The sequence below is a fragment of the Massilia sp. YIM B02769 genome (assembly GCF_030411995.1).
Lineage (GTDB): Bacteria > Pseudomonadota > Gammaproteobacteria > Burkholderiales > Burkholderiaceae_D > Telluria.
Map to the genome: position 1 here is coordinate 227,658 of NZ_JASNRC010000006.1, position 112,646 is coordinate 340,303.

The following is a 112,646-nucleotide window of genomic DNA, read 5'->3' on the forward strand; positions in this document are numbered from 1 at the left end:
CGCGGCCAACCGGCCCTCGACCTGGCCCGTGATCGGCCTGGGCATCGTGCTGCCGATCGTGCTGGCGCTGCTGTTTGTTCACTGATCCGAATTTAGTACCCGCGTTCATCAATCATCCCATCTATATAAGAAGGCACTGCATGAAACTGTCTCCATCGCTCGCCGCCCTGTCCCTGCCGCTGATCTCCAGCGGCGCGCTGGCCGCCGACCTGTCCGTCAAGTTCGAACTGCCGCAGATGAACGTGGCCGAGTACCACAAGCCGTATGTGGCGATCTGGATCGAGCGCGCCGACCAGTCGGTCGCCTCGACCCTGGCCGTGCTGTACGACGTCAAGAAGAAAGACAATGCCGGCGAGAAGTGGGTGAAGGACATGCGCACCTGGTGGCGCAAGGCCGGCCGCGAAGCCCAGTTGCCGATCGACGGCGTCTCCGGCGCCACCCGCGCCGCCGGCAGCCACACCATGAGTTTCGGCCCGGCCCGTACCGGCATCGACAAGCTGCCGGCCGGCGACTACAAGCTGGTCATCGAAGCGGCGCGCGAAGCGGGCGGCCGTGAACTGGTGCGCGTGCCCTTCACCCTGCCGGCCAAGGGCAAGGTCGCGGCCAGCGCCAACGGCAAGGAAGAGCTGGGCGCCGTTTCCATCGAAATCAAATAAAGCGGAGTCGACATGCAAACCAACCTGATCAAGCACGGCGTCCTCGCCCTGATCCTGACCGCCACCGCCGGCGCCGCCAGCGCCCACCGTCCCTGGATGGTGCCGACCTCGACCATGGTCGAAAGCAAGAACGCCTGGGTTACTGTCGACGGCGCCATTTCCGAAGGCCTGTTCGACGTCGACCACATGCCGCTGCGCATGAACGGCTTGAGCGTCACCGCGCCGGACGGCACCACCTCGCCGGCGCCGGAAGCCGTGATGGGCAAGATGCGCACCAGCGTCGACATCCCGCTGCCGCAGGACGGCACCTACCGCATCGCCCTGGTCAGCACCAACGTGTTCGGCAGCTACAAGGACGGCAATGAAGTGAAACGCTTCCGCGGCAGCGAAGCCGACTTCAACAAGCAACTGCCGGCCGGCGCCACCGAGGTGAAGAAGACCATCACCAATCAGCGCATCGAGACCTTTGTTTCGGCGAATAAAACCAGCGACGGCGCGCTGAAGCCAACGAATGCCGGCATCGAGATGATCCCGCTGTCCAACCCGAACGATCTGCGCAGCGGCGAAACCCTGCGCGTGCGCTTCCTGCTCGACGGTAAGCCGCTGCCGAAGCTGGCCTTCAGCATGGTGCCGGGCGGCGTGCGCTACCGCGGTGTGCTGGGCGAAGTGCGCCTGACCACCGACGACAAGGGCGAAGCCAGCATCAAGCTGCCGGCGCCGAACATGTACTGGGTGAACGCGGTCTATCCGCCGGCCCCGGGCAAGGGCGCGCCGCCGTCGGACGCGCCGGAAACCCGCCGCTTCGCCTACACCGGCTCGCTCGAGATCCTGCCGGAGTAATCCGCTTTGCCCCACGGGGACGCCATTGCCGGCGTCCCCGCTTTTCCTATTCCATGCGCCAGGTCCTCGTTCCCCTCGCTATCGATCCCTCCCCGCCTCCCGCCGGCAGCACGCTGTTCGACGCGGCCGGTTCGACCATGGGCACGCGCTGGTCGGCGCGGCTGATGTTGCCGCCTGGCGTGCGCAGCAAACTCGGCGAACGGATGCAGGCGGAACTCGACGGCATCGTGGACGAGATGAGCCACTGGCTGCCCGACTCCGTGCTGGGCCGCTACAACCGCGCCCCGGCCGGCAGCTGGATCGCGATTGGGCCGCGCTTTGCCGAGGTGCTCGATTACGCGCTCGGCGTGTTCGAGGCCAGCGGCGGCGCCTACGATCCCTACGCCGGCGCCCTGGTCAATTTGTGGGGCTTCGGCCCCGAACGCCGCTACGACCAGGCCGGCTTCCATGCGCCGGCGCCCGAAGCCGTGCAGGACGTGCTGGCCCAGCGCGCCGCCTTCCATCCCGTCTTCGACCGCGCAGGCCAGCGCCTGCTGCAGCCTGGCGGCGCCTTGCTCGATTTGTCCTCGGTAGCGAAAGGCTATGCCGTCGACCGCCTGGCGTTTTGCCTGGAGCAGCATGGCGTGCGCCATTACGTGGTCGAGATCGGCGGCGAGCTGCGCGGCGCCGGCACCAAGCCCGATGGCCAGCCCTGGTGGGTGACGCTGGAGGGCGTGCCGGGCGCGGAGAGCGTCGAAACCGTCGCCGCCCTGCACGGTTTAGCGGTTGCCACCTCGGGCGACTACCGCCGCTACTTCGAGCAGAACGCGCGCCGCGCCTCGCACACGCTCGACCCGCGCAGCGGCTACCCGATCGCCAATGACGTCGCATCAAGCACCGTGCTGCACGCCAGCTGCATGGCGGCCGATGCGCTTTCTACCACCATCACCGTGCTCGGCGCCGGGGCCGGTTTGGCGTTTGCCGAAGAACGCGGCCTGGCGGCGCGCCTGCTGCTGCGCCGCGAGCGCAGCCATGGCCTGGAAGAAATCACGACAAGCGCCTGGCGCGCCATGCTGCAATGATGACCATCGATCCGATGCGCTGGGGCGCCGCCCTGGCCCTGCTGGCTGCCTACGGCGGCATGTGCGCCACCCTGCTGCGCCGTCCGAAAGCGGCAAGCCTGCCGGCGCCGGTGGAAGGCGACTGGCTGGTGGTCTACGCCAGCCAGACCGGCAACGCCGAATTCCTGGCGCAGCAGACCGCCGCCACCCTGGCCACCGGCGGCCTGAACGCGCGCGCGGTGTGCATCTCCAGCCTCGCCCCGGCGGCGCTCACTCGCGCCACGCGCGTCCTGTTCATCGCCAGCACCTATGGCGAAGGCGACGCCCCCGACAGCGCCGCGCGCTTCGCCGGCGTGACCATGGCGCAGGACGCCGACCTCTCGCAACTGCACTACGGCGTGCTGGCCCTGGGCGACAGCAGCTACACGAACTACTGCGGCTTCGGCCGGGCGCTGGACGCCTGGCTGGGTGCGCGCGGCGCTACCCCGCTGTTCGAGCGCATCGAGGTCGACCGCGCCAGCGGCGAGGCCATCGCCAACTGGCAGCACCAGTTGAGCCACCTGGCCGGGACCAGCGACGCGCCGGACTGGGAAGCGCCGGCCTACGGCCACTGGCGCATCCTCGAACGTACCCTGCTCAACCCAGGCAGCGCCGGCGCCCCTCTGTACCGCATTGCGCTGGCGCCACGCGGCGAGGCCCTGCCCGATTGGGAAGCCGGCGACCTGGTCCAGGTGTGCGCGCCAAGCGATCCGGATTTGCCGCGCGAGTATTCGATCGCCTCGGTTCCATCCGAGGGCAAGCTGGAACTGCTGGTGCGCCTGCAACGCCACGAAGACGGCAGCGCCGGCGCGGCATCGGGCTGGCTCTGCCTGGATGCGACGTTTGACGACACGGTCGCCCTGCGCGTGCGCGCCCATGCGCGCTTCCGCCTCGGCGAGAACGCGGCGCGCCCCTTGATCCTGATCGGCAACGGCACCGGCCTGGCCGGCCTGCGCGCCCACCTCAAGGCGCGCATCGACGCCGATGTGGTCGACAACTGGCTGGTGTTCGGCGAGCGCAATGCCGCGCACGACTTCCTGTGCCGCGACGAACTGCAGGGCTGGGTGGCCGGCGGCCAGCTGGCGCGCCTCGACCTCGCCTTTTCGCGCGACGGCGACGGGCCGCGCTACGTACAGCACGTGCTGGCCGAACGCAGCGCCGAACTGCGCGAGTGGACGTCGCGCGGCGCCGCCATCTACGTCTGCGGCAGCCTGCAGGGGATGGCGACTGGCGTGCATCAGTCACTCGCAAGCGTCCTGGGCGCGGAAGCATTGGACGAGCTTGCAACCCAGGGCCGCTACCGCCGCGACGTATACTGAAGTCCGCAGATGCTGTGCATAAAGGCTGCGCTGCCCGATTCCGAGGCGCGCAGAACAATCCCTTTTAAATCAATTACTTGATCTTCTGCAATGGCAGTGACACACAAGTTTATCCACAGTTTCTGTGAAGAACTTGGCCCTTGACAGCGTCATTCCAGCATGGCGACACCGGCGCTTATGCTGCGGCATAGTATGGCTGAGCTTGAAACAATAACTCGCTTTCCAACAAGAAATACCATCTCCTGCGTCGCCCCACCGTGAGGATTCCATGCGTTTTCTTTCGAAACTCGTTTTGGCCAGCGCCTGCCTCCTCGGCAGCATGGCCGCCACCGCCGCCGATGCCAGCGACCCCACCGGCCACTATTACCTGAGCGGCATGACCGAAGTCGGCTCCGAACTGCTGCTGAAGAAATCCGGCGAATTCGAGTGGGTGCTGATGTACGGCGCCACCGACATGGCGGCGCAAGGCACCTGGAAGCGCGACGGCCAGCGCATCGTCCTCACGCCGCATACCCCGCGGCCCGGCAAATTCCGGCTGTTCACCGAATCCGAACTCTCGATCAAGAAAGACCCACGCCAGGGCATCGGGGTCGCCATTGTCGGCGTGCCGTCGACCGGCCCGGTGGGCGGCATCGAGGTGCAGTTCGAAAGCGTTTCAGGCCGCAAGGCCAGCGCGGTCAGCGGTCCGAACGGCGACGCCATCGCCCAGATGCCCGGTACTGAAACCTGGAAGCGCGCCGGCCTGCGCCGTGCCGGCAGCAAGGACGCGTGGACCTGGTTCGAGGTGCCAGCCGAACGCGCCCGCAAGCGCATTGCCGGCTTCGTGGTGCTGAATCCGGGCGAACTGCAGCCGGCGCCGTTCAAGACCCTGAGCCTGTCGTCCAGCAAGGGGCAGCTGAGCGTGGACGACAATCCCATGGGCCTGCGCGGCACCTACGCAAAAGGATCGGCCACGGACTGAGCTTGCCCGGCCGCACGGCAGGGCAAGGCACACACGGACCGGATATTCGCTGCCGCCCGCGCGTGAAAATCGAGAAACCGGCCGGTCTTCCAGTCGAGTGCAAGCAGGGCCGCCAACGATGCAACGGGCCCGTCAGGCGATGGGCAGCCTGGAATGGGCCTGGCACAGTTCATCATGCAGCCGTTGCACTGCTTGCGCGGCCGGCGTGCTGGCGCCCTTGCCGATCGACTCGATATAGCGGCAGGCGGCAAACCCTGTGGCTGCGCGGTCATAGCGTTCCAGCCATGCACGCCGTTCCGGCAGCCGCTCGGGCGAGACCGGCCAGGTGCCGGGCCGCGGCCTCATATGGTCCCCGATGCCGATGCGCCAGGGTTTGGCCGACACGCGTGCCCTGAAACAGTGCTGGTTCAAGCACATGGCCGCGTACACAGGATCGGCGGCCAGCGCCTGGAAGCATACGGCCACCTCGGCTTCCAGCGGATCGAACAGGCGATGGGTCGCGAGCAGGCGCAAGCCGGCGGGCGTACGATAGAGGTGAACCAGCCAGTCCGGACGCGTGCCCATGAAGCGCAGAATGTTTGCGCGGGCAACTGCCTCCGGCCCACCCCGGACCCGGACAGCCAGGCGATGGATACGCTCCGCAATCGGGAACGACAACACCAGGGCCAACAGAACGCCGACCACGGCTGCGGCCAGCAAGCTGCCAAGGCTCTTCCCGGCCACCGCCATCAGAACCAGCATCACCGCAGCGGCTGCGAGCAGGAACAGTGCAGCGCCCCAGACCATGCGCTTGCCAGGGCCATCATTGAAATCGATGTCGACGAACAGCACGTTCGGCGTATTGATGCAGCGTGCGCCATAGGCATTGCGGGTAATGACAGTTTCGCCGACGCGGTCGACAACCTCCTCCCGGATCGGCAGCCCCTCGCCGCCGTTGTACGGCACCTTGCGCTCGCGTCGCGGCAAGGGTCCGCCGGAGGCGGCGCGCGCCAGCGCTTCGTCGACACGCCGCTGGGCATTCTGCTGTGCATCCTCCTGGCTGGCGTCGGACCAGCCAAAACGCCTGACCGTGATCTGCTTGCCCTTGCGGCGATATCGGGCTCTCGCTTCGGCCCAGAAGCTGGGAACGGTCATCATGCGCCGGCCTGCCGGAGTCGTTGTCGATGCAATTCCATTGTTTGCGTGTTTGTTCTCGATGATCTGGCGCCGTCAAAATGCCTTTGCAGCCCGCCATCCTGGTTGATCGCAAATCGGCCGCACGTTTGAGTGTACGAGATTGTTGCTATCCGGACAAAAAGAATGGCGAGCAGGGATCATGGTACGGCGTCGAAACCGATGCATGTACAGGCTTCGGACGTGAATGCCACCGTTGCATTTCTACCACGCTATATCCCGGCGTCTCGCTTAGCTTCTATCCTGCACAACACTTTTCACCCGCACCGGGTAAATACCCGATCATAAGAACGCGAATGATAACAATTCTCATTTACAAAAATAAAAATGCTTACTAGAATGTTGACCAGTGCACAAAACCACGCCGCGGTCCGCTGACGGCGTCCCATAAAAACCGAGAGAAGAACAGGAACAGAGATGCAAACGATCAAGAGCCGCAAGCATGGCCACAGCCGCTTCCAACACCATATGAGCGCCGCCCTGGCAACGATGCTGCTGCCGCTCGCGGCCCAGGCCGCCGACACCGTGCCGCCGGCGCCGGACGAGGTGCCTTCCGGCCCGATCTCGCGGGTGGAAGTGGCCGGCAAGACCGAAAACGACTTCAAGGCCGAGCGCCCTTCCTCGCCGAAGTACACCGAAAAACTGGTCGACACCGCGCAGACCGTGCAGGTCATCAAGAAGGAAGTCTTCGAGCAGCAAGGCGCCCTGACCCTGACCGAGGCGCTGCGCAACACCCCGGGCGTCGGCGCCTTCTTCCTGGGCGAGAACGGCAACACGAATACCGGCGACGCCATCTTCATGCGCGGCTTCGACACCTCGGGCAGCATCTTCGTGGACGGCGTGCGCGACGTCGGCTCGATCTCGCGCGACGTCTTCAACCTGGAACAGATCGATGTCCTGAAAGGCCCGGCCGGCACCGACAGCGGGCGCGGTTCGCCAACCGGCTCGGTCAACCTGGTCACCAAAAAGGCGCGGATGGAGAACTTCATGGGCGGTTCGGTCACTGGCGGCAGCGCCTCGCAAAAACGCGTGACGGCCGACGTCAACCAGGTCATCGACGCCGAGCGCGGCATCTCGGCGCGCCTGAACGTGGTGGCCCAGGATTCGGGCCGCGCCGCGCGCGACGTGGTCAACGACAAGCGCTGGGCGGTGGCGCCGAGCGTCGGCTTCGGCCTGAACGGCCCGACCCGCGTGGTGCTCGACTACCTGCACGTCGACCAGGACAACATCCCCGACGGCGGCGTGCCGACAGTCGGCCTGCCCGGCTACACCACGCCGGTGGCCACCAAGCCGGAACTGAATACTGCGCCGCGCGTCGATCCGAAGAACTTCTACGGTACGGACCGCGACTACGACAAGGTGAAAGCCGACATGGCGACCGTGCGCGTCGAGCACGACTTCTCGCCGAGCTTCAAACTGCACAACATCTCGCGCTACGGCCGCACCAGCCAGGACTACCTGCTGTCGGCCTTCCTGGCCAGCGGCGCCAACGTCGATACCCGCAACAACGGTCCGCAGTCGGACTGGACCCTGGTGCGCAATACCCGTACCGTCAAGGACCAGACCAACCGCATCCTGACCAACCAGACCGCGCTGACCTCGATGTTCGATACCGGTTCGCTGCGCCACACCCTGGTGACCGGCATCGAGCTGACCAATGAGAAGCAGATCACCTACAGCCTGACCGGCCTGGGCACCCTGCCGCCCGCCAACCTGTACAACCCGGATGCGAACGTCGCGATCGGGAACTTCAACCCGACCCGCACCGGCGCCTACAACAAGGGCGAGATCGACACCCAGAGCCTGTACGCCTTCGACACCATCAAGGTCGGCGAGCGCTGGATCTTCAACGGCGGCATTCGCGCCGACCATTACAGCGGCGACTACACCGTCGTCGGCGCGCCTGTGACCGCCAACGGCGCAACCACCTACCCGGTGACCCACTTCAGCGTCGGCGACACGGTCTACAACGGCAAGCTGTCGGCGCTGTACAAACCGACCACCTGGAGCAGCGTCTACGTCATGGCCGCCAGCTCGAAGGCACCGCCAGGATCGAGCTTCACGGTGTCGGGCAACGTCAACAGCGCCCAGAACCCGATCTACGATCCGCAGGAAACCTTGACCTATGAATTCGGCGGCAAGCTCGACCTGTTCAAGGGCAAGCTGGGCCTGAGCGCCGCGCTGTTCCGCACCGACGTCGAGAACGAGGTCGAGCAGGACCCGGTCGACCAGACCTGGTCGCAGACCGGCAAGAAGCGCGTGCAGGGCGTGGAACTGGGCGCGACCGGCGAACTGGCGCGCAACTGGCTGATCAGCGCGGGCTACACCTACATGGACACCAGCATCGAATCGGGCCGCCTGCTCACCGCCAATGGCGACAATGCGCTGACCTACACGCCGAAGCAGTCGTTCAACCTGTGGACCTCGTACCAGTTGCCGATGGGCGTCAAGATCGGCGGTGGCGCACGCTTCAACGACAAGCTCCTGCGCGGCACCGACGGCGCCGTCGGCACCCCGAAATACACCGAGTCCTACTGGGTGTTCGATGCCGTGGCCTCGTACGAAATCAACCGCAACATCGACCTGCGCCTGAACGTCTACAACATCTCGGACGAGCGCTACGTCGCCAGCATCAACAAAAGCGGCTACCGCTACACCCCGGGCACGCCGCGCTCGGCCAGCCTGACGGCCAACTTCCGTTTCTAAGCAGCTGCACGCTTTACAAGTACAGCAACCTCCTTGCTGGTTTGACGCCCTCGCCCTCGCGGCGCAGGGCGTTTTTTTTATTCATAGCTGGCGCGATGGCCTAGAATGGCCTGCCTCCACTTCTCATCCGGTTCCGCCTTGAAGATATCGATCGGCCTGCGTCTGTTCCTCTCGGTCCTGCTGGCCATCCTGGCGGTGACGGCAAGCGCCGTCTGGCTGCTGCGCCAGACCGTGCTGGAAGGCTTCGGCGATTACGCGGTGCAGATCGAACTCGACCGGCTGGAGGGCTTGTCGAACGACCTGGCGCGCCGCTATGCCGACGCCGGCGGCTGGCGCTTCGTGCCGCGCCGCGATACGGCGCGCCGCGCCTGGCTGGGCGAGGAACTGGCGCGCCGGCAGGCGCTGCGTACAGGCGCCCTCGCGCCGGTTGCGCCTGCCTTGCCGGCTGCCCCTGCCGCCCCGGCTGCCCCGGCCTTGCCGGCTGCTCCGGCCGCCCATGTTTCCCCTCCTTCGGCGCCACCTTCCGCTTCCGCTGCCGCCGTGCAGTCGCCGCCATCCCCGCCGCCTGCCGTTGCCCCGCCCGCGCCGCCGGGCGTGCCCCTGCCGCCCCTGCCGCCGCCGGCGCCGGGCATGCAGGGCGCCAGCCTGCAGGAACGCGTCACCCTGCTCGACGCTGGCGGCGCCTGGCTGGCGGGCCGTCCGCCCGGCGCCCTGCCCCTGGTGCGGCGCGCGATCCTGGCCGATGGCCGCACCGTCGGCTACCTGGCGGTGGCGCGCAGCAGCGGGCCGACCGACGCCCTGGCCTATGCCTTCCTCGAAGGCCTGAGCGCCAGCCTGTGGCCCATCGTCGGCGCCGGCGTGCTGCTCAGCGCCCTGGCGGCCAGCCTGCTGGCGGTGCACTTCCGGCGCCCGATCGGACGTCTGGCGCTTGGCGCGCAGGCGCTGGCCGACGGCCGCTTCGACACGCGCCTGCCGGTCGAGCGCAGCGACGAACTGGGCGAACTGGCCCACCACTTCAACCTGCTGGCGGCGCGCCTGGACGACGCCGAGCGTTCGCGCCGCCAGTGGGTGGCCGACACCTCGCACGAGCTGCGCACGCCGCTGGCCGTGCTGCGTGCGCAGCTGGAAGCGATCCAGGACGGCGTGCGCCAGGCCGACCCGGACCACATCGCGGCCATGCTGCGCCAGGTGCTGGCCCTGAACCGTTTGATCGACGAACTGTATGCGCTGGCGCGGGCCGACGTCGGCGCCCTGGAGTGCAAACAGGAGCGCGTCGACCTGTGGGCGCTGGCCGGGGAAGAAGCCGCCGCTTTCACTAGCCGCTTCGAGGCCGCCGGGTTGACGCTCGAACTGGGGCCGGCACCGGCAAATGCTTACGTGCTGGCCGACGCCGACCGCATGCGCCAGGTGCTGCGCAACCTGCTGGAAAACAGCCTGCGCTACACCACCGCCGGCGGCCGCGTGCTGCTGTCCGCGCAAGCGGGCGGCGGCCGGCTGCTGATCGCCATCGACGACAGCGCGCCCGGCGTGCCAGGCGACGCGCTGGCGCGCCTGGGCGAACGTTTTTATCGGGTGGACGCCTCGCGTAGCCGCGCCGGCGGCGGCGCGGGCCTGGGTCTGGCCTTGTGTCGGCGCCTGGTCGAAGCGCAAGGCGGCACGCTGGCCTTTGCCCATTCGCCGCTCGGCGGCCTGCGCGTGGCCGTGGCTATGCCTTTGGAGGCCGCATGAACCGCATCTGCATCGTCGAAGACGAGCCGGAACTGGCGGCACTCGTAGCCGACTATGTGCGTGCCGCCGGCTACGAACCCGAGGTCTTCAACGATGGTGCGCTGGCCCTGGACGCGATCCGACGCGCGCCGCCGGCCCTGGTGGTGCTCGACCTGATGCTGCCCGGCCTCGACGGCCTGGCGCTGTGCCGCGCCTTGCGCGCGTTCTCGCAGGTGCCGGTCATCATGGTGACCGCGCGCGTGGAAGAAATCGACCGCCTGCTCGGTCTGGACGCGGGCGCCGACGACTACCTGTGCAAACCCTTCAGCCCGCGCGAACTGGTGGCCCGCATCAAGGCCATCCTGCGCCGCGCGGCGATGTCGAACCACGCGCCGGCGCCGGCCCTGCTGGTGGATACCGATGCGCGGCGCGCGCTGGTGCACGGCCAGGCGTTGGCCCTGACGCCGAGCGAATTCGAGGTGCTGGCGGCGCTGGCGCGGCGTCCGGGCCAGGTGTTCACGCGCGCGCATTTGCTGGACCTGTTGCGCCAGGGCGACCTGGAGGTGACCGAGCGCGCCATCGACAGCCACGTCAAGAACCTGCGCCGCAAGATCGACGCCGCCGCACCCGGGCTGGAGCCGATCCGCTCGATCTACGGGCTGGGTTACCGTTTGGACTTGTAGTCTCCATTTTTCCTCCACATTGCGCAGGCAGCATGGGGTGGTTGCTCAACCACCCGAGGAGAAAACCATGTTCCAGCCACGCGCCATTGTCCTGATCTCGCTCCTGTTTGCCGCCGGCGCCAGCCAGGCCGGCGTCCACATCGAATGCAAGCCGGCGAAAAGCGGCCCCTGCGCCGAGATGCCGGCGCCACCCGCTGCTCCCGCCCCGCCTGCGCCGCCGGCCCGCCCTACCCCACCCGCCCCGCCTGCCCCGCCTGCCCCACCGCACGACCACACGCTGGCCATGGCGCCGCTGCCGCCCCCGCCACCGCCAGCTCCCGCCGAGCCTGCTCTTCCGGCACCGCCAGCGCCGCCCGCGCCACCGCCCCTGCCCGCCATCCCCGACGAACTGCACGCCGCCTGCGCCGGCAAGCAGCCCGGCACGCGCCTGAGCCAAACCCTGTCTCCGGGCGAGACCATGAGCGGCTTCTGCGAGCGCAGCAAGGGACGCATGGTGTTCCGCATGCGCAGCTATCACCGCGAATGAAAAGGCTTTCCCGAAGCCGTGCGTGAAGCCTCCCTGCCCGGCCGAACCGAACGGCTCGATCTTAATAAAATGATTAGAATCGCCCCATCATCGTGCATTCGGGAGTGCTTATGTTCGATATGGATTTGCCGTGGTGGGAGTTCATCGTGCGCGGGGCGGTGGTCTACCTGGTCCTGCTGGTGATGGTGCGTATTTCGGGCCGGCGCACCGTGGGGCAGTTCACGCCTTTCGACCTGCTGGTCGTGATGCTGCTGTCGGAAGCGGTGTCGAATTCGCTTTCGGGCGGCGACGATTCCCTGAGCGGCGGCCTGATCATCGCCGCCACGCTCATCGTGCTGAACACGGCGGTGGCCATGATGTCGGCCTACAGCCGGCGCATGTCGGTGCTGCTGGACGGCACGGCCGTGCTGATCGGGCGCGATGGCGTCTTCTTCGACAAGGTGGTGCAGCGCTGTCGCATCACCGCCGAAGACCTGGACCAGGCCCTGCGCGCCGCCGACTGCGAGCGCGCCGACATGGGATATGCCTTCCTCGAGGCCGACGGCGAGATCACCATCCAGAAGAAAAAATAGGCCTCATCACCTGTTGCAAAAATGATTCGGTTTTCGCGGCATATGCCCCGTAGCTGAATCATATTCCGCGATCTCTCCCGACGAGATCGCACCCGGGCCTGCACTCATTGCTCAGCAGCCTTTGCCCATCCGTACCGTGTGTATACCCACGAGCCAACGTGCTAGTTTTTTGCGCAGCGTCACGTCGTGGCGCGTTGGTTTCTTTCCTGATCAGGAGGTATACCATGAAGCACAGCTTATCCATCCTGGCGCTGGCCGCTGCCGCGGCTTGCGCTCCCGCCCTGGCGCAGGACAGCGCAGGCATCATCCGCGCCGTCGCCAGCGGACCGGCCGAAAGGCCGCCGAACGGCTCGCCCGGCTCCAGTGTCGCCACCTTCGACATCAATGGCGACATCATGACCGCCGACGTGCCCTTCCGCGACCTGCTCGCCGGCACCACCATGGCCCACATCCACTGCTGCACCACGGCCGCGTTCACCGGCGTGGCGCCGATCGCGATTCCCTTCACCGATTTCCCGCTGGGAGTCACGTCCGGCACCTACAGCCAGTCCTTCGACCTGAGCGACGCCACTATCTACGACCCGGCCTTCCTGGCGGCCTTTGGCGGCACGCCCGCCTCGGCCGGCGCCGCGCTGATCGAGGCCATCGCCTCGAACGAGGCTTACCTCAACATCCACACCTCGCAATATCCGGCCGGCGAAATCCGCGGCTTCCTGGTGGCGGCGCCGATCCCGGAACCGGCCACCTGGGGCATGCTGGGGGTCGGCCTGGCCGGCCTGGGGATGATGGCGCGCCGCCGCAAGGTCTAGGTTTGCAGCCCACGCCCCTCCCGCTCGGCCAGCATGGCTGACCAGGCGGGAATCGCCGCACGCCAGAAGCTGGCGAGCGAGTCGGGGCGATCCAGGGGCAGGCCGAGGAAGCGCGCGGCGTCGAGCAGCGCTTGCACAGCGGCCGGTTCGTCGCCAGGCAGCACGGCGAGCGCGCCGGTCTGTTTCGACAGCTTTTCGCCGTCGGCATTGCGCACCACCGGCACGTGCAGGTAGCGCGGCGTCGGCACCCCGAGCAGGATTTGCAGGTAGATCTGGCGCGCGGTCGAATCGATCAGGTCGGCGCCGCGCACGATGTCGGTCACGCCCTGGTCGGCATCGTCGACCACCACCGCCAGTTGATAGGCCCAGTAGCCGTCGGCGCGCTTCAGGACGAAGTCGCCGGATTCGCTGGCCAGGTGCTGGGTCAGCGTGCCCATGAAGCGGTCGGTGAAGGTGATGGCGTCGCCGCCTTCATCCGGCACGCGCAGGCGCAGGCTGCGCATACTGCGGCCCGGCGCCAGGCCATGGCGGCAGGTGCCCGGATAGATCGCCGCGCCGTCGGGCGCCACGCCCAGGCGCGAATCGAGGATTTCGCGGCGGTTGCAGCCGCAGGGATAGGCATGCTGGCCGAGCTTTTCTGCGGCGGTTTCGTACAGGGGTTTGCGCCGGCTTTGCCACACCACGTCGCGGTCCGACACCATGCCCAAGGAAGTCAGGAGCGCGAGGATCGCCTGGTCGGCGCCGGCCACGCTGCGGCCTTCGTCGATGTCCTCGATGCGCACCAGCCACTCGCCATGGTGGGCGCGCGCATCAAGGTAGCTGGCCAGCGCCGCCACCAGCGAACCGGCGTGCAGCGGCCCGGTGGGCGATGGGGCGAAGCGTCCGACGTAGGGACGAGGACGAGGACTGGTGTTGCTCACTGTCGTTACCGGATGCATGCTGGAGGGGCATCACAATAACATAGCGCCTGTCAGCGCTTGCTGGTCTTCCAGCCATCCCTGGCTTCGAAATCCTTGATCAGCTTGGTCACCTGGCCGCCGACCTCGTTCGGCACCGCCATTGACAGCTGGTAATGCACGATTTCGAAGCTGTCGCCCTTGCGCCGCATGATGCCGCTGGCCTGGCACACGCCCATCTGCGTGTCGAGCAGTTCGTCGAACCAGACCATGGAACCATCACCGGAGGAATAGACGTGGCGCTTGATGGCCTTGAAGGCCCAGGCCGACTTGCCCTTGAAATAAGGCTGCGCCCAGGCCTTGAATTCGTCGCGGCGCCAGCGTTCGGTCTTGTCGGTGCCGATGTAGATGCCGTCTTTGGCGATCTTGTCGAAGTAGACGGGACGCGCATGCGCCGCATCGTCGTGCCAGCGGTCGACAAAGGCGTCGACCTTGCGCTTCAGACCAGCATCCGCTTGCGCGGCCAGGGAACAGAACAGCAGACAGCAGGTGAGCAGCAGGCTTTTCATGACGACTTTCCGTTGACTGAAAGTACAGATTGTACACAGCCATATGCAAGCTGGATTGCCAAATCAGAACGACCGCAGTGTTTCGTGTACATTAGGCAACGTCGTGATTATCGAGCCGCCCCATGCGCCAACTCGCTGTCTGCCTGCTCTGTCTTGCCGTCTCCGCACGCGCCGAACCGCCGGCCGAGCTGCTCGCACCCCTGCCCGCGCCGGCGCCGGATGCGCAACTTCCGAAACCAGCGTCGATACTGCGCAGCCGCATCAGCGACGAATCCATCCGCAAGGCCGTCAAGGAAACCATCGCCGAAACCTGGGAAAACCCGCGCCGCCACGAGAACGATACGATTTCCGCCACCGCCTACGAAACCTTCGGACGCGACTTCTCGGAAGCCAAGGTGCCGGACTGCCTGCATGCGGATGGCCTGAAACGGCAGCCGACCTTCTTCCTGGGCGGCCTGCTGGCCCTGCCCTTCGTGGCGGTGGCCAAGATCCGGGGCAAGTGCATATAAGTCGTCAGCGGTACAGTTCGCCGGCGCGCTCCGGCTGGTAGACGACCTCGATCACGCGTACCTCGCAGGCGGCGCCGTCCTGGCGGGTCCAGGCGATGCTGTCGCCAGCCTTCAGGCCCAGCAGCGCATTGCCGATCGGCGTGAGCACCGACAGCTTGTCGGCCTCGCCGTGCACATCCTTCGGGTAGGCCAGCGTCATCTCGATAGGTTCGGCCGCGTTGTCGAGCACGAAGCGCACGCGCGAATTCATGCTCACCACGTCGGGCGGCATGTCTTCAGGTTCCACCAGCTCGGCGCGCGCCAGCTCTTCCAGCAAGGCGGCGCAGTTGTCGGCCTGGGCGGCAGGCAGTGAATCGATCAGCGCCTCCAGGCGCTCCATGTCCAGCGACGATACGACGATGTTCGGTCTCATGTTTTACTCCTTGTATGGCCGCGTTCCGTGCGGCCGAATGCATGGCCTTCGCCCGCGGATCGGGGCGAGGTTCGTTACGTTGGAGTGGCTCGGGAGGACAGCCGGCGTGGCGCCTGGCGGATGGTCCTCACCGAGCCCGGGAGAGCCAGGCGATGTCTTTCGCGGACGGCGAAAAATGGGAAGCAGCGGTGTGACGACCAGGCGTGCAAACGCCTCCCTTGTTCAGGGATGAACCGCGCTGCATGCATGTGCTGTCAAGGTTCATAGTATGTAGGGTGGGTTCTCGAACCCACCTGGCTTTTGCATTTGTAGGGTGGACCGGGCCGCGCGAGGCTCCCGAGTCCACGCTGTACAACACATGAAAACCGATCACGGTTCCCAAAACTGATTTCGAATGCGCAGACGGTGTACCGCGTGGACTCGGGAGTCCACCCTACAACTGCGCACAAGAGCCCAGTATAACCACCCTGCCCGTTTCGTCAACGCATGCGGCCTACCAATAAAAAAGCGGGCCGCAGCCCGCTTCTTCGCGTACTTCGAGACAGATTAACGCTTGTCGATCGACGGCACGTCACGTACCGGCGAACCGACGAACAGCTGGCGCGGACGGCCGATCTTCTGTTCTGGATCGGCAATCATTTCGTTCCACTGCGCAATCCAGCCGATCGTACGGGCCATTGCGAAAATACCGGTGAACAGCGAGACCGGGATGCCCAGTGCCGACTGCACGATGCCCGAGTAGAAGTCGACGTTCGGGTACAGTTTGCGCGACACGAAGTATTCGTCTTCCAGGGCGATGCGTTCCAGTTCCATGGCCAGCTTGAACAGCGGGTCGTCCTGCAGGCCCAGTTCTTCCAGCACTTCGTGGCAAGTTTCGCGCATCAGCTTGGCGCGCGGGTCGAAGTTCTTGTACACGCGGTGACCGAAGCCCATCAGCTTCACGCCCGAGTTCTTGTCCTTGACCTTCTCGATGAAGGCAGGGATGTTCTCGACCGAGCCGATTTCCTTCAGCATGGTCAGGGCCGCTTCGTTGGCGCCGCCGTGGGCAGGGCCCCACAGGCAGGCGATGCCGGCAGCGATACAGGCGAACGGGTTCGCGCCCGACGAGCCGGCCAGGCGGACGGTCGAGGTCGATGCGTTCTGCTCGTGGTCGGCGTGCAGGATCAGGATGCGGTCCAGGGCGCGCACGAGCACGTCGTTGACCTTGTACTCTTCGCACGGGTTCGAGAACATCATGTGCATGAAGTTCGCGCTGTACGACAGGTCGTTGCGTGGGTAGACGAACGGCTGGCCGACCGAGTACTTGTATGCCATGGCGACCAGGGTCGGCATCTTGGCGATCAGGCGGATGGCGGAGATTTCACGCTGTTCCGGATCGTTGATGTCGAGCGAGTCGTGGTAGAACGAAGCCAGCGCGCCGACGGTGCCGACCAGGACCGACATCGGGTGCGCGTCGCGGCGGAAGCCACGGAAGAAGAAGTTCATCTGCTCGTGGATCATCGTGTGACGGGTCACGGTGTTCTCGAACTTGGCTTTCTGCTCGGCGTTCGGCAGTTCGCCGTTCAGCAGCAGGTAGCAGGTTTCCAGGAAGTCGCAGTTGACTGCCAGCTGCTCGATCGGGTAGCCGCGGTACAGCAGCTCGCCCTTGTCGCCATCGATGTAGGTGATGCTCGAGTTGCACGAGGCAGTCGACATGAAGCCAGGGTCGTACGTGAATTTGCCAGTCTGGCCATACAGCTTGCGGATGTCGATGACGTCCGGGCCGATCGTGCCCTTGTAAATCGGCATGTCGACCGATGGGCTGCCGTCGGAGAACGACAGGGTGGCTTTGGTATCAGAGATATTCATGGCACTTCCTTCTTGGGAGTGGATCTACAAAATGTAAAACGAATACGAAATTCGCTCACGCTTGGCGCAGGCGCGCCACCAGGGCGCGCACGTGCGGCAGGTCGGTTTCGCCCTCGGGCTCGGCGCGGCCCAGCAGCAGGTCCATCAGCGGGTTGTCCGCCAGGTCCAGCAGGCGGGTCAGCGCGTCGACTTCCTCGTCGCTCAAGGTTTCCTCATGCGCATCCAGGAAGCGCGTGAGGATCAGGTCGTTCTCGAGCAGTCCACGGCGTGCACGCCAGCGCAGGCGGGCACGGTTGGTCGGGTCGGATTGATGCGCGGCTTGCGGCGCTGTTTGCTGTGTTTCCACGCTAGAGTCCGTTGTTGGGTCAACACTATACTCCGGCTGCCGGACTTCGGCAGTACCGTACTTTTACTGTATTTATTGCAATACTTTGGACGCAATCAGGCGGAGGATATCCGATTTTTGCGACACGGGACGGACGGTAAGTTGTTCGTTCCGGTTGTTACCTACGCGGACGGATGTGTCCGGTTTTGCATGCGTTATCAGTGCGCATGCGGGGTGTGGTGGGTTCGAGAACCCACCCTACGTGTTCAACCGTTTGTTGAACGGGTGGACGGAGAATCCGTCCACCCTACAACCGTAGGGTGGGTACTCGTACCCACCACTCCACGGCCGGCATCAAAGCGCCGGCCGCAAACAGCGAGCTTAAATCGCCCGGCGAACCAGCATTTCCTTGATCTTGCCGATCGCCTTGTTCGGATTCAGGCCCTTCGGGCAGACGTCCGTGCAATTCATGATCGAGTGGCAGCGGAACAGGCGGTACGGGTCTTCCAGGTTGTCCAGGCGCTCGTTGGTGGCTTCGTCGCGCGAGTCGGCGATGAAGCGGTAGGCTTGCAGCAGGCCGGCCGGACCGACGAACTTGTCCGGGTTCCACCAGAACGACGGGCAGGAGGTCGAGCAGCAGGCGCACAGGATGCACTCGTACAGGCCGTCGAGCTCTTCGCGCTCTTCCGGCGATTGCAGGCGCTCTTTCTCCGGCTTGATCGAATCGTTGATCAGGAACGGCTTGATCGAGTGGTACTGCTTGAAGAAGTTGGTCATGTCGACCACCAGGTCGCGCACCACCGGCAGGCCCGGCAGAGGACGCAGCACGATCGGCTGGGTCAGCTCGTTCAGGTTGGTGGTGCAGGCCAGGCCGTTCTTGCCGTTGATGTTCATCGCGTCCGAACCGCACACGCCTTCGCGGCAGGAGCGGCGCAGGGCCAGCGAGTCGTCGACGTCGGCCTTGATGCGCTGCAGTGCGTCGAGCAGCATCTTGTCGGTGTCCTTCAGTTCGACGGTGATGTCTTGCATGTAAGGCTTCGTATCCTTGTCCGGATCGTAGCGGTAGATCTTCAGTTGGACTGTGCGTGCCATTTTTTTGCCTATTCAGTCGGGGCGCAGCCTGTGCCGCACCCTCATCAATGATGTTTCGTGGATTAGAAGGTACGTGGCTTCGGTTTGAAGGTATCGACCGTCAGCGGCTTGGTCACGACCGGCTTGTAGTCCAGGCGGTTGCCTTCCGAGAAGAACAGCGTGTGCTTCATCCAGTTTTCGTCGTCGCGCTGCTCGTAGTCGCTGTGGGCGTGGGCGCCGCGCGATTCCTTGCGGGCTGCCGCCGAGACGACGGTCGCTTTCGCCACTTCGATCAGGTTGTCGAGTTCGATCGCTTCGATACGCGCAGTGTTGAACACCTTCGACTTGTCCTTGAACGAGATGTGCTTGCGGCGCTCGTCCAGCTTCATGATTTCCTTGACGCCTTCGTCCATCAGGGCCTGGGTACGGAACACGCCGCAGTGCTTCTGCATCGTGGCGCGGATCGCGTTGGCGACGTCCTGCACCTTTTCGCCGCCGGTCGAGGTTTCCAGGGCATTCAGGCGGCCCAGGGCGTAGTCGGCGAAGTCCTTCGGCAGCGCGCGGTTGCCCTGCGCCTTCAGGTTCTGGCCGACGATGTGGTTGCCGGCCGCGCGGCCGAAGACCACCAGGTCGAGCAGCGAGTTGGTGCCCAGGCGGTTGGCGCCGTGCACCGACACGCAGGCGCATTCGCCGATTGCGTACAGGCCGTTGACGATCTTCTGGCCGCCGGTGCCGTCAGGGGCAACCACCTGGCCATGGATGTTGGTCGGGATGCCGCCCATCTGGTAGTGGATGGTCGGGACGACAGGAATCGGTTCCTTGGTCGCGTCGACGTTGGCGAACTTGTGGCCGATTTCCAGGATCGACGGCAGGCGCTTCTTGATGGTGTCGGCGCCGATGTGGCGCAGGTCCAGCAGCACGTGGTCCTTGTTCGGGCCGACGCCGCGGCCTTCCTTGATTTCCTGGTCCATCGAACGCGAGACGAAGTCGCGCGGCGCCAGGTCCTTCAGGGTCGGCGCATAGCGCTCCATGAAGCGTTCGCCGTTCGAGTTGATCAGGATACCGCCCTCGCCGCGCACGCCTTCGGTGATCAGCACGCCCGCGCCGGCCACGCCGGTCGGGTGGAACTGCCAGAACTCCATGTCCTGCAGCGGCAGGCCGGCACGTGCCGCCATGCCCAGGCCGTCGCCGGTGTTGATGAAGGCATTGGTCGAGGCGGCGAAGATACGGCCGGCGCCGCCGGTGGCGAAGATGGTGGTCTTCGCTTGCAGCATCATGACGTCGCCGGTTTCCATTTCCAGGGCCACCACGCCGAGCACGTCGCCGTCGCTGTTGCGCACCAAGTCGAGGGCTTGCCATTCGACGAAGAAGTGGGTGCGCGAGCGGACGTTGCGCTGGTACAGGGTGTGCAGCAGGGCGTGGCCGGTACGGTCGGCTGCGGCGCAGGCGCGCTGCACCGGCTTTTCGCCGAAGTTGGCGGTGTGGCCGCCGAACGGACGCTGGTAGATGGTCCCGTCGGGGTTACGGTCGAACGGCATGCCGAAGTGTTCGAGCTCGTAGACGACCTTCGGTGCTTCGCGGCACATGAATTCGATGGCGTCCTGGTCGCCCAGGTAGTCCGAACCCTTGACGGTGTCGAACATGTGCCAGTACCAGTCGTCTTCGCTCATGTTGCCGAGCGAGGCGCCGATGCCGCCCTGGGCCGCCACGGTGTGCGAACGGGTCGGGAAGACCTTCGACAGCACGGCGACGTTCAGGCCGGCTTCGGTCAGTTGCAGTGCGGCGCGCAGGCCGGAGCCGCCGGCGCCGACGATGACGACGTCGAATTGGCGGGTTGGAATTGCACTAGTAATTGCTGCCACGATTAAACACTCCAGAGAATTTGCACAGTCCACACGGCATAGGCCAGCAGTGCGAGCACGGTGGCACATTGCAGGAACAGCTTGATGCCGGCGTTCTTGACGTAGTCCATCCAGATGTCACGCAGGCCGACCCAGGCGTGGTAGAACAGGCCGAAGAAGGTCACGGCCGAGAACAGCTTGAACCACTGGCGCGAGAACAGTGCCGCCCAGCCTTCGTAGGTGAAATTCTGTGCGGTCAGGAAGGTGCCGAGCAGGATGACGGTGTAGACCACCATCAGGATGGCGGTGATGCGCTGGGCCAGCCAGTCGCGCACGCCGTAGTGGGCGCCGACGACGAGGCGGCGCTGGCCGATATTATTCTTGCTTGCCATGATTAGAAGACTCCAAACAGTTTCAGGCCGACGACGACGGTCAGGGCCAGGCTGATCACCAGCACCCAGCGTGCGGTTTTCTGTGCTGCATCCTTGTCCAGGGCCAGGTGGTTATCCATGAACAGGTGGCGGACGCCGGCGGTGAAGTGGTGCAGGTAGGCCCACGACAGGCCGAGCAGGATGACCTTGACGAACAGGTTGTCGACGATGCCGGCGAAATGGGCGAAGGAAATCTCCGAGCGCAGGCTTTCCTGCAGCAGGTAGAGCAGGAAAGGCAGCATCAGGAACATGCCGAACCCGCTGATACGGTGCAGGATCGATACAATCGCCGACGGCGGCTGGCGATAGTTCATCGTAATGTCGGTAATGTTGACATTACGAATCGGCTGTCCCCTCTTTTGCTGCTTTGTTATGGCTTCGGACATACAACACCTCCTTGACTGACAAAATGTGATTAACCCTTAATTTTCGCCGATTTTTTGATCCGCACCAATATCCGTTTCCGGAATATCGGTCAGTCGCGCGGGGAACAGGGTTTTGTTCGGCGCATTCTAAAAACCAACATATTTTAATCGCATGACGCGATTGCTGCCGGGCCCGGTTTGGGCCTGGCAAATTCCTTCAAAAACCATCGTGCCGATCGGTCGCGGCGCCTCCCGTACGGTGGGCACTCCGTGCCCACGCGGAACGTCGCGCCAACGAAACGCTTGTGCGAACGTTGACCGATGGTCATGCGATCCGCGTCGAAGAGAGCAGCCACGGTGCGAACATTCGCGTGGGCACGGAGTGCCCACCGTACGGTCACAGCCAACATTCTTCAACCGTTACGACAATTCGTTCTGGTAGTGATGGTTTGCTGTCGAATACAAGCCACGACGCAACTCCACCGCCTTGTCCCCATAGGTGAACGACACCCGCTCCGCGCACAGCAGCGGCGTGCCTTCGCTCACCCCTAAATATTCCGCGGCCGCGCTATCCGCGCCGACCGCACGGATCTTCTCGGTCGCGCGGATCATGCGCGTGCCGAATTCCGATTCGAACAGGCCATACATCGGCCCCTTGTATTCCACCAGCCGCTCCGCCGTCAGGCCCTTGAACAACTGCCCCGGCAGCCATAGCTCTTCCAGGATCGTCGGCGCGCCGTCGAACGATTGCACACGCTTGATGTAGACGACCGCGTCGCCCGCCTTCAGCTCGAGCAAACGGGCGACCTCGGCCGGCGCGCGGATGCGCTTGACCTCGATGACGCGGTTGTCGGGATGGTGGGGAACGCCCTCGTCGGGCATCAGTTTCAGGAAACGGAAGTGGGCGCGTTCTTCGTGATGGGTGGCGACAAACGTCCCCTTCCCCTGGCGGCGCACGACCAGGTTCTCGGCCGCCAGCTCGTCGATGGCCTTGCGCACCGTGCCCTGGCTGACCTTGAAGCGCGCGGCCAGTTCGACCTCGCTCGGCATCAATTCGCCCGGCTTCCACTCGCCCGCCTGCAGGCTCTGGGTGATCAGCGCCTTGATCTGCTGGTACAGCGGCCGGAACGACGGCGAACCGTTGCCGACTGTGCCGTCGCTGTTCGGGTTGGACGAAAGGGGATTCATAGACCGCTATTTCACCACGAAAGCCCTTCCTCGTCCAGTGTACACATGGCAAGGACATGTGTCTTATATAAGACATATGATATCAATTGACAGGTGGAAGTGGCGAGGAATACACTCGCGGTCGATTGGAAGCTTGCCGCCCCGCGGCCGGCCTGTTGCCGACGGCGCAAACAGGCCCCGCTCGACTGCAGGCATCCACGTGAATACTTGCCTATTTTGGTATCATTGCAGTTTTCCCAAACAGGCGTATTCTCGGCGTCGACCGTTTTCATTCCCACTTTTGGAGATTCATCATGGCTAAAACCCCACTGCGCGTTGCCGTTACCGGCGCGGCCGGCCAGATCGGCTATTCCCTGCTGTTCCGCATCGCCAACGGCGACATGCTGGGCAAGGACCAGCCGGTCATCCTGCAACTGCTGGAAATCGACAACGAAAAGGCACAGAAGGCGCTCAAGGGCGTCATGATGGAAATCGACGACTGCGCATTCCCGCTGCTGGCCGGCATGACCGCCCACTCGGATCCGATGACCGCCTTCAAGGACGTCGACTACGCCCTGCTGGTCGGCGCACGTCCACGCGGCCCTGGCATGGAACGCAAGGACCTGCTGGAAGCGAATGCCCAGATCTTCACCGTGCAGGGCAAGGCGCTGGACGCCGTCGCTTCGCGTAACGTGAAAGTCCTGGTGGTCGGCAACCCAGCCAACACCAACGCCTACATCGCCATGAAGTCGGCTCCTTCGCTGCCGGCCAAGAACTTCACCGCCATGCTGCGCCTGGACCACAACCGCGCCCTGTCGCAAGTCGCTGCGAAAACCGGCAAGCCGGTCGCGTCGATCGAGAAGCTGGCCGTCTGGGGCAACCACTCGCCAACCATGTACGCCGACTACCGCTTCGCCACCATCGACGGCCAGTCGGTCAAGGACATGATCAACGACGACGCCTGGAACCGCGACACCTTCCTGCCGACCGTCGGCAAGCGCGGCGCCGCCATCATCGAAGCACGCGGCCTGTCGTCGGCAGCCTCGGCAGCCAACGCCGCCATCGACCACATGCACGACTGGCACGTCGGCACCAACGGCAAGTGGACCACCATGGGCATCCCGTCGGACGGTTCGTACGGCATTCCGAAGGACACCATGTTCGGCTTCCCGGTCACCATCGAAAACGGCGAATACCAGATCGTGCAAGGCCTGGACATCGACGCCTTCTCGCAAGAGCGCATCGATCTGACCCTGAAGGAACTGACCGAAGAACGCGAAGGCGTGGCCCACCTGCTGGCCTAAGCCCACACAGCGGCGCCATGGAACCGGCCAAGCCGACCGTGCGCCGCAGCCGCCGCACCCCTGTCAAGGGGCCGGCGGCTTCGTCGTTTTCCACGTCAGCATCCGCATCACACGAGATACACGAAACACACATGCATCCTTCCGAGGTTTTATTCCAGGGCAAACGGCAGCCGCTCCTTCTTCCCGCCTGCGATCACTATTGCGGCTCGGAGAAACTGATGCGCAAGTCGATGGCCTTGCAACAAGAGCTTGGTCCCGTCTTCGACATCACCTTCGACTGCGAGGACGGCGCCGCCGCCGGCAACGAAGCCGCGCACGCCCAGCTGGTCGCTGAGCTCATCAATAGCGACGACAACCGCCACAAGCGCATCGGCGCGCGCCTGCACGACATCGACAGCCCCTTCTTCGAGAGCGACGTGGCGACCATCGTCGGCGCCGCCGCCAACAACCTGGCCTATGTGGTGCTGCCGAAACCGAACGGCGTGGCCGACGTGCGCCGCGCGCTGGAAATCATCAACCGCGTGGCAATTCCCGCCGGCCGCGCGGCCTTGCCGGTGCACGTGCTGGTCGAGACCCACGGCGCCCTGCGCGAAGCGTACGAGATCGCCGCCCTGCCCCAGGTCGAGTGCCTGTCGTTCGGGATCATGGACTTCGTATCGAGCCACTACGGCGCGATTCCGGCGAGCGCGATGCGCACCCCGGGACAGTTTTCGCATCCTTTGGTTGTCCGCGCCAAGCTGGAAATGGTTGCGGCATGTCATGCGCACGGCAAGGTCGCCTCGCATAATGTGACGACCGAAATCAAGGACAGCGCGGTTGTGGCCAACGATGCACAACGCGCTGGGGCTGAATTCGGCTTCACGCGCATGTGGAGCATCCACCCGGACCAGATCAAGCCGATCATCAAGGCGTTCACGCCAAGGTTGTCGGAAGTGAACGAAGCCACCAACATCCTGCAGGAAGCGATGGCGGTAAATTGGGGGCCGATCGCTCAGCATGGGCGCTTGCACGACCGCGCCAGCTACCGATATTATTGGACCGTTTTGCAGCGCGCGAAGCTGGCCGGCCTGGCGCTGCCTGAATCCGCGGCGGCAATCGTCAACCAAACGGAAATCCACTAATGGCCACCCCAGTCAAAACCCTCCTCGCCGCCGGCACGTTTGCGCTCGCGGCCCTCGGCCTGTGCGCCGCGCCCGCCTCGGCAGCGCCTGAAAAGAACCATCCGAAGGCCGCCGATGTTGTAAAAAAGGCGCAAACCAAGAAATCGTCCAAAGGTAAAAAAGCGGCCGCCGTTGCTGCCGCAGCCGGCGCCGGCGCCGCGGTCGCCGCCACCATTGACGAGCCGGAACCGGACATCACCGACACCAAGGTCACCGACTACGCCTGCGAACTGGGCAACGCGATCACGATCTACACGAACGAGAAAGACGATGCGCACATCGCGCTGCGCTGGAAGAAGCGCCTGCACCGCCTCGAGCGCGTGGGCACGACCACCGGCGCGCTGCGCTTCGAGAACAAGAACTATGGCCTGATCTGGATCGGCATTCCTGCGAAGGGCATCCTGCTCGATTCGAAGCTGAACCGCCAGCTGGCCAACGAATGCAAGAACGCGGAGCAGTCCAAGCCGCTGGTTACCGCCGGCCTGGAAGAAAAGAAAGGCTGATGCAAAGTGAAGGCCGGCCTGCGCGCCGGCCAATTGCCTTGCGCACGCCGACTGTTAGTTTAGTAGCAATAACAAGAGACCCCTACTGAAGGAGAGCTTATGTCTCGCAACACCCTGAACACGCTGAAGGACTTCCCGCTCGCGGGCGGCCAGTCCGGCCAGTTCTATTCGCTGCCGGCACTGGGCGAAAGCCTGGGCGTGAACCTGTCGCGCCTGCCGGTGTCGATCCGTATCGTCCTCGAATCCGTGCTGCGTAACTGCGACGGCAAGAAGGTCACCGAAGAGCACGTTCGCCAGCTGGCGAACTGGGGCGCGACCGCCGAGCGTACCGACGAGATTCCTTTCGTCGTGGCCCGCGTCGTGCTGCAGGACTTTACCGGCGTGCCGCTGCTGGCCGACCTGGCCGCGATGCGCAACGTCGCCGCCAAGACCGGCGCCGATCCGAAGAAGATCGAGCCGCTGGTGCCGGTCGACCTGGTGGTCGACCACTCGGTCACCATCGACCACTTCCGCGAGCCGGGCGCGCTGGACCTGAACATGAAACTGGAATTCCAGCGCAACAACGAGCGCTACCAGTTCATGAAGTGGGGCATGCAGGCATTCGACACCTTCGGCGTCGTGCCGCCGGGCTTCGGCATCGTCCACCAGGTCAACCTGGAATACCTGGCGCGCGGCGTCATGAAGAACGGCGACACCTTCTACCCTGACACCCTGGTCGGCACCGACTCGCACACCACCATGATCAACGGCGTCGGCGTCGTCGGCTGGGGCGTGGGCGGCATCGAAGCCGAAGCCGGCATGCTGGGCCAGCCTGTGTACTTCCTGACCCCGGACGTCATCGGCGTCAACCTCAAGGGCAAGCTGCGCGAAGGCTGCACCGCAACCGACCTGGTGCTGACCATCACCGAACTGCTGCGCAAAGAGAAAGTCGTCGGCAAGTTCGTCGAGTTCTTCGGCGAAGGCACCCGTTCGCTGTCGACCACCGACCGCGCCACCATCGGCAACATGGCGCCTGAATACGGCGCGACCATGGGCTTCTTCCCGGTCGACGAAGCGACTGTCGACTACTTCCGCGGCACCGGCCGTACCGAAGAAGAACTGGCTGCCTTCGAGAACTACTACAAGGCCCAGGGCATGTTCGGCATCCCGCAGGAAGGCGAGATCGAGTACACCCGCGTGGTGACCCTCGATTTGTCGACCGTGACCCCGTCGCTGGCCGGTCCGAAGCGTCCGCAGGATCGTATCGAGCTGGGCCACGTGAAGAACACCTTCACCGAACTGTTCAGCAAGCCGACCACCGAGAACGGCTTCAACAAGTCGGCCGACGACCTGTCGAAAGTCTACGAGACCACCAACGGCGTGCGCGTGAAGAACGGCGACGTCCTGATCGCCGCCATAACCTCGTGCACCAACACCTCGAACCCGAGCGTGCTGCTGGCTGCCGGCCTGCTGGCCAAGAAAGCCGTCGAGCGCGGCCTGACCGTGGCGCCGCACATCAAGTCCTCGCTGGCTCCTGGATCGCGCGTCGTCACCGAGTACCTGACCGCCGCCGGCCTGCTGCCTTACCTGGAAAAGCTGGGCTTCGGCGTGACCGCCTACGGCTGCACCACCTGCATCGGCAATGCCGGCGACCTGACCCCGGAACTGAACGCCGCGATCGTCCAGAACGACATCGTCGCCTCGGCCGTCCTGTCGGGCAACCGTAACTTCGAAGCACGTATCCACCCGAACATCCGTTCGAACTTCCTGGCCTCGCCGCCGCTGGTCGTCGCCTACGCGATCGCCGGCAACATGACGCGCGACCTGATGACCGAACCGGTCGGCAAAGACACCAACGGTGTCGACGTCTACCTGGGCGACATCTGGCCGAGCTCGCAGGAAGTGGGCGAGCTGATGCGCTTCGCGATGAACTCGGAAGTGTTCAAGAAGAACTATGCAGACGTTAAGGGCAACCCTGGCGCACTGTGGGAACGCGTGTCGTCGACCGAAGGCCAAGTGTACAACTGGCCTGAATCGACCTACATTGCCGAACCGCCGTTCTTCAGCGACTTCGAGATGACCCCGAAGGCGGCCGCAACCGGCATCACCGGCGCCCGTGCGCTGGGCGTGTTCGGCGACTCGATCACCACCGACCACATCTCCCCGGCCGGTTCGATCAAGGAAGACGGTCCTGCCGGTAAATGGCTGAAGGACCACGGCGTGCTGAAGGCCGACTTCAACTCCTACGGCTCGCGCCGCGGCAACCACGAGATCATGATGCGCGGCACCTTTGCCAACGTGCGTATCAAGAACAAGATGATCCCGGCCAAGGCCGACGGTTCCGCCGTCGAAGGCGGCATCACCATCCACCAGCCGACCGGCGAACAGATGTCGATCTACGACGCGGCCATGAAGTACGTGGCCGAAGGCATCCCGACCATGGTGTTCGGCGGCGAAGAGTACGGCACCGGCTCGTCGCGCGACTGGGCAGCCAAGGGCACCCAGCTGCTGGGCGTGAAGGCCGTCATCGTCCGCTCGTTCGAGCGTATCCACCGCTCGAACCTGGTCGGCATGGGCGTGCTGCCGCTGCAGTTCATCGGCAACGACAGCGTCGAGACCCTGGGCATCACCGGCAAGGAAACCTACGACCTGAAGGGCCTGGAAGGCGAGATCAAGCCACAGCAACAGGCAACCCTGGTGATCCACCGCGAAAACGGCGAAACCCAGGAAGTGCAAGTGCTGCTGCGTATCGACACCCCGATCGAAGTCGACTACTACAAGCATGGCGGCATCCTGCCGTTCGTGCTGCGCCAGCTGCTGGCTGCGTAATCGCGGGCCCGCGCAAGCGGGCTTGCATGGAAAGGGCCGGTTCCCGCAAGGGGCCGGCCCTTTTTTTCGTCCTGACGCGTGCTGATGGGCAAACTCACTCTATCTCGCCAGCAATTTTCATTACTGTAGAGATCAGGATTTTTTACACTTTCTACCTCGAGTGTGGCGAACGTAAAGACAAGCCATTGATTTGAAAGGACGTCGATACGCGGGTATGCAGTTTGCTTGTACCTCTGTGCGGTGGCGGCACCGCTCAACCATTGACGAGGATGCGATCATGAAACTTCTGAAGAAACTGGCCCTGGCTACCGCAATCGCGGTGTCGATGGGGTCGGCGCAGGGGCAAACTGTCTTGAACGACTGGGTTTTCAATCCGAATGGAGGCGGATTCGAAAGCGGGCAGGAGATCAACGAATACCTGGATGTGAACGGTAATGCCTTCATCACGCTGAACCCGACAGGTACGAACAGTTTCTCGTTCACCGAACATGCCGTGTTCAATTTGACGCAGGCAGACTCGAACGGGATGCTTTTCCCGATGACCTACGCAGGGGGGAATATCTCCGCAGTCTTCGAAGGCTCCGGCACGGGCACCTTTGGCACAGGTGACACCAACGGTTCATTCACCTTCTCAGGCGGCACCATCCGGATGTACCAGAATCCCACCAATAACCAGTACAGCGGTACAGAAGGCATTTATGGCGCCAATCTCGGCAACCTGATTGCCACCTTCGACGTGCTGGCCGGCGGCGGCGGCCTGGTCGATTCAACGGGCGCCCCAACCACGAATGGCCAGGTCAGCGTGTTCGCGCAGGCCTCGACAGGCGGTCTCGCCCCAGGCTACTTCTTCCGTGGGAACGGGGACGACTTGTCGGAGGAATCCATCCTCGCTTTTGCCTTTACCAATGCGAATGCCATCGGCGACCCGAGCGACAGGCTGGTTGACGAAGTGGCCTGCGAATTCGCCGGCTTCACGGGGCCTGGCTGCGATGGGACCGACTACGCGAACGCGCCGCGCCAGTATTTCTTCATCAGCGGCAACGGCCAGTTCAAGCTGAACGAAGTCGACAGCGAAGTGCCGGAGCCGGGTTCGCTGGCCCTGTTCGGCATCGCGATGCTGGGCGCCGGCATGGCGGCACGCAAACGCAACGGCAAAACCTGAATGGTGATGCGGCGCACGTGAACAAGGAGCGGGCTTGCCAGCTCCTTGACGTGGGCCGCATCAGCGCGCCAGCGCCGCCGCTTCGCGCAAGACTTGCAGCTGGGCGGCGATCATCGGCTCGTTCGGATCGTGGCCGGCACGCGGCACCACCACGAAGCGCTTGTGCGGCGCCTCGATGCGGTCGAAGTAGCGCTGCGCCACCTCGGGCGCGGACAGGAGGTCTTCCCCGCCCATGACGAAATACACCGGCAGTTCGAAACGCGTGTCCATCCGGTACAAGTCGAAGCGCGAGAACATGCCGTCGCCCTTTAGGCCAACGAACTGCAGGAAGGAATAATCCTCGCCGGCTTCGTAATCGGCTTCGTATTTCGGCGTTGTGTACAAGGGCGCAGGCTTCCACCACGTGGCGGGCGCCGGATCGGTCACCAGCGCCTCGTACTTGCGGTCGATGCGGCGGGCGATGCCAAAGGCGCGCGGATTCGTCCAGGGCGGCGCACCGAGCGCTTCGAGCTTGTCGATGGCGTCCTTGTCGCCGGCGGCGCGCGCCAGCCCTAGCAGCTTATCGTACATCGCTGTCTCGTTGTCCTTGTACGAAATCACCTGCACGGCGCCGATGTAGGCGTCGAACAGCGCCGGCTTCGCGTGCGCCATCTGGATGCCCAGCATCGAGCCCCAGGAGCTGCCCCAGAGCAGCAGCTTGCGCTTGCCGAGATGACGCGCGGCGTAGTCGGCCACTGCCAGGCCGTCGGCGGCCAGGATCTCCATCGTCAGGGCTTCGTCTTCGCCGGGGCGATTGCGGCCATACGTCATGCCCGCGCCGCGCTGGTCCCAATGCACCAGGGTGACGTCCTTTTCCCAGGTAGCGAAGACATTGTGGGCGGTGGGCGTGAGCGGGTTGCCGGGGCCACCGTGCACCATCAGCACCACCGGATTGCCGCAGCGCTGGCCCTTGATCGTGACCCATTGCTCGATGCCGTTGATGGCGACGAAGCCCTGCTCGTCGATCGGTTTGGCTGGGTCTTCGCAGGCGGCGCCGGCGAGGATGGGGAGCGACAGGAACAGGACAGACAGCAGCTTCACGAGGCGCGGCATCGGCAACTCCGGCAGGAACGGGAACAGCCATCCTACCGATACCTTTACATGACAGCAACAAATAAAATGCCTGCATGCATGTTCGGTCCAGGTGCCTAGCGCGCCAACGCATGGCATTCGAAATGCAGCCGGTCATGCCATGCGCCATGCAGTTCGAAACTGCGCCGGGAATGACCGAACTGCGTGAAGCCGTTACGTAGCAGCACGCGCGCCGACGCCGCTTTCTCCACCCGGCAATCGGCCTCGACCCTGGCCAGGCCCAGCTCGCCGAACGCGATTCCCAGCACCTGCCGCACCGCTTCGCCCGCATACCCTTTGCCGCATTCGGCTTCGGCGATCCGGTAGCCCAGCACCGCAGATTGAAAATGCGCGCGCCGCACCTGGCCGAGGTTGACGCGTCCGAGGATGGCGCCCTGTCCGTTCTTCAACAGGAACTGGTAGCCGCGGTCGGCTCGTGCGTCCTCGAGCGCCAGCGCCAGCGCGTCTTCCACGCCGCCCGGCGCGTAATAGCAGGCAGGCCGGGCGTTGATGGTCGCCTCGAAAAAGGCCCGGTTGGCGGTTTCGAAGCTCATCTGCCTAGCCTCGCACGCCCATGCCTGTCAAGCAACATTGCCGAGTGTGTCACCCGGACCACATTTTCAATGCAGCATAACTAAAGCTTGCTAAGAGATAACGTTTAGTTATGATGGGTTGTCAGTACAAATGACATACGGATGCACTCGATGGCGTAACAAACATTCAGGGGACGAGAATAATGAAGAAACAAACGCTACAACGCGCGCTGCTGGCTTGCGCGATCGCCGCTGCTTTCGCACCGGCGCAAGCGCAGGAAACCGAACCGCTGCAACAGGTGATCGTGCTCGGCTCGCGCACCCAGGCCAAGACCGCGCTCGACACCTCGGTACCGGTGGGCCTGGTGAACCTCAAGGACATGCAGTCGACCGGCATGCAGGAACTCGGCAAGGTGCTGCAGGACCTCGACCCGTCGTTCAACTTCACTACCACCTTCATCAGCGACGGCACCGACATCATCCGCCCCGCCACCCTGCGCGGCCTCGGCCCCGACCAGCTGCTGGTCCTGATCAACGGCAAGCGCCGCCACCAGCAGGCGCTGGTGAACGTGCAGCAGACCATCGGCCGCGGCTCGGCCGGCACCGACATCAACGCGATTCCCCTGTCCGCGATCCAGAGCATCGAGGTGCTGCGCGACGGCGCCGCCGCCCAGTACGGCTCGGACGCGATTGCCGGCGTCATCAACATCATCCTGAAGAAAGGCGCCGACCTCGGCCAGTTCAGCGCCAACATCGGTACGACAAGCGAAGGCGACGGCGACACTTATTCGGCCAGCATCCACAAGGGCTTTGCCCTGGGCAGCGACGGCGGCTACCTGAATTTGTCGGTGGAGGGGCGCAAGCGCGACGAAACGAACCGCGCCGGCCTCGACACCGCGCGCGTCGATCCACCGCGCGTGACCCAGCGTATCGGCGACAGCAATGCCAAGGATGCCTACCTGTGGGTGAACGCGGCGCTGCCGCTGAGCGCGAACCTCGGCGAATTCTATCTCTTCGGCGGCGCCTCGAAACGCAAGGGCGACTCCGGCGGCTTCTTCCGCCCGGCCGAGGATGGGCGCACGGTACCCGAGATCTATCCGAACGGCTTCCTGCCGAACATCGTTACCACGGTCAAGGATGCCTCGCTGGCGTTCGGCTACCGCCACGAGCTGGGCAGCGAGTGGAGCATGGACGCCAGCGTGAACCATGGCCGCAGCGAACTTGCCTTCCACGAGCGCAATTCGATCAACGTCAGCTACTACTACGAAGACAACCTGCGCGAGTCGCCCACCGAGGCGGACACCGGCGCCCTGAAGTTCAACCAGACCACCTTCAATCTCGACTTCAAGGGACCGGTGCAGGTGGGCGGCGCGCCGCTGTACGTGGCCACCGGCTTCGAATGGCGCCGCGACGGCTACGAGATCGTAGCCGGCGACCCGGTGTCCTACCAGTACGGGCGCACCAACAATCCGGCCAAGCTGATCCTCAACCGCTTCGGCGGCGTCGCGGCGAGCGGCATCCAGGGCTTCCCAGGCTACACGCCATCGAACGTGGTTGACGATGCGCGCCACAACATCGCCCTCTACCTGGACCTGGAACGCAAGTTCGGCGACAGGGTGAACGTGGGCGCGGCGCTGCGCCACGAGCGCTACTCCGACTTCGGCTCGACCACAACGGGCAAGCTGAGCGCGCGCTGGGACCCGTCGCCGACAGTCGGCGTGCGCGGCAGCCTTTCCACCGGCTTCCGCGCGCCCGGCGTGCAGCAGAAGTTCTACAGCTCGGTCTCGACCAACCTGAACCAGGACGGTACCCTGACCGAAACGCTCACCGCGCGCGAGGGCAGCGCCGTGACCCAGGCCTTCGGCATTTCGCCGCTCAAGGAAGAAAAATCGAAGAATGCCAGCGTCGGCCTGATCCTGCGCCCGAGCAAGAACTTCTCGGTCACGGCGGACCTGTACCGCACCGACATCGACGACCGCATCGTGTTCTCGAGCGTCCTCCAGGCCGAGGACGGCCAGTGCGTCGATCCGGTGCGCTGCCCGATCGGCGCGCTGCTGGTGCCGCTGCGCGTGGGCCAGGCCCAGTTCTTTACCAACGCCATCGACACCAGCACCGACGGCTTCGACCTGACAGCCCAGCACACCACGCGCGGCGCAGGGTCGACGCTGGTGCTGTCCGGCCAGCTGGGCTTCAACAAGACCAAGGTGAAGGACCGCCATTCGCAATCGCCGGTCCTGACGGGCGAGCAGCTGTTCGACGATGCCCAGGTGACCCTGATCGAACGCGGACAGCCGCGCCAGCACCACGTGCTGGCGGCCGACTACACGACGGGCCCGTGGAACGTGACCGCCCGCGCCAACTACTTCGGCAAGGTGCAGGGCCAGGGCTTCACGCCGGACGTGCAGACCTGGAACGCGAAGTGGATCGTCGACCTGACCTCGCGCTATTCCTTCAGCAAGGCGCTGAGCGTGTCGGCCGGCATCAACAACCTGTTCGACACCTACCCGACACGCTGGCAGGGCTCGGCCACCAATCCCTTCCCGTCGATGGGCTTTACCCACTGCTGGGAAACCTGCCCCTTCGGCATCAATGGACGCTCGATGTATGCCCGGGTGGATTATTCGTTCTGAGTTAAGGGCCTAGCCAGGCCGGAGAGGGTCCGGGAAAGGCAAAAGAGGGCCTCTGAAAACCTGCCTCGTTTGGGGTGGAAAAGCTGTCGCATCCTGTCTTTTCTTGTCTCGTTATTTTTCGGGACAAAACGAGACAGGATGCGACACGATGCACAGGCCAAACGAGACAGGATTTCAGAGGGGCTGGCAAAGCCTCCCCGCCCTCTCCTGCCTAGTGATTTAACCAAAACAATTGCTCAAGCTCGCAAGCGGCCTCGTGCCGTAGCTGCCATAGCCGGCATAGCCGCCATAGCTTCCATAGCTGTCATAGCCTAAACAATTGTCCCGGCGCCAGCAACGCCCGCAAGGCGCGCTACGCTGCCGGCAGTCCGCAGCCGCTGCCCAACCACTTCCTGCCAAACCGCTCTTTGCCGGCACATCGCCGCAGCATCAGACTTCGGCCCACATCCTCAGCAGGTTGTGATAATGCCCGGTCAGCCCGACCGTGGCTTCCGACTCGCCATGCGCGCCGCGCAGCGCCTGGATGTGGGTGTCGAGCTCGAACAGCATTGCGCGCTTGCCGTCGTCGCGCACCATGCTCTGGGTCCAGAGGAAGGAAGCGACCCGCTCGCCGCGCGTCACCGGCAGCACCTGGTGCACGCTCCCCGACGGATACACGATCGCATCCCCGGCAGGCAATTTCACCTCGTGCGTACCGTAGGCATCCACCACCACCAGCTCGCCGCCATCGTACTCGTCCGGATCGCTCAGGAACACCGTGGTCGACACATCGGCCCGTAGCGCCGGCATGCCCGGCCGCTGGGCGCGAATGGCCCCATCCACGTGCAGTCCGTAATGTTCACCGCCGCCATAGCTGTTGAAATAAGGCGCCAGGATGCGCAGCGGCAGCACCGACGAGAAGAACAGCGGGTTGGCCATCAGCGCCGCACTGACCATGCCGCCCAGTTCCAGCGCCAGCGGCGAGCCCTCGGCCAGCTGGCGGTTGCGTTTTACCTGCGCGCCCTGCGCCCCGACGCTGGCGCGGCCGTCGACCCAGTCGGTTTCAATCAGGCGCTTGCGCATCTGCGCCACCTGCTCCCGGCTCAGGACGCCGGGGATATGCACCATCATGCTCGCATTCCTTTCGTTGCAAACAAAAAGCCCTCCCCGCCAGGGGCGAGAAGGGCCTAGTAAAACATGCCTGGACCTTAGAACTTCAGGTTGGCCGTCAGCGTTGCCGAACGGCCGGCGCCCACGCCTGCGTAATGCGGCGAGGACACGCGGTCGAAGTAGACCTTGTCGCCCAGGTTCTGTACGTTCAGCTGGAAGGCCACGTTCTTGTTCAGCACATAGCTGGCCATGGCGTCGAAGCGGGTGTAGCTCGGCGCGTACTTCGTGTTGTTGACGTTGGCATACACCCGGTCGACGTAGTTCATGCCGACGCCGGCCGTGATGTTCTTGCCGAAGGCGTAGGAGGTCCACAGCGAGGCCGCGTGCTTCGGCGTGGTCGGGAAGGCGTTGCCGTTGTACGGCGACGGCGTCCACACCGGAGCGGCGGTGGTGCCGGTGTTCACGAAGCCATTGTCCTCGACCGTGGCATCCAGGTAGGTGTAGCCGCCAAACACTTGCCATGCATTGGTCAGCTTGCCCGAGAAGCCGGTCTCGAAGCCGCGGATCTCGCGCTTGCCGACGTTCTGGCTGGTGCCGTCCGGCGAGGTGACGCGGGCATTGTTCATCTTGCTCTGGAAGATGGCCGCGTTCACCGACAGGCGGTTGTTCAGCACTTCCCACTTGGTGCCGAGCTCGATGTTCTTGCTGGTCTGCGGCGCCAGGTTCTGGATCGCCACCGTCAGGCCATCCAGGCCGTCGCCGCCGTCGTTGCCCGGCGGCGTGGCCGAGGTGGCCCAGGACAGGTAGACGCTGCCGTTGGCGGACGGCTTGAACACCAGGCCGGCCTGGTAGGTATCGAAGCTGCTCTCGACGCGGGCACGCGAGGCCGGCGCGTTGCTCACGTTCAGTTCGCTCGAGAAGTCATCCCAGCGCGCACCCAGGTTCAGCATCCACTGCGGATTGAACTCGATGGTGTCGAAGCCGTAGACGGCGCGGGTGCGGGTTGCGATCTCGGTGACGGCCGGCGACAGCGTGCGCGTGCTCACCCACGGGTCGTAGGGATTCGGGTTGGTCAGCGGCGCGCAGTTGTAGCCGGTGGCCGCGCCCGAGGTTGCGCAGACGGTGTTGTTGGTCAGCGGGTTATTGGTGCCCGGCGTGAACACATAGCTGCCGCGCTCGGTCGTTTCGCGGTTGAATTCGACGCCGACGTTGTAGCTGTGCTTGATGCCGGCCGTGGTCAGCTTGCCCGACAGGCTGGTGGCGTTCGCCGCGGTCTCGGTGTCGGTGACGCGGGTGTTGGTACGGCGCCAGACGGTGCCGTACAGCAGGACGTTGCCCTTCGAGTCGTCGGGCTGGGTCCAGACGTAGTCGTTCTTCGTCTTGCCGTAGCGCGTGACGTTGCGCAGCACCAGGCCATTGCCGAAGTCGTGGCGCAAGTCGACGGTGCCGATGTCGGTTTTCGTGTCGCGGAAGTCGCGGTTCGCCAGGCCGTAGAAAGTCGAACGGTCGACATCGATCGGGGTGCCGTTGCCGTTCAGCGCCACGTTCGCGCCGCTGGCGAACGGGTTGTTGAACGGGATGCCGGTGTCCGGGATTTCGCTGGTCTTCAGGTGGTAATAGCTGAGGATGGCCTTGGTAGGACCGGTCAGGCCGAAGGTGACCGTCGGCGCGATGCCCCAGCGGTCGCCGCCGACCACGTCGCGGCCGGCCACGTTGTTTTCGTGGGCCATCACGTTCAGGCGGAAGGCGATGTCGTTGTTCACCGTGCGGTTCAGGTCGCCGGTAACGCGGCGGTAGTCGTGGCTGCCCACGCCCACGCTGGCGTTCGAGAAATTATCCGCCTGGGCAGTCTTGCTGACCAGGTTGATGCCGCCACCGGCCGAGGAGCGCCCGCCGTAGGCCGAGTTCGGGCCTTTCACGACCTCCACCTGCTCCAGGTTGAAGATCTCGCGCGATTGCGAACCGGCGTCGCGGATGCCGTCGACATAGGTGTCGGTCTGGGCGTTGTAGCCGCGAATAAAGACGTTGTCGCCGACCGGGTTGCCGCCCTCGCCCGCGCCGATGGTGATGCCAGGCACGGTGCGCAGGGCATCGGCCAGCGTCACGGCGGCCGTTTGCGCGATCACTTCCTGGCCGATGACGGTGACCGACTTCGGCGTGTCCAGCAGCGGCGCGGTGAACTTGTCCGAGCTCGAGACCACCGGGGCCTGGACGTCGCGGCGGTTGGCGCCGGTGACTTCGACCACCGGGACAGACGGGTCGATGTCTTTATGGCCGGTGTCGGCCTGGGCGGAGGGCACGCCCAGCGTGGCCAGCACGGCCAGGGCCGAACCGGTGACGAGAGGTGCGTTGCGAAGGTGCTTGCGGCTGCGAATGAAAGAGGTGGTGGTCTGGCTTGCTGGCGCTGCGTGCTTGTTCATGTTGTCGGATCGTTTTTGTTATCGGTATGTCGCTGCGAGAGACGAATCATACGTAAATATAATGAGAACGATTCGCATTATGATTTTTATTGTCATGTTTGGCAAGGCGAGAGCACGCCCACCCCGTATTTCTACGGTAGCTACAGCACAGCAGCGTGCGCTTTTCGCCACAACTGTTGAGATAGAGCGCCGGCACGCCACGCTTGGCGGCGCCGAACCCTTGTGTTCATGGCATGTGGCCGAATCAACTACAATACCGGAGATATGGGTTTATCATGACCCCTTGGACTTTCGATCCTCGCCCCGAACTTTAGCCATTCACAAAGAGACTCCCTAGCGCCATGCGTCGTCCTTCCAAAGATTCATCCCACAAACTCTCCGCAGAAAGCCAGCGTCTCTCCAGCATTGCCCAGGCCATCGTGCAGTCCGCCAGCCGCGTCGAAGAACGGGCATGGGAAAAGCAACTGGATACGCAACTGCAAAAACTGCTCAAGACCAATCACCAGGACAGCATCGACGCCGCACTCAACGCCTTGTTCAAGGAAGAACTCGCCGCCTACGACGTGTTGATGGATGGCGTCGAGGCGGTCAGCGAATCGTCGACGATGGTCGAACAGCAGGATGGCGCCGAGGTCACCTGGCAGGCCCTGCTCGTGGCCGCCCCGATCCTGGCCTGGACCCGCTTTTCCATCGGCTCGGGCACGATCCCGCCGGAACTGCTGAACACCCTGCAGGCGCACTTCTCGGCCCACCTGCTGGCCGAGGGCACGCGCGTGGCCATGGCGCCGACGCTGTACGCGATCGACCAGTTGCCGCGCACCCATGCCGAAACCTATGGGTTGACCCACAAGCTGGCCGCCGCCGCGCACAAGGGCGGCAGCGTCAAGCCGGCCGTGCGTGCGCCCGACACCGCGCCCTTCCTGGCCGACACGCGCTACCTGCTGGTGGCGATCGTCGCCCCGGCCGGCGCGCCGCTGTTCCGCTGGCAGGAACCCCAGCACCAGCTGAACTTCGCCACCGAGCGCAACAACGCCCTGACGGCCTGGCGCGACCAGGCCACGGCCAACGTCGCGCGCCTGCTGCCTGGCTGCGGCGTCGAGCTGCTGCTGCCGGAAGCGTATTACGTGGCCTGCCGCGAAGCGGATAAACTGATCCGTCCGGTATCGATCCGCGCCGCCGTCCACTATCTGACCAACACCCTCGACGTCGAGCCGTCCGACCTGCGCGCCGTGATTGCCGGCTTCGGCGAGGAAGCGGCCGATGGCCAGGTCGACGAATACCGCGTCGGCTTCACCCTGCGCCAGAGCCTGGAAGTGGTGTACGGCATCGTCTGGCCGCTGTATGGCCAGGAAGACGAAGAAGGCACGCCGATGGAAGGCGGCGCCTTCGGCGGCGCCCTGCCCGCTCCGCTGACCCCGGTCAACGAGATCATCGCCTACCTGAACGAGGCCGGCGTCACCCACATCAAGCGCATCAACGAGCAGTACGTGGTCGAGTATTGCGACGACTGCGGTGCGCCGCTGTTCGCCGATCCGTCGGGCGAGCTGGTGCATGCCGAGATGCCGGACGATGCACCGGCGGGCAGCGAGCACTTCCACTAAATCCTCGCCGCAAGAACGACTTCGCCCGCTACTGCCTTCGAGGCGGTAGCGGGCGATGTTTTTTCTGCGCGGGGCTTGTGCTTAGCGGATCGCGGCGATCACACGCTTGGCAAACTCGGCGGGATTTCCCGCATGCCAGCGCCAGACCACCACCAGGTCGTGGTCCGGCGAGACGACGATCGTGTTGCTGCCCGCGCCGAGTGCCGCATAGGTATTTGCCGGCAGGCCCGGCAGGTTCTTGCCCTCCGTGTTCAGCCACCACAGGTAGCCGTAGTCGGGGCCGTTGGCGCTCGGCGCCAGGGCTTCCTTCACGTAGGCCGCCGGCAGCACGGCGCGGCCGTTCCACTGGCCGCCGCGCAGCCACAGGTAGCCGAAGCGCGCCATGTCCCAGGAGTTGATCCACATGCCGCCGCCCCAGCGCGTGCCGCCGCTGACCGATGGCGTCAGCTTGCCGTGCAGCTCGACGTAGCTGTTGGTGTAAGGCACCCATTTCCAGGTGTTCGAGGCGCCGATCGGGTCCATGATTTGTTCCTGGAACACGTCGGGCACCGATTGATCGAACACGCGCAGCAGCGACAGGGCGAAGCGGTTGATGCGCACGTCGTTGTATTCGTAGTGCGTGCCCGGCGCCGCCAAGGCGCGCGGCTTGCGCTCGCCCGCGCCAAAGGCTTCCTTGCCGACGAAGTCGGCGTTCTTGCCCCACAGGCTGCCTTCCCATTCGGTTTCCTGTTGCAGGTGCTGCTTCCACGTCACCTGGGCATTGCGCGCCGAAGCATAGCCGCCGTCGTTCACGCGCTTGCCCACCGGCTCGTCGAGCGGACCGATGCGGCCGTCGCGCACGGCGACGCCGGCCACCGTCGACAGCATGCTCTTCGCCACCGAATAGGTCGGGTCGACAAACTGCGTGTCGCCGAACTCGGCCACCACATAGCCCTTGTAGATCACCACGCCATTCGTGTGGGCACGGCGCGTCGGCATCGAGCCCAGGCGCGTACCGAAGGTCTTGTCCTGGTCGGAAAAGTCGAGTGCGCGTTCGGTTTCGTGCGACTGCGCGTACTGGACGGCCGCGGCAAGTGCGGCCGGATCCATGCCGAGTTCGGCAGGCGTCTTGTGCGCCCACTCGCCGGCTGGCGGGAAATAAACTGACAGATTAGCAGGCTTGTCGGCCGCTCCGGCAACCGCCGGCAGCAACAACGCAAGTCCAAGGGCGAGCGCTGTGCGCCGGGTAAGCAGGGTCATGCCGGGTCTTTCCATTCCGAATAAGGATGGGAAATCAGTCGGGAATTGAAATAGCGCGCGTCGCCGGTGACTTCGCGGCCGATCCAGTCGGGCTGCTCGAAGGCTTCGTCTTCGGATGCCAGCTCGATCTCGGCCACCACCAGGCCGGCATTCGCGCCGAGGAATTCGTCGACTTCCCAGGTATGCGGCCCGCTGGCGATGCGGTGGCGCACTTTCTCGACCAGCGGTTGCTGGCACAGGGTGTCGAGCAGTTCGGCCGCATCAAGCACGGGAATCGGGTATTCCCACTCGCCGCGGCTGGCGCCCACGCTCTTGCCCTTGATGGTCAGGAAAGCGCGCTCGCCATCGATGCGCACGCGCACCGTGCGGGTGGGCTCAAGGCTCAGGTAGCCCTGGCGCAGCAGGGTCGACTCCCCCAGCGTGCGCCAGGCCTCGCCTTCGACCAGGAACTTGCGTTCGATCTCGACGCCCATCGGCTTAATCCAGCGTCTGCAGGATCGGTTGCAGGATCGCCGCGCCCAGCGCCGCGCTGCGCGCGCCGTTCCAGCCGGTGTGCGGGTTCGGCAGGTCGGCGTTGTCCTTGAACGGCATTTCCAGGGTCAGCGACAGGCACTTGAAGGTGTGGCCGATGTACTTCGAGGCCAGGGTCAGCAGTTCTTCGTTGTACTTGCTGGCGGCGTAGCCATACACGTTCTGGAAGTCCGGGCTGGCCGCCATGTAGCGCTGCACGAAAGCATCCTGGCGCGCCTGGCGCTCCGGTCCGAAGTCGGACAGCATCTCGTTGCCGGCCACGAAGTTGTACGGCAGTGCTTCGTCGCCATGGATGTCGAAGAACATGTCGACACCGATCTCGTGGATCTTGTTCTTCACGCACAGCACTTCCGGGCTGCGTTCCGGCGTCGGGGTCATCCACTCGCGGTTCAGGTTGGCGCCGGCGGCGTTCGTGCGCAGGTTGCCGCGCACCGAGCCGTCGGGGTTCATGTTCGGCACGATGTAGAACACGGCGCGCTGCAGCAGCTTGCGCGCGACCGGGTTGGCGTCGTCGAGCAGCGCATCCATCATGCCCTCCACGTACCACTCGGCCATGGTTTCGCCCGGGTGCTGGCGCGCGATGACCCAGATCTTTTTCTCGGCGTTCGGGTTGCCGATCACGACCAGGTTCATGTCGCGGCCGTCGACCGTGGTGCCGATGTCGAGCACGCGCGCGATCGGGTTCTCGGCGACCTCGCCCAGCAGGCGCAGATGGCGTTCCCAGGTATAGGGCTCGAAGTAGGCGTAGTAGACGCTGTCGAGTTCAGGGGTGTGGTTGACGGTCATGACCTGGCCGTCGAAGCTGGTCGGCACGCGGAACCAGTTCTCGGTGTCGTAGCTGGCCGCCACCTGGTAATCCTCGAAGCCCTTCGGGTAGGTTGCCTGCCCGGCATTCAGGAAACGGATCGCGCAGGCCTGGCCGCGCGCACCTTGCAGGCGGAAGTGGAACCACTGGTGGATGTCCGCGTTGTTGTCGCGGCGCAGGTTCAAATCGATCTGTTTCGCGTTCTCGGCCGACACCACCTCGATGGCGCCGGAGTCGAAAAGCTGGCTGATTTTGATAGGCATGGCTGATCCCTTTTTGGCCCGTTCACAAAGTCCACCATGATACTGGATTCGGAACCGCCATGCCCTTCTGCTGCTGAGCGGCAGGAAGCCGGGCTTACGCGTCGAGGTCGATCAGCTCGCGGCTATACATGATCAGGATCTGGCGCAGCAGTTCGACGTTGCTGCGGTCGAGCACCAGCACCAGGTCGGGCTTGCGGTCGAGGTTGAACTGCATGCGCAGCTTGCCCGGCAGTTCGCGGCAGTTCAGGCTGATCGCGCGCGGGTTGTTCGGGTTCTGCCAGTCGAACTGGGTGATTTCCGGTGGCGCCGGCGGGGCTTGCAGGGTCGGGTCCTGGTTCACCGGCAAATGCTTGTTCAGCCAGAACACGATGTTCGCGGGGATATGCAGGCAGACGTCGCTGGCGCCGTGCGCGGAAAATTTCGCGAGCAGCGAATTGCCCACGCGATCGCAGGACATGGACATGCTCTTGACTTGACGAATGACCGCTTCTTTCACGACGAAGTTCCTCAGGTTGGGTTGATTTGCTTGAAAAAGGCGCAGCGATTCTACCTGATCCCACCGCCAAATTGTGTGCATTCAGCAACTGACGCGGAAAAGAAAACGGGGAGCATGCAGCCCCCCGTCGTCGTCACCCATGTGTTTGCCAACCGCCCCGATCGGCGGCTGGGACGCGTCGCGTCATCGTCGGCCCGCCCGCTTATTTCGCGCTGCGGCTCTTCGACGAGGTACGCGAACCGCTGGCCGAACCGGCGCTGGCCGATTGGCGGTTACCGTGGCTCATGCTGCCTGCACGGCGTGCTTCTTCCGAAGTGAATTCGTGCGCGGTGCCTTTCTGGTGCGCTGCCTTGCCGCCCTGGCTGGCGATTTCACGCTGGCGTGCCGGGTCCATCGAAGCGAAACCGCGATTGCGGGTGCCGCTGCTCTGGCTGTTGGACTGGTTGCCGCCCTGCTTGTTACCTTGGTTGCTCGAAGCCATGATCGTGTTCTCCCTGTTCACTTGTAAAACCGCCGCGTCCTGCGGCAGGCTACCGCCCGCACCCAGCTGCATTGCGCCGATGAGCGTGCGGTTGAAATCATCTTAGGCAGGGCAATTGGATGAGGGTATAGGACGTTTTCAGATGACTTTGTAGGACTTCACGCAAGAGAAAATGCACTTACGAAAGGAACTGTCAATAGGCAAGAATGCCCATCAGTTGTAGTCCTACACACTACCGCTGCGTCTTCCTATACTGGATGTCGGAAGGCGCGCGCATCATGAGGGGATCAGGCGGCGCCAGCGGCGATGGGCCGGGCGGCCGCGCCAGCGAACTTGTCTTGTGAAAGGAAATGTCATGGACGCGAACCAACGCAGCGAAATGAACAACCAGACCAATAACGGCGGCAACGAAAAGTGGAATGCGAATGCCAAGGGCAAGACCGCTCCCGATGCCCCGCTCGACCACACCTATCCGCAAGGCGCGTCGCAGCAGCAGGGCCGCCAGGGCATCGACCAGATGGGCACCCAGCAAAGCGGCATGGGTCCCGGCCCGTGGACCGAGGAAAGCAGCCGCTGGGACTTGCCGGGCGGCTCGATGCAGACCCAGCAGAGCGGCGGCAGCGGACCGACGCAAGGCATCACCGACAGCCACCAGCGCCAGATGGAACAGCATTCGCAAGCCTGGGGCGAACTGGAACAGCCCGTCGGCGGCCACCGCGCCGCCGGCAGCGGCGTATCGGTCGCACCGCACCAGGGCGGCTATGCCGGCAACGCCCAGGCCGAACGCATGAATCCCCAGGATCCGCGCCAGCCCGAATTGCAGGGCGGATCGCTAGGCCATCATCACGGCGTATCACAGCCTGCCTCGCAGCCGGCATACGGCAGCCAGGCCATGCAGTCCGGGCAGCAGGTGCAATCGGCGCAAATGGCATCGGCCGGGCAGCCGGGCAATAGCCAGCGTGCCGAAGACCTGCCGCGCACGCCTGTGCGGCAACGCCAGGACAGCACCGACCGCGCCGGCTCGCAGACTGGCGAACAGGGCCGCGAACAGGGCGCCGAGGTCCATCAGTCGAACGACGTCGCCGGTGGCCTGCCGCGCAGCCCGGGCAACGCGGGGCCGCGTACCGAAAACCAGGAATGGCAGCCCGGCGCCAGCATGAAGGACGAACCGAATCCGGTGCACCAGTCGAACGACGCCGCCGGCGGCTACCCGAAGAGCCCGGCCGGCGCCAACCGCCTGGCGGGCGACCGCAAGATGGACGACGACACCGGGTTCTCGCGCAAGTAATCGTCCGTCCTTACCAGCTCCCATAAGCCCTGGCTTCGGCCGGGGACCTTGACCGGCTACCGCGAGGTGGCCGGTTTTTTCATTCTTCGGCTACCGCGAGGTGGCCGGTTTTTTTACGTCCCGCCATGTGCGCAGACGATCGGCCAGTAAGGTTTCATGCGTCTGGAATCAACGCTGAGCCCACAAATTCACGCACTCCATGTAGGACTAATCTTTCTCCCTCGATGAAATTTTGTGAAATTATTTGAGACGGTTTCGAGCACGCGAACACGCTCCTGTGGCGGATTGACACAACACTTATGATCGTTCCTGGCGACGTCGGCACTTGATTCAGATTCAGAACACACCATCACGCAGGAACTCGACCGTTCGTCGCGGAATCGAACCACCCTGATTATTGCGCACCGCTGTCCACCATCGTCAACGCCGACCTCATCGTCGTCATGGACCGCGGGCGCCAACACAGGGAGGCGAGCATGCAAGAAACGAACAGGGAGACTGTCGGCACCGGCCTCGGGCCGCCGCTCGGGCTGGCCTTCAGCGTATCGGTGGTCGTGCCCACCTGCGGCCGCATGGACCTGCTCGACCGCTGCCTCGACGCCCTCAGCCGCCAGACCCTGCCGGGCAGCGCCTTCGAGATCATCATCGTCGACGACGAGCCCAACCACAACACCCTGCACCTGGTGGCCGGCTGGCGCGCCCGCACGCTCGACCGCGGCCCGCGCCTGGTGTATGTCGCCAATTCCGGCCAGCACGGCCCGGCGGCGGCGCGCAACCTCGGCTGGCGTGCGGCCCAGGCCGCGATCATTGCCTTTACCGACGACGACACCGTGCCTTCGCCCACCTGGCTGGCCCAGGGCCTGGCCGCCTTCAACGAGAACGTCGACGTCCTGTGCGGGCGCGTGGAAATGCCCTTGCCGGCCACGCCCACCGATTACCAGCGCACCGCGCGCCAGCTCGAAACCGCCGAGTTCGTCGCCGCCAACTGCTTCTGCCGCAAAAGCATCCTCGAGCGCCTGGACGGTTTCGACGAGCGCTTCACCGAACCCTGCCGCGAAGACAGCGACCTGCACTTCCGCCTGCTCGGCATCGACGCGCGCATCGTGCGTGCGCCGCAGGCGCTGGTGGTGCATCCGCTGCGCCCTGCGCCCTGGGGCGTGAGCCTGCTGCACACGCGCCGTGCCGTGTTCGACGCCCTGCTCTACAAGAAGCATCCCGGCCTCTACCGCGCCAAGGTCGAGCCGGCGCCGCGCTGGGACCATTACCTGGCCGTGGGGGCCCTGCTGCTGGCCCTGGCCGGCTGGCTGGCCGGCAGCGCCCTCGTGTTCGGCCTGGCCGGCCTGGCCTGGCTGGGGCTGACCGCGCGCCTGTGCCTGCAGCGCCTGCGCGGCACAGCGAAAACCGCGTCCCATATCGCCGAGATGATCGTGACCTCGGCCCTGATCCCTCCGCTGGCGGTGTTCTGGCGCCTGGCCGGAGCCGTCCGTTACCGCGTCCGCTTCACCTGAGGTTCCCATGCGCCGACTCAAGGTCCTGACCTGGCACACCCACGGCAGCTATCTGTACTACCTGTCGCAGGCGCCGCACGACTTCTTCGTCCTCTCGAAGCCCGGCCGCCCGCCCGGCTACGGCGGGCGCTGCGGCCACATGGCCTGGGGCGACAACGTGCACGACCTGCCGGTGGCGCAGGTGCGCGGCCAGGAGTTCGACTGCATCCTGTTCCAGGACGTCCACCAATGGGAAAAGGACCAGTACGCATTCCTGACGCCGGGCCAGCGCGCCCTGCCGCGCATCTACCTCGAACACGATCCGCCGCGCGCCCATCCCACCGACACGCCCCACCCCGTCGACGACCCGAACGTGCTGCTGGTGCACGTCACGCCCTTCAACGAGCTCATGTGGGACAACGGGCGCACGCCCACCACCGTCATCGAGCACGGCGTGCTGGTGCCCGAAAGCGTGCGCTACCGCGGCGACATCGAGCGTGGCCTGGTCATCAGCAACCACCTGGCGCGGCGCGGGCGGCGCATGGGCCCCGACCTGTTCCTGCGCGCCCGCGCCGAACTGCCGCTCGACCTGGTCGGCATGGCCGCCGAAGAGCTGGGCGGCATCGGCGACATCCCGCATGCGCAGCTGCCGGCCTTTGCCGCCCACTACCGCTTCCTGTTCAGCCCGATCCGCTACGCCAGCCTGAGCCTGGCCGTGATCGAGGCCATGATGACCGGCATCCCGGTGGTGGCCTTTGCCACCGCCGAGATGGCCACTGTCATCGAGGATGGCGCCAATGGCTATTCCGACACCCGCTTCGAGCGCCTGGCCGAGTGCATGCGCGAACTGCTGCGCAGCCCTTCGCTGGCGCGCGACATCGGCCAGGCCGGGCGCCGCCGCGCCCAGGAACGCTTCTCGATCGAGCGCTTCAGCGCCGACTGGGACGCCGCCCTGCGCCAGGTCACGGGTAGCTAGCGGGAGGCTGCATGCGCCCAGCTCCACCCACATTCGCGAATGTTCAATCATCAGGAGCAGACATGGCAATGATGCAGGAAAAGACGCAGGAAGCGGCGCTATCGACGATGAACGACACCACCTGGCCCTGACATGAAAGCGATCTTTCTCGACAAGGACGGCACGCTGATCGACAGGCTGCCGTACAACGTGGAACCGCGCCGCATCCGTTTGGCTGCCGGCGCCGGCCCGGCGCTGCGCCTGCTGGTCAAGCTCGACTACCGTTTGTTCGTGGTCAGCAACCAGTCCGGCATTGCCGAAGGCCGCTTTCCGGAAGATGCGATGCATGTGGTCGGCGACCGCATCGCCGACCTGCTGTTCCGCGAAAACCTGATGCTCGACGGCTTTTACTATTGCCCGCATCACCCGGGCGGCACCGTCGCGCGCTATGCCATCGACTGCCATTGCCGCAAGCCCCTGCCCGGGCTGCTGTTAAAAGCCGCGATGGAGCACGGCGTCGATCTGCGTTCGTCGTGGATGATCGGCGACATCCTGCACGATGTCGAAGCGGGCAACCGCGCCGGCTGCCGCACGATCCTGCTCGACAACGGCAACGAAAGCGAATGGCGCCTCGGACCGCGCCGCATCCCCACCCGCATGGCGCCCGACCTGTACGGCGCCGCCGTGCTCATCGCCAGCCACGAGAACGAATGACGCGCCCCGCTCTCCCCTGGAACCAGGCGCGCCACCTGCTGTGCGTGCGGCTCGACGCGCTGGGCGACGTGCTGATGTGCACGCCCGCGATGCGCGCACTGCGCGCCCAGCACCCCGAGCGCCGCCTGACGCTGCTCGCTTCGCCTGCCGGCGCGGCGCTGGCGCCCTACCTCGACGATGTCGACGCCGCCATCGCCTATGAAGCGCCGTGGATCAAAAGCAGCGCCGACCTGCGGCCCGAGCAGCACCGCGACAGGCTCGCCACGCTGGCCGGACACGGCTTCGATGCCGCCGTGATCTTCACCTCCTATAGCCAGAGCGCGCTGCCGGCCGCCTTGCTGTGCCAGCTGGCCGGCATCCCCTTGCGCCTGGCCTATTGCCGCGAACAGCCTTACCAGTTGTTGAGCGACTGGATCGCCGACCCGGAACCGGGCGCCATGGTGCGCCATGAAGTGCAGCGCCAGCTCGACCTGGTGCGCCACGTTGGCGCCGAGATCGCCGACGAGCGCCTGGCCTTCACGCCCCTGCCCGCCGACATCGATGCGGTGCGCGGCAGGTTGAGGCAAGCCGGCATCGATCCGGACGGGCGCTGGCTGGTGCTGCATCCCGGCGCGAGCGCCCCGGCGCGCCGCTATCCGCCGCATCACTGGCAGACCCTGGTCCGGGAATTGGGCGAACGCGTCAAATGTCCGCTGGTCTTTACCGGTGCGGCGCACGAGGCCGCACAGATCGCGCAGATCGTGGCGCCTGCCAGGGAGTCAGGCGGCGCCCCGGTCCACTCGTTCGCCGGGCAACTGCATATTGGCGAACTGGGCGCGCTGCTGTCCCAGGCCTCGCTGGTGGTGAGCAGCAACACCGGCCCCACCCACCTCGCAGCGGCGGTCGGTGCACCGGTGGTCGACTTGAGCGCGCTGCCCAATCCCCGGTACACGCCCTGGCGCGTGCCGGGCCGCGTGCCGAACCACGATGTCGGCTGCCGCAACTGCGCGCGCAGCATCTGCCCGCAAGGCCACCACGACTGCCCGGAAAAGCTGGCGCCGAGCCAGGTGGTCGACGCGGTCTGCAGCCTGCTCAAGCAGACCGAGCCTTACCGGCGAAAGGAGATGCGCATGGCATGACGACCCTGCCGCGCACCCGGGACGCTTATTTGCGCAGTTTCTGCCCGGCCGGCGCCAGAGCCGCTCCGCTCGAACGGAACAATGCGAGCGGAATCGCATTCGCCATCGCCTGCATGCCCAGGTCGTTCGGGTGCAGGTGGTCGCCGCTGTCGTAGGCCGGCAGCATGCGCGTCGGGTTGGCCGGGTCGCGGACGGCGCGGTCGAAGTCGATCACGGCGTCGAACTCGTCGCTGCCACGGATCCAGTTGTTCACGGCCTGGCGTACGGCTTCCTTCTCGGGCGAGTAATAGCCGGGGAAGATCGTGCCTTCGAACGGCGTCAGCGTGGCGCCGTACACCGGAATGCCCTTGGCGTGGGCGCGGGAGATCAACTGGCGGTAGCCGGCGATCAGGTCCTGCGCCGTCACGGTCTCGGTGACCGGGATGGTGCCGGTGCCTGGATGGCCGATATCGTTGATGCCGATCAGGACGATCAGGTGGCGCACGCCGCTGGTTGCCAGCACGTCGCGGTCGAAACGGACCAGCGCGGCGCGTCCGAACAGCGGCTGCTCGCCCGGGTCGCGCAGCAGGCGGTCGCCGCCGATGCCGCGGTTCACCACGCCGAGGCGGCTGTTCAGCGCGCGCAGCGCCGGCGAAGCACCCGCCGCCGACGCCTGCGCGGCGTTGGCCTTGCCGGCGCCCGTGCCTGCGGTCGTGCCGGTGCGAATGTCGGTGCGGATGTCGGTGCCCGCGCCGCTCGTCGCCGTGTCGCGCGTGGTCTGCAGGCGCAGCGCCAGCAGGTCGGGCCAGCGGCGGTTGGCGTCGACCGTGGTCACCGCGCCATCGGTGATCGAGTCGCCCAGGGCGACGATGGTGCCGGCGCCCGGTGCGCTGACGTCGACTTCGGTCAGGAAGGGCCAGGAGGTGATGGTGCGCTGGGTCGGCAGCGTGGCTGACGCTGTGAAATCGCCCGGCAGCGACACGTAGTTGGTCTGGAAGGCCGAACCGTGGATCGTCGTGGCCTGGACTTCGCCCGGCAGGTAGAGGCTGACGGCCAGGTCGCCCAGCGCCGGCACGTTCAGGTCGACCGGGTCGGACAGCACCGGCGCTCCGGCCGGCACCGTGATCGAGGTCGCGCCGCTGAAGGTCAGCACGCGGTCGCTGCCGGCCACGATGTCGGCGCCGGCCTGGCGCAGCGCGATGTGGGCGGCGCCGATGCGCAGCGGCGTGCTGCCGAGCTCGTTCGACACGCGGATGCGCACTTGCGGACCGCCGATGCTGGTATGCACAATCAGGCGCAAGGTCTGGTCGGTGAAGGTCTGGGTCTGCGCCGGCAGCGGTGGACCGGCGGGCGCAGTGCCCCAGGTGCCGACCCATTGCTGGCTCGCGTCCCACAAGCCCTTGTCGGCGTGGGCGCTCAGCGGCAGCGCCAGGCTGGCCAGCGCCAGCGCGCCGGCGGCCAGCAGGCTGCGCAGCCGCGTGGTCGGTCGCGGCGAAGAATGAACGGGGTCGGACAAGAACAGCGACTGCATCTTCATGTGTGCTCCTCGTTGTTGGGGTCGCCGCCAGCTGGCGGAACGCCCAATCTAACGATCCCGACCGTTGCGAACAAGGTACGGGCAACGAGCAACATTGCGCAAAGTCGAAGCCTGCGCAGAAAACCGATGAGCCAAGGGAACTTTATTGAAGCGGCTAAATAAATGCCACTCCAATTCAGTCAGATGAAACGCTCAACCCTTCAGCTTGCGCGCAGTCGGCAGGAAAGCCGTGGCCAGTCCCAGCAGCGGCAGGAAGGAAATCACGCCATACACCCAGACGATGCCGTGCTTGTCGGCCAGCTCGCCCAGCCCGGCCGCGCCAATGCCGCCGATGCCGAACATCAGCCCGAACATCAGGCCCGAGACCATGCCCACGCGTCCCGGCACCGCTTCCTGGGCATACACCACCAGCGCGGCAAAGGCCGACGACATCACCAGGCCGATGGCAATCGCCAGTACCGCCGTCCAGAACAAATTGGCGTAAGGCAGCGCCAACGCAAACGGCGCCACGCCGAGGAAGGAAATCCAGATCACCGCCTTGCGGCCGATGCGGTCGCCCACCGGTCCGCCGGCAAAGGTACCGGCAGCCACGGCCGCCAGGAACATGAACAGGAACATCTGGCTGTGCTGCACGCTCAGCTGGAAACGCTCGATCAGGTAGAAGGTGAAGTAGTTCGTGAACGAGGCGATGTAGACGAACTTGGCGAACATCAGGATGCAGATCACGGCCACGGCGCGGATCACGCCGGCACGGTCCAGGCCTGCGCCCTGGCCCTGCGACAGGCTCTTCGCCTTGGCCGCGCCGTGGTGGCGGCCCCAGACGCTCAGGCGCGTCAGCACCAGGATGGCAACGATGGCCACCACCAGGAACCATGCCACCGCGCCCTGGCCGTGGGGAATGATGATTGCCGCCGTCAGCAACGGGCCGATCGCGCTGCCGGAGTTGCCGCCGACCTGGAAGGTCGATTGCGCGGTGCCGAACTTGCCGCCCGAACCGAGGCGCGCGATGCGCGAGGCTTCGGGGTGGAAGGTGGCGGAACCGATGCCGATCACGGCCGCCGCCACCAGCAGCATGTGGTAGCTGTTCGCCGTCGCGAGCAAGGCGATGCCGACCGCCGTCATCACCATGCCCGATGGCAGGAGCCAGGGTTGCGGGTGCTTGTCGGTATAGATGCCGACCCAGGGCTGCAGCAGCGAGGCCGTGATCTGGTAGACCAGGGCCAGGATGCCGATCTGGCCGAAATCCAGGGCGAAACTGCTTTTGAGCATAGGGAAGATCGCCGGCAGCATGGCCTGGATCATGTCATTGAGCAGGTGGGCCACGGCTGCGCCGCCGACGATGGGCAGCAGGAAGCCGTGCGGCTTCTCGGCAGTCAGGGAGACCGGTGCTGTGTCCGGCGTACCGAGTTGGGAAGGTTTGGCAGTCATGAAAGATCGAATAATGAACGGCGCCCTGCCCGGCTAATATGGGGAAGGTAGCGCAAGCCTGAAGCATAGGTCAGCCGGCGGTGGCCGTCTCGCGCTAGGCTGCCACCACCTGTAGAATTCCTGCCATGGCACTGCATCCTTCCGAAAAACATCCGCACTTCGACCACTTGCCTCGTCCGCTCGTCGTCATGGAAAACCGCTGGCCGGCAGGCACCTCGACCGGCTGGCATACGCACCCGACCGGGCAACTGCTGTATGCGACCGAAGGCGTGATGCTGGTGAACACCGATGCCGGCTCCTGGGTCGTCACGCCGAACCGGGCGTTGTGGATGCTGCCGCGCCTGCGCCACAACGTCACCATGTCCGGCGACGTGCTGATTCGCACGGCCTACATCGACGTGGCGAAAGTGCCGACGTTGCCGCTGGCAAGCCGCGTGATGAACGTCTCGCCGCTGCTGCGGGAATTGCTGGTCGAAGCCGTGCGCATTTCACCAAGCGAGGAACCGCAGGGACGCGACGCCCGCCTGATCGATTTGCTGCTCGACGAAATCCGCATGTCCCCGGTGCTACCGCTGCACCTGCCGATGCCGGATGAAGGACGGCTGAGAAAGCTGTGCCGCGCACTGAGCGACAACCCGGCGGCGGACAATAGTGCAGCCGAATGGGCGACCTCGATCGGCGTCGGCGAGCGCACGCTGCACCGCATGTTCGTCAAGGAAACCGGCATGACCTTCGCCACTTGGCGCGAACAGGCGCGCCTGCTGCATGCGCTGCAACGGATTGCGAACGGCGACAAGATCATCGATGTCGCGCTCGATTGCGGCTATGCCAGCCCGAGCGCGTTCGCGGCCATGTTCAAGCGCCATTTCGGCGTGACGCCGACCAGGTTTTTTATTTAGCCACCCGTGGATAGCGAAAGGTTGGTACAAGCGACTACCCAGCGTGGCGCAGCCTAATTCCAGGTAGACACGAAGACCTGGACGGTTGCTGACGACCCGTTGCGGACCTTCACTGCCGAGGTCACTGGTCCAAGTTAAGTTTACCTGCGCACGCCGGTTCAGGTTAATCGGACCCAGGCTCGGCGCAAATTTCTTCCAAGATGAGAAATTGCCCAGCTTCGGCCCCGGTAACGACGAAACTAACCCATATATTTTTCCCCGCTTGCGTCGTTACTTCACAGTCGATTGCAGCCCGAAGACCAGAGTCGCTTTGCTGGCAAAAGACTACCGACAGGTTATTCGGCCCCATTTGCAGGAGCTTATTTCCTGACGTCTCGGATAGTGCTTCGGCCAAGTCCATCATTACGGCATCGACCGGATTACGCCCGCAGGCCACTGCATAGCCATAACGCTCTACTAGCAATTCGAACTGGCCTGTCGCTAACAGGTCGACTCCTGCCGAAGCCAAATCGCGCAACGCATTTACATTTTGCTGTTGAGGTAGTAGCTGCATGTCGTTTGATCCTTGCATGTTGGGATGGCTGCTTGTGGGCCGATTGCGGACATTAGAATGGCTCACTGTACGATGCTATTACTTGGACAACAAGAATCGAATGTCGTACGCCACGGCGCCGCCTTGCAAAGGTAAAACTGTAGAGCTAAAAGCTGCGGGGTCAATGCAGGGGTAACCGGGCCGGAAAAGAAAAAGGCCAATCCGAAGATTGGCCTTTTTCCCTGATTCTTTTGGTCGGGGCGAGAGGATTCGAACCTCCGACCCCGTGCACCCCATGCACGTACGCTACCAGGCTGCGCTACGCCCCGACTAGTCAACAATTATACCAGAGACAGAAAAATGTCTTAGGTTTTTGTCACAGTCCAGCCTCGTTTCCAGGCTTACTTCCAGTCCCCGCGCAACTCGCTCACCTGTTCGTACAGGTACTCCGGCGTCGCCTCCTGCGGCGGCACCGGCGCGCCCACCGCCAGCGCCAGCTTCGAACGCAAACCACGCGTCAACGAACGCTCGAACACATTCCCCGGATCGCGCGTGAACACGCTGCCCCACAGCCCGCGCAGCGCCATCGGGATCACCGGCACCTTGCTGCGTTCGACGATCTTCGAAATCCCGCCGCGGAACTCGTTCATGTCGCCGGTACGGGTCAGCTTGCCTTCCGGGAAGATGCAGACGAGGTCACCTTCATGCAGGGCCTGGGCGATGTCGATGAAAGCGCGCTCCATCAGGAAAGGATCTTCCTTGGCCGGCGCAATCGGAATCGCCTTGGCGGTGCGGAAGATCCAGCCCAGGAAAGGCGTCTTGAAAATGCGGTGGTCCATCACGAAGCGGATCGGGCGCGGGCTGGCGGCGCCGATCACCAGCGCGTCGACGTAGCTGACGTGGTTACACACCAGCACCGCCGGACCTTCGTCGGGAATCCGCTCGACGTCCACGGTCTTCACGCGGTGGATCGTGTGGATCAGCAGCCAGGCCAGGAAACGCATCAGGAATTCCGGCACCAGCGAGAAGATGTACAGCGCCACCAGCGCATTCAGCAGCGCGGTCACCAGGAACATCTGCGGAATCGTGAAGCCCTGCCCCAGCAGCAGGATGGCCACGCCGGCCGCCGCCACCATGAACACCGCATTCAGGATGTTCATGCCGGCAATCGTGCGCGACACGTGCTTCGGATCGCAGCGCGTCTGGATCAGCGCGAACAGCGGCACGATGAACAGGCCGCCGAACACGCCGATCAGCACCACGTCCATCAGGATGCGCCACGTACCCGGCAGTTGCAGCAGCGCCATCGCGCCGACGGTGGCCGTATTCGTGTAGGCCAGGCTGGCAAAGTAGAGATCGATGCCGAACACCGACAGCCCGATCGCGCCGAACGGCACCAACCCGATCTCGACCTTGTGACCAGACAGTTTCTCGCACAGCAGCGACCCGGCGCCGACGCCGAGCGAGAACACGGTCAGCAGCAGCACGAACACGCTGTTGTCTCCATGCAGGTAATCCTTGGCATACAGCGGGAATTGCGACAGCACCAGGGCGCCGTAGAACCAGAACCAGGAATTACCGAGCATCGACAGGAACACGGTGCGGTTCTGGGCCGAGAAGCGCAGATTGCGGATCGACTCGGCAATGAAGTTCTTGCTTACCTGCAGTTCCGGCGCCGGGGCCGGCGAAGCCGGGATACGCCAGCTGGTCAGCAAACCGAGCGCGGCCATCGCCAGGCTGGCGCCGGCCACCAGTTCGATGCCCCAGGGCTTGTGCACCACCAGCAAGGCGCCCAGCACCTGGCCCAGCAGGATGCCGACAAAGGTCCCCATCTCGATCACGCCGTTGCCGCCAACCAGTTCTTCCGGCTTCAGGTGCTGCGGCAAATAGGCATACTTCACCGGCCCGAACAGGGTCGAGTGCACGCCCATGCCGACCACGGCCGCGATCAAGAGCCACAGCGTGTGCGTCATCCAGCCGATACCGGCCACCAGCATGATGCCGACTTCGAGCAGCTTGACGAAGCGCGACAGCCTGCCCTTTTCCACCTTGTCGGCAATCTGGCCGGCGGTGGCGGAAAACACGACATACGGCAGGATGAACAGGCCGGGAATCAGGTTGTTCAGCAAACCCGGTTCGAGCGTGGTCCACGACAGCGCGTCATAGGTCAGCGCCACCATCAGCGCGGTCTTGAAGAGGTTGTCGTTGAAGGCGCCCAGGAACTGGGTCCAGAAAAACGGCGCAAAGCGGCGTTGGGACAACAGGGAAAACTGGCTCGTTTGGCTCATGCTTCGGTCTCGTTGGCGTCGGGGCGGATGGCGGTGTGTAATTTACAATACCTGGCCGGGCTTGAATACAAATATTTCCCGTGTAGCAATTCAGCCGCCGATAGTAATACGCTTGGTAGCGCGGCGCGATACCGTGGACACGGGGTAAAGCGCGATGTTTGAGGCCGAGCAATACAAAAAGCGGCCCGCGGGCATGGAAACGCGTGTAGCGAAAGCGGCACGGGAAGTTCGGTTGACACCGGTATTTCGCGTTTGAGACAGCGCAAACGGCGCCATTGTGCGCCTTGTTGTGCAGTGCAGCGTGAGTAGAATGCTCGGATGAATTCGCCCAAGCTCCCCAGCCTCCAGCACAGCGCACCCGATGCGCTCTACGACGACATCGAGCAGGAATTGCTCGCGCTCACCACCGCCTCGCTCGACGACGACGGCGCCGACGTCTCGCCCACCGTCGTGGACGAGTTCGATAACGAATTCCTGGCCGAACTGAGCCTTACGGACACCAGCCGCCCGCCCTGTTGAGGCGAACGGCAAACCGTCAGGCTCAGCTCAGCGTCTCGAGCCTGATGCGGATCACCTTGCCGACCACCGATCCCAGCGCCTCGATGCGCTCGATGGCGGCGTCGACGTTCTTTTCGCGCGTCTGGTGGGTGATCATGATGATGTCGGTGCGAGCGTCGCCGCGATGTCCCTTTTGCAGCACGGCGTCGATCGAGATGCCGGCGTCGGCCAGGATGCGGGTCAGGTCGGCCATCACGCCGAGCTGGTCGTTCACGTACACGCGCAGGTAATAGCTGGTCGTGATTTCCGACATCGGCAGGATCGCGACATCGGTCATCTGGTTCGGCTGGAAGGCCAGGTGCGGCACGCGGCAATACGGGTCGACCGTGGCCAGGCGCGTCACATCCACCAGGTCGGCGATCACCGCCGAGGCCGTCGGCTCGGAACCGGCGCCCTTGCCGTAGTACAGGCTGGCGCCAACGGCGTCGCCCTGCACCAGCACCGCGTTCATCGCGCCTTCGACATTCGCGATCAGGCGCGTGGCCGGAATCAGGGTCGGGTGCACGCGCAGCTCGATGCCTTCGACACCTTCCGCATGCGCACGGCGGGTAATGCCGAGCAGCTTGATGCGGTAGCCCAGTTCTTCGGCGTAACGGATGTCGTCGGCCTGCAGCTGGCTGATGCCCTCTACGTGCGCCTTGTCGAACTGCACCGGAATACCGAAGGCAATCGCCGACATGATCGTCAGTTTATGCGCCGCGTCCACGCCCTCGATGTCGAAGGTCGGGTCGGCTTCGGCATAGCCGAGTTCCTGGGCCTGCTTCAGGACGGTCGGGAAATCCAGGCCCTTGTCGCGCATCTCGGACAGGATGAAGTTGGTCGTGCCGTTGATGATGCCGGCCACCGATTCGATGCGGTTCGCGGTCAGGCCTTCGCGCAGCGCCTTGATGATCGGCACGCCGCCGGCCACTGCCGCCTCGAAGGCCACCATCACGCCTTTTTCCTGGGCCGCGGCAAAGATCTCGTTGCCGTGCAGGGCCAGCAGCGCCTTGTTGGCGGTGACCACGTGCTTGCCGTTGGCAATGGCGCGTAGCACCAGTTCGCGCGGCAATTCGTAGCCGCCGATCAGTTCCACGACGATATCGATATTCGGGTTGTCGACCACCAGGAAGGGATCGTCGACGATCTCGCATTGTCCGCCGGTCACTTGCGCGGCGCGCTCCAGGTTGCGCGCGGCAACCATGGCGATCTCGATGCCGCGGCCGGCGCGGCGGCGGATGTCTTCGCCGTTGCGTTGCAGGACGTTGAAGGTGCCGGCACCAACCGTGCCGATGCCGAGGAGGCCAACTTTGATGGGTTTCATGTGCAATCTGTCTGTTTCAGCGCGCGTGGCGTCGTCGGTAACCGTCGAGGAAGCGGGCGATACGGCCGCAGGCATCGGTCAGGTCGTCGGAATTGGGCAGGAAGACCAGCCGGAAGTGGTCCGGCGTAGTCCAGTTGAAGCCGGTGCCCTGCACCAGCAAGACCTTTTCCTCGGCCAGCAGTTCGCAGATGAACTGCTGGTCGTCGGCGATCGGGTACATCGCCGGGTCCAGGCGCGGGAACATGTAGAGCGCCGCTTTTGGCTTGACGCAGGACACACCCGGGATATCGGTGAGCAGCTTGTACGCGAGGTCGCGCTGCTTCAGCAGGCGCCCGCCCGGACGCACCAGGTCGTCGATGCTCTGGTAGCCGCCGAGGGCGGTCTGGATCGCGTACTGGCCCGGCGCATTCGCGCACAGGCGCATCGAGGCCAGCATGTTCAGGCCTTCGATATAGTCCTTCGCATGGCGTTTCTCGCCCGACACCACCATCCAGCCGGCGCGGTAGCCGCAGGAACGGTAGTTCTTCGACAGGCCGTTCAGGGTCACGAACAGCACGTCGTCGGCCAGCGAGGCGATCGACTCGTGCACGTGGCCGTCGTACAGCACCTTGTCGTAGATTTCGTCGGCGTAGATGATCAGGCCGTGCTGGCGCGCCAGCTCGATGATCTCGAGCAGGATTTCGCGCGGATACAGGGCGCCGGTCGGGTTGTTCGGGTTGATGACGACGATCGCGCGCGTGTTCGGCGTGATCTTGCGCCGCATGTCGGCGATGTCCGGCATCCAGTCGGCCTGCTCGTCGCAGATGTAGTGCACCGGCGCGCCGCCGGCCAGGCTGACGGCCGCCGTCCACAGCGGATAATCCGGGGCCGGCACCAGCACTTCGTCGCCATTGTTCAGCAGGCCCTGCATGGCCATGACGATCAGTTCCGATGCGCCATTGCCCAGGTAAATGTCATCGATGCCGACGCCCGCGACCTTCTTTTGCTGGGTGTAGTGCATGATCGCCTTGCGCGGCGCGAACAGGCCCTTGGAATCGGTGTAGCCGGCGGCGCCGGACATATTCCGGATCATGTCCTGCATGATCTCGTCGGGCGGATCGAAACCGAAGACAGCCAGGTTGCCGATGTTCAGCTTGATGATCTTCTGGCCGTCATCCTCCATCTCGCGCGCTTTTTGCAGCGCCGGGCCGCGGATCTCGTAGCAGACATCGTCGAGCTTGTTCGATTTCAGAATCGGTCGCAAATTGTCACCTGTAGTTGGCCCGCATGTTGCAGTGCGAAAAATACCATTCTGCCGAAAGCGCCAGATTTAAGCAATACGCATCCGGGAGCAGGCGAAAAGGGCGGGAAGGACGGAAGGCTTATAATGGGCGGCTCTTTTGCCAACCATTTGACGCCATGAAGCTGCATTCCGACGACAATCAACAATACCAGACCGTGACCGGCTACGATGCCTCGGGCGTCGAGATCAATGCCGAGCGTTTCAACTACAGCCTGCTGGTGATGCCGGAAACCCCGCCACGCCCCTGGAACGTGACCCGCTTCGAAGACCTGACGGCTGCCCATTTCGAGCAGATCGCGCTTGACGCGCCGGACGTCGTCATCCTCGGCACCGGCGAACGGCAGCGCTTCGTGCACCCGCGCCTGATCGCCAGCCTCACGGATAAACGCACCGGCGTCGAAAGCATGGACAGCCAGGCCGCCTGCCGCACCTATAACGTGCTGATGGGCGAAGGCCGCAAGGTCACGCTCGCGCTGATCATCGACCCTGCCTAAAACGGCGTGAAACCGGCGGCGAAGGACATTTGCATCCTGGCTCTCCAGTGCAAATATCCTTTGCACCCTGGTTCAATCGAACGCCCCTCCTTCGGCCCACTCGTGTAAATTCCGACTATTGTGGTTGAAAGGCAATTTTCCGTCCCCATCTGGCACATCGAATGCCGCACGCCTGTCATGACAGGGCTACCACCCGAGCGCGGCGCAGATTATGATGAGGGCTGCAAGTAGTTGCCCGATACCAGTCCAGGAGAATCCAAGTGGCCGACAGCCCAAGCGCAGCAACCGTAGAGAACTTTAGCGCCGCCATGACCGGCGACCAGACCTTCCAGCTTGGCGGGCGTCCCGCGAAGTACACGGTGCTGTATTTCTATCCCAAGGACAATACCCCGGGCTGCACCACCGAGAGCATCGCCTTCCGCGAAAAGCACGACGAATTCCTGGCCGCGAACACCGAAATCTACGGCATCAGCCGCGACTCGCTGCGGTCGCACGAAGGCTTCAAGTCCAAGCTCGGCCTGCCCTTCGAGCTGATCTCCGACCCCGAGGAACTGGTGTGCAACCAGTTCGGTGTCATGAAGATGAAAAACATGTATGGCAAACAAGTCCGTGGCGTCGAGCGCAGTACGTTTGTCGTTGACGCTCACGGCCGATTGGTGAAAGAATGGCGTGGCGTGAAAGTCGCCGATCACGTCGATGAAGTGCTGGAATTTGTGAAGAGCCAGCCTTGAACGGATGGCTCCAGTCGATCAACCTGCTGGACCCTTATCGCTTATTTTGAGTCGCACCGCTTCATCTCAGCATCATTCCAATCTGGCTGCCTGCCAAGGCGGTTTCCCTACTCCCTTGGCCCGCGCCCCCGCAACATTTTTCCAGTGCATAGATCCCGCCCGGCAGCGCACACCACATGGTGCGCTGGCGCGAGCGTCCTCCACTTTTTTAGATTGAGAACCTGATGCCACTACCAAAAATTCCTGGCAAGCCGGCCACGCTGCTGCCGGTAAACGAATACCCCAAAGCCGAACCCGGCAAGTCTCCCGTGCGCGCCCTCGCTGCAGCGCCGGTCGAAGCCGATCCTGTCGAAGACCTCATCAGCGGCAAGGCTGTCCCTGCCGCCAAGTCCACCCGTGCCCGCAAGGGCAAGGCCACGCCGCTCGCAGCGGTACCCGCACCTGTGGCCGAGCGCCCGGCGCAGCAGGCAAGCGTTGCCAAGCTCAAGGAAACGGACATGGACGAACCGCATCCGGCCAAGCACAAGCCGGTCGAGGTCAACGTCAAGTCCTCCACCAGCCGCAAGGCCGACCGCAGCGGCAAGACCAAGGTCTTCGTGCTCGACACCAACGTGCTGATGCACGATCCGACCTGCCTGTTCCGCTTCGAGGAACACGACGTCTACCTGCCGATGATGACGCTCGAGGAACTCGACGACCACAAGAAAGGCATGTCCGAGGTTGCCCGCAACGCCCGCCAGGTCTCGCGCACCCTGGACGCCCTGATCGCCGACATCGACGACGACACCATCGAAGCCGGCATCGAGCTGGCCAAGCTGGGCAACAAGGACGCCAAGGGCCGCCTGTTCTTCCAGACCAGGCTGCAGAACGGCCCCACCCTGCCGGAAGGCCTGCCGGTCGGCAAGGCCGACAACCAGATCCTGGGCGTGGTAAAAGCCCTGGCCAGTGAACAGCCGGACCGCGCCATCGTGCTGGTGTCGAAAGACATCAACATGCGCATCAAGGCGCGTGCGCTCGGCTTGCCGGCGGAAGATTACTTCAACGACCATGTGCTGGAAGACACCGATTTGCTGTACTCGGGCATCGTCCAGCTGCCGGACGATTTCTGGGACAAGCACAGCAAGAACATGGAGTCGTGGCAAGACACGCGCAACGGCACCACCTTCTACCGCGTGACCGGTCCCTTCATCAACAGCCTGCTGGTGAACCAGTTCGTCTACCTGGAGTCCGACGATTCGCCCTTCCAAGCGCAGGTGAAAGAGATCAACGGCAAGACCGCCGTGCTGCAAGTGCTGCGCGACTACAGCCACACCAAGAACAGCGTCTGGGGCATCACCGCGCGCAACCGCGAGCAGAACTTCGCGCTGAATTTGTTGATGAATCCGGAATGCGATTTCGTCACCCTGCTCGGCCAGGCCGGTACCGGCAAGACCCTGCTGGCCTTGGCCGCGGGCCTGGCGCAGGTGCTGGAAACCAAGCAGTACAACGAGATCATCGTTACCCGCGTGACCGTGCCGGTCGGCGAAGACATTGGCTTCCTGCCGGGCACCGAGGAAGAAAAGATGTCGCCGTGGATGGGCGCTTTCGACGACAACCTGGAAGTGCTGAACAAGTCCGACAACGACGCCGGCGACTGGGGCCGCGCGGCAACGCAAGACCTGATCCGATCGCGCATCAAGATCAAGTCGCTCAACTTCATGCGCGGCCGTACCTTCGTGAACAAGTTCCTGATCATCGACGAAGCGCAGAACCTGACGCCGAAGCAGATGAAGACCCTGGTCACGCGCGCCGGTCCTGGAACCAAGATCCTGTGCCTGGGCAACATCGCCCAGATCGACACGCCTTACCTGACCGAAGGGTCGAGCGGCCTGACCTACGTGGTCGACCGCTTCAAGGGCTGGTCGCACAGCGGCCACGTGACCCTGGCGCGCGGCGAGCGTTCGCGCCTGGCGGATCACGCGAGCGACGTGCTGTAAGCGTCTTTTGCCTTGATAGAAACCTGCGCGCCTCGCGGCCCGCAGGTTTTTTTACGACCAGGTTCAGGTAGGGTGGACACCTGTGTCCACGCGGTACGGCGGTTGATATGTGATTGCACAGGCAAAAAAGGCGATGCACGCGGGACGGTTGGGTTCGGCCGCGCCGTTCATTCACCGGTGATACCGCGTGGACACAGGTGTCCACCCTACAAAGGCAAACAAAACGCAAAAAAACGCCCGGCACATTGGCCGGGCGTTATTCATGCATGCGCGAAGCGCACCATTACATGATGTGACGACCAATCCACCAGGCGATCGCTGCCACGAAGGCCGCGGCCGGGATGGTGAAGATCCAGGCCCACACGATGTTGCCCGCCACGCCCCAGCGCACGGCCGAGGCCTTTTGCGAGGCGCCCACGCCGACGATCGCGCCGGTGATGGTGTGGGTGGTCGAGACCGGGATGCCCCAGAAGCTCGCCATCAGCAAGGTCATGGCGCCGCCGGTTTCGGCGCAGAAGCCGCCGACCGGTTTCAGCTTGGTGATCTTCTGGCCCATGGTCTTGACGATGCGCCAGCCGCCGAACAGCGTACCGAAGCTGATTGCCGCGTAGCAGGAGATGATGACCCAGGCCGGCGGGTGCGCATCGGTCGCGCTGGTGTAGCCGGCGGCGATCAGCAGCATCCAGATGATACCCATGGTCTTTTGCGCGTCGTTACCACCGTGGCCCAGCGAGTAGCCGGCTGCCGAGATCAGCTGCAGGCGGCGGAACCAGACGTCGACCTTGCGCGGCGTGCTCTTCACGAACACCCAGGACACGATCAGCATGATGATGGAACCGAGCACGAAGCCCAGTAGCGGCGCCAGCACGATGAAGGCGACCACTTTCCACAGGCCGGCCGAGATCAGCGCGCCGGTGCCCGACTTGGCCACTGCCGCGCCGACCAGGCCGCCGATCAGGGCGTGCGAGGACGAGGACGGGATGCCGTAGTACCAGGTGATGATGTTCCAGACGATCGCCCCGACCAGGGCCCCGAAGATCACGTAGTGGTCGACGATGTGCGGGTCGATGATGTCCTTGCCGATCGTCTGCGCCACCTTCATGTTGACCACGAAGATCGCGACGAAGTTGAAGAATGCCGCCATCGCGACCGCCGACTGGGGCTTGAGCACGCCCGTCGAGACGACGGTGGCGATTGCGTTCGCCGAATCATGAAAACCGTTCATGAAGTCGAAGATCAGTGCAAGCAGCACCAGCATACCCAGCACGTAAATGCTGATGGTGAGATGTTCCATAATTATTTTTGTTCTAAGGAAGCTTACGCGTTCTCGACAATGATGCCTTCGATGATGTTGGCCACATCTTCGCAACGGTCGGTGACGGTCTCGAGGATCTCGTAGATCGCCTTCATCTTGATCAGGTTACGCACGTCCGGTTCGTCGCGGAACAGTTTGCTCATCGCGGCGCGCATCACGTGGTCGGCGTCGGATTCGAAGCGGTCGATCTCTTCGCAGATGGCGACGATCTTTTGCGCGTTGCCCATGTCGTGCAGCAGGGCGACGGCTTCCTGGACCTTCAGGCAGGCGGCCAGGCACAGCTCGGCCAGGCGCTTGGCTTCCGGGGTCACGGCGTGCAGGTCGTACAGGGAGATGGTTTGCGCGGCGTCTTCCATCATGTCGAGGATGTCGTCCATGCGCGTGATCAGCTTGTGGATGTCGTCGCGGTCGAGCGGGGTGATGAAGGTCTTGTGCAGCAGGTCGACGGTGGCGTAGGTGATCTTGTCCGCCTGTTTTTCGATGCTTTCCACGGCGTGGGTGCGGTTTTCCAGGTCGTCGAAGTTGGTCATCAGGCCAACCATTTCTTGCGCACCCTTTACGCACAGCGCAGCGTGCTGGTTGAACAAATCAAAAAACTTGCCCTCGGTGGGCATCAGGCGTCCAAACATGTATTTCTCCGTGATAAAACTCTTGGGACTGCGAATGTCCGCTGCGGTGTCATGCTCCCCCGGCAGCGGCGCAATATCGGCTTAATCGCCTTGGTAGACGGCGAGGTTGCCGCTGTAGTTGCCAAACTTGGTGTACTGGCCAATCCACGTGAGGCGGATCGCCCCGATCGGACCGTTACGCTGCTTGCCGATGATGATCTCGGCGGTTCCCTTGTCCGGCGAATCGGCGTTGTACACCTCGTCGCGGTACAGGAAGATGATGACGTCCGCATCCTGTTCGATAGCGCCGGATTCGCGCAAGTCGGACATGACGGGCCGTTTGTTCGGACGCTGTTCCAGCGAGCGGTTCAGCTGGGAGAGCGCGATGACCGGGCAATGCAGTTCTTTCGCCAGGCCCTTGAGCGAACGCGAAATCTCGGAAATCTCGGACGCGCGGTTGTCGCCCGGCTGGCTACCCTGCATCAGCTGCAGGTAGTCGACGATGATCAGGCCGAGCTTGCCACACTGGCGGGCCAGGCGGCGCGCGCGTGCGCGCATCTCGATCGGGTTCAGCGCCGGCGTCTCGTCGATGTAGAGCTGGGCGTCGTTCATCTTCTGGATCGCGTGCGTCAGGCGCGGCCAGTCCTCGTCGTTCAGGCGGCCGGTACGCAGGCGGTGCTGGTCGAGCTGGCCGACCGAACCCAGCATACGCATGGCCAGCTGGGCGCCGCCCATTTCCATCGAGAACACGGCGACCGGCAGCCCCGCTTCGATGGCGACGTTCTCGCCGATGTTCACCGAGAACGCGGTCTTGCCCATCGACGGACGGCCGGCGACGATGACCAGGTCGCCCGGCTGCAGGCCCGAGGTCATCTTGTCGAGGTCGATGAAGCCGGTCGGCACGCCGGTGATCTCGCCCTGGTTTTCGCGCGAATACAGTTCGTCGATGCGCTCGACCACTTGGGTCAGCAGCGGCTGCACCGCGGTCCAGCCCTGGGCGCCACGCGCGCCCTGCTCGGCGATCGCGAAGATCTTCGACTCGGCTTCGTCAAGCATCTGCTTGACTTCCTTGCCTTGCGGATTGAACGCGTTGCCGGAAATTTCGTCGGCGACGGTGATAAGTTTGCGCAGCACGCCGCGATCGCGCACGATCTCGGCATAACGGCGGATGTTGGCGGCCGATGGCGTGTTTTGCGCCATCGCGTTCAGGTATTGCAGGCCGCCCACGTCCTCGGCCTTGCCAAGCGAGACCATGGCCTCGTAGACGGTGATGACGTCGGCCGGCTTGCCGCTGTTGATCAGCCGGACCATCTGTTCGAAGATGATGCGGTGGTCGTAGCGATAAAAATCGTCCGCGTGCATGAAGTCGGCAATACGGTCCCACGCCGCGTTATCGCGCAGGAGGCCGCCGATGACGGACTGTTCTGCTTCGATGGAGTGCGGAGGGATGCGCAGCGATTCGATTTGCGGATCTGCGGGGGTATTCATGACGGGCATTATACCTGCTCCGGTCACACGGCTGAAATAATTGGCGACTTTTGGGTCATAAAAAAAGCCGGGCGAACCCGGCTTTTTCCAGAATACAACAGCCAAAAAACGGCTGAAGATCAGCTTGACTTAGGCAGCTTCGCCCACGACAGCGATGGTGATTTCCACGACGACGTCGGTGTGCAGGGCAACTGCAACCGGGTGTTCGCCGGTGGTCTTCAGCGGGCCGGTCGGCAGGCGCACTTGCGCCTTTTCGACGGCGAAGCCTTGCTTGGTCAGGGCTTCAGCGATGTCGAAGTTGGTGACCGAACCGAACAGACGGCCATCGACGCCGGCTTTTTGCGCGACGGTGATGGTCATGCCGCCCAGCTTTTCGCCTTGGGCTTGCGAAGCGGCCAGCTTTTCAGCAGCGGCTTTTTCCAGCTCGGCGCGCTTGACTTCGAACTCGGCCACAGCGGCCTGGGTTGCGCGGCGGGCCATCTTTTGCGGGATCAGGAAGTTACGTGCGTAACCGTCCTTGACCTTGACGACGTCGCCCAGGTTGCCGACGTTAACAACTTTTTCCAAAAGGATAACTTGCATATTTTTCTCCAGGGTGTTCTGAACTGACAGCCGCGATTAGGCGTTGTGCAGGTCGGTGTACGGCAGCAGCGCGAGGTAGCGTGCGCGCTTGATCGCGGTGTCGACCTGGCGCTGGTAGTGCGCCTTGGTACCGGTCAGGCGTGCTGGCATGATCTTGCCGTTTTCCTGGACGAAGTCCTTCAGGGTGTCGACGTCTTTGTAGTCAACTTGTTCAACGCCGGCGGCGGTGAAACGGCAGAACTTCTTACGCTTGAACAGCGGGTTCTGCTGTTTGCGCTTCAGTTTTTCCTTGGCTTTGTTTTTGTCGAACTTTTTACCGAATGCCATGTGAGGCTCCTGTATATCTAAAAGGTGGGCCGCTAAGGATTAAGCGGCGGCACTGAAATCAATGATGTGAAACACCAGGGCTTTGCTGTTGCGATTCTTTCGTGCCAAAAAACCCGTGAACTGGTGGGCGGCGCCCAACTCGGCGCTGGCGAAGCGGCCCGAGATTTCTCCCGCGGCGAACGCGGCGATCTCGAACTCCACCAGCCTTGCCACCCCTGCCTCGACCTGCTGCGAACTGTGCAGCAGGATTGCCGAAACGATCGGCACGCCGGCCGGGGTGTAGCGCAGTACGTCGCGTTCAGCGATGGTGGCGACGACTTGTAGCTGGTTCACTTCACTTCGGGCTCACGCCCGTTCACGAATCCTGGGGAAAGAATTTAGGCAGCGGCGGCCGGGGCAGCAGCCGGGGCTTCTGCGCGGTGGCTCTTGGCTGCGTCTTCGCGCTGGACCGACTTCATCATTGGCGATGGAGCGGTTTCAGCTTTCTTCATCTTCACGGTCAGGTGACGCAGCACGGCATCATTGAACTTGAATGCGGTTTCCAGCTCGACCAGGGTCTCGTTGTCGCACTCGATGTTCATGCAGATGTAGTGTGCCTTCGGCAGCTTCTGGATCTGGTAAGCCATCTGGCGACGGCCCCAGTCTTCCACGCGATGGATGTTACCGCCGCGCGCGGTGACGCTGGCCTTGTAACGCTCGATCATCGCCGGGACTTGCTCGCTTTGGTCCGGGTGGACGATAAAAACGATTTCATAATGACGCATGCAACACTCCTTGAGGACGTTTAAACAAATGCCCACCTCGGCGTCAAGACGAGTGTGGGAAGGGAAAGCCGGCAATTATAACGCGAAGCTGCCGGCATGGCAATCGCGGGGGCTTGTACCTCTTCTACGACAGCCGGGCAAGAGAAAAGTCGGATTTATTTGCATTTACCCTTGCATTATGCGAAGCACTGTACAAAAATACAGTCTGAATCGATAACCAGTGGTATACCCCATGCTCAAGCTCACTGCAAGGCAAGAACAGATCCTCAACCTGATCAAGGAAGCGATCGACAACACCGGCTTCCCGCCGACCCGCGCCGAGATCGCGAAGGAATTGGGCTTCAAGTCGGCCAACGCGGCCGAGGAGCACCTGCAAGCGCTGGCGCGCAAAGGCGCGATCGAGATCGTCTCGGGCACCTCGCGCGGCATCCGCCTGATCGGTGCGTCCGCCGAACCGGCCATGCCGGTCATCCCGGCCGCCCTGCTGATGCCGCTGCCGCTGGTCGGCCGTGTGGCGGCAGGCTCGCCCATCCTGGCCCAGGAACACGTGGAAGCCACCTACAACGTCGACCCGGCGATGTTCGCCGCCCGTCCCGACTTCCTGCTGAAGGTGCGCGGCTGGTCGATGCGCGACGCCGGCATCATGGACGGCGATTTCCTGGCCGTGAAAAAGGTCGACAGCGCCAAGAACGGCCAGATCGTCGTCGCGCGGCTGGGCGAAGACGTGACGGTCAAGCGCTACCGCAAGACCGGCGACATGATCGAGCTGCTGCCGGAAAATCCGGACTTCAAGGTGATCCAGGTGGCGCCGGGCGACGAGTTCGCGCTGGAGGGGCTGGCGGTTGGCTTGATGCGCAGCTGGCACTGAGTATGGAATGAGGAAGTACAAGGTGGGTTCAGGAACCCGCCCTACGTAAAACAAAGGCCGCTGATGCGGCCTTTGTGTTACTTGCGCTTGCGTTCGACCGACTCGTCCTTCGGCGCCTTGTTCATGATCGCATTGTGCTCGGCAATATACGCCTCGGTCGCGCCGCGCCATACGGCCACGTCCGCCAGCACCATCTTCGACGCCACCTTCGCTTCTTCCGACACGTTTTCCTGCACCTGGGCCAGGTGGGTCCTGGCCTTTTCCATCTCGGCCGCGTTCATCAGTTTCGCGATGTCCGCTGGAATCCGGCTCGTCAGCGGCGACGCCGCGTTCAGGTTCGTGACGAAACCGTTGTAGCACTCCTGCCACTTGTTGATCGCGTTGCTCACGCGGTCGATCTCGTCGGTCTGCTTCGAGATCGCCGGCACGCGCGGCGCCGGGCAGTAGAACTTGCCGGTCTTCAGGTCTTCGCCGTCGTACTTCGTCACCCAGTAATCGATGTCGGCACGGCGCGCGACGCGCTGCTGCATGATCACCAGCGAATCGGCGGCCACCTTGTTGCCCTTGGCCGCCGCCTTCGTGAACCACATCGTGGCCTTGGCCTCGTCGACCTCGCCCGCTTCGCCATACCAGTACATCTGACCCAGGTTCTGCTGGGCCTCGACGTTGCCGGCGTTCGCCAGCTTGGTGTACAGCTTCATCGCCTCGGGATATTTCTTTTGCTCGAACAAGGCCTTGGCATCGTCCAGCTCGCCCGCATGGGCCAGGCCGGCGAGCAGCAGGCCGGCAAGCAGCAGCGCAGTCTTTGTCATGTTGTCGCGTCTCGTCAGTATGAATTACGCGCTTAGCGCCGCGCGGAAGTCTTCCAGCAAATCATCGGTATCCTCGATGCCCACCGACACCCGGATCAGCGACTCGGCGATGCCCATGCTGGCGCGGCGCTCGGCGCCCATCTCGAAGAAGATCGTGTGCGCCACCGGAATCACCAGCGTGCGGGTGTCGCCCAGGTTACTCGCGGGGATGGCCAATGTAAGGCGGTTCAGGTAATCGAAGCAATCGATGCCGTCCTTCAGCTCGAAGCTCAGCAGCGAACCGCCGGCGCGGAACAGTTCCGTCGTCACGCCATGCTGCGGGTGCGATGCCAGGCCCGGGTAATGCACGGCCGCGACGCGCTCATCCGCTTCCAGCATGCGCGCCAGCGCCAGCGCGTTGCCCGTCGTGCGTTCCATGCGCAGCGCCAGGGTTTCCGCGCCGACCGCGATGTGGTGCGCCGCTTCCGGCCCGAGCGAGGCGCCGAAGTCGCGCAGGGCCTTCGCGCGCAGTTGCGCCATGCCCTGGTTGGCCGCCGGCTGCTTGCGGAAGTTGTCGGCGATGTTCGGGTAGGCGCTCCAGTCGAACAGGCCGGTATCGGTCAGCGCGCCGCCCAGCGCGATGCCGTGGCCGGCAATCGACTTGGTCAGCGAATTCACGACCAGGCCCGCGCCCACGTCCTTCGGACGGAAGAGATACGGCGTGGTCATGGTGTTGTCGACCACGTACAGGATGCCGCGTGCACGGCACAGTTCGCCGATGCGCTTGAGGTCGGCAACCTGGGTGCGCGGATTCGCGATCGTCTCGACGAACACGAAGCGGGTGTTCGGCTTGAGCGCCGCTTCCACGTTGGCAACGTCCGTCGCGTCGACGAAGGCGACGTCCACGCCCTGCCCTGCCACCGTCTGCCACAAACTGTTGGTGTTCCCGAACAGGAAGCTCGACGAGACGATGTGGTCGCCCGCCTTCAAGAGCGCCTGGAACAGCGCGCCGATGGCCGCCATGCCGGTGCCGAAGCACAGGGTGGCGACGCCGTCTTCCATTTTGCTCACCTTGTCTTCCAGCGCGGAGACCGTCGGGTTGCCCTGGCGGCCGTAGCGGAAGCCCGGCTCCTTGCCCTGGAACACCGAGGCAAGCTGGCGCGCATCGTTGTAGCCGAAGGCCACCGAGGTGTGCACCGGCTTGTGCAGCGACCCCTGCTCGATCGTCTTGCGGCGGTCGTTGTGGAGGATGGTGGTGGTGAAACCGTAGTTCTTTTTATCGCTCATGGTGCCCGGCCCTTACTCCGCAGCCACGGGCGGGTTCAGGTTCAGCTGGGTACGCACGGCATCCTCGGCCGGCGCCGGCTTGCCGCCGTTGTGGCGCGCCGATTCCAGGTTGTCCAGGTAGGCCGGGGTCACGTCGCCGGTCACGTACACGCCATCGAAGCAGGAGGCTTCGAAGTTGGTCAGCTCCGGGTTCACGTCCGAGATCGAGCGCTTCAGCGCATCGATGTCCTGGTAGACCAGGCGGTCGGCCGTGATTTCCTTGCACACTTCCTCGACGGTGCGGCCATAGGCGATCAGCTCGTCGCGGGTCGGCATGTCGATGCCGTACACGTTCGGGAACAGCACCGGCGGCGCGGCCGAGGCGAAGAACACCTTGCGGGCGCCGGCTTCGCGCGCCATCTGCACGATCTCGCGGCTGGTGGTGCCGCGCACGATCGAGTCGTCGACCAGCAGCACGTTCTTGCCCTTGAACTCGGAACCGATCGCGTTCAGCTTCTGGCGCACCGACTTCTTGCGCATGCCCTGCCCCGGCATGATGAAGGTACGGCCGATGTAGCGGTTCTTGATGAACCCTTCGCGGTATTCCACGCCCAGCTTCAGCGCCAGCTGGATCGCCGCCGGACGCGAGGAATCGGGAATCGGCATGACGACGTCGATTTCCTCGACTGGGATTTCCTTGCGAATCTTGTCGGCCAGGTATTCACCCATTTTCAGGCGGGTGGCGTACACCGAGGCGCCGTCGATCACCGAGTCCGGACGCGCCAGGTAGACGTATTCGAAGGCGCAGGGGTTCAGTGATGGATTTTCCGCGCACTGGCGTGCATGCAACTGGCCATCGTCGCCGATGAACACGGCTTCGCCCGGCGCGATGTCACGCACGAAGCGGAAACCGATGCCTTCCAGGGCCACCGATTCGCTCGCCACCATGTATTCGATGCCGTGCTCGCCCTCGTTCATGCCCAGGCACAGCGGACGGATGCCGTAGGGGTCGCGGAAGGCCAGCATGCCGTGGCCGGCGATCTGGGCGACGACCGCGTAGGCGCCGCGCACGCGCTTGTGCACGATGCCGACCGCCTTGAACAGCGCCTCGGCGTCGAGCGAATAACCGTTGGCCGCGACCTGGATCTCGTGCGCCAGCACATTCAGCAGCACTTCCGAGTCGGAATTCGTGTTGATGTGGCGGCGGTCGTTGCGGAACAGCGCGTCCTTCAGCTCGGCCTGGTTCGTCAGGTTGCCGTTGTGGGCCAGGGTGATGCCGAACGGTGCGTTCACGTAGAACGGCTGCGCTTCTTCCTCGCTCGACGAACCGGCGGTCGGGTAGCGGCAATGGCCGATGCCGGTATTGCCCTGCAGCGAACGCATGTTACGGGTACGGAACACGTCGCGCACCAGGCCGTTGGCCTTGTACATCGAGAACATGCTGCTGTGATTGGTTGCAATGCCCGCCGCATCCTGGCCGCGGTGCTGCAGCAGCAGCAATGCGTCGTACAAGAGCTGGTTGACGGGAGTTTGCGAGACGACGCCGACGATGCCACACATGGTGTGCTCCTAAGAACTGAATGCCGTTACAGAAAGATCAAAACTGAACATGCTGCGCCAGGGCAGCGGGAAGGAAAGGCTTGACGGTGCGCGCGCCGGTCTCGGCCAGGGGCGACAGCAGCGCGTCTTTCCAGAAAGCTTGTTGAGGGATGGAAGTCATCGAGCACAATATGACGGCGGCCAGCACGATTACAACACCGCGCGCCAGGCCGAACAGGCCGCCGAGGCCGCGGTCCGCCAGGCTCAGCCCGGCCGCCTCGATCAGCGATCCCAGCGCCAGCGACAGCAGGCCCATCAGGATACGCACGCCGAGGAACAGGGCGCCAAAGGCGACCATCAGGCGCACCGTCTCGCCGGGCAGCAGTTCCGGCAGCAGCGGCGCCAGTTGGGCGCCATAGGCATTTGCCACCACAAAGGCGACCACCCAGCCCAGCAGGGACAGGATTTCCTTCACCAGGCCGCGCATCGTACTGATGATGACGGAGGAAATCAGCACGAACAATACCAGATAATCGAAGATCGTCACGCCGCCCCGACTACGCTCAGACTGGGACCAGGAAGCCGCTGAAGCCTTGGCTGCTCAGCTTGGCACGGGCCTTTTCGGCTTCTTCGCGGCTGCCGAAGGGGCCGACCTGCACCCGGATCAGCTCGCCGGACTTGCGGGTATGGGCGCTGACACCGGCTGCGCGCAGGCGCGCCTGCAGTTCCGCCACCTTTTCCTGGCTCGCCAGGGCGGCCACCTGGACCACGAAGCGCTGGCTGGCTTCCGGCTTGTCGGCGGCGGGTTTTTCCGCCTTTTCCGCCGGCTTGCCTTCGAGCAGGGCCAGGGCACGGGCGGCCTCCTGGTCCTTGGCGCGCGGCTTGTCCTCGGTCTTTTTCGGTTCGGGCTTCTTCGGCTCGGGTTTCGGTTCCGGTTTCTTCGGTTCCGGTTTCGGCTCGGGCTTGTGCTCGACCGGCTTCGGTTCGGGTTTCTTGACTTCCGGCTTGTGCTCCGGCTTCGGCTCGGGCTTGCGCTCCGGCTCGGCGTACACCAGTTCCTTCGGATCGAACTTCGGCGCCTCGGCGGTCTTCACCGGCGGCGGCGTCACGGCGGGCCTGGCGGCGGGCACCGGCGCCGTGGCCGGGGCCGGCGTTGGCGACTCCACGATTTCCTCGTTCTGGTCGACGCTGTCGGCGGCCGGCACCGGGTTCGACGGCACCGGCAAGGCCGCGGCCTTGTCCTTCGACGGGATATCGATGGCGATGTCGCCTACCAGCGGACGCGGTTCGGAGTCGAGCAGCATCGGCAGGCCAACAGCGGCGGCCAGCGCCAGCGCGATCGCGCCTACCAGGCGGCGGCGCGCGCGTTTTTTCTCGGGAAGCATGGGGTCGCCACCGCTGCGGCTGCGGCGCGAGGCGCTGGCGGCTTCGCCCGCGTAGGCGGCTCGCTTGGCACGGGCGCGCTCGGCAAGATTGTCGTCATCGCGGGAAAAACGGCCACTGTCCTGGGCAGTGCTTTCTTGCTTGTTTTTACTAAAGATCGAGAACAAGCCCATGCGCTTTTAATCAGTGAAGAGAGTTTTTTCGGGCCGCCATCACGCCGGCGACGGTATAGAACGAGCCAAAGACCACAATTCTATCATTCTCCTCGGCACGGCTCACCGCATTTGCAAAGGCGGCCGCCGGATCGGCGAAGGTGGTGACCGAAAAGTCCGCTTCCCTGGCGCCGGCCGGCTTCAATGCGGCCACCTGCTGCGCCAGTTTCCCGCCCTTTGCCGAGCGTGGCGACGGCAGGTCGGCCAGGCACCAGTGGTCGATCAAACCGGCCATCGGCGCCAGCACGCCTTCGATGTCCTTGTCTTCCATGATGCCGAACACGGCATAGGTATAGCGATGGAAACCCATGTTGCCGAGGTTCTGGGCCAGAGTGGCCGAGGCGTGTGGGTTATGCGCCACATCGAGCACCGTGGTTGGGCGGCCCGGCAGCACCTGGAAGCGTCCCGGCAGCTCCACCAGGGCCAGGCCCGTGCGCACTTCCTGGGCGCCGGCCGGCAACTGCATGCGCAGCGCTTCCAGCGCGGCCAGCGCGGCCGAGGCGTTCAGCAGCTGGTTCGCGCCGCGCAGGGCCGGATACGCCAGCGAATTGCGGCGCATGCTGCGCCCGCCCCAGCTCCACTGCTGCTGGTCGCCCTGGTAATTGAAATCGCGGCCGATCAGCCACAAATCGGCGCCGATGTCCTCGGCATGCTTGATCAGGGTGGCGGGCGGCACCGGGTCGCTGCAGATCGCGGTCTTGCCGGCGCGGAAGATGCCGGCCTTCTCGAAGCCGATGGCGTCGCGCGTGTCGCCCAGGTAATCGGCGTGGTCGATGTCGATGCTGGTGACGATGGACACGTCGGCGTCGATCACGTTCACCGCATCCAGGCGCCCGCCCAGGCCCACTTCCAGGATCGCCACGTCGACGCCGGCCTTCGAGATCAGGTGCATGATGGCCAGGGTCGTGAACTCGAAATAGGTCAGCGAGATGTCGCCGCGCTGGGCCTCGACGTAATCGAAGGCTTCGACGATGGCTTCGTCGCCCGCCATTTCGCCGTTGATGCGGGCGCGCTCGTTGAAGTCGAGGAAGTGCGGCTTGATGTAGAGGCCGGTGCGGTAGCCGGCGTGCAGCAGGACGGACTCGAGCATGGCGCAGGTCGAACCCTTGCCGTTGGTGCCGGCCACCATGATCACCGGGCATTCAAAGGCCAGGCCCATGCGCTCCTTGACGGCGCGCACGCGGTCCAGGCCCATGTCGATATAGGTTTCGGCGTGGCGCGACTCGATCAGCGCCAGCCACGCGGGCAAGGTGGTGGGGAGGTTGTGCATGGTGCTCTTGTATGGATAAACGGCCGGCGGCCCGCTAGGCGGACGGCCGGCCGTCAATCATGGTTCGATCTCGCGCCGGGTTGACTCGACGGCTTACTCGGCGACGACTTCGGCAGCCTGGTTTTGCAGCAGGGCCAGCAGACGGGCGATTTCTTCGCGCATCTTGCGGCGGTCGACGATCATGTCGACGGCGCCCTTTTGCACCAGGAACTCGGCGCGCTGGAAGCCTTCCGGCAGCTTTTCGCGCACGGTGTTTTCGATCACGCGTGGACCGGCGAAGCCGATCAGGGCCTTCGGCTCGGCAATCACCACGTCGCCCATGAAGGCGAAGGAGGCCGAGACGCCGCCCATGGTCGGGTCGGTCAGCACGCTAATGAATGGCAACTTCTTTTCCGACAGCTTGGTCAGCATGGCCGTGGTCTTGGCCATCTGCAGCAGCGACAGCAGGCCTTCCTGCATGCGGGCGCCGCCGGTGGCGGTGATGCAGATGAACGGCACTTTCTGTTCCAGCGCGATTTGGGCGCCGCGGGCGAAGCGTTCGCCGACGACCGAACCCATCGAGCCGCCCATGAATTCGAATTCGAAGCAGGCCACGACCACCGGCAGGCTCATGATCGAGCCGCCCTGGACGATCAGCGCATCGGTTTCGCCGGTGGCGTCCATCGCCGCCTTCAGGCGGTCCGGGTACTTCTTGCTGTCCTTGAACTTCAGGGTGTCGACCGGCAGCGCTTCCTGGCCGATTTCATAGCGGCCGCCTTCGTCGAGCAGCGCATCGAGGCGCTCGCGCGCACGGATGCGCATGTGGTGGTCGCACTTCGGGCAGACGTGCAGGTTCGATTCCAGGTCGGCGCGGTACAGGACCGCTTCGCACGACGGGCATTTGACCCACAGGCCTTCCGGCATGGTCTTGCGATTGGCGGCATCGGAGCGCTGGATGCGTGGGGGCAGCAGTTTTTCCAACCAACTCATGTTCTCTCCTTTGCGACGATTCTTAAGTTGGCGCGTAGTGTAGCCGCTAGCGCCGGGCTTGTCGACCGCTTGGCTTTCTGACAATCAAACGTCAGACATGATCCTTTGCGACTTCGACGGTGGTGAACTCGAAGCCGCCGACGCGGGCCGCCACCACGTTATACACCCATGCACCGACCAGCGTGAACACGAATCCCATCAGGGTGTAGAGCACTGGCATCAGGATCAGCATCGCAACCGAGACGCCGGCGCCCTGCCCCATCAGTGCCGGGATGATCATCAGCAGCGTGAACGGAATCGAAAGGACCAGATACAGTGCCGCCATCACCTTGGCGTTTTGCAGGATGGAGACGCTGACGACTTGCTTTTTCATGGGATGCCCTGTCCGTACGAGGTTGAGTTGCATTAATGTAACGTACACGCCGGCAAATGGACAAGACAATCAATGTCTGTGCTTTGTCTTCGACGCTTGATGACAAAATCTGTTCCCGGGACAGACACAGCCGGGAATTTGCCGCGCGGATCAAAGTCGAACAGCTGACATCCCTGCAAGCCACGGCGCCGGCATCCGGCGACAAAGCGAGAACAAGATGAACAGCTTCAGCCGCTTGCCATCCGTCTCCGTATTCGCGTGTACGCTGCTGGCGCTGGCGGGCTGCCAGACCCTGCGCGGAGGCGGCGCGCCCGAACCGTCGTTCGACCTCGAGACCGACCTGCGTGCGCTGGATGAGGAATTCCGCACGACCACCAGCATCAAGGACTACTACGCCATCAGCGATGCCGACCAGAAGGTGGCTGCACGCAACCGCTTCGTCATGGGCCGCATCGTCCAGATCGACCTGCGCTACATCGACTTCATCCGCAGCATGACCAACGACCGCCAGCAGCTCGATGCGGCAACCGACCTGGCCACCTTCACGATCAATGTCGCCGGTACTTTGGCAGGCGGCGTGCGCTCGGGGAAAAACCTGGCGGCCGCGGCGGCTGTCATCGGCGGCACCAAGGAAACGATCGTCAAGGATTTCTACTACGAAAAAAGCATGGATGCCCTGGTGGGCACGATGAATGCCCAGCGCAAGGAAGTGCTGGTGTCGATCCTGGCCGGCTTGAAGGCGGGCTCGATTGAACAATATCCCTTCGAGCTGGCCCTGACCCAGCTGCACGAGTACTACATGGCCGGCACCCTCAACGGGGCGCTGCGCTTCATCAACACGACATCGGCGGAGAAGGAAAAGGCAAGCGAAGCGCGGATACAGGATCTGGCGATCCTGCCGCTGTCGAGTGAAACCATTGTCCAGTCCGCGCAAGCCATTACCGATGCCATTGGCCAGATGGACGAGGCCGACGCGAATGCCCTGGCGAAGCCGTTGGGCGCCGCACCGCTGGCAGGCGCCGGTATCGAAGAAAAGCGTGACGCCCTGCTGGGCAGGCTGCGTGCGATCGTTCGCGACGGCAGCAAGCCGCTTCCCGTCCGCGAAGCCGAACTGGCAGCTATCCTGGAGGCCATCAAGCGGCAGGTGGCGAACAAGAATCTACCGTAGCGGGAGATGGACATGCGAACATTCGACGTCGGGATTCCGTGCGAGCGCAGTCTCGAACAGATTGAAACGACTATCGCCACCGAGGAAGCGATGCGGGCGCGCTTCCTTGGCAACCGGGTACACAGACAAGGACGGGAGGCAACGAATGTCGCCACCTTCGAGGAGCGCAGCTTCGGTCCACGCCTGCCGCGCCTGAAACTCACTGTGAAAGCAGCCGCGCTCGGCGATCCGAAACCGGAATGGGAAGGCGAGATGTGCGTTGAGAACAATGTCGTTCACGTACGGGCGTTCCGCGGAAAATAGCGCGGGCGCCGGCCACCCGAGATACACAGCAGGCGGCAACCGCATGGATTCGGCCGCCGCCACGGCGGTCGGAGCGGTGCTACCCTGCCTTGACTTCGGCGGTCGTGAATTCGAAGCCGCCGACGCGCGCTGCTACCACGTTGTACAACCAGCCACCGATCAAGGTGCCGAGAGCAGCCACGCCCGCATACACGACCGGCGTTGCCACCAGCACCACCAGGGCCTGGCCGGCTTGCCCCGATATGGCAAGAATGGCGGCAAGCACCAGCACGATCGGCAACGAGATCACCACGTAGAGCGCAGCTGCCATCTTGGCATTCTGGCCCAGCGAAACAGACGTGATTTGCTTCTTCATCGGACAACTCCAAATGTTGAGGTAGGGAAACTAAACCTTACCTCAACCGGCATGCCGATCCATGCAAACAGCGCGTGAGGGCGCTTGAGGGACCACAAAAGACGCGCTCAGGATACGCGTGCAGGAGCAGCGCGTCCTGCGCCCGGCCCCTATTAACTGTCGAGCGCTGTGCGGATGCCGCCGACGAAATCGCGCACCGCCGCCACGGCCTTCTCGGCGCCGGCATTTTCGATCTCCTGGATGATGCGGCTACCGATCACCACCGCGTCGGCCACCGAGGCAACCGCTTTCGCGGTCGCGCCGTCGCGGATGCCGAAGCCGACGCCGATCGGCAGGCTCACGTGTTCGCGGATTGCAGCCACGCGGCGCGCCACGTCCTCGGTGTCGATGCTGCCGGCGCCGGTGACGCCTTTCAGCGAGACGTAATAGCTGAAGCCGCTACCGTAGCGCGCCACCTGCTGCACGCGCTCCGTGGTCGAGGTCGGCGCCAGCAGGAAGATCAGGTCGAGGCCGGCCGCGCGCATGGCGTCGGCAAAGGCTTCGCACTCTTCCGGCGGGTAGTCGACGACGATGGCGCCGTCGGCGCCGGCTTCGTTCGCGCAGCGGATGAATTCGTCCGGGCCGATGCGCTCGATCGGGTTGGCGTAGCCCATCAGGACCACGGGCGTACTCGTGTTCGTCTTGCGGAATTCGCGCACGAAGTGGAAGACGTCGCGCAGGCCGATGCCGAATGTCAGGGCGCGCTCGCAGGCGCGCTGGATGACCGGGCCTTCGGCCATCGGGTCGGAGAAAGGAACGCCGAGTTCGAGGACGTCGGCGCCGCCTTCCACGAGGGCGTGCATCAGCGGCACGGTGAGGTCGGGGCCGGGGTCGCCGGCGGTGATGAAGGTGACGAGGCCGGTTTTATTCTGTTCGCGCAGGGCGGCGAAGGTGTGTTCGATGCGGGACATGGTATGGATTTCCGTTTTGGATGATCGATGTTCGGGCAGACGTAGGGTGGACGGCTATGCAGTCCACGCGTTCAACGCACGTATGCGTCGGAATTCAGCTGAAATCCAGCCCCATCCTCTGCGCCACCGTGTGCATGTCCTTGTCCCCGCGTCCCGACAGGTTCACCAGGATAATCTGCTCCTTTGCCAGCGTCGCCGCCAGCTTCACGCCGTAGGCGATCGCGTGCGAGGACTCCAGCGCCGGAATGATGCCCTCGATGCGGCAGCAGTCGTGGAAGGCCTGCAGCGCTTCATCATCCGTGATCGACACGTATTCCGCGCGCGCCGAATCCTTGAGCCAGGCGTGCTCGGGCCCGACGCCCGGATAATCCAGGCCGGCCGAGACCGAATGGGTCTCGATGATCTGCCCGTTCGCGTCCTGCAGCAGGTAGGTGCGGTTCCCGTGCAGCACGCCCGGGAAGCCGGCCGACAGCGAGGCCGCGTGCTTGCCCGAATCGATGCCCTCGCCCGCCGCCTCGACGCCGACCAGTTTCACGCCGGGTTCGTCGATGTAGGGATAGAAGATGCCCATCGCGTTCGAGCCGCCGCCGATGCAGGCCACCACGTAGTCGGGCTGGCGGCCGGTCATTTCCGGCATCTGCACACGGCATTCCTCGCCGATCACCGACTGGAAGTCGCGCACCATCATCGGGTAAGGATGCGGGCCGGCCACGGTGCCGATGATGTAGAAGGTGTTTTCGATGTTGGTGACCCAGTCGCGCATCGCTTCGTTCAGCGCGTCCTTCAGGGTCTTCGAACCCGACTCCACCGGCACCACGGTCGCGCCGAGCAGCTTCATGCGGTACACGTTCTGGGCCTGGCGCTTGACGTCCTCGGCGCCCATGTAGACGATGCACTCCAGCCCGAAGCGGGCGCAGATGGTGGCCGTGGCCACGCCGTGCTGGCCGGCGCCGGTCTCGGCGATGATGCGGGTCTTGCCCATGCGCCGCGCCAGCAGGGCCTGGCCGATCACGTTGTTGATCTTGTGGGCGCCGGTGTGGTTCAGGTCTTCGCGCTTGAAGAACACCTGCGCGCCGCCGGCCAGTTCCGACCAGCGCTTGGCGTGGTAGACCGGCGACGGACGGCCCACGAAGTGGGCCAGCTCGTAGCGGAATTCTTCGAGAAACGCGGGGTCGTGCGAATAGCGTGCGTAGGCCTCGTTCAGTTCGGCCAGCGCGTGGCTCAGCGTTTCGGCGACGAAGCTGCCGCCGTAGGGGCCGAAGTGGCCGCGCGCGTCGGGGAACTGGTACTCAAGGGTCTGGAACAGGGCGTTCGGGCCGCGTTCAGCTGCTGCTTCCTGGCTCTCCAGGGCTGCTTCCTGTACTTCTTTGATCGTCATGATGGTGTTCGCTTTCGATGGTGGCATCGGCTGCCCGCACCGCGGCGACAAAGGCCGCGATCTTGCGGGCGTCCTTGATCCCCTTCGCTTCCTCGACACCACTGCTGATGTCGACGGCGTAGGGGCGTACGCGGACCGTTGCGTCAGTCGCGTTTTGCACGCTCAAGCCACCACTCAAAACGACCCGAGGCGCGAGCTCTTTTGGAATAAGAGACCAATCGAAGACCTTTCCTGCGCCGCCATACACATCCACGTGGGCATCCAGCAAAAGGCCGGAAAACCAGGGACTGGCAGCGCGGTATGCGAGTTCGCATTCTAGCAGTTCGGCGTGCGCCGTGTCCGGCTTGACGCGGAAGGCCCGCACGAATGGCCGTTTCACCACAGCCGCGATCCGCGCGCATTCGTCAATCGACTCGTCGCCGTGGAACTGCAGCAGCGCCACCGGCGCGGCATCGACCACCGCCCTCACCTCGTCCGGCGTCGCATTCACGAACAAGGCGGTCGCGCTGACATACGGCGGCACCAGCCGGCCCAGTTCGGCGAAGCGTTCGGGCGTGAGGTAGCGCGGGCTCTTCGGGTAGAACACGAAGCCGAGGGCGTCGGCGCCGGCATCGACCGCCGCGCGCAAATCCTGCTCGCGGGTGATGCCGCAGATCTTGATACGGGTGCGTTGCTGGTTCATGCGTTGATGGACGATGGATTACAGCCAGGGCAGAGGCGAGACCGCCTCCTGCGGCAGTCCCCACTTCGGATCGTAATCGATTTTGGCGAAGTACAGGCCGTCCGGCATGAAGGTGGGCGCGGCGGCGTCGCGGTTGCGCGCGGCCAGCACCTCGGCCATCCAGCCCGGTTCGTTGCGGCCGGTGCCCACATAGATCAGGGCGCCGACGATGTTGCGCACCATGTGGTGCAAAAAGGCGCTGGCGCGCACGGTGAACACGATGATGTCGCCGCGGCGCTCGATGCCGATGTGCTGCATGTCCTTCACCGGCGTATTCGCCTGGCAGCCCGAGGCACGGAACGAGGAAAAATCGTGCAGGCCGATCAGGTGTTGCGCCGCTTCGCGCATGCGCTCGACGTCCATCGGGCGGAACACCCAGCCGGCGCGCCCGGCCAGCAGCGCCGATGGATTGGCGTTGTTGTACAGGACATAGTGGTAGGTGCGGGCACGGGCCGAAAAGCGCGCGTGGAATTCCTGGCCTTCGGCATCGGGCGGCACTTCGTGGGCCCAGCGCACCGTGACCGAATCGGGCAGGAAGGTATTCGTGCCGCGCACCCAGCTCTGCATCGAGCGATCGAGCTCGGTGTCGAAGTGGACCACCTGCTCGACCGCGTGCACGCCGGCGTCGGTGCGGCCGGCGCAAGTGGTGTGCAATTTGGTGGTCGCGAACTTCTCGAGGGCGATCTCGAGGGCGTCCTGGACGGTGTCACGGCTCGGCTGTTTCTGGTATCCATTCCAGCCGGTGCCGACGTACTGGAGTCCTAGTGCGATGCGCCTCACGCCAACTGTGCACGCATGGCGCCGGCGCGGGTGGCCTGTTCGCTGCTGCCGCCCTTGATGACTTCGTCGAGCAGCTCGCGCGCCCCTTCCTTGTCGCCGATCTCCTGGTAGGCGATGGCGAGGTCCAGCTTGGTTTCCATTTCCATCTGGGCCGGGGTCAGCTCGACCGGGGCGCCCTCGCCTTCCGCTACGGACGGGGTGGCTTGCGCGCTGGCGTCGAGCTCATTGGCCGGCAGGTCGAGGTCGAAGCTGTCCATGTCGAAGCGCGGCACCGGGGTGCCCGGGTTCGGGATCGGCGGCACGGCGTCCAGCGCGAACGGGTCGTCCTGCGGTGCGGCCGGGGCGGCCGGCTGGCCGAAGTCCATGGTGTCGAGGTCGAACAGCGGGTCTTTCGCCGGCGTTTCGGCCAGCGGCTCGGCGGCCGGGGCGAAGTCGAGGTCCAGGTCGTTCGAGAAGTCGAGATCCGCGCCCGGCGCGGCCGGGGTCGCAGGCGTGACCGGCGTGTCGTCGGCCAGGCTGAAGTCCATGGCGTCGAGGTCGAACAGCGGGTCCTTGAGGCTTGCCTCGGCCGGGGTCTGCGGCACTTCCGGCAGCGGCGGCAGTTCGAATTCCTTGGCCAGTTCGGCCATGTCGATGTCGGTGTTCGGGCCGTTCTTCGACAGGTCGAGCACGAAGCCGTCATCGTCGTCCTGCGGCATCAGGGAAGCCGGCTGCTGCTGCGGCTGGGCGGTGGCCGGCGCGTCGAAGTCCATGTCGAAGGACAGGTCGTCGAGATTGCTGTCGGCGTTGCTGCCTGCAGGGTTGGCGGCCGAATTGGCTGGAGGTTCCAGCGGCGCGAACGGCTCCATGTCGAACTGCAGGTCCGGCACGGCGGTAGGCACGGCGGTGGCGTCGTTGCGCTCGAACGAGGACGGCTCGGTGGCCGGGACCGGCTCGAAGCTCAGGCCGCCCAGGTCGAAGTCGAGCAGGTTGTCGTCGGCTTTCGCGTCGGCCTGCGGCGCGGCGGTGTCCTCGCCTGCCAGCGGCAGCGCGGTGGCGTCCTTTTCCAGGCTCAGGGCGCCGAGGTCGAAGCTGGAATCAAGCGGCGCGCCGGTGACGGCGTCGGTGGTCGAGACCGGCTCGATGATCTCGGTGTTGTCGCCGCGGCTGCGGAAGGCATTCTCCAACTGTTGCGACAGCAGGGTTTGCGGATTGTTGTCGTCGGCGGCCATGGCGGCAGCGGCCGCGCCGGCGCCAACGGCGCCAGCGGCCACTGCGCCCGCACCGATGCCGGTGCCCGCCGCGGCGGCATACATCGGGTTGGCCGGGTCGAGGGCGTGGCCCATGCTGGCGGCCTGCGCCCATTCGTCGCCCTTGCCGCCGGTGAGGCTGTACAGCTCGGTGGCCTGGGTCTCGAAGGCGCGCACGTCCTTGCGCGCGGCGTAGATTTCCAGCAGCTTCAGGCGCACAGGATGGCGCAGCGGGTCGTTGCGCAGCGCTTCCTTGAGGATGTCCTCGGCCTGGGTGTCGAAGTTATAGGCCAGATACAGCTCGGCTTCGGCCAGCGGGTCGACCTCGTTGGTGTCGAGCTGGCTGGCCGACGGTGCGAAGCTGGAATTGAACACGCTGTCGTTGGTGTCGACGCTCTGGCCGCCGGTCTCGGCGTACAGCGATTGCGACGACGCCGGCTGGGCGGCGGCGCCGAGGATGCTCGGTTCGGCCGCGGCGGCCCCGGCTTTCGGCGCCGGCTTCTTCTTGCGGCGCTGGGCCAGGCCGAGCGCGGCCAGGGCCAGCACGGCCACGCCCGCGCCGATGTAGGTGATGTTGTCCATCAGCGTGTCGAACAGCGACTTTTCCGGCGGCGCGGCCGGCTTGGCGGCTTTCGGCTTGATCTTCGGGGCCGGCTGGACGGGCGCCGCGGCCCCCTCGTTGGCCGGCGCGATCGGCTGGATGCCGTTGGCGGCGCGCTCGGTTGCCGCCGCGCCGGCGCCGTTCTTCACGGTGATCAGGTCTTCGAGCTGGTTGACGTTCTTTTCCAGCTCCTGCACGCGCTGCTGGGCGTCGGCCAGTTCCTTCTCTTTGGCGATGGTGTCTTCGGCCGAGGTGGAGGTGGAGTTGACGCCCCCGGCCGCACCGGACGCCGGTGCCGGCGTGGCCTTGGACAGGCGCAGCTGGTCCTGCGATTCGTTGGCGGCGGTCGGGCGTTCCTCGACCTTGGCGGTGATGCGGCCGGTGGCGCTCTGCCCTGGCGCGGCTTCGCGCGCCGGGGTGCTGGTGGCCACCTGGCCGGCCAGCTTGGCGCGGTAGGCGTCGAAGTCGGCCGCGTGGGCGACCACGGTGCCGCGCGCTTCCTCGGCGTCGCCGCCGCGCAGGGCGTCGCCATCGGGCATGCTCAGGATCTGGCCCGACTTCAGGCGGTTCATGTTGTTGCCGATGAAGGCGTCCGGGTTCGCGCGGTAGAGCGCGACCAGCATCATGTCGAGCGAGACGTCGTTCGGCTTCATGCGCACGGCGATGTCGCTCAGGGTGTCGCCCCTGCGCACGCGGTAGCGCGAGGCGGCGTTCGGCGCGCGCGGGCCGGCTTCCTCGGCGGCGGCGCCTTCATTGGCACGAGCGTCGGCACGGGCGCTGCGTTGCGGACGGCTGGCCGGGGCTGGCCGGGCCGGGGCGTCTTCCGCCGTGGCGGCAGGCGCGGCGGCGCGCGGGCGCTGTGCGGCGGGCGCGGCGGCGACCTGCGCCGGCTGCGGCGCGCGCAGTTCGGCCGGGTCGAGCAGGAAGGTGTATTCGCGCACCAGACGGCCATTGTCCCAGGCCAGTTCCAGCAGCAGGTCGACGAAGGGCTCGTTCAGCGGCTGCGTCGAGCTGATGCGCACGAACTGGCGGCCATTGCGCTGTTCGACATTGAAGCGCAGCGACAGCAGGGCCGGGTTGAATTCGATGTTCGCCGCGCGGTAGGCTTCCTGCGACGCCAGCTTGGCGACCAGGCCATTCGCTTCCTCGTTCGAGACCGCGGTCAGTTCGATCTCGGCGCGCAGCGGCTGGCCGAGGGCCGACAGCACGGTCAGCTTGCCCAGTCCCGCTGCCGACGCCGCCGAAGACAGAAGCACTGCACTGGCAACCGCGGCCGTGAGTGTTTTCAACGCGGACGACATGATCTGAGGGCGGCGGTTCAATGGCATAGTTGGGAGAGGAGTTGGTTAGCTGGGGAAAGGACGGTTTCCCGGAAGTCTCAACATATCATCATGCACTAGAGCATGCAAGCGCTACGGGGCGTAGAGGGGTGTTTCTGTGGGGTGAAACGGTGTTTGGTAACGATTCGATATCGTTCCAAGGGGCAATAAATTAGTGCGGGGATAACAGGTGTGATTGCGGAGATAACGTAGGGTGGGTACTTGTACCCACCTTGTCGTTCGGCCTCGTGCCAGCGAGCGCAAGGCTGGTGGGTACGCGTACCCACCCTACGTGGCAATGAAGCGGTGCGCCGCGATGCACGCGGCGCCGTTCGGCTTACTTCTCGAGCACGATCCGCAGCATGCGGCGCAGCGGCTCGGCGGCGCCCCACAGCAGCTGGTCGCCGACCGTGAAGGCCGACAGGTAGCTCGGTCCCATCGACATCTTGCGCAGGCGGCCCACCGGAATCGTCAGGCTGCCGGTCACGGCAGCCGGCGACAGATCAATCACCGAGGCTTCGCGCGTGTTCGGCACCACCTTCACCCACTCGTTGTGCGAGGCGATGATGTCGTTGATCTCGTCCAGCGGCACGTCCTTTGTCAGCTTGATGGTCAGCGCCTGCGAGTGGCAGCGCATCGCGCCGATGCGCACGCACAGGCCGTCGACCGGGATCGCCGCCGAACCAAAGGCTTCGCCCAGGCCGAGGATCTTGTTGGTCTCGGCGCCGGCCTTCCACTCTTCCTTCGACTGGCCGTTGCCCAGGTCCTTGTCGATCCACGGGATCAGGTTGCCGGCCAGCGGCGCGCCGAACTGCTTGATCTCGTCCGGCGCGTAGCCGTGCTGGGTGGCCAGCACGCTGCGGTCGATTTCCAGGATGGCCGAGGCCGGGTCGTCCAGCAGCGGCTTGACGGCCGCGTTGATGGTGCCGAACTGGGTCAGCAGCTCGCGCATGTGCTGGGCGCCGCCGCCGGAGGCCGCCTGGTAGGTCATCGAGGTCATCCACTCGACCAGGCCCTGCTCGAACAGGCCGCCCAGGCCCATCAGCATGCACGACACGGTGCAGTTACCGCCGATGTAGTTCTTCACGCCGCGCGACAGGGCCGTTTCGATGACGTTCTTGTTGACCGGGTCGAGCACGATGACGGCGTCGTCGTTCATGCGCAGCGTCGAGGCGGCGTCGATCCAGTAGCCGTTCCAGCCGGCGGCGCGCAGTTTCGGGAAGACCTCGCTCGTGTAGTCGCCGCCCTGGCAGGAGATGATGATCTCGCATTTCGACAGCTCGGCAATGTCGGTGGCGGATTTCAGTTTGGTTTCGTTCTTCGCCATCTTCGGGGCATCGCCGCCCGGGTTCGACGTCGTGAAGAACACCGGCTCGATATGGGCGAAATCGCCCTCGTCCTGCATGCGCTGCATAAGGACCGAACCGACCATGCCGCGCCAACCAACCAGGCCTACTAACTTCATTATTTTCCTTTAGGGGTTATTCATTGATACGTTAACGATGACGGGGCTGTGTGCGTGGACACGCGGCCAACAATATTCATGGGTCACGCGTGGGCACTCGGCCAACAATGATCAGATGTCACGCGTGGGCACGGGGCGCCCACCCTACGTTCATTGCGAGCACACACGTTAACAGTGTGCCCGTTGCGCCATCAACGGAGAGCGCGGACTACCGCGTCGCCCATCTCCTGGGTGCCGACGCGCTGCGTGCCATCCTCAAATATATCCGGTGTGCGCAATCCTTGCTGGAGGACGCTCTTCACGGCGCTCTCGATGCGGTCGGCCTGCTCGGCCTTGTTCAGCGAATAACGCAGCATCATCGCGGCCGACAGAATCGTCGCCAGCGGATTCGCCACGCCCTTGCCGGCGATGTCCGGGGCCGAGCCGTGCGAAGGTTCGTACAGGCCCTTGTTGTTCGCGTCGAGCGAGGCCGAGGGCAGCATGCCGATCGAGCCGGTCAGCATGGCGGCGGCGTCGGACAGGATGTCGCCGAACATGTTGCCGGTAACGATAACGTCGAATTTCTTCGGTGCGCGCACCAGCTGCATCGCGGCGTTATCGACGTACATGTGTTCGAGCGCGACGTCGGGGTATTCCTTGTGCACATCGGTGACGATGTCGCGCCAGAACTGGAAGGTCTCCAGCACGTTCGCCTTGTCGACGCTGGTCACGCGTTTATCCCGCTTCTGCGCGGCCTGGAAGGCAACGTGGGCGATGCGGCGGATCTCGCCTTCGGCATAGCGCATCGTGTCGAAGCCCTCGCGCTGGCCTTTGAAGGGGCCGTCGGGGCACTCGCGCACGCCGCGCGGCTTGCCGAAATAGATGTCGCCCGTGAGTTCGCGGATGATCAGGATGTCCAGGCCCGATACCACTTCCGGCTTCAGGGTCGAGGCGCCGGCCAGTTCCGGATACAGGATCGCCGGACGCAGGTTGGCGAACAGGCCGAGTTCCTTGCGCAGGCCGAGGATGGCCTGCTCGGGGCGCAGCGCGCGTTCCAGGGTGTCGTACCGGTAGTCGCCCACCGCGCCGAACAGCACGGCGTCGGCTTCCTTCGCCAGCTTCAGCGTCGCTTCCGGCAGCGGATGGCCGTGGGCGGCATAGCCGGCGCCGCCTACCGGGGCGCGCTCCATCTCGAAGGATTCGCCCAGCGCGTCGAGCACGCGCACGGCCTGGTCGATGATTTCGGGACCGATGCCGTCGCCCGGCAGGATTGCGATCTTGGTCATGCGTTCTTTCAGATGGTGTTGGCCAGCCAGGGCTGGCGCGCCAGGTGGCGTTCTTCGAAGGCGCGGATTTCGTCGGCGTGGCGCAGGGTCAGGCCGATGTCGTCGAGGCCGTTCAGCAGGCAGTACTTGCGGAAGTCGTCGATGGCGAATTCGAAGCCGATGCGACCGTCCGGCGTGCGCAGCACCTGGTTTTCCAGGTCGACCACCAGCTGGAAGCCTGCGAACGCCTTGACCTCGTTGAACAGCTGGTCCACCTGCGCTTCGCTCAGCACGATCGGCAGCAGGCCGCTTTTGTAGCAGTTGTTGAAGAAGATGTCGGCAAAGCTCGGCGCCACGATCGCGCGGAAGCCATACTGCTGCAGGGCCCAGGGCGCGTGCTCGCGCGAGGAGCCGCAGCCGAAGTTCTTGCGCGCCAGGAGGATCGAGGCCCCCTGGTAGCGCGGCTGGTTCAGCACGAAGTCCGGGTTCAGCGGACGGCGGCTGTTGTCCTGGCCCGGCTCGCCGTGGTCGAGGTAGCGCCACTCGTCGAACAGGTTGGGGCCGAAGCCGGTGCGGCGGATCGACTTCAGGAACTGCTTCGGGATGATGGCGTCGGTGTCGACATTGGCGCGGTCGAGCCGCGCCACCAGGCCTTCGTGTACGGTGAATTTTTCCATCTGCTGTTCCTGTGTTCGGATGCGGCAGGTGCGCCTGCCGCGTGTTTTTACTGAACTGACTTACTTGCCGCCGGCGCCGGTGACGACCTGGCCGACCTTCTGCACGTCGCGGCCGAAGCCCGAGATGGTGTTGCAGCCGGTGAGAACGAGGGCAGCGAGGGTGAGTGCGAATACTTTTTTCATGGTGCTATCCGGAGTCAAAAAATAAGGATTCTACAGTGCGCGCACGTCGACGAAGTGGCCGGCGATGCCCGCCGCCGCCGCCATCGCCGGCGACACCAGGTGGGTGCGGCTGCCCTGCCCTTGCCGTCCTTCGAAGTTGCGGTTCGAGGTCGAGGCGCAGCGTTCGCCCGGCTCCAGGCGGTCGGCGTTCATCGCCAGGCACATCGAGCAGCCCGGCTCGCGCCATTCGAAACCGGCGGCCTTGAAGATGGCGTCCAGCCCTTCGCGCTCGGCCTGTTCCTTCACCAGCCCGGAACCCGGCACCACCAGCGCCAGCTTCACGTTCGAGGCGCGCTGGCGTCCGCGCACCACGGCGGCGGCGGCGCGCAAGTCCTCGATGCGCGAATTGGTGCAGGAGCCGATGAAGACCTTGTCGATGCGGATGTCCTCGATGGCGGTGTTCGGTTCGAGCGCCATGTAGGTCAGCGCCTTTTCCATGGCGTCGCGGCGCACGGCGTCCTTTTCCTGCTCGGGGTCGGGCACGCGGCCGTCGATGGCGATCACCATCTCGGGCGAGGTGCCCCAGGTGACCTGCGGGCGGATGTCAAGCGCGTTCAGGGTCACGACCATGTCGAACCTGGCGCCCGGGTCGGAGTGGAGGGTGCGCCAGTAGCTCACCGCCTGCTCCCATTGCGGCCCGACAGGCGAGAACGGCCGGCCCTTCACGTACTCGAGCGTGGTGTCGTCGACGGCCACCATGCCGGCGCGCGCGCCCGCCTCGATGGCCATGTTGCAGACCGTCATGCGGCCTTCCATCGACAGCGCGCGGATGGTCGAGCCGCCGAATTCGATGGCGTAGCCGGTGCCGCCGGCGGTACCGATCTTGCCGATCACGGCCAGCACGATGTCCTTGGCGGTGACGCCTTTCGGCAGCGCGCCGTCGACCTGCACCAGCATCGATTTCGACTTCTTGGCCAGCAGGGTCTGCGTGGCCAGCACGTGCTCGACTTCCGAGGTGCCGATGCCGTGCGCCAGGCAGCCGAAGGCGCCGTGGGTCGAGGTGTGCGAGTCGCCGCAGACCACGGTCATGCCCGGCAAGGTCGCGCCCTGCTCCGGCCCGATCACGTGGACGATGCCCTGGCGCTTGTCGTTCATGTTGAAGTAGGTCAGGCCGTAGCTCTTCGCATTCGCATCGAGCGTCTCGACCTGCAGGCGCGAGGTTGGATCGGCGATGCCGTCGCGGCGGTCGGTGGTCGGCACGTTGTGGTCGGCCACCAGCAGGTTGGCGGCGTTGCGCCAGAGCGGACGGCCGGCTTCGCGTAGCCCCTCGAAGGCCTGCGGGCTGGTGACTTCGTGTACCAGGTGACGGTCGATGTACAGCACCGTCGTTCCGTCGGCATCGGCACGCACGACGTGGGCGTCCCAGAGTTTGTCGTAGAGGGTCTTTAACATGCGGTTTCCTGTGGCAGGCGCTTCAAAAAGGGGAAGCGTTTTTTGATTATGCCCACAATTGTGCAGTGCGGCAAGCGACCCCATTTGCACGATTCTGCCAATAACCCGCCATGAATGCAAATTTCGTTTGCATGTAAATACTAAAATGCAAATAAAAAAAGCCTGCGCAGGGAATGCACAGGCTTTTTGTTGCAAGAGCCGCGGCGGGCCCTTTTCACGGGTTTGGTGCGTTGTTACGCCGCCATGCGCACCGTGCTGCGGCAGCCATCCATCAGGAAGGACAGGCCGACCACCAGCACCAGCTCGCCTTCGGCCGAACGCGCGGTACCGGTGATGCCTTCGACGGTCAGCGCCGTCATCGGCTTGATCACGAGGTCCGCCGTGCCATCCACCGCTTCCACCGCCAGGATATACGGCTGCGGGGCGTTGATGACGATGCCGACGCGTTCCGGCGCTTCCTCGTAGCCGAGCGCGCCGGCCAGCGAACGCACCGGCAGCGGACGGCCCTGGTCCTTCAGCACCGGCGCGCCGCCGACCATCGAGAACTCCTCCGGCAGCTCGACCACGCGCTCGACCACCGCCATCGGCAGCGCCAGCGAGGCGCCCGAGGTGGAGACCAGCATGGTCGGCACGATCGACAGTTCGATCGGCAGGCGGATCGCGAACTTGGTGCCCGAACCGAGCTGCGAATCGATGCGGATCGCGCCGCGGTTCTTTTCCACCGCCGTCTTCACCACGTCCATGCCCACGCCGCGGCCCGAGACCGAGGAAGCGACTTCCTTGGTCGAGAAGCCCGGCAGGAACACCAGCTGGTAGGCGTCTTCGTCGTTCGGGGCGCCGTTCTCGCTGATCAGGCCCTTCTCGAACGCTTTTTTACGCAGCTTGGCCGGGTCCATGCCCTTGCCGTCGTCCTGCAGCACGATCATGACGCTGTTGGCTTCCTGCCAGGCTTTCAGCAGGATGAAGGCTTTCGCGGGCTTGCCGGCGGCGACGCGGTCCTGCGGCGATTCGACGCCGTGGTCCAGCGCATTACGCAGCATGTGCACCAGCGGGTCGTACAGGCTGTCCACGACAACGCGGTCGACTTCGGTCTCGGCGCCTTCGATGGTCAGCTCGACGTCCTTGCCCAGGTCTTTCGCCAGCTCGCGTACCAGGCGCGGGAACTTCTGGAACAGGCGGCCCACCGGCTGCATGCGGGTCGCCAGCGTGGCGCGCTGCAGTTCGGCCGAGTAGCGCGAGGCGCGCTCCAGGGTTTCGGTCAGCGTCGCCATCAGGGTGGCGGCCTGGCCTTCGAACTTGAACTGCGACAGGCGTTCCAGCAGCACGGCGGCCTGGTTGGCGGCCTGCACCGATTCGCCGGCCACTTCCAGCAGCGCATCGAGTTTCACCGCATCGATACGGATGCTTTCGTCTTTGGCCGGCGCGGCGGCGGCACGGGCGTCGGCCACCTTGTTGTCGCCACGGCGCTCGACACCATCCCAGCCCGGCTTGGCGCCGGCGGCTGGCGCAGCAGGAGCGGCGGCGGCAGCCGGGGCAGCTTCGGCCGGTGCTGCGGCAGCCGCGGGTGCGGCGGCCGGCGCCGGCGCGGCGCCGACGGCGATCGCATTCGCGGCCGGCACCACGGCGTTGTACATCGCGGTCCAGTCGAGGCCATCTTCGCCGACGGCGGCGGCTGGCGCGGCAACCGGAGCGGCCTCGGCGACCGGCGTAGCAACGGGCGCAGGCGCGGCAGCGGCCGGCGCAGCAGCCGGCGCGGTAGCCGACGGAGCCTCAGCCTTGCCTTCGATCGCATCCATCAGGATGCGTTCCAGGTCCTGCGGCATGGGCGCGAGCTGTTCCGGCGCGGCGCCGTTGTTCAGGTCGTTCAGCTGGTCGGCCACGAAGCCCGATGCCTGCAGCGCCGCCTCGATCGACAGCGGCGTGACGGGTGCGGCGCCGGTGCGCAGCGCGTCGAACAGGTTCTCGGTCAGGTGGCAGGCCGCGACCAGCGCGGGCAGGCCCATGAAGCCGGCGCCGCCCTTGATGGTGTGGAACGAGCGAAACACCGCATTCAGCGTTTCCTTGTTCTCGGGGTCGCGTTCGAGGCGCAGCAGGTGCTCTTCAACATTGACTGCCAGATCCATCGCCTCGACGACGAAGTCCTTGAGCATATCGTCCATTAGAATCCCAGATCGGCAAGTAGGTCGTCGACATTGTCCTGGTCCAGCGCCACGTCAGGCACGGACGGGCCTTGCATCAGCGGCGCCGGTGCGGCTTCCTTCTCGGCCAGCTTGGCGCGGGTTTCCGGCGGCGCGTTGTCGCGCAGCAGCTGGGCCAGTTCGTTCTCGACGGTCTTGGTGATCGTCACGACCTTCTTGATCAGCTGGCCGGTGATGTCCTGGAAGTCCTGGGCCATCATGATGTCGAGCAGGCGCGCCTTTTCGGCTTCGGTGGCTTCCGACACCGACTTGGCGAACTGGCGCGAATCGCCGGCCAGGGCCTTGAACTCGTCCAGGCTGAGCTTGCCCGAGAACAGGTCGTTCCAGCGCGCGTCCATGTCCTGGGCCTGCTTCGACAGCTTGTCCTGTGCCGGCATGCCTTCGTCCAGGGTGTTCAGCACCTTGTTGGCGGCCTGTTCGGTCAGGGTGGCGACGTATTCCAGGCGGTCCTGGGCGTCCACGATCTGCGACGAGGCTTCGGTCAGCGCGCGGTCGTAGCCCAGCTCGCGCAGCGAGTCGTGCAACAGGCGCACGATGCCGCCCAGGCGCTCGTACATGTTGCCGCCCTCGCCTTCGGCCGCGTCCGGAGCGGCGGCGGCGGGTGCGGTGGTGGCGGCAGCGGATGCGGTGGTGGCGGCGGCGGCGGCTGCCGGCGTGCTGGCGGCTACCTGGTCGAACAAGGCCTCGAGGTCGTCCTCGTCGGCTGGCTGTGCTGCGGGAGCGGCTGCGGGCGCGGCGGGAGCCGGCGCCGCGCTGGCACGCTGGGCCGCCACTTCCTCGAATAGTGCGTCGAAATCGTCAGCGGCGTCGGTCATAATCCCTGCTTCTCCATAATATAAATGTCGCGGTCTGCGTTGCTTCGGTCCGTTGGTCTTGCGGACTTCCGCGCGCATGTTCAACCTCGCTGGAAGCCCAAAATTCAGTTAGCGAGTGTAGCAGCGTGGTTGCCGTAGGTAAATGTCAGAGATCGCAGTACGACGAAATGGACAAGGAAACTTAATTCCGCGACAATAAAACCGTGCAGTTCCTGAATCTTTTCGCAAGCCAGGTGTTGTTTTGTGGTCGCGTCGATTGTGCACGGTTTTCCGGACCGGTCCGGAGCAAGCGAGCTCATGTTTGAGCAAAGTCAACAGCTTGCGTTATCACAATCCCCTGGCCGCGTACTAAGGACACAATACGTGTCGTCTGGGAGGACAAAATGTACCGGAAAATTCTGATCACCACCGACGGCTCGGCCGTCTCGCAGCATACGGCCTGTGCCGGCGTGAAGTTCGCACAGCAAATGGGCGCCGAAGTGCTGGCCCTGTTCGTCGCACCCGAGTACCAGTACCCCGTCTATGTCGAAATCATCCCGCCCTCCTACCCGAGCGAGGAAGAATACGCCGAGCAGATGAAGCGCATGGGCGAGGACTACATGGGCCGCATCATGAATTCCTGCGCCAGGGCCAGCCTGCAGCACAGCTGCATGACGGCGTTTTCCGACGCCACCGCGCTGAAGATCGTCGAGGTCGCCGAGCAGCAGGGCTGCGACCTGATCTTCATGGGCTCGCACGGGCGCAGCGGCTGGGGCCAACTACTGCTCGGCAGCGTGACCAACAAGGTGCTGTCGCACACCTCGCGGCCGGTGCTGGTGCACCGCCTGATCAACGAGCCGGCCGCCGACTGAGGTTTTCCAGACGCACCTAATATGAGTGGACCACACAGCCACGGCTTGCCTGAACCCGGGAGACTGCAACATGATCAGAATCGTCATCGCAGATGATCACACCATCATGCGCGAAGGACTCAAGCGCATCCTCGACGGCGCGCTCGATGTCGAGATCGTCGGCGAAGCCACCAACGGCTTCGAGGTGCTGTCGCTGGTGCGCCAGGGCGGTTTCGACCTGCTGCTGCTGGACTTGTCGATGCCCGGGCGCAGCGGCGTCGACCTGATCCGCCAGGTGCGCAGCGAGGCGCCGAAGCTGGCCATCCTCATCCTCACCATGCACGAGGAAGAACAGTACGCGGTGCGCGCGATCCGCGCCGGCGCCCAGGGCTACCTCACCAAGGAAAGCGCGGGCACCCAGCTGGTGGGGGCGATCCGCAAGGTGGCCTCGGGGCGGCCCTACATCAGCACCGAGGTGGCCGAGCAACTGGCCCTGAACATCATGGCGCCGAACGAGCAATTGCTGCACAAGCAGCTGTCGGACCGCGAGTTCGAGGTGTTTTCCCTGCTGGTGGGCGGCAAGTCGATTACCGAGATCGCCAACAACCTGCACCTGTCGGTGAAGACCGTCAGCACCCACAAGACGCGCATCATGCAGAAAATGGGCATGACCTCGTTGTCGGAGATGGTGCAGTATGCGGTGGCGCACCGCCTGCTGGCGCCGATGAAGGCCTGAGCTACTGTTGCTGGCACGACTTGAGACAAACTCAACAAGCCGCGACAGAGTCAACAAGCCTAATCAACTTGGACACCGTCCAGTCGCATTCGTGCCACCAGCGCCACGCGCACTTTGATCCATTCGGAGTCGTCTCCCTTTGCTGCGCTCAGCCCTCTCCCTCTATAGGGCAGCATTTCGGTCGGAATAATCCTACATTCCTACCCACTCTCCTACCTACACATTCAGCCATTGCTGATACCACTGCCGGACTCGTGTTGGCATACTGAATCCAGCGTTTCGACTTGCTTGCGATCACCTTTCTCTCCGTAAGCCAGCCTGCCGCTTTTCGGAATTCCTATTGAAGCACCGGTGCGGCCCTCGTCCGCGGCCCCACCCGAAAGCCTTCTTCACTGGAGATGAGCATGCAGTCCCAGCAAACGACAGATCCTCGTACCACCAGCACGTCGACCATGCACACCACGCCGATGGAGGCCGGCCGCCAGCGCCAGGGCCGCCTGTGGTCCAACCTGAAGGAAGTCTGCGACCTGCTCCACATTCCGGCCGCGGTCTCGGTCAACTCGGAAGAGTTGCTGTTCCAGCACGTGCAGTTCAAGACCGGCCAGCGCGTCCACACCATCGGCCAGGCCTTCGACACCCTGTACATCGTCAACTCCGGCTTCCTGAAAACCGTCCTCATCGACGAATTCGGCAACGAGCAGGTGCTGAGCTTCCCGATGAAGGGCGACATGCTGGGCGTCGACGGCATCCATACCCGCCACTACGCCTCCGAGGCCGTGGCCCTGTCCGACTGCGACCTGATCCTGCTGCCGTTCAAGAAACTGACCGCCCTCGGCCGGGTCCACATGGAACTCGAAAACCTGATGTACGGCGTGATGAGCCGCGAGCTGGTGCGCGAACAAGCCATGATCGGCATGCTCGGCGCCCTGTCGGCCGAGGCCCGCGTGGCCCGCTTCCTGGTGTCGCTGGCCGACCGCTTCGCCGCCATGGGTTACTCGAGCAAGTTGTTCAACCTGCGCATGACGCGTCACGAAATCGGCAGCTACCTCGGCCTGACCCTGGAAACCGTCAGCCGCACCCTGTCGGCATTCAACGAAATCGGCCTGATCACCGTCGACCAGCGCACCATCGGCATCAAGGACGCCGAAGCCCTGAAGACCCTGCGCCGCCTGCCGCCCTCGCGCTCGCGCACCAAAGCCACCGGCGCCAAGAAGGCCGAGCTGGATGCGGCCGGCGACGACCAGATGCTGGCCACCGCCTGATGTGCCGTACCGGGCCGGGCCCGGATGTTGTAGGAGTGCAGGAATCGGCTCCGATGCGGCTTTCTCAGGACGAGAGTGCCTTATCGGAGCCGGTTTCGTTGACAACCGTGTCTGCGCCGTAGCGGCGCACAGCTGATCTCTTACTGGTCGCGCGACAGCACGCCGTCGTTCACGCGCACCGCGTCGCCGGCGCGGAAGCCCGGGTCGTTGTCGTACTGCAGGGTTTGCGTCGCGCCATTGCCCGAGTAACGCACCACGACTTCGTAGCGCGCGTTGCGGTGGGCATTCTGGTCGATATTCCGTCCCACCACCGCGCCGCCGATGGCGCCGGCCGCCGTTGCCGCCGTGCGTCCGCTGCCGCTGCCGACCTGGTTGCCCAGCAAGCCGCCGATGACGGCGCCGCCGACCGTACCCAGGGCGCCGGAGCCCTTGTTCTCGACCACGTTCACCGCTTCCACGGTGGCGCAGTTGGTGCAGTAGCGCGCCGCGCGTGGGGCATTGGTCGAGCGTCCGTCGCTGGCCAGGTTGCGCTGGGCCACCGGCGGCGCGCCGTCGCGCACCAGGGTTTCGCGCAGCACGTCGCTGGCCACGCGGTCGCCCACGCGCAGGTCGGCCGTCACTCGGCTGCCGTTGCGGATGCGGTCGTGGGTGCCGATCGTGTAGGTGCCGGCGTACTGGCCGCGGTCGAGCTCGTGCAGGCGCAGGTTGCGGGTGGCGCCGTCGATCTTCACCGTGGCGTTGCCGCCCGGCGTGCCGTACAAATTGAAATGCAGTTCCACGCCGGGCGCGATGCGGCGCACTTCCTCGACGTCGAAGCCGCGGATGTCGGGCGCGGGCATGCGGTCGCGCGCATATTGTTGCGCCTGTGCGCTCATGGGCGCCAGGGTCAGCGGGCCGAGCGGCAGCAGTGCACACAGCAGGCTGCAGATTGTCTTGCGTGCTTTCATGTTCACCTCCTCTGGATGGGTCGATATGGACCCGGGGCATGGAATGAAAGTACGCCTGTGCCGCCGCAGCCACCGTGCGCTAACGTACGGTGCAGACAAGCACAGCAGTAAAGCCCGGCTGCCACGGCCGGCGGCCGGCCTACATCTGCCGGAACTGGTGGGCGTAGACCGGGCTGACGCGCAGCTTTTCCGGCCGGTTGCGCAGGCCCAGCACCACCTTGCCCGCCGTGTCGCGCCCCGCATGCGCCACGCAGCGCAGGTTCACCACCGTGCTGCGGCTGACCTGCTGGAAACAGGCCGGGTCGAGCTGGGGCAACAGCTCCTTCAGCGGCAGCCGGATCAGCGCCTCGCTGTCGGCGGTGGCGACGTTCACGTACTTGTCGAGCGCCTGGAAGAACACCACCTCGTCCACCGGGATCATGCGCACCAGGTTGCCGACGGCGGCGCGGATGGTCGTCAGGCGTTCCTGCGTCCTTGGTGTGATTGATTGCGCCGGCAGCAGCGCCTGCAACTGGCCGACCAGCCCGGCCAGGCCGCCGTCGGCGGCGCGGCTTGCGCACAGCGTCCGCAGGCGCTCGACGGTGCGCAGCAGGCGCGCGTCGCTCACCGGCTTCAATACGTAGTCGGCGGCGGCCTGCTCGAAGGCCTGCACTGCGTACTCGTCGTAGGCGGTGACGAAGACCACGTGCGGGAAGGGCGTGCCGTCGTCCCAGCGCTCGGCCAGCTCCTCGGCCGCCTCGAGCCCGCTCTGGCCGGGCATCTTGATATCGAAAAACAGGATGTCGGGCCGCAGCGCCAGCGCCTGCTCGACCGCGGCGACGCCGTTCGGCGCCGTGCCGGCGATCTCCAGTTCCGGCCACAGCCGCTGCAGGCTGGCCGCCAGCACCGCGGCCAGGATCGGTTCGTCTTCGGCAATCAGGGCGCGGATGGACATGGGTTCTCCAGGGGTAAGGTCAGTCGGACGATGGTGCCTTGCGGCTGCGCCGGCGCCAGCAGCACGGCGGCGCGTTCGCCGTACAGGGCATGCAGGCGTTCGCGGGTGGTGGCCACGCCTACCCCGCCGCCGGCGCGGCTTGCGGCGGTGTTTGCGGAAAGGCCGAGCCCACTGTCGCGCACGGCAATGTCGAGCAGGCCGTCGTGGGCGCTGGCTTCGATCAGGATCTCGCCGCCCTCGATCTTCGGCTCCAGCCCGTGCACGATGGCGTTCTCGACCAGGGGCTGCAGCAACAGCGGCGGCAGGCGCGCATTGCGCAAGCCGGGCGGCAAGTCGAGCCGATACGCAAGACGCGCACCCATACGCACAGCCATCAGGCCGAGATAGGCCTCCATGGCGGCAAATTCCTGTTCCAGGCTGGTGCTGTCGGCGCGGGTGGCGCCGAGCGTGGCGCGCAAGTATTGGATCAATTGATCGAGCATGCGGCTGGCGCGTTCCGGGTCCAGGGCAATCAGTCCCTGCAGGTTCGCCAGGGTATTGAACAGCATGTGTGGCTCGATCTGGGCTTGCAGCAGCCGCAGTTGCGCCTGCAGGGCCTGGCGCTCGACGACCTCGGCGCGCAAGCGCGCTTCCTGGTGTTCGCGCCGGATGCGTGCCACGCGCTCGCGGTACTCGACCAGCAAGGTCATCGTGCACATGCCGAGGAAGGTGAACAACACCATGCTGAGGCGGCCGGTCGACGGGTAGTCGGCCAGCGAAGGCACCTGGTGACCGAGGAAAAACGCGCCGACGTGGATGCCGGCGAAATGGCCGATCAGCGACGCCAGCAGCATCAGGCCGAGGAAAGCCAGCCACTGGTGGGCAGGCCGTTGCGGCTGCGGCCAGACCAGCAGGCGCGCCAGGTCGACCATCGCGAAGGCGATCAGGCCGATCCACACCGAATACACCAGCTGTTCATACAGCGATTCCGGATAGCCGGTGGCCAGCGTGATCAGCAGGCCCGCCAGCAGGCTGACCGGCAGTGCGACGCGCAGGTCGGCCAGCAGGCGCCGCGGCACCGATGGCGTGGATGGCGCTGGCGCCCCCGCGGCAGGAAGAAGGATGGTGGACATCGGCGTTTGTCTGGTTGGCAACAGGTCCAGCCATTCTGCCGAGCCGCGCCGGCGCCGGCAAGCCGCTTGCGACGAAAGCCGCCTGGCGGGGAGCGAAAACCGCCTAAGTGGGAGCGAGAGCGGGAGCGAGATCGGACAGTAAAGCGTGCGACACCTAGCGGATCGCGTGCACCGCTTCGCCCGAGGTCACGAAAATGGCGTCGCCCGCCTCGCGCGTCACCACGTGCCCGCCGGTGAAGGAACCGAAGGAAGGCAGGATCATGCGCTGCGAACCGACCACGAAGCACGGCAGGCGCAGCGCGTCGAAGCGGGTGGCCAGCACCCAGGCCGGGTGCACGTGGCCTGCCAGTGCGTAGCCCCCGGTGTCGAGGTCGGGATGGTGGCAGAACGCGAACGGGCCGACCGCATGCGGTTCGTCGACCAGCTCGATCCCGAGCGCGGCGGCCGGGTCGCCGGCATGCCTGTCGTGGTTGCCGCGCACCAGGGTCAGGCGCAGTTCCGGACGCGTGTGGCGCCAGGCCAGCATCGCCCCCTGTGTCGAGGACGCGTGGGCCGCGCGCGCATGCAGGAAGTCGCCGAGGAACATCACGTGGCGCGCGCCGTGCTGCCGGACCAGGGCGTCGAGCCCGAGCAGGTTCTCGGTGGTGGTCCCGCGCGGCACCGGGATGCCCTGGGCGCGGAACGAGGCCGCCTTGCCGAAGTGGATATCGGCGATGATCAGCATCGCCTCGGCCGGCCAGTACACCGCCTTTTCCGGCAACAGCAACAAGCGCTCACCCGCAACCACCACTTCCGTCATACCGCCGCCGCCTTTTCCAGTTCCCGCACCATGCGCGCCACGCGGTCGTTGAGCTTTTCGGTGCTCACCTTTTCGCGGAAGCGCTCGACCATCAGCGCAAAGCCGAAGGGCGTGGCGCGCTTGACCACACGATACGCCACTTTGCGCGCATGCAGCTCCTCGAGCGTGTCGCGCAGGCGTTTGAGTTCCAGCTCCTGTTCCAGCACCTCGCGCTGGGCCTGCGTCAGCAGCAAATTGCCGGCATCGTGCTTGCGGAAGACCTCGAAGAACAGCGACGACGAGGCCTGCACCTGGCGGTTCGATTTCGGCTGGCCCGGATAGCCCTGGAACACCAGCCCGGCGATGCGCGCCACCTCGCGGAAGCGCTGCTGCGACAACTGGGTCGCGTTCAGGCTGGCCAGCACGTCTTCCAGCAGGTGCGCGGTATCGAACAGCGGCACCTCGAGCCCGGTGGCGCCGGCAAACATGCTCGCCCAGTCCACCGGCTCCGGCGCCATCAATTCGAAGCCGTAGTCGTTCACCGCGATCGAGAAGGTGATCGGCTGCACGCGCCCGATGCGCCAGGCGAACAGCGAGGCCAGGCCCATGTGCACCGAGCGCCCCGCGAACGGGTACACGAACAAGTGCCAGCCCTCGCGGCTCTTCATCGATTCCAGCACCAGGGTATCGATGGTGGGCAGCGCCGACCACTTCTGCTGGATCTCGACCAGCGGCCGGATCGCCTGCATTTCCGGCCCCTCGAAGCGCCCCGCCTCGGCCTGGCGCAGCTGCTCGAGCGCGGCGTGGGCCAGCTCGGACGACATCGGCATCTTGGCGCCCTGCCAGCGCGCGATCGCGCCGCGCGAGCCGGTGGCGCGCTTCACGAAGGCGGTCATCTCGTGCACGCGGATGAATTCCAGGATGCGCCCGCCGAACAGGAAGTGGTCGCCCTGCTTCAGGCGCGAGATGAAGGACTCTTCCATGCTGCCGATGCGCCCGCCGCTGACGTACTTCACCTGGATCGTGGCGTCCGAGACGATGGTGCCGATGCCCATGCGGTGGCGGCGGCCGATGCCGACGTCGGGCACGCGGTAGATACCTTCCTCGTCCGGCAGCACGCGCCGGTATTCCGGGTACACGGTCAGGCTCTGGCCGCCGCGCGCCACGAAGTCGAGCGCCCACTGCCATTCCTCCTCATCCAGCTCGCGGTAAGACCAGGCGCGCCTGACTTCCTCGAACAGCTCGGCGGAACGGAAGCCGCCGCCCAGCGCGACCGTCACCAGGTGCTGCACCAGCACGTCGAAAGGCTTGTTCGGCACGTAACGGCCTTCGATGCGGCGCTGGGCCACAGCCACCTTGGCGGCGGCGGCCTCCAGGATTTCCATGCTGTTGGTCGGCACCAGGGTCACGCGCGAGACCCGCCCCGGCGCGTGGCCGCTGCGCCCGGCGCGCTGCAGCAGGCGCGCAATCCCCTTCGCACTGCCGACCTGCAGCACGCGCTCGACCGGCAGGAAGTCCACGCCCAGGTCGAGGCTGGCGGTGCAGATCACGGCCTTCAGCTCGCCCTTTTTCAGGCCCATCTCGACCCAGTCGCGCACCTCGCGCGCCAGCGAGCCGTGGTGCAGCGCGATCACGCCGGCCCAGTCGGGCCGCGCTTCCAGGATGTTCTGGTACCAGATCTCGGACTGCGCGCGCGTGTTGGTGAAGACCAGGGTCGCATCGTAATGCTCGATCTCGTCGATCACGGGCTTCAGCATCTGCAGCCCCAGGTGGCCGCCCCAGGGGAAGCGCGACACGTCCTTCGGGATCAGGGAGTCGACCACGATCTGCTTCTTGGTGTCGCCTTCGACCAGCACTCCCGAATTTTCTCCACCTTCGCCGCCGAGCAGCACCTGGCGCGCCAGGTCCAGGTCGCCCATGGTCGCCGAGACGCCCCAGATCACAAGTCCGGGCCGCCAGGTACGCAGGCGCGCCAGCGCCAGCTGCACCTGTACGCCGCGCTTGCTGGCCATCAGCTCGTGCCACTCGTCGATGACGATCATGTCGAGGTGCTTGAACTGCTCCTGGGCCGCCGCATGCGACAGCAGCAGCGATAGGCTTTCCGGCGTCGTGACCAGGGCCGACGGCCAGCTGCGCGACTGGCGCGCCCGCTCGGCCGAGCCGGTGTCGCCGGTGCGTGCGCCGACAGTCCAGTCGGGCGCCAGCTGGGCCGCCGATTCTTCCAGCGCGCGCTGGGTATCGGCGGCCAGGGCGCGCATCGGCGTGATCCACAGGGTGCGCAGGCCGGTCATCCTTCCCTTGGTCAGGGAGCCGCGCTGCAAGGCCGCGAGCCAGACCGCAAAGGTTTTACCGGCGCCAGTGTTCGCGTGCAGCAGGCCGGATTGGCCGGCCAGCGCCGCATCCCACACCGCCTTCTGGAAGGGAAAAGGCTTCCAGCCGCGCGCGTCGAACCACGCCTTGACGTCTTTTTTACTTGGCCCGCTCATGCACCCGCGGCGGCCAGCAGGCCCTTCAAGGTATCGAGGGTATCGGCATCCTCGACGGTCTTGTCGTCGCGCCGGCGCAGGATACGCGGGAAGCGCACCGCGATCCCCGCCTTGTGCCGGCTCGACAAGGCGATGCCCTCGAAGCCGATCTCGAACACCATGGTCGGCTTCACCGAGCGCACCGGCCCGAACTTCTCGATCGTGGTCTTGCGGATCGCATTGTCCACCTGGGCGATCTCGGCATCCGTGAGCCCGGAATAGGCTTTCGCGAACGGCACCAGGCGGCGCTCGCCCTTGCCTTCCTCATCGTCCCAGACCGCGAAGGTGTAGTCGGTATAGAGCGAGGCGCGCCGGCCATGCCCGGCCTGGGCATAGATCAGCACCGCGTCCACCGAGTAGGGATCGACCTTCCACTTCCACCAGGTGCCGACATCCTTGGTGCGGCCCACGCCGTACTGGGCGCTGCGGGCCTTGACCATCATACCCTCGACGCCGCGCGCACGCGATTCGGCGCGCAGCTCGGCCAGCGCTTCCCAGTCGCCGGCATGGACCACCGGCGAGACCTTCAGTTGCTCCTGGTCGACCGCGCCGACCAGGGTTTCCAGCAGCGTACGGCGTTCAATCTGGGGCAGCGCGCGCAGGTCGACGCCGTCGAGTTCCAGCAGGTCGTAGCAGACCAGCACCGCCGGCAGCTCGGCCAGCAGCTTGGCGGATAGCGTCTTGCGGCCGATGCGGCGCTGCAGTTCGGCGAACGGCGCCGGCAGGTCATTGGCATGGTCCCAGACCAGCACTTCGCCGTCGACCACGGTGCCTTCGGGCAGGCGCACCGCGCAGAGTTCGGGAAAGCGCTCCGAGATCAGGTCTTCGCCACGCGACCACAGGTAGTTCTGGCCGCCGCGCCGCACCAGCTGGGCGCGGATGCCGTCGTACTTCCATTCGACCTGCCAATCGCTCAGCGCGCCCAGCGCGGCCGGATCGCCCTGCAGCTGGTGCGCCAGGAAGAAGGGATAAGGCTGGCCGCCGCGCAGCTTGTGTTCTTCGTCGGACTGGGCCGCGATCAGTTGCAGGAACTTGGTGGCGGTCGGGCGCACGCTGCCGTCGGTCCAGCCCATCAGGCGCTGGGCCACGAGTTTGCTGTCGACGGCGGCGATGTTCGCCAGTGCGCGCGTCACCAGCAGCTTCGAGACGCCGACGCGGAAACCGCCGCCGATCAGTTTGCAGAACAGGAAGCGTTCGCGCGTATCGAGCTCGTTCCAGTAGCTGAACAGGGCCGCGCGGATGACGTCCGGGTCGGCACCGCGCAAGGGGCCGATGCGCTCGGTCATCCATTCGGCAAGACCCACGTCGCTCTGCTTTTCCGGCGGCGGCAGGATCAGGGCAATAGTCTCGGCCATGTCGCCGACCGCGTGATAGGACTCGTCGAACAGCCATTCGTCGAGCACCGCGTATTCGATGGCGAACTGGCGCAGCAGCTTGGTCGGCACGGCTTGCCTTGGCTTGCCGCCGGCCAGGAAGTAGACCGCCCAGGCGGCGTTCTCCGGCGACGCCGTCGAAAAATACTGCTGCAGGGCTTCCAGCTTGCGGTTGGTGGCGGTGGTTTCGTCGAGTTCGGCGTAGAGGCGGGCGAATTCACGCATCGCGCGCCTCCTGCGGCTCCGCGTCCGCTGCTTCAGTGGCCTTAGTGGCCTCAGTGGCTTCCTTCGCCTCGGCCGGCTGCGGCGGGATCGCCACGTCGTCATCGTCGTCGCCGTATTCGGTGTCGAAGCCGTGCGCATCCAGGCCCTGCTGGCACAGCCATTTCACCAGCACCGGGATCGAGCCGTGGGTAACGATCACGCGCCCGGCGCCGGTGGCGGCAATGGCCTGCATCAGCCCCGGCCAGTCGGCGTGATCGGACAGCACGAAACCGCGGTCGACGCCACGTCGGCGGCGCGCGCCACGCAACTGCATCCAGCCGCTGGCAAAGGCGTCGCTGTAGTCGCCGAAGCGCTTCATCCAGGGCGAACCGGAGGCGGACGGCGGCGCCACCACGATCGATTGTTTCAGGTCGGCTTTCGACACGTCGCTGACCATCAGCGTCGGCGGCAGTTCGATCCCGCCTTCGCGGTAGACGCGGTTCAGCGGCTCGACCGCGCCATGGCAGACGATCGGCCCGATGGCCGGGTCGAGGCCGGACAGGATGCGCTGGGCCTTGCCGAAGGAATAGCCGAACACCACGCTGCAGCGGCCCTCTTCCGCGTTCTTGCGCCACCAGCGGTTCATGTCGTCGAAGATGGATTGTTCGGGCGCCCAGCGGTAGATCGGCAAACCAAACGTGGATTCGGTGATGAAGGTGTGGCAGCGCACGGGTTCGAATGCTGCGCAGGTCTTGTCGGGTTCGATCTTGTAGTCGCCCGAGGCGACCCAGACTTCACCGCCGTATTCCATGCGCACCTGGGCCGAACCCAGCACGTGGCCGGCCGGGTGCAGCGAGATGGTGACGCCGTTGTGGACCACGGTCTCGCCGTATTCCAGCCCGTCGACGGAGATCTCGCCCAGGCGCGAGCGCAGCACGTGCACGCCGCTGGCGGCGGTGAGGTAGCGTCCATGGCCATAGCGCGCGTGGTCGCCGTGTGCATGCGTGATCACGGCCCGGTCCACCGGCCGCCAGGGGTCGATGTAGAACCCGCCCGGTACACAGTACAGGCCTTCCTTGCGTACCACCACCATATCTGCTGCCATGCGTCTCCTTCGCGGCTCTTTCGATAAAATTTTTACAACGGTTTCACGAAGTCTGCCATAAAGCTCCGATGCTCGCCGTCCGGGAAGTCGATGCCGACCTGGTCGCCCGCCACGGAGCTGACGACGCCTTCGCCGTACTTGGCCACGGTCACGCGCATGCCGGCTTCGAAGTGCGGGCCGGCCGGCTCCGGCTCGGGTTCGTGGCTGAACTCGTCGTCGCGGATCTCGATGTCTTCCAGCGCGGCTGCCGGCGGATTCAGGCAGTTATCGCAGCGGCAGCACTTCTCGAAGCCCTCGACTTCGTCGTTGAAGTAGTCGAGCAGCAGCTTCCAGCGGCAGAAGCCGCTCACCGCATAGCCCACCATCTTTTCCAGGGCTTCGCGGTCGTGGTCCTGCTTCTGGATATAGACTTGGGCCAGCTGCTCGAAGGTCACGGCCTTCGGTTCGGCGTTTGTCACCACGAATTCCAGCTTGCGGTTCTGGCGCACCAGCTTGCCGTCCTTCAGCAGCTTGAGGCAGACCTTGATCTTGGCTTCGTTCAGGTCGACCAGCCTGTCCTCGATGCGCTCGGTGGTCACCGGCCCCGCTTCCGCCAGCTCGCAGGCGGCGTCGTAGACCGAACGGATCTCGGCCGCATCCGGGTAATGCTTCACGAGGAAGAACTGCTGCAGGCGCTTGTCGTCCTGCAGGAACAGCAGCGTGCACTGGGCGTCCTTGCCGTCGCGGCCGGCGCGGCCCGACTCCTGGTAGTAGGACTCGAGGTTGGCCGGAATCTGCAGGTGCACCACGAAGCGCGTGTCCGCTTTGTCGATGCCCATGCCGAAGGCATTCGTCGCCACCATGATGCGGCGCTCGTCGTTCATGAACAAATCCTGGTTGGCGCGCCGCTCGGCGGCCGGCAGCTTGCCATGGTAAATCGTCACCGATTCGCCGGCTTCTTCGAGGATGCGGTGCATTTCCTCGGCCGCTTTCACGGTCGCGGCATACACGATGCCCACGCCTTCGGTCTCGGCCACCAGGCGCCGCGCTTCGGCGAACTTGTCGGCCAGGCTGGTCACCTGGTGCACGCGGTACTCCAGGTTGGGGCGGTAGATGCCGGTGTTGATGACCTTCATGCGCGGCCGGTTCAGCTGGCGGCCGATGTCGTCCATCACCTCGTCGGTGGCGGTGGCGGTCAGGGCCAGCACGGTCGGGTTGCCGATGGCCGCGATCGCCGCCGCCATCTCGATGTAGGCCGGGCGGAAATCGTGGCCCCATTGGGAAATGCAATGGGCTTCGTCGATGGCCACCAGGGTGACGGTGGTTTGCTTCAGCACCTCGATGAATTCGGGCGAGGTCAGGCGTTCGGGCGTGCAGAACACGATTTCGCAGGTGCCGCCGCTGATCGACGCCAGGGCCTGGTGCTCTTCCTCGGCATTCAGGCTGCTGTTGACCTGGCAGGCGCGCACGCCCAGCTCATCGAGCTTTTCCAGCTGGTCTTTCATCAGCGAGATCAGGGGCGAGACCACCACCGTGGTGCCGCCCAGCATGCGGGCGGGAATCTGGTAACACAGCGACTTGCCGCCGCCGGTAGGCATGATCGCCAGCGTGTCCTTGCCGTCCAGGACACTGTCGATCACGCGTTGCTGCCCTTCGCGCAGCTGTTCGATACCGAACACGGAGCGCAGCAGCTTGCGAATGGAATTGCGGCGCACCGCGAGGAGGCCGTTATGGAGAAGTTTGGGTTCGTGTCGGGTCATGATGGAGGCTAATGTAAGCCTCCATACTCAGCCGAGCTATAGGATGCACGCCATCGACTGTGTAGGAGTGCCGCTGTCGGCGCCGCCGCGCATGGGTTAACGCTGCCACGGCGACAAGGCCACAAGGCTTTTTCCTACACAACGGCGGAGTTCCCGCCGATGCCGCAACATCGGCCGGATGTCTAAGATGGCAGCATACACCAACAAAACACGTAGCACCGCCCCGGAGAACGATCATGATGCGCTCAATCCCTACCACCCTGACTGCACTGCAACTTGCCCTCGCCAGTGCAGCCGCCTGGCTGCTCTACGAGACCAATGCGCTGCAGGGCGCGGCCTTCATGATGTTCCACTGATTCCAGATCACGGCTGAATACTTGCCTGCGTGGCAAGTTCGATAGCCTATTTTACCCAGCCGCGGACGACATCCGCGCACGATAGAGCAAGCGCCGTACCACTGACGTGGAACGGCGCTTTTTGTTGGGTATGGTGATGCGGCTTTTCCTAGAAATCCTTGTCACCGAGCGGCCAGTCCGCAGGCTCGATATATTTGCCCTTTGCGCTGTCGAATGCCAGTGTCCATTCTTTCGCCAATTCTTCGCCGTTGCTGGTGCCGGTCACCGCGACGAGCAGATGGTAGAACTCGGCATTTTCCGGAACATCGCTGACACGCACGGTCGAGGCCATCGATGACGACTTCCCTTCGCAATCCCCGCATGCACCCGTATTGTCATAAGCGGTCGGTAGCCCACCGACCTCCTGAACGACGCCGGCGCGATTTGCCAGGATAATCATCCGGCTGCCGCAATAACCCTGGTGGCAATCGCCGTATTCGCCACGCCAGCCCCAGTTATCGTTCGCTCCGAGCTCGGTCAAGAACCATTCGGATGGCGCGGTGCCCATGGTGCCCGCCTGGATGGTCGTCGATTTCGCAATGAATGCGGGCTTGCCATTTGTCTCGCCAACGATGAATGCACCGACCAGTCCTTGCATGGCGTGGGCGGTCATCATTTCGCCCTGCTGATCGATAGCCTGTCCATTTGCAATGGCATACAAACGCTTTCCGCTACCGAGCGTCTTGATGTCGAAGTGCGCGAGCTTCATGCAATACGGCATCCCTTCAAACCTGTATATCCAGCATCCATGTTCCGCTTCCTGCTTGCCGTAGACGTGATTCATCAAGCGCACGGCAGCGTCGCGCGCGTTGCCGGAAGCGAGCAGGTTCGGCGGAATGTCGCCGGGCGGCGGCGGCTTGGGATCCATCACGCCGGACCGGGCAACCGTGGACAGCAATTCCACCATGGGTGCGTGGCCGCTCAGTTCGACCAGCAGATCCCTGGTGTCCTCGGTATGCTGGGCGGTGTACTGGATCGTGGTTTTCCACGCCGGCCCGCTCGTATCGACGAGTTCAGGAAGCCGCTTGCTGTCCTGCAGGGATGTGAAAATCGGGTCGCCGACGATTTGATCGGCATTCGCCAGGGTAATCTCGAGCGCGGCCTCGCATGTGACCTTGCCGATTTTCTCGTCCTTGCTTGAAGTACGAATGGTCGTGACGGCGATCTGCATGCGCTTCTTGAGGCGATCGAGCAGCTCGGTGTTGCCCGCTGGGCCCGACAAGGCTTTTTCCAGCGTTTCCTCGACACCCTGTTTGACGAGGTCGATGGTGGACGGGTCAATGCAATTCGGCTGGGTTTTGCTGCATCCGGCGCAGAGCGTCGCAACAAGCACCAGCGCGATCACACTGCGTACATCACGTAATCCCAGGCCTGCCAATGGAGAAAAGGTTTTCATATAGAGATATATGCTAAAGATGCAACAGTTTAGCACTGCCGTATCCCGAAATATCTCTGCATGAAATGGAAAAACGCCATCGCAAGATTGGTCGCGATGGCGTTTTTGTTCTTGCTGCGGCCCCTCGGGGCCGTTTGATGCTTAAGCCGCTTTTTCCAGCGCCTCGGTCTCTTCCGTCGGCAAACGCATCAGGTAGTCGAACGACGCCAGCGAAGCCTTGGCGCCCTCGCCCACGGCGATGACGATCTGCTTGAACGGCACGGTGGTTACGTCACCGGCGGCAAACACGCCCGGGATCGAGGTTTCACCACGCACGTCGACTTCGATCTCGCCGTAAGGCGACAGTTCCAGCGTACCCTTCAGCCATTCGGCGTTCGGGATCAGGCCGATCTGGACGAACACGCCGGCCAGTTCGACGCGGTGGGTCTCGCCCGACACACGGTCCTTGTACGACAGGGCCGTCACCTTCTTGCCGTCGCCATGGATTTCCGTGGTTTGGGCGCTCTTGATCACGTTCACGTTCTTCAGGCTGTAGAGCTTGCGCTGCAGGACCGCGTCGGCGCGCAGTTCCGCGCCGTATTCGATCAGGGTCACGTGCTCGACGATACCGGCCAGGTCGATCGCCGCTTCGACGCCCGAGTTACCGCCGCCGATCACTGACACGCGCTTGCCCTTGAACAGCGGACCGTCGCAGTGCGGGCAGTAGGCCACGCCGTGGTTCTTGTACTCTTTTTCACCCGGCACGTTGATTTCGCGCCAGCGGGCGCCGGTCGAGAGAATCACCGACTTGGCCTTCAGCAGCGCGCCGGACTCGGTCGTGACCTCGAACAGCTTCTCGCCTTCGTTGCGCTCCAGCTTGGCGGCGCGCTGCAGATTCATGATGTCGACTTCGTACTGCTTGACGTGCTCTTCCAGCGAGACGGCGAACTTCGGTCCTTCGGTTTCTTTCACCGACACAAAGTTCTCGATCGCCAGGGTGTCCATCACCTGGCCGCCGAAACGGTCGGCCAGCACACCGGTACGGATGCCTTTGCGGGCCGAGTAGATGGCCGCTGCCGCGCCGGCAGGGCCGCCGCCGACGATCAGCACGTCGAAGGCTTCCTTCTTGCTCAGTTCTTCCGCTTTCTTGGCGCCGGCGCCGGTGTCGAGCTTGGCGAGGATTTCCTCGACGCTCATGCGGCCCTGGCCGAAGTGCTCGCCGTTCAGGAACATCATCGGCACTGCCAGGATCTGGCGTGCTTCGACTTCATCCTTGAACAGGCCGCCGTCGATGGTCGTGACCTTGATGCGCGGGTTGATGATCGACATCGAGTTCAGCGCCTGCACGACTTCCGGGCAGTTGTGGCACGACAGCGAAATGAAGGCTTCGAACACGAAGTCGCCCGGCAAATTCTTGATCTGCTCGATGACAGGCGCATCGAACTTGATCGGGTGGCCGCCTACCTGCAACAGGGCCAGCACCAGCGAGGTGAATTCATGACCCAGCGGAATGGCGGCGAACTCGATGCCGATATCGGTGCCGACGCGGTTGATGGCGAACGACGGTTTGCGCGTGGCATTGCCGTCTTCGCGGTAAGTAATCTTGGTGCCCAGGGAAGTGATTTCCTTGAGCAGCTCTTCCATTTCTCGCGCTTTTGGCGAGTCATCAAGCGATGCAACGATCTCAATCGGCTGCACCACTTTTTCCAAATAGGCTTGTAACTGCTTCTTGAGGGTTGCGTCCAGCATGGTGTTTTCCTTGGAAATACAGAGGGTTTTATTGGAAGCCCGCCGATCGGCGGGCTTCCGGTACTACTGATTTACTGCCAACTACGTACTGCTACTGCTTAGATCTTGCCGACCAGGTCCAGCGACGGGGTCAGGGTTTCTGCGCCTTCGGTCCACTTGGCTGGGCACACCTGGCCTGGGTGGGCGGCGACGTATTGGGCTGCCTTGACTTTGCGCATCAGTTCCGATGCGTCGCGGCCGATGCCGTTGTCGTGCACTTCCATGACCTTGATCTGGCCTTCTGGATTGATGACGAAGGTACCGCGCAGTGCCAGGCCTTCTTCTTCGATCATGACTTCGAAGTTACGTGCCAGGGTGCCGGTCGGGTCGCCGATCAGCGGGTAGTTCACTTTCTTGATGGCGTCCGAGGTGTCGTGCCATGCCTTGTGGGCGAAGTGGGTGTCGGTCGACACGCCGTAGACTTTCACGCCCAGCTTTTCGAATTCCGGCTGGAAGTCAGCCAGGTCTTCCAGTTCGGTCGGGCAGACGAAGGTGAAGTCGGCCGGGTAGAACATCAGGACGGACCAGGTACCTTTGAACTGCTCTTCGGTCAGATCGATGAATTTGCCAGCATGGTAAGCGGTGGCTTTGAACGGCTTGATCTCGGTGTTGATAAGGGACATGGAAGCTCCTGTTGTGGGTCAAATCAAAAATTGATGAAACGAAGTTTATGCTCTTGCTGTGCTTTTGTAAAATTAATTGATCAGATGAGTTCAATTGATTTTACCTATGATGCAGAGGTGACAAAGGATATCAGCCTCGCAAGTGCCGCGTAAGTGTGAGGGAAACGGGCGGGGTTTGCAACCGCCGCCCGATTTGGATTTTCAATGGCCCGGCTGTTCAGGGTCAGCAATGCAGGCCAGTCCACATGGTTTTGTACGGTGGGCACGCTGTGCCCACGCGGTTACGTGCATGGGCTGCGGCCTTGTGCGGTAAAGGGTCGCTCGCAGACCATGCTCCGGCCACGTTCAAATCGGGTTGCAGACTGGCGGATACGTTTCGAGCGGGACTTCACCGCCGATAGCTACCGCACGCGCACGTAACCGCGTGGGCACTTCGGTGTAGAGGCCCCCGGCCTCTACACCCCCACCGTACAGGATACGGCGCAACCGCCCGTCACATGCCCAACATGCTTACGCCGGGATTTCGGCGCGCGGCGCCGTCACGCTGCAGGGCAGCGCCAGGCTGAAGGTCGAGCCCTGCCCCGGCGTGCTGGTGACCGTCAGTTCGCCACCGTGGGCCACGGCCAGCTGGCGCGAGATGTACAGGCCCAGCCCCAGGCCCTTCGGCTCGCCGTTGCGGGTGCCGCGCTCGAAGGGCTGGAAGATGCGCTCGATGTCGTCCGGCGAAATCCCCTTGCCCTTGTCGGCCACGGCGATGCGCGCGCAGCTGCCGTCGACCTGCACGCTGACCTCGACGTTGCAGCCGCCGCCATAGCGCAGCGCATTCGTCAGCAGGTTGACGATCACCTGCTCGATGCGGAATTCGTCCCAGTGGCCGTACACCGGCTCGCGCGGCTGCAAGGTGATGGCGCAGCCGCTGGCGGCGGCCTGCAGCGACAAGTCGCTGACCACGCGTTCCAGCATGCCCATCAGCTCCACCGGCGCCGGGCGCACCGACAGCGTGCCGTTGCGCATGCGCGTCACGTCGAGCATGTCGTCGATCAGCCGGATCATGGCCTTGATCTGGCGTTCGTCGCGCTTGATCATCGCGCCCATCTGCTCGGCATTGAAGGCCTGCAGATTGCCGCGCTTCAGGTGCAGGGTGCGCATCTGGATTTCGAGGAACAGGGTATTTAATGGCGTGCGCAGCTCGTGGGCGACGAGCGACATGAATTCGTCGCGCATGCGCAGCGAACGTTGCAGCTCTGCCTGGGTCGCGTTCAGTTCCTGCAGCAGGACTTCCTGTTCGCGCCGGCTGCGTTCCAGCGCTTCCATCTGGCGCGCGACCTCGCGCCGCTGCTGGTCCAGGGCCACGAAGACGTTCACCTTGCCGCGCACCGCGTCCGGGTCGAGCGGCTTGTAGAGGAAGTCGACCGCCCCGCTTTCGTAGCCCTTGAAGGAGTAATTCAGCTCGCGCCCGGCGGCCGAGACGAACATGATCGGGATGTTGCGGGTGCGGGTGGTGGCCCGCATCATCTCGGCCAGCTCGAAGCCGTCCATGCCCGGCATCTGGACGTCGAGGATGGCGAGGGCGAATTCGTGTTCGAGCAGCAGGGCCAGCGCCTCCTCGCCGGAATGGGCGTGGAAGACGAGGCGGCGTTCGTCGCGGATCAGGGCATCGAGGGCGCGCAGGTTGTCCGGCAGGTCGTCGACGATTAGCAGTTTGCTTGGCTCTTGGAAGCTCATGGTGTTGTTGTCTCCAGCAGGGGCAGCAGCGCGCGGATGTCCGCGAGCGGCAGCACCAGGTGCGGGGCGCACAGGCTGATGGCCTTTTCGGGCATGGTCGCCGCCTGCGCTTCAATCGGGTCTTGCACAATGGTCAGGCCGCCGCGCTGCCTGATCCTTTGCATGCCTTCGGCGCCATCCGAATTGGCGCCGGTCAGCAAGATACCGGCCAGGGCCGGGCCATAGGCGTCGGCGGCCGACTCCATCAGCACGTCGATGGCCGGACGCGCATAGTGCACCGGCGGCTCGCAGCTGAGCGAAAATATGCGATCGGCCTCGATCGACAAATGGTAGCCGGCGCCGGCGAAATACAGCGTGCCCGGTTCCACGCTCGCCTTGTCGGTCGCTTCGCGCACCGGCAGGCCGAGGCGCGCGTCGAACAGCTCGGCCAGGCGGCTTTCGCGGTCGCTCGGCACATGCAGGATGCAGACGGCGGCCAGCGTCGGACTGGCCGGCAGCGCCGGCAGCAGTTCGACCAGGGCGTCGACGCCGCCGGCCGAGGCGCCGATCACGACGGCCTCGATGCGCCGTCCTGCCAGCACCTGCGCGAACCTGGCCGAGCGCTCGTTCATTCGGCCGCCTTGCGGAACAGGCGCTCGCGCCGCGCCAGCGGCTCGAAGCGGTGCGCGTAGTGCGAGAAGTCGATGCTTTCCTTGCTGCCCAGGCCGAGGAAGCCGCGGTGGCACAGCGACTCGTGGAACAGGCCCAGCACGCGGTTCTGCAGGCGCCGGTTAAAGTAGATCATCACGTTGCGGCAGCTGACGAAGTGGGTCTCCGAGAACACGCTGTCGGTGGCCAGCGAATGGTCGGCGAAGGTCACGTTCTCGACCAGCATGCGCTCGAACAGGGCGCCGCCGTAGGCTGCCGTGTAGTAGTCGGAAAAGGCGCGCTTGCCGCCCGACTTCTGGTAGTTCTCGGTGAACAGGCGCATGCGGTCCAGCGGGAACACGCCGCGCCGCGCCGCGTCCAGCGACACCGGGTTGATGTCGGTGGCATAGATCATGGTGCGCTCCAGCAGCCCCTCCTCGTGCAGCAGGATCGCCAGCGAATACACCTCTTCCCCGGTGCTGCAGCCGGCCACCCAGATTTTCAGCGACGGGTAAGTGCGCAGGTGCGGCACCACCTGGCTGCGGATCGCCGCGAAGTATTCCGGGTCGCGGAACATCTCGGACACGGGAATCGTCAGGTATTGCAGCAGCTGGGAAAACGCTTCCGGCTGGTGCAGCACCTTGGCCTGCAGTTCCGACACCGTGGCGCAGTCCATCTCGCGCAGGGCCACCAGCACGCGGCGCTTTTGCGAGGCGCCGGTATAGTCGCGGAAGTCGTAGTTGTACTTGAGGTAGACCGCCTCAACCAGCATCCGCAGTTCGATGTCGATGTTGTCCGGGGCAGTTTTCAAACGCGCTCCATCGTGG

Annotated in this window: 105 protein-coding genes and 1 tRNA gene (2 of these 106 cut by a window edge); 36 read left to right on the top strand and 70 right to left on the bottom strand. The window is 64.5% G+C overall.

Annotated elements, in window-relative coordinates:
• The 6 genes from QPK31_RS11715 to QPK31_RS11740 form a co-directional block, all read left to right on the top strand.
• A protein-coding gene (locus QPK31_RS11715; protein ID WP_290423109.1) for a PepSY-associated TM helix domain-containing protein crosses the window boundary here: on the top strand, nt 1–85 show its 3' end. Its footprint begins 581 nt before the window's first position; the window shows 85 of its 666 coding nt (coding positions 582–666); its start codon lies beyond the left edge, outside the window; it ends in the stop codon at nt 83–85.
• A 55-nt stretch (nt 86–140) separates the two neighbouring features.
• Complete coding sequence (locus QPK31_RS11720) at nt 141–656, top strand: DUF2271 domain-containing protein (RefSeq protein ID WP_290423110.1); 516 nt, start codon at nt 141–143, stop codon at nt 654–656.
• Between the two features lie 12 nt (nt 657–668).
• Nucleotides 669–1,496: a DUF4198 domain-containing protein gene (locus QPK31_RS11725; RefSeq protein WP_290423111.1), complete on the top strand. Its 828-nt coding sequence runs from the start codon at nt 669–671 to the stop codon at nt 1,494–1,496.
• 53 nt (nt 1,497–1,549) lie between these two features.
• A complete protein-coding gene (locus QPK31_RS11730) occupies nt 1,550–2,557 on the top strand; it encodes an FAD:protein FMN transferase (RefSeq protein WP_290423112.1) in 1,008 nt (335 codons plus the stop codon).
• Nucleotides 2,554–3,894, top strand: a complete 1,341-nt coding sequence (locus QPK31_RS11735; RefSeq protein WP_290423113.1) for a sulfite reductase subunit alpha — start codon at nt 2,554–2,556, stop codon at nt 3,892–3,894. Before QPK31_RS11730 ends, QPK31_RS11735 begins: the two co-directional genes overlap by 4 nt.
• A gap of 268 nt (nt 3,895–4,162) precedes the next feature.
• Nucleotides 4,163–4,855, top strand: a complete 693-nt coding sequence (locus QPK31_RS11740; RefSeq protein ID WP_290423114.1) for a hypothetical protein — start codon at nt 4,163–4,165, stop codon at nt 4,853–4,855.
• 132 nt (nt 4,856–4,987) lie between these two features.
• Here the strand turns inward: QPK31_RS11740 and QPK31_RS11745 are convergent, their stop codons facing one another.
• Nucleotides 4,988–5,992: a hypothetical protein gene (locus QPK31_RS11745; RefSeq protein ID WP_290423115.1), complete on the bottom strand. Its 1,005-nt coding sequence runs from the start codon at nt 5,990–5,992 to the stop codon at nt 4,988–4,990.
• Nucleotides 5,993–6,445: 453 nt separating this feature from the next.
• On the opposite strand from QPK31_RS11745, the gene QPK31_RS11750 reads away from it, so the two are divergent.
• The 6 genes from QPK31_RS11750 to QPK31_RS11775 all read left to right on the top strand — a co-directional run bounded on the left by QPK31_RS11750 (nt 6,446) and on the right by QPK31_RS11775 (nt 13,031).
• On the top strand, nt 6,446–8,734 hold the full coding sequence (locus tag QPK31_RS11750; RefSeq protein ID WP_290423116.1) for a catecholate siderophore receptor Fiu: 2,289 nt from the start codon (nt 6,446–6,448) through the stop codon (nt 8,732–8,734).
• 138 nt (nt 8,735–8,872) lie between these two features.
• The gene (locus QPK31_RS11755; RefSeq protein WP_290423117.1) at nt 8,873–10,462 is read left to right on the top strand and encodes an ATP-binding protein; all 1,590 of its coding nucleotides are present in this window, start codon (nt 8,873–8,875) and stop codon (nt 10,460–10,462) included.
• Nucleotides 10,459–11,124 carry a response regulator gene (locus QPK31_RS11760; protein WP_290423118.1) on the top strand — a complete coding sequence of 222 codons (666 nt, stop codon included), beginning with the start codon at nt 10,459–10,461 and terminating at the stop codon, nt 11,122–11,124. The genes QPK31_RS11755 and QPK31_RS11760 overlap by 4 nt, the downstream gene beginning before the upstream one ends.
• Before the next feature lie 67 nt (nt 11,125–11,191).
• Complete coding sequence (locus QPK31_RS11765; protein ID WP_290423119.1) at nt 11,192–11,650, top strand: hypothetical protein; 459 nt, start codon at nt 11,192–11,194, stop codon at nt 11,648–11,650.
• A gap of 110 nt (nt 11,651–11,760) precedes the next feature.
• Nucleotides 11,761–12,222: a DUF421 domain-containing protein gene (locus QPK31_RS11770; RefSeq protein WP_290423120.1), complete on the top strand. Its 462-nt coding sequence runs from the start codon at nt 11,761–11,763 to the stop codon at nt 12,220–12,222.
• Between the two features lie 224 nt (nt 12,223–12,446).
• The gene (locus tag QPK31_RS11775) at nt 12,447–13,031 is read left to right on the top strand and encodes a CHRD domain-containing protein (protein WP_290423121.1); all 585 of its coding nucleotides are present in this window, start codon (nt 12,447–12,449) and stop codon (nt 13,029–13,031) included.
• Here the strand turns inward: QPK31_RS11775 and gluQRS are convergent.
• Both gluQRS and QPK31_RS11785 read right to left on the bottom strand, forming a co-directional pair.
• On the bottom strand, nt 13,028–13,951 hold the full coding sequence (gene gluQRS / locus QPK31_RS11780; protein WP_290423122.1) for a tRNA glutamyl-Q(34) synthetase GluQRS: 924 nt from the start codon (nt 13,949–13,951) through the stop codon (nt 13,028–13,030). The two genes, QPK31_RS11775 and gluQRS, sit on opposite strands and share 4 nt — an antisense overlap.
• Before the next feature lie 50 nt (nt 13,952–14,001).
• Complete coding sequence (locus QPK31_RS11785; protein WP_290423123.1) at nt 14,002–14,496, bottom strand: nuclear transport factor 2 family protein; 495 nt, start codon at nt 14,494–14,496, stop codon at nt 14,002–14,004.
• Nucleotides 14,497–14,618: 122 nt separating this feature from the next.
• Here QPK31_RS11785 and QPK31_RS11790 point away from each other — a divergent pair, with 122 nt between their 5' ends.
• A complete protein-coding gene (locus tag QPK31_RS11790; protein WP_290423124.1) occupies nt 14,619–15,005 on the top strand; it encodes a hypothetical protein in 387 nt (128 codons plus the stop codon).
• A 4-nt stretch (nt 15,006–15,009) separates the two neighbouring features.
• Here QPK31_RS11790 and rnk read toward each other — a convergent pair whose 3' ends face one another.
• From rnk to QPK31_RS11830, 8 genes are all read right to left on the bottom strand, one after another.
• On the bottom strand, nt 15,010–15,417 hold the full coding sequence (gene rnk, locus QPK31_RS11795; protein ID WP_290423125.1) for a nucleoside diphosphate kinase regulator: 408 nt from the start codon (nt 15,415–15,417) through the stop codon (nt 15,010–15,012).
• Nucleotides 15,418–15,963: 546 nt separating this feature from the next.
• Entirely contained in the window at nt 15,964–17,265 is a 1,302-nt protein-coding gene (gene gltA, locus QPK31_RS11800) for a citrate synthase (RefSeq protein ID WP_290423126.1), read from the bottom strand.
• A 55-nt stretch (nt 17,266–17,320) separates the two neighbouring features.
• Entirely contained in the window at nt 17,321–17,611 is a 291-nt protein-coding gene (locus tag QPK31_RS11805) for a succinate dehydrogenase assembly factor 2 (RefSeq protein ID WP_290423127.1), read from the bottom strand.
• A 360-nt stretch (nt 17,612–17,971) separates the two neighbouring features.
• Nucleotides 17,972–18,682, bottom strand: a complete 711-nt coding sequence (locus QPK31_RS11810) for a succinate dehydrogenase iron-sulfur subunit (RefSeq protein ID WP_290423128.1) — start codon at nt 18,680–18,682, stop codon at nt 17,972–17,974.
• A 62-nt stretch (nt 18,683–18,744) separates the two neighbouring features.
• The gene (gene sdhA / locus QPK31_RS11815) at nt 18,745–20,523 is read right to left on the bottom strand and encodes a succinate dehydrogenase flavoprotein subunit (RefSeq protein WP_290423129.1); all 1,779 of its coding nucleotides are present in this window, start codon (nt 20,521–20,523) and stop codon (nt 18,745–18,747) included.
• A 2-nt stretch (nt 20,524–20,525) separates the two neighbouring features.
• Nucleotides 20,526–20,894, bottom strand: coding sequence for a succinate dehydrogenase, hydrophobic membrane anchor protein (sdhD, locus tag QPK31_RS11820; protein WP_290423130.1), 369 nt, complete (start codon nt 20,892–20,894; stop codon nt 20,526–20,528).
• 2 nt (nt 20,895–20,896) lie between these two features.
• Nucleotides 20,897–21,319 carry a succinate dehydrogenase, cytochrome b556 subunit gene (sdhC, locus tag QPK31_RS11825; RefSeq protein WP_290423131.1) on the bottom strand — a complete coding sequence of 141 codons (423 nt, stop codon included), beginning with the start codon at nt 21,317–21,319 and terminating at the stop codon, nt 20,897–20,899.
• 399 nt (nt 21,320–21,718) lie between these two features.
• Entirely contained in the window at nt 21,719–22,486 is a 768-nt protein-coding gene (locus tag QPK31_RS11830; RefSeq protein WP_290423132.1) for a GntR family transcriptional regulator, read from the bottom strand.
• A gap of 293 nt (nt 22,487–22,779) precedes the next feature.
• Between QPK31_RS11830 and QPK31_RS11835 the strand changes: the two genes are divergently transcribed.
• The 5 genes from QPK31_RS11835 to pepA all read left to right on the top strand — a co-directional run bounded on the left by QPK31_RS11835 (nt 22,780) and on the right by pepA (nt 29,402).
• Nucleotides 22,780–23,769: a malate dehydrogenase gene (locus QPK31_RS11835; RefSeq protein WP_290423133.1), complete on the top strand. Its 990-nt coding sequence runs from the start codon at nt 22,780–22,782 to the stop codon at nt 23,767–23,769.
• Nucleotides 23,770–23,900: 131 nt separating this feature from the next.
• Nucleotides 23,901–24,890: a CoA ester lyase gene (locus QPK31_RS11840; RefSeq protein WP_290423134.1), complete on the top strand. Its 990-nt coding sequence runs from the start codon at nt 23,901–23,903 to the stop codon at nt 24,888–24,890.
• Nucleotides 24,890–25,432 (top strand): hypothetical protein, encoded by a 543-nt coding sequence (locus QPK31_RS11845; RefSeq protein ID WP_290423135.1) that lies wholly within the window; start codon nt 24,890–24,892, stop codon nt 25,430–25,432. The genes QPK31_RS11840 and QPK31_RS11845 overlap by 1 nt, the downstream gene beginning before the upstream one ends.
• Nucleotides 25,433–25,531: 99 nt before the next feature.
• Nucleotides 25,532–28,240 (top strand): aconitate hydratase AcnA, encoded by a 2,709-nt coding sequence (gene acnA / locus QPK31_RS11850; RefSeq protein ID WP_290423136.1) that lies wholly within the window; start codon nt 25,532–25,534, stop codon nt 28,238–28,240.
• 214 nt (nt 28,241–28,454) lie between these two features.
• A complete protein-coding gene (pepA, locus tag QPK31_RS11855) occupies nt 28,455–29,402 on the top strand; it encodes a flocculation-associated PEP-CTERM protein PepA (protein ID WP_290423137.1) in 948 nt (315 codons plus the stop codon).
• 60 nt (nt 29,403–29,462) lie between these two features.
• On the opposite strand, the gene QPK31_RS11860 is transcribed toward pepA, so the two are convergent.
• Both QPK31_RS11860 and QPK31_RS11865 read right to left on the bottom strand, forming a co-directional pair.
• Nucleotides 29,463–30,494 (bottom strand): alpha/beta fold hydrolase, encoded by a 1,032-nt coding sequence (locus tag QPK31_RS11860; RefSeq protein WP_290423138.1) that lies wholly within the window; start codon nt 30,492–30,494, stop codon nt 29,463–29,465.
• A 95-nt stretch (nt 30,495–30,589) separates the two neighbouring features.
• Nucleotides 30,590–31,066: a GNAT family N-acetyltransferase gene (locus QPK31_RS11865; RefSeq protein WP_290423139.1), complete on the bottom strand. Its 477-nt coding sequence runs from the start codon at nt 31,064–31,066 to the stop codon at nt 30,590–30,592.
• A 182-nt stretch (nt 31,067–31,248) separates the two neighbouring features.
• Here QPK31_RS11865 and QPK31_RS11870 point away from each other — a divergent pair, with 182 nt between their 5' ends.
• Entirely contained in the window at nt 31,249–33,675 is a 2,427-nt protein-coding gene (locus QPK31_RS11870; protein ID WP_290423140.1) for a TonB-dependent siderophore receptor, read from the top strand.
• A 429-nt stretch (nt 33,676–34,104) separates the two neighbouring features.
• Here the strand turns inward: QPK31_RS11870 and QPK31_RS11875 are convergent, their stop codons facing one another.
• Both QPK31_RS11875 and QPK31_RS11880 read right to left on the bottom strand, forming a co-directional pair.
• On the bottom strand, nt 34,105–34,785 hold the full coding sequence (locus QPK31_RS11875) for a Fe2+-dependent dioxygenase (RefSeq protein ID WP_290423141.1): 681 nt from the start codon (nt 34,783–34,785) through the stop codon (nt 34,105–34,107).
• A 77-nt stretch (nt 34,786–34,862) separates the two neighbouring features.
• A complete protein-coding gene (locus tag QPK31_RS11880; RefSeq protein WP_290423142.1) occupies nt 34,863–37,184 on the bottom strand; it encodes a TonB-dependent siderophore receptor in 2,322 nt (773 codons plus the stop codon).
• Between the two features lie 341 nt (nt 37,185–37,525).
• Between QPK31_RS11880 and QPK31_RS11885 the strand changes: the two genes are divergently transcribed.
• Nucleotides 37,526–38,785, top strand: a complete 1,260-nt coding sequence (locus tag QPK31_RS11885) for a DUF2863 family protein (RefSeq protein ID WP_290423143.1) — start codon at nt 37,526–37,528, stop codon at nt 38,783–38,785.
• Nucleotides 38,786–38,866: 81 nt separating this feature from the next.
• On the opposite strand, the gene QPK31_RS11890 is transcribed toward QPK31_RS11885, so the two are convergent.
• The 5 genes from QPK31_RS11890 to QPK31_RS11910 form a co-directional block, all read right to left on the bottom strand.
• Nucleotides 38,867–40,024, bottom strand: a complete 1,158-nt coding sequence (locus QPK31_RS11890) for a serine hydrolase (RefSeq protein ID WP_290423144.1) — start codon at nt 40,022–40,024, stop codon at nt 38,867–38,869.
• On the bottom strand, nt 40,021–40,497 hold the full coding sequence (locus QPK31_RS11895) for a CYTH domain-containing protein (protein WP_290423145.1): 477 nt from the start codon (nt 40,495–40,497) through the stop codon (nt 40,021–40,023). Before QPK31_RS11895 ends, QPK31_RS11890 begins: the two co-directional genes overlap by 4 nt.
• A 4-nt stretch (nt 40,498–40,501) precedes the next feature.
• Entirely contained in the window at nt 40,502–41,623 is a 1,122-nt protein-coding gene (locus tag QPK31_RS11900) for a M14-type cytosolic carboxypeptidase (RefSeq protein WP_290423146.1), read from the bottom strand.
• A 94-nt stretch (nt 41,624–41,717) separates the two neighbouring features.
• A complete protein-coding gene (locus tag QPK31_RS11905; RefSeq protein ID WP_290423147.1) occupies nt 41,718–42,080 on the bottom strand; it encodes a hypothetical protein in 363 nt (120 codons plus the stop codon).
• 241 nt (nt 42,081–42,321) lie between these two features.
• On the bottom strand, nt 42,322–42,600 hold the full coding sequence (locus tag QPK31_RS11910; protein ID WP_290423148.1) for a KGG domain-containing protein: 279 nt from the start codon (nt 42,598–42,600) through the stop codon (nt 42,322–42,324).
• A 355-nt stretch (nt 42,601–42,955) separates the two neighbouring features.
• Here QPK31_RS11910 and QPK31_RS11915 point away from each other — a divergent pair, with 355 nt between their 5' ends.
• From QPK31_RS11915 to QPK31_RS11935, 5 genes are all read left to right on the top strand, one after another.
• Complete coding sequence (locus tag QPK31_RS11915; protein ID WP_290423149.1) at nt 42,956–43,888, top strand: hypothetical protein; 933 nt, start codon at nt 42,956–42,958, stop codon at nt 43,886–43,888.
• A gap of 476 nt (nt 43,889–44,364) precedes the next feature.
• Nucleotides 44,365–45,396, top strand: coding sequence for a glycosyltransferase family 2 protein (locus QPK31_RS11920; protein WP_290423150.1), 1,032 nt, complete (start codon nt 44,365–44,367; stop codon nt 45,394–45,396).
• 7 nt (nt 45,397–45,403) lie between these two features.
• Nucleotides 45,404–46,351, top strand: coding sequence for a glycosyltransferase family 4 protein (locus QPK31_RS11925; RefSeq protein ID WP_290423151.1), 948 nt, complete (start codon nt 45,404–45,406; stop codon nt 46,349–46,351).
• 132 nt (nt 46,352–46,483) lie between these two features.
• Complete coding sequence (locus tag QPK31_RS11930; RefSeq protein WP_290423152.1) at nt 46,484–47,044, top strand: HAD family hydrolase; 561 nt, start codon at nt 46,484–46,486, stop codon at nt 47,042–47,044.
• Complete coding sequence (locus QPK31_RS11935) at nt 47,041–48,162, top strand: glycosyltransferase family 9 protein (RefSeq protein WP_290423153.1); 1,122 nt, start codon at nt 47,041–47,043, stop codon at nt 48,160–48,162. The genes QPK31_RS11930 and QPK31_RS11935 overlap by 4 nt, the downstream gene beginning before the upstream one ends.
• Before the next feature lie 25 nt (nt 48,163–48,187).
• Here the strand turns inward: QPK31_RS11935 and QPK31_RS11940 are convergent, their stop codons facing one another.
• A complete protein-coding gene (locus QPK31_RS11940; RefSeq protein WP_290423154.1) occupies nt 48,188–49,678 on the bottom strand; it encodes an SGNH/GDSL hydrolase family protein in 1,491 nt (496 codons plus the stop codon).
• Between the two features lie 192 nt (nt 49,679–49,870).
• A complete protein-coding gene (locus QPK31_RS11945; protein ID WP_290423155.1) occupies nt 49,871–51,106 on the bottom strand; it encodes an MFS transporter in 1,236 nt (411 codons plus the stop codon).
• Between the two features lie 125 nt (nt 51,107–51,231).
• On the opposite strand from QPK31_RS11945, the gene QPK31_RS11950 reads away from it, so the two are divergent.
• Nucleotides 51,232–52,005 carry a helix-turn-helix transcriptional regulator gene (locus QPK31_RS11950; RefSeq protein WP_290423156.1) on the top strand — a complete coding sequence of 258 codons (774 nt, stop codon included), beginning with the start codon at nt 51,232–51,234 and terminating at the stop codon, nt 52,003–52,005.
• Between the two features lie 163 nt (nt 52,006–52,168).
• Here QPK31_RS11950 and QPK31_RS11955 read toward each other — a convergent pair whose 3' ends face one another.
• The 3 genes from QPK31_RS11955 to QPK31_RS11965 all read right to left on the bottom strand — a co-directional run bounded on the left by QPK31_RS11955 (nt 52,169) and on the right by QPK31_RS11965 (nt 54,825).
• The gene (locus QPK31_RS11955; protein ID WP_290423157.1) at nt 52,169–52,558 is read right to left on the bottom strand and encodes a hypothetical protein; all 390 of its coding nucleotides are present in this window, start codon (nt 52,556–52,558) and stop codon (nt 52,169–52,171) included.
• 231 nt (nt 52,559–52,789) lie between these two features.
• Nucleotides 52,790–52,866, bottom strand: a tRNA-Pro gene (locus QPK31_RS11960).
• Nucleotides 52,867–52,938: 72 nt separating this feature from the next.
• Nucleotides 52,939–54,825 (bottom strand): MFS transporter, encoded by a 1,887-nt coding sequence (locus QPK31_RS11965; protein ID WP_290423158.1) that lies wholly within the window; start codon nt 54,823–54,825, stop codon nt 52,939–52,941.
• A gap of 318 nt (nt 54,826–55,143) precedes the next feature.
• On the opposite strand from QPK31_RS11965, the gene QPK31_RS11970 reads away from it, so the two are divergent.
• Nucleotides 55,144–55,344 carry a hypothetical protein gene (locus QPK31_RS11970; RefSeq protein WP_290423159.1) on the top strand — a complete coding sequence of 67 codons (201 nt, stop codon included), beginning with the start codon at nt 55,144–55,146 and terminating at the stop codon, nt 55,342–55,344.
• 22 nt (nt 55,345–55,366) lie between these two features.
• On the opposite strand, the gene QPK31_RS11975 is transcribed toward QPK31_RS11970, so the two are convergent.
• Both QPK31_RS11975 and QPK31_RS11980 read right to left on the bottom strand, forming a co-directional pair.
• Nucleotides 55,367–56,686 carry a homoserine dehydrogenase gene (locus tag QPK31_RS11975; protein WP_290423160.1) on the bottom strand — a complete coding sequence of 440 codons (1,320 nt, stop codon included), beginning with the start codon at nt 56,684–56,686 and terminating at the stop codon, nt 55,367–55,369.
• Between the two features lie 16 nt (nt 56,687–56,702).
• The gene (locus QPK31_RS11980) at nt 56,703–57,929 is read right to left on the bottom strand and encodes a pyridoxal phosphate-dependent aminotransferase (protein ID WP_290423161.1); all 1,227 of its coding nucleotides are present in this window, start codon (nt 57,927–57,929) and stop codon (nt 56,703–56,705) included.
• A gap of 155 nt (nt 57,930–58,084) precedes the next feature.
• On the opposite strand from QPK31_RS11980, the gene QPK31_RS11985 reads away from it, so the two are divergent.
• The 3 genes from QPK31_RS11985 to QPK31_RS11995 all read left to right on the top strand — a co-directional run bounded on the left by QPK31_RS11985 (nt 58,085) and on the right by QPK31_RS11995 (nt 61,169).
• Nucleotides 58,085–58,462 (top strand): Mth938-like domain-containing protein, encoded by a 378-nt coding sequence (locus QPK31_RS11985; protein WP_290423162.1) that lies wholly within the window; start codon nt 58,085–58,087, stop codon nt 58,460–58,462.
• A gap of 260 nt (nt 58,463–58,722) precedes the next feature.
• Nucleotides 58,723–59,193, top strand: a complete 471-nt coding sequence (locus QPK31_RS11990) for a peroxiredoxin (RefSeq protein WP_290423163.1) — start codon at nt 58,723–58,725, stop codon at nt 59,191–59,193.
• 224 nt (nt 59,194–59,417) lie between these two features.
• Complete coding sequence (locus QPK31_RS11995; RefSeq protein WP_290423164.1) at nt 59,418–61,169, top strand: PhoH family protein; 1,752 nt, start codon at nt 59,418–59,420, stop codon at nt 61,167–61,169.
• A gap of 283 nt (nt 61,170–61,452) precedes the next feature.
• Here QPK31_RS11995 and QPK31_RS12000 read toward each other — a convergent pair whose 3' ends face one another.
• The 7 genes from QPK31_RS12000 to rpsF all read right to left on the bottom strand — a co-directional run bounded on the left by QPK31_RS12000 (nt 61,453) and on the right by rpsF (nt 66,253).
• The gene (locus QPK31_RS12000) at nt 61,453–62,463 is read right to left on the bottom strand and encodes an inorganic phosphate transporter (protein WP_290423165.1); all 1,011 of its coding nucleotides are present in this window, start codon (nt 62,461–62,463) and stop codon (nt 61,453–61,455) included.
• A gap of 23 nt (nt 62,464–62,486) precedes the next feature.
• Nucleotides 62,487–63,113 (bottom strand): DUF47 domain-containing protein, encoded by a 627-nt coding sequence (locus QPK31_RS12005; protein WP_290423166.1) that lies wholly within the window; start codon nt 63,111–63,113, stop codon nt 62,487–62,489.
• An 81-nt stretch (nt 63,114–63,194) separates the two neighbouring features.
• On the bottom strand, nt 63,195–64,580 hold the full coding sequence (locus tag QPK31_RS12010; RefSeq protein WP_290423167.1) for a replicative DNA helicase: 1,386 nt from the start codon (nt 64,578–64,580) through the stop codon (nt 63,195–63,197).
• Nucleotides 64,581–64,709: 129 nt separating this feature from the next.
• Nucleotides 64,710–65,162, bottom strand: a complete 453-nt coding sequence (rplI, locus tag QPK31_RS12015; RefSeq protein WP_229438930.1) for a 50S ribosomal protein L9 — start codon at nt 65,160–65,162, stop codon at nt 64,710–64,712.
• 36 nt (nt 65,163–65,198) lie between these two features.
• Entirely contained in the window at nt 65,199–65,489 is a 291-nt protein-coding gene (rpsR, locus tag QPK31_RS12020) for a 30S ribosomal protein S18 (protein WP_036249492.1), read from the bottom strand.
• A gap of 39 nt (nt 65,490–65,528) precedes the next feature.
• On the bottom strand, nt 65,529–65,822 hold the full coding sequence (gene priB / locus QPK31_RS12025) for a primosomal replication protein N (RefSeq protein ID WP_290423168.1): 294 nt from the start codon (nt 65,820–65,822) through the stop codon (nt 65,529–65,531).
• Nucleotides 65,823–65,866: 44 nt separating this feature from the next.
• Nucleotides 65,867–66,253 carry a 30S ribosomal protein S6 gene (rpsF, locus tag QPK31_RS12030; protein WP_290423169.1) on the bottom strand — a complete coding sequence of 129 codons (387 nt, stop codon included), beginning with the start codon at nt 66,251–66,253 and terminating at the stop codon, nt 65,867–65,869.
• A gap of 232 nt (nt 66,254–66,485) precedes the next feature.
• Here rpsF and lexA point away from each other — a divergent pair, with 232 nt between their 5' ends.
• On the top strand, nt 66,486–67,121 hold the full coding sequence (gene lexA / locus QPK31_RS12035; RefSeq protein WP_290423170.1) for a transcriptional repressor LexA: 636 nt from the start codon (nt 66,486–66,488) through the stop codon (nt 67,119–67,121).
• Between the two features lie 77 nt (nt 67,122–67,198).
• Here the strand turns inward: lexA and QPK31_RS12040 are convergent, their stop codons facing one another.
• The 8 genes from QPK31_RS12040 to QPK31_RS12075 all read right to left on the bottom strand — a co-directional run bounded on the left by QPK31_RS12040 (nt 67,199) and on the right by QPK31_RS12075 (nt 74,924).
• Entirely contained in the window at nt 67,199–67,933 is a 735-nt protein-coding gene (locus QPK31_RS12040; RefSeq protein ID WP_290423171.1) for a tetratricopeptide repeat protein, read from the bottom strand.
• 24 nt (nt 67,934–67,957) lie between these two features.
• A complete protein-coding gene (locus QPK31_RS12045) occupies nt 67,958–69,199 on the bottom strand; it encodes a cystathionine gamma-synthase family protein (protein WP_290423172.1) in 1,242 nt (413 codons plus the stop codon).
• A 12-nt stretch (nt 69,200–69,211) separates the two neighbouring features.
• The gene (gene purF / locus QPK31_RS12050) at nt 69,212–70,738 is read right to left on the bottom strand and encodes an amidophosphoribosyltransferase (protein WP_229438924.1); all 1,527 of its coding nucleotides are present in this window, start codon (nt 70,736–70,738) and stop codon (nt 69,212–69,214) included.
• 37 nt (nt 70,739–70,775) lie between these two features.
• Nucleotides 70,776–71,264, bottom strand: a complete 489-nt coding sequence (locus QPK31_RS12055; protein ID WP_290423173.1) for a CvpA family protein — start codon at nt 71,262–71,264, stop codon at nt 70,776–70,778.
• 16 nt (nt 71,265–71,280) lie between these two features.
• Nucleotides 71,281–72,273, bottom strand: a complete 993-nt coding sequence (locus QPK31_RS12060) for an SPOR domain-containing protein (RefSeq protein ID WP_290423174.1) — start codon at nt 72,271–72,273, stop codon at nt 71,281–71,283.
• Nucleotides 72,274–72,283: 10 nt separating this feature from the next.
• Nucleotides 72,284–73,582, bottom strand: coding sequence for a bifunctional tetrahydrofolate synthase/dihydrofolate synthase (folC, locus tag QPK31_RS12065; protein WP_290423175.1), 1,299 nt, complete (start codon nt 73,580–73,582; stop codon nt 72,284–72,286).
• A gap of 93 nt (nt 73,583–73,675) precedes the next feature.
• A complete protein-coding gene (gene accD / locus QPK31_RS12070; protein ID WP_290423176.1) occupies nt 73,676–74,551 on the bottom strand; it encodes an acetyl-CoA carboxylase, carboxyltransferase subunit beta in 876 nt (291 codons plus the stop codon).
• 91 nt (nt 74,552–74,642) lie between these two features.
• Nucleotides 74,643–74,924: a hypothetical protein gene (locus tag QPK31_RS12075; RefSeq protein WP_290423177.1), complete on the bottom strand. Its 282-nt coding sequence runs from the start codon at nt 74,922–74,924 to the stop codon at nt 74,643–74,645.
• Between the two features lie 217 nt (nt 74,925–75,141).
• On the opposite strand from QPK31_RS12075, the gene QPK31_RS12080 reads away from it, so the two are divergent.
• Both QPK31_RS12080 and QPK31_RS12085 read left to right on the top strand, forming a co-directional pair.
• A complete protein-coding gene (locus QPK31_RS12080; RefSeq protein ID WP_290423178.1) occupies nt 75,142–76,092 on the top strand; it encodes a hypothetical protein in 951 nt (316 codons plus the stop codon).
• Nucleotides 76,093–76,104: 12 nt separating this feature from the next.
• A complete protein-coding gene (locus QPK31_RS12085) occupies nt 76,105–76,395 on the top strand; it encodes a hypothetical protein (RefSeq protein WP_290423179.1) in 291 nt (96 codons plus the stop codon).
• A 79-nt stretch (nt 76,396–76,474) separates the two neighbouring features.
• Here QPK31_RS12085 and QPK31_RS12090 read toward each other — a convergent pair whose 3' ends face one another.
• The 13 genes from QPK31_RS12090 to QPK31_RS12150 form a co-directional block, all read right to left on the bottom strand.
• Nucleotides 76,475–76,750: a hypothetical protein gene (locus tag QPK31_RS12090; RefSeq protein WP_290423180.1), complete on the bottom strand. Its 276-nt coding sequence runs from the start codon at nt 76,748–76,750 to the stop codon at nt 76,475–76,477.
• A gap of 152 nt (nt 76,751–76,902) precedes the next feature.
• Nucleotides 76,903–77,700 carry a tryptophan synthase subunit alpha gene (gene trpA, locus QPK31_RS12095; RefSeq protein ID WP_290423181.1) on the bottom strand — a complete coding sequence of 266 codons (798 nt, stop codon included), beginning with the start codon at nt 77,698–77,700 and terminating at the stop codon, nt 76,903–76,905.
• A 94-nt stretch (nt 77,701–77,794) separates the two neighbouring features.
• Nucleotides 77,795–79,078, bottom strand: a complete 1,284-nt coding sequence (gene trpB / locus QPK31_RS12100) for a tryptophan synthase subunit beta (RefSeq protein ID WP_290423182.1) — start codon at nt 79,076–79,078, stop codon at nt 77,795–77,797.
• Nucleotides 79,023–79,760 carry a phosphoribosylanthranilate isomerase gene (locus QPK31_RS12105; protein ID WP_290423183.1) on the bottom strand — a complete coding sequence of 246 codons (738 nt, stop codon included), beginning with the start codon at nt 79,758–79,760 and terminating at the stop codon, nt 79,023–79,025. Before QPK31_RS12105 ends, trpB begins: the two co-directional genes overlap by 56 nt.
• A gap of 18 nt (nt 79,761–79,778) precedes the next feature.
• Nucleotides 79,779–80,579: a tRNA pseudouridine(38-40) synthase TruA gene (truA, locus tag QPK31_RS12110; protein WP_290423184.1), complete on the bottom strand. Its 801-nt coding sequence runs from the start codon at nt 80,577–80,579 to the stop codon at nt 79,779–79,781.
• Entirely contained in the window at nt 80,576–83,665 is a 3,090-nt protein-coding gene (locus tag QPK31_RS12115; protein ID WP_290423185.1) for a FimV/HubP family polar landmark protein, read from the bottom strand. Before QPK31_RS12115 ends, truA begins: the two co-directional genes overlap by 4 nt.
• Before the next feature lie 400 nt (nt 83,666–84,065).
• Nucleotides 84,066–85,193 carry an aspartate-semialdehyde dehydrogenase gene (asd, locus tag QPK31_RS12120; RefSeq protein ID WP_290423186.1) on the bottom strand — a complete coding sequence of 376 codons (1,128 nt, stop codon included), beginning with the start codon at nt 85,191–85,193 and terminating at the stop codon, nt 84,066–84,068.
• A 191-nt stretch (nt 85,194–85,384) separates the two neighbouring features.
• Nucleotides 85,385–86,458, bottom strand: a complete 1,074-nt coding sequence (gene leuB / locus QPK31_RS12125) for a 3-isopropylmalate dehydrogenase (RefSeq protein WP_290423187.1) — start codon at nt 86,456–86,458, stop codon at nt 85,385–85,387.
• Nucleotides 86,459–86,466: 8 nt separating this feature from the next.
• Entirely contained in the window at nt 86,467–87,114 is a 648-nt protein-coding gene (gene leuD / locus QPK31_RS12130) for a 3-isopropylmalate dehydratase small subunit (protein WP_290423188.1), read from the bottom strand.
• Nucleotides 87,115–87,174: 60 nt separating this feature from the next.
• A complete protein-coding gene (locus QPK31_RS12135; RefSeq protein WP_290423189.1) occupies nt 87,175–87,297 on the bottom strand; it encodes a lipoprotein in 123 nt (40 codons plus the stop codon).
• Nucleotides 87,298–87,327: 30 nt separating this feature from the next.
• Complete coding sequence (leuC, locus tag QPK31_RS12140; RefSeq protein ID WP_290423190.1) at nt 87,328–88,728, bottom strand: 3-isopropylmalate dehydratase large subunit; 1,401 nt, start codon at nt 88,726–88,728, stop codon at nt 87,328–87,330.
• A 233-nt stretch (nt 88,729–88,961) separates the two neighbouring features.
• Nucleotides 88,962–90,887, bottom strand: a complete 1,926-nt coding sequence (locus QPK31_RS12145) for a chemotaxis protein CheA (RefSeq protein WP_290423191.1) — start codon at nt 90,885–90,887, stop codon at nt 88,962–88,964.
• Nucleotides 90,887–91,741, bottom strand: a complete 855-nt coding sequence (locus QPK31_RS12150) for a protein phosphatase CheZ (protein ID WP_290423192.1) — start codon at nt 91,739–91,741, stop codon at nt 90,887–90,889. Before QPK31_RS12150 ends, QPK31_RS12145 begins: the two co-directional genes overlap by 1 nt.
• A 383-nt stretch (nt 91,742–92,124) precedes the next feature.
• Here QPK31_RS12150 and QPK31_RS12155 point away from each other — a divergent pair, with 383 nt between their 5' ends.
• From QPK31_RS12155 to QPK31_RS12165, 3 genes are all read left to right on the top strand, one after another.
• Nucleotides 92,125–92,592 (top strand): universal stress protein, encoded by a 468-nt coding sequence (locus tag QPK31_RS12155; protein ID WP_290423193.1) that lies wholly within the window; start codon nt 92,125–92,127, stop codon nt 92,590–92,592.
• A gap of 70 nt (nt 92,593–92,662) precedes the next feature.
• Complete coding sequence (locus tag QPK31_RS12160; RefSeq protein WP_229438905.1) at nt 92,663–93,307, top strand: response regulator transcription factor; 645 nt, start codon at nt 92,663–92,665, stop codon at nt 93,305–93,307.
• 467 nt (nt 93,308–93,774) lie between these two features.
• The gene (locus QPK31_RS12165; RefSeq protein WP_290423231.1) at nt 93,775–94,569 is read left to right on the top strand and encodes a Crp/Fnr family transcriptional regulator; all 795 of its coding nucleotides are present in this window, start codon (nt 93,775–93,777) and stop codon (nt 94,567–94,569) included.
• A 140-nt stretch (nt 94,570–94,709) separates the two neighbouring features.
• Here QPK31_RS12165 and QPK31_RS12170 read toward each other — a convergent pair whose 3' ends face one another.
• From QPK31_RS12170 to QPK31_RS12240, 15 genes are all read right to left on the bottom strand, one after another.
• Complete coding sequence (locus tag QPK31_RS12170) at nt 94,710–95,516, bottom strand: glycine zipper 2TM domain-containing protein (RefSeq protein WP_290423194.1); 807 nt, start codon at nt 95,514–95,516, stop codon at nt 94,710–94,712.
• Between the two features lie 139 nt (nt 95,517–95,655).
• Nucleotides 95,656–96,450, bottom strand: a complete 795-nt coding sequence (locus QPK31_RS12175) for a LytTR family DNA-binding domain-containing protein (protein WP_290423195.1) — start codon at nt 96,448–96,450, stop codon at nt 95,656–95,658.
• Nucleotides 96,432–97,562 carry a sensor histidine kinase gene (locus tag QPK31_RS12180; protein ID WP_290423196.1) on the bottom strand — a complete coding sequence of 377 codons (1,131 nt, stop codon included), beginning with the start codon at nt 97,560–97,562 and terminating at the stop codon, nt 96,432–96,434. The genes QPK31_RS12175 and QPK31_RS12180 overlap by 19 nt, the downstream gene beginning before the upstream one ends.
• 154 nt (nt 97,563–97,716) lie before the next feature.
• A complete protein-coding gene (pdeM, locus tag QPK31_RS12185) occupies nt 97,717–98,361 on the bottom strand; it encodes a ligase-associated DNA damage response endonuclease PdeM (RefSeq protein WP_290423197.1) in 645 nt (214 codons plus the stop codon).
• On the bottom strand, nt 98,358–100,826 hold the full coding sequence (locus QPK31_RS12190; protein ID WP_290423198.1) for a ligase-associated DNA damage response DEXH box helicase: 2,469 nt from the start codon (nt 100,824–100,826) through the stop codon (nt 98,358–98,360). Before QPK31_RS12190 ends, pdeM begins: the two co-directional genes overlap by 4 nt.
• Nucleotides 100,823–102,463, bottom strand: coding sequence for an ATP-dependent DNA ligase (locus QPK31_RS12195; RefSeq protein ID WP_290423199.1), 1,641 nt, complete (start codon nt 102,461–102,463; stop codon nt 100,823–100,825). Before QPK31_RS12195 ends, QPK31_RS12190 begins: the two co-directional genes overlap by 4 nt.
• A complete protein-coding gene (locus QPK31_RS12200; protein WP_290423200.1) occupies nt 102,456–103,547 on the bottom strand; it encodes a ligase-associated DNA damage response exonuclease in 1,092 nt (363 codons plus the stop codon). The genes QPK31_RS12195 and QPK31_RS12200 overlap by 8 nt, the downstream gene beginning before the upstream one ends.
• Nucleotides 103,548–103,579: 32 nt before the next feature.
• On the bottom strand, nt 103,580–105,241 hold the full coding sequence (locus QPK31_RS12205; protein WP_374045801.1) for an ATP-dependent DNA helicase RecQ: 1,662 nt from the start codon (nt 105,239–105,241) through the stop codon (nt 103,580–103,582).
• A gap of 549 nt (nt 105,242–105,790) precedes the next feature.
• Nucleotides 105,791–107,077 carry a hypothetical protein gene (locus QPK31_RS12210; protein WP_290423202.1) on the bottom strand — a complete coding sequence of 429 codons (1,287 nt, stop codon included), beginning with the start codon at nt 107,075–107,077 and terminating at the stop codon, nt 105,791–105,793.
• Nucleotides 107,078–107,218: 141 nt separating this feature from the next.
• On the bottom strand, nt 107,219–108,805 hold the full coding sequence (gene ahpF, locus QPK31_RS12215) for an alkyl hydroperoxide reductase subunit F (RefSeq protein ID WP_290423203.1): 1,587 nt from the start codon (nt 108,803–108,805) through the stop codon (nt 107,219–107,221).
• A 98-nt stretch (nt 108,806–108,903) separates the two neighbouring features.
• Nucleotides 108,904–109,467 carry an alkyl hydroperoxide reductase subunit C gene (gene ahpC, locus QPK31_RS12220; protein ID WP_229438895.1) on the bottom strand — a complete coding sequence of 188 codons (564 nt, stop codon included), beginning with the start codon at nt 109,465–109,467 and terminating at the stop codon, nt 108,904–108,906.
• Nucleotides 109,468–109,977: 510 nt separating this feature from the next.
• The gene (locus tag QPK31_RS12225; RefSeq protein ID WP_290423204.1) at nt 109,978–111,192 is read right to left on the bottom strand and encodes a hybrid sensor histidine kinase/response regulator; all 1,215 of its coding nucleotides are present in this window, start codon (nt 111,190–111,192) and stop codon (nt 109,978–109,980) included.
• Nucleotides 111,189–111,803 carry a chemotaxis protein CheB gene (locus QPK31_RS12230; protein ID WP_290423205.1) on the bottom strand — a complete coding sequence of 205 codons (615 nt, stop codon included), beginning with the start codon at nt 111,801–111,803 and terminating at the stop codon, nt 111,189–111,191. Before QPK31_RS12230 ends, QPK31_RS12225 begins: the two co-directional genes overlap by 4 nt.
• Nucleotides 111,800–112,591 (bottom strand): protein-glutamate O-methyltransferase CheR, encoded by a 792-nt coding sequence (locus QPK31_RS12235; protein ID WP_290423232.1) that lies wholly within the window; start codon nt 112,589–112,591, stop codon nt 111,800–111,802. The genes QPK31_RS12230 and QPK31_RS12235 overlap by 4 nt, the downstream gene beginning before the upstream one ends.
• A 35-nt stretch (nt 112,592–112,626) precedes the next feature.
• On the bottom strand, nt 112,627–112,646 hold the 3' end of the coding sequence (locus tag QPK31_RS12240; protein WP_290423206.1) for a response regulator. Its footprint extends 3,559 nt past the window's final position; the window shows 20 of its 3,579 coding nt (coding positions 3,560–3,579); its start codon lies off the right edge, out of view; the stop codon is at nt 112,627–112,629.

What these genes read in the sequence shown, in the direction of transcription:
- QPK31_RS11720 (WP_290423110.1), top strand. Translation starts at nt 141, where the DNA reads ATGAAACTGTCTCCATCGCTCGCCGCCCTGTCCCTGCCGCTGATCTCC.
- QPK31_RS11725 (WP_290423111.1), top strand. Translation starts at nt 669, where the DNA reads ATGCAAACCAACCTGATCAAGCACGGCGTCCTCGCCCTGATCCTGACC.
- QPK31_RS11730 (WP_290423112.1), top strand. Translation starts at nt 1,550, where the DNA reads ATGCGCCAGGTCCTCGTTCCCCTCGCTATCGATCCCTCCCCGCCTCCC.
- QPK31_RS11735 (WP_290423113.1), top strand. Translation starts at nt 2,554, where the DNA reads ATGATGACCATCGATCCGATGCGCTGGGGCGCCGCCCTGGCCCTGCTG.
- QPK31_RS11740 (WP_290423114.1), top strand. Translation starts at nt 4,163, where the DNA reads ATGCGTTTTCTTTCGAAACTCGTTTTGGCCAGCGCCTGCCTCCTCGGC.
- QPK31_RS11745 (WP_290423115.1), bottom strand. Translation starts at nt 5,992, where the DNA reads ATGATGACCGTTCCCAGCTTCTGGGCCGAAGCGAGAGCCCGATATCGC.
- QPK31_RS11750 (WP_290423116.1), top strand. Translation starts at nt 6,446, where the DNA reads ATGCAAACGATCAAGAGCCGCAAGCATGGCCACAGCCGCTTCCAACAC.
- QPK31_RS11760 (WP_290423118.1), top strand. Translation starts at nt 10,459, where the DNA reads ATGAACCGCATCTGCATCGTCGAAGACGAGCCGGAACTGGCGGCACTC.
- QPK31_RS11765 (WP_290423119.1), top strand. Translation starts at nt 11,192, where the DNA reads ATGTTCCAGCCACGCGCCATTGTCCTGATCTCGCTCCTGTTTGCCGCC.
- QPK31_RS11770 (WP_290423120.1), top strand. Translation starts at nt 11,761, where the DNA reads ATGTTCGATATGGATTTGCCGTGGTGGGAGTTCATCGTGCGCGGGGCG.
- QPK31_RS11775 (WP_290423121.1), top strand. Translation starts at nt 12,447, where the DNA reads ATGAAGCACAGCTTATCCATCCTGGCGCTGGCCGCTGCCGCGGCTTGC.
- QPK31_RS11785 (WP_290423123.1), bottom strand. Translation starts at nt 14,496, where the DNA reads ATGAAAAGCCTGCTGCTCACCTGCTGTCTGCTGTTCTGTTCCCTGGCC.
- QPK31_RS11790 (WP_290423124.1), top strand. Translation starts at nt 14,619, where the DNA reads ATGCGCCAACTCGCTGTCTGCCTGCTCTGTCTTGCCGTCTCCGCACGC.
- rnk (WP_290423125.1), bottom strand. Translation starts at nt 15,417, where the DNA reads ATGAGACCGAACATCGTCGTATCGTCGCTGGACATGGAGCGCCTGGAG.
- gltA (WP_290423126.1), bottom strand. Translation starts at nt 17,265, where the DNA reads ATGAATATCTCTGATACCAAAGCCACCCTGTCGTTCTCCGACGGCAGC.
- QPK31_RS11810 (WP_290423128.1), bottom strand. Translation starts at nt 18,682, where the DNA reads ATGGCACGCACAGTCCAACTGAAGATCTACCGCTACGATCCGGACAAG.
- sdhD (WP_290423130.1), bottom strand. Translation starts at nt 20,894, where the DNA reads ATGGCAAGCAAGAATAATATCGGCCAGCGCCGCCTCGTCGTCGGCGCC.
- sdhC (WP_290423131.1), bottom strand. Translation starts at nt 21,319, where the DNA reads ATGTCCGAAGCCATAACAAAGCAGCAAAAGAGGGGACAGCCGATTCGT.
- QPK31_RS11830 (WP_290423132.1), bottom strand. Translation starts at nt 22,486, where the DNA reads ATGAATCCCCTTTCGTCCAACCCGAACAGCGACGGCACAGTCGGCAAC.
- QPK31_RS11835 (WP_290423133.1), top strand. Translation starts at nt 22,780, where the DNA reads ATGGCTAAAACCCCACTGCGCGTTGCCGTTACCGGCGCGGCCGGCCAG.
- QPK31_RS11840 (WP_290423134.1), top strand. Translation starts at nt 23,901, where the DNA reads ATGCATCCTTCCGAGGTTTTATTCCAGGGCAAACGGCAGCCGCTCCTT.
- QPK31_RS11845 (WP_290423135.1), top strand. Translation starts at nt 24,890, where the DNA reads ATGGCCACCCCAGTCAAAACCCTCCTCGCCGCCGGCACGTTTGCGCTC.
- acnA (WP_290423136.1), top strand. Translation starts at nt 25,532, where the DNA reads ATGTCTCGCAACACCCTGAACACGCTGAAGGACTTCCCGCTCGCGGGC.
- pepA (WP_290423137.1), top strand. Translation starts at nt 28,455, where the DNA reads ATGCAGTTTGCTTGTACCTCTGTGCGGTGGCGGCACCGCTCAACCATT.
- QPK31_RS11860 (WP_290423138.1), bottom strand. Translation starts at nt 30,494, where the DNA reads ATGCCGCGCCTCGTGAAGCTGCTGTCTGTCCTGTTCCTGTCGCTCCCC.
- QPK31_RS11865 (WP_290423139.1), bottom strand. Translation starts at nt 31,066, where the DNA reads ATGAGCTTCGAAACCGCCAACCGGGCCTTTTTCGAGGCGACCATCAAC.
- QPK31_RS11870 (WP_290423140.1), top strand. Translation starts at nt 31,249, where the DNA reads ATGAAGAAACAAACGCTACAACGCGCGCTGCTGGCTTGCGCGATCGCC.
- QPK31_RS11875 (WP_290423141.1), bottom strand. Translation starts at nt 34,785, where the DNA reads ATGATGGTGCATATCCCCGGCGTCCTGAGCCGGGAGCAGGTGGCGCAG.
- QPK31_RS11880 (WP_290423142.1), bottom strand. Translation starts at nt 37,184, where the DNA reads ATGAACAAGCACGCAGCGCCAGCAAGCCAGACCACCACCTCTTTCATT.
- QPK31_RS11885 (WP_290423143.1), top strand. Translation starts at nt 37,526, where the DNA reads ATGCGTCGTCCTTCCAAAGATTCATCCCACAAACTCTCCGCAGAAAGC.
- QPK31_RS11890 (WP_290423144.1), bottom strand. Translation starts at nt 40,024, where the DNA reads ATGACCCTGCTTACCCGGCGCACAGCGCTCGCCCTTGGACTTGCGTTG.
- QPK31_RS11895 (WP_290423145.1), bottom strand. Translation starts at nt 40,497, where the DNA reads ATGGGCGTCGAGATCGAACGCAAGTTCCTGGTCGAAGGCGAGGCCTGG.
- QPK31_RS11900 (WP_290423146.1), bottom strand. Translation starts at nt 41,623, where the DNA reads ATGCCTATCAAAATCAGCCAGCTTTTCGACTCCGGCGCCATCGAGGTG.
- QPK31_RS11905 (WP_290423147.1), bottom strand. Translation starts at nt 42,080, where the DNA reads ATGTCCTGCGATCGCGTGGGCAATTCGCTGCTCGCGAAATTTTCCGCG.
- QPK31_RS11910 (WP_290423148.1), bottom strand. Translation starts at nt 42,600, where the DNA reads ATGGCTTCGAGCAACCAAGGTAACAAGCAGGGCGGCAACCAGTCCAAC.
- QPK31_RS11915 (WP_290423149.1), top strand. Translation starts at nt 42,956, where the DNA reads ATGGACGCGAACCAACGCAGCGAAATGAACAACCAGACCAATAACGGC.
- QPK31_RS11920 (WP_290423150.1), top strand. Translation starts at nt 44,365, where the DNA reads ATGCAAGAAACGAACAGGGAGACTGTCGGCACCGGCCTCGGGCCGCCG.
- QPK31_RS11925 (WP_290423151.1), top strand. Translation starts at nt 45,404, where the DNA reads ATGCGCCGACTCAAGGTCCTGACCTGGCACACCCACGGCAGCTATCTG.
- QPK31_RS11930 (WP_290423152.1), top strand. Translation starts at nt 46,484, where the DNA reads ATGAAAGCGATCTTTCTCGACAAGGACGGCACGCTGATCGACAGGCTG.
- QPK31_RS11935 (WP_290423153.1), top strand. Translation starts at nt 47,041, where the DNA reads ATGACGCGCCCCGCTCTCCCCTGGAACCAGGCGCGCCACCTGCTGTGC.
- QPK31_RS11940 (WP_290423154.1), bottom strand. Translation starts at nt 49,678, where the DNA reads ATGAAGATGCAGTCGCTGTTCTTGTCCGACCCCGTTCATTCTTCGCCG.
- QPK31_RS11945 (WP_290423155.1), bottom strand. Translation starts at nt 51,106, where the DNA reads ATGACTGCCAAACCTTCCCAACTCGGTACGCCGGACACAGCACCGGTC.
- QPK31_RS11950 (WP_290423156.1), top strand. Translation starts at nt 51,232, where the DNA reads ATGGCACTGCATCCTTCCGAAAAACATCCGCACTTCGACCACTTGCCT.
- QPK31_RS11955 (WP_290423157.1), bottom strand. Translation starts at nt 52,558, where the DNA reads ATGCAGCTACTACCTCAACAGCAAAATGTAAATGCGTTGCGCGATTTG.
- QPK31_RS11965 (WP_290423158.1), bottom strand. Translation starts at nt 54,825, where the DNA reads ATGAGCCAAACGAGCCAGTTTTCCCTGTTGTCCCAACGCCGCTTTGCG.
- QPK31_RS11970 (WP_290423159.1), top strand. Translation starts at nt 55,144, where the DNA reads ATGAATTCGCCCAAGCTCCCCAGCCTCCAGCACAGCGCACCCGATGCG.
- QPK31_RS11975 (WP_290423160.1), bottom strand. Translation starts at nt 56,686, where the DNA reads ATGAAACCCATCAAAGTTGGCCTCCTCGGCATCGGCACGGTTGGTGCC.
- QPK31_RS11985 (WP_290423162.1), top strand. Translation starts at nt 58,085, where the DNA reads ATGAAGCTGCATTCCGACGACAATCAACAATACCAGACCGTGACCGGC.
- QPK31_RS11995 (WP_290423164.1), top strand. Translation starts at nt 59,418, where the DNA reads ATGCCACTACCAAAAATTCCTGGCAAGCCGGCCACGCTGCTGCCGGTA.
- QPK31_RS12000 (WP_290423165.1), bottom strand. Translation starts at nt 62,463, where the DNA reads ATGGAACATCTCACCATCAGCATTTACGTGCTGGGTATGCTGGTGCTG.
- QPK31_RS12005 (WP_290423166.1), bottom strand. Translation starts at nt 63,113, where the DNA reads ATGTTTGGACGCCTGATGCCCACCGAGGGCAAGTTTTTTGATTTGTTC.
- QPK31_RS12010 (WP_290423167.1), bottom strand. Translation starts at nt 64,580, where the DNA reads ATGAATACCCCCGCAGATCCGCAAATCGAATCGCTGCGCATCCCTCCG.
- rplI (WP_229438930.1), bottom strand. Translation starts at nt 65,162, where the DNA reads ATGCAAGTTATCCTTTTGGAAAAAGTTGTTAACGTCGGCAACCTGGGC.
- rpsR (WP_036249492.1), bottom strand. Translation starts at nt 65,489, where the DNA reads ATGGCATTCGGTAAAAAGTTCGACAAAAACAAAGCCAAGGAAAAACTG.
- rpsF (WP_290423169.1), bottom strand. Translation starts at nt 66,253, where the DNA reads ATGCGTCATTATGAAATCGTTTTTATCGTCCACCCGGACCAAAGCGAG.
- lexA (WP_290423170.1), top strand. Translation starts at nt 66,486, where the DNA reads ATGCTCAAGCTCACTGCAAGGCAAGAACAGATCCTCAACCTGATCAAG.
- QPK31_RS12040 (WP_290423171.1), bottom strand. Translation starts at nt 67,933, where the DNA reads ATGACAAAGACTGCGCTGCTGCTTGCCGGCCTGCTGCTCGCCGGCCTG.
- QPK31_RS12045 (WP_290423172.1), bottom strand. Translation starts at nt 69,199, where the DNA reads ATGAGCGATAAAAAGAACTACGGTTTCACCACCACCATCCTCCACAAC.
- purF (WP_229438924.1), bottom strand. Translation starts at nt 70,738, where the DNA reads ATGTGTGGCATCGTCGGCGTCGTCTCGCAAACTCCCGTCAACCAGCTC.
- QPK31_RS12060 (WP_290423174.1), bottom strand. Translation starts at nt 72,273, where the DNA reads ATGGGCTTGTTCTCGATCTTTAGTAAAAACAAGCAAGAAAGCACTGCC.
- folC (WP_290423175.1), bottom strand. Translation starts at nt 73,582, where the DNA reads ATGCACAACCTCCCCACCACCTTGCCCGCGTGGCTGGCGCTGATCGAG.
- accD (WP_290423176.1), bottom strand. Translation starts at nt 74,551, where the DNA reads ATGAGTTGGTTGGAAAAACTGCTGCCCCCACGCATCCAGCGCTCCGAT.
- QPK31_RS12075 (WP_290423177.1), bottom strand. Translation starts at nt 74,924, where the DNA reads ATGAAAAAGCAAGTCGTCAGCGTCTCCATCCTGCAAAACGCCAAGGTG.
- QPK31_RS12080 (WP_290423178.1), top strand. Translation starts at nt 75,142, where the DNA reads ATGAACAGCTTCAGCCGCTTGCCATCCGTCTCCGTATTCGCGTGTACG.
- QPK31_RS12085 (WP_290423179.1), top strand. Translation starts at nt 76,105, where the DNA reads ATGCGAACATTCGACGTCGGGATTCCGTGCGAGCGCAGTCTCGAACAG.
- QPK31_RS12090 (WP_290423180.1), bottom strand. Translation starts at nt 76,750, where the DNA reads ATGAAGAAGCAAATCACGTCTGTTTCGCTGGGCCAGAATGCCAAGATG.
- trpA (WP_290423181.1), bottom strand. Translation starts at nt 77,700, where the DNA reads ATGTCCCGCATCGAACACACCTTCGCCGCCCTGCGCGAACAGAATAAA.
- trpB (WP_290423182.1), bottom strand. Translation starts at nt 79,078, where the DNA reads ATGACGATCAAAGAAGTACAGGAAGCAGCCCTGGAGAGCCAGGAAGCA.
- QPK31_RS12105 (WP_290423183.1), bottom strand. Translation starts at nt 79,760, where the DNA reads ATGAACCAGCAACGCACCCGTATCAAGATCTGCGGCATCACCCGCGAG.
- asd (WP_290423186.1), bottom strand. Translation starts at nt 85,193, where the DNA reads ATGAAGTTAGTAGGCCTGGTTGGTTGGCGCGGCATGGTCGGTTCGGTC.
- leuB (WP_290423187.1), bottom strand. Translation starts at nt 86,458, where the DNA reads ATGACCAAGATCGCAATCCTGCCGGGCGACGGCATCGGTCCCGAAATC.
- leuD (WP_290423188.1), bottom strand. Translation starts at nt 87,114, where the DNA reads ATGGAAAAATTCACCGTACACGAAGGCCTGGTGGCGCGGCTCGACCGC.
- QPK31_RS12135 (WP_290423189.1), bottom strand. Translation starts at nt 87,297, where the DNA reads ATGAAAAAAGTATTCGCACTCACCCTCGCTGCCCTCGTTCTCACCGGC.
- leuC (WP_290423190.1), bottom strand. Translation starts at nt 88,728, where the DNA reads ATGTTAAAGACCCTCTACGACAAACTCTGGGACGCCCACGTCGTGCGT.
- QPK31_RS12145 (WP_290423191.1), bottom strand. Translation starts at nt 90,887, where the DNA reads ATGGACGATATGCTCAAGGACTTCGTCGTCGAGGCGATGGATCTGGCA.
- QPK31_RS12150 (WP_290423192.1), bottom strand. Translation starts at nt 91,741, where the DNA reads ATGACCGACGCCGCTGACGATTTCGACGCACTATTCGAGGAAGTGGCG.
- QPK31_RS12155 (WP_290423193.1), top strand. Translation starts at nt 92,125, where the DNA reads ATGTACCGGAAAATTCTGATCACCACCGACGGCTCGGCCGTCTCGCAG.
- QPK31_RS12160 (WP_229438905.1), top strand. Translation starts at nt 92,663, where the DNA reads ATGATCAGAATCGTCATCGCAGATGATCACACCATCATGCGCGAAGGA.
- QPK31_RS12165 (WP_290423231.1), top strand. Translation starts at nt 93,775, where the DNA reads ATGGAGGCCGGCCGCCAGCGCCAGGGCCGCCTGTGGTCCAACCTGAAG.
- QPK31_RS12170 (WP_290423194.1), bottom strand. Translation starts at nt 95,516, where the DNA reads ATGAAAGCACGCAAGACAATCTGCAGCCTGCTGTGTGCACTGCTGCCG.
- QPK31_RS12175 (WP_290423195.1), bottom strand. Translation starts at nt 96,450, where the DNA reads ATGTCCATCCGCGCCCTGATTGCCGAAGACGAACCGATCCTGGCCGCG.
- QPK31_RS12180 (WP_290423196.1), bottom strand. Translation starts at nt 97,562, where the DNA reads ATGTCCACCATCCTTCTTCCTGCCGCGGGGGCGCCAGCGCCATCCACG.
- pdeM (WP_290423197.1), bottom strand. Translation starts at nt 98,361, where the DNA reads ATGACGGAAGTGGTGGTTGCGGGTGAGCGCTTGTTGCTGTTGCCGGAA.
- QPK31_RS12190 (WP_290423198.1), bottom strand. Translation starts at nt 100,826, where the DNA reads ATGAGCGGGCCAAGTAAAAAAGACGTCAAGGCGTGGTTCGACGCGCGC.
- QPK31_RS12195 (WP_290423199.1), bottom strand. Translation starts at nt 102,463, where the DNA reads ATGCGTGAATTCGCCCGCCTCTACGCCGAACTCGACGAAACCACCGCC.
- QPK31_RS12200 (WP_290423200.1), bottom strand. Translation starts at nt 103,547, where the DNA reads ATGGCAGCAGATATGGTGGTGGTACGCAAGGAAGGCCTGTACTGTGTA.
- QPK31_RS12210 (WP_290423202.1), bottom strand. Translation starts at nt 107,077, where the DNA reads ATGAAAACCTTTTCTCCATTGGCAGGCCTGGGATTACGTGATGTACGC.
- ahpF (WP_290423203.1), bottom strand. Translation starts at nt 108,805, where the DNA reads ATGCTGGACGCAACCCTCAAGAAGCAGTTACAAGCCTATTTGGAAAAA.
- ahpC (WP_229438895.1), bottom strand. Translation starts at nt 109,467, where the DNA reads ATGTCCCTTATCAACACCGAGATCAAGCCGTTCAAAGCCACCGCTTAC.
- QPK31_RS12225 (WP_290423204.1), bottom strand. Translation starts at nt 111,192, where the DNA reads ATGAGCTTCCAAGAGCCAAGCAAACTGCTAATCGTCGACGACCTGCCG.
- QPK31_RS12230 (WP_290423205.1), bottom strand. Translation starts at nt 111,803, where the DNA reads ATGAACGAGCGCTCGGCCAGGTTCGCGCAGGTGCTGGCAGGACGGCGC.
- QPK31_RS12235 (WP_290423232.1), bottom strand. Translation starts at nt 112,591, where the DNA reads ATGCTGGTTGAGGCGGTCTACCTCAAGTACAACTACGACTTCCGCGAC.